Genomic DNA, 108,921 nt, shown 5'->3' with positions numbered 1-108,921 from the left:
AAGAAGACGGTTTCTTGGAAAAGACGGCCTGCATATTGAAATCCTTTGGTTGCTGCTGTGTCCAGTAAATTCATTAATTGTTTATCATCGAGTGGATTTGTTATGAGCGCTTTTGATAACTCATAGGGCATTTGTGTTATTAAATTTGTGATTTCTGGTTGATAAAGTCCTGTGGTAAGAGCTATTGAAGTAATAATACTTATCCGTAGGAAACGGTTTACGAATTCGGAGAGAGGCATATCGATAGCGCCCCGGATGATGAGCCATCCGTAGATGATGAAAGCGATTGTGATACCGATTGATACAAAGGGTGTAATTGTAACAATTGCTTTTGAGGAAATATCCGTGACATATGTTTTTGTTATCTGATCAATTTTATTGAAAAGTTGCGTGAACACTGTAAAGTCCATGGAATTCCTCTTTAACGAATTTTCAACTTTTTATCACCTTGGAACATAGATATATGCTAAACGCTTCATTTGCATTTATACATACCTAAGTATTTTCAGCACGATATCTTGGCTTTGATAAAATCTTTGTGCTTCTCTTAATTGTTCAGAGAGTACTGAACCTTCTACATTGGTTTTTGTTTTCATCGTATGATAGGCATCCCTTTTTTTTCATGATCAAAAATTTTCATATCAAGTTCGCGTCTTTTCCTTTTGATAAGTGATTGCTCAGCGTCACGTAAATGCGCTACCATTTCCATCTTTATAAATTCATTTTGGATCATGGCTAATGAACCATCGATATGTGCTTGAAGATCTGCAGTATCTTTCAGGTTTTCTTTTTTTTGAACTTCATCTAATAGATCTCTGAGGTATTGAAAACGATTTTCTACGTTTTCAAAAGTTTCTAAACTTACAGCTTTATCTAGTATCGATGCAAATTGTAAACGCCCAGAAATAGCTTTGCCCATTTGATCAAAAGGCCCAGAAACTTTGTTTTCGTCCTCTAATACCTCTTGATATGATTTCCTTGAAAGCTTATCACTCTTATAGAGCGATTCTGGTTCTTTGAGAAAAAAACTAGAAAAATCTATAGTTTTAGGTCCAGTTTTTTGACTATTTGTTATAGCCTGATAGGTTTTTTCTGTTTGCGAAAGTTGTTCTTTTTTCAACTCAAGCTGTTTTTTTAAGAGCTCAATAATTTCCCCTTTTTTTAATAGATTAGTAAGCTCCAGATATTTTGCTGATGGAGCAGATACGAAAGTTGATTTAGGTACCTGAGCTGTGGGAGATATTGGAGGTGTGTTAGATGGCTTAGAGCCACTAGGTTTGGACGGTACGCGATTTCTCATCGTTCCAAAATTAGAAAGGTCAATTTTAATATCGGGTGGAAGTTTACGTGGTGGCTCATAGCCTTTTGGTGGTTTTGGTTTATAATTGTTGCTTGAATCGAGATTTCCTGACCCTATAGTAGGAACTGCAAAACGGCTATGACCTCCTCCTTGCTTAGTAAGAGTGTCACTTCTTGCTAAGTTTGTTGTTCCAAGAAAAGCACTAATCGCTATGATAATAATCAGCTTTTGCATATTTCACACCTTTTAATTTTCACATATTTAGAAAGACTGACCATTACATTATTAACTTCATAAATCAGTTTATGAGATTCCGTTGTCTCCTCGCTTGATTTTGGCAGGGATTGTTTTATTAATAGGCACGCGGTTCCTATCATTGGGCTGTTTTAGCTTTGGTGCTAATACACAAGCCGATAAAAGGTTCGCAATCAAAATTACAAGAATGATCGACTTCATTTTAATATGACTCTTTTTTACTGTTATATACATTCTGATATTTGCTGTCATTATTATAATTTTGACACTAAAGTAAAGTGTATAGTTTACGATAATTTATCTTTTCTTAATTTCATTTTTTAATTTATGAAAATAGCTTAATTTCAGTGCAAATATTTTTTACTTTAGGATTGGATATTCTTGTTATTTTGTCATATGGATATTAAGGGCGTCTGTTACGGGAACCATTGCTTTTTATCTCATCTAGTTTTTATGTCTCCATAGATGTCCAAATGTAATGCCTTTTGCGAGAGAATTGGCCATGCTTGATAGTTTGAGTAACAGCATGATGGATATAATGGACAAGATGAGAGCTCCCCCAAACATGAAGCTTACATTCTGGTTGTAGTCGAGTTTCATATCGCTCAAATAGTTTGCAAAGATATTCATCATCAGATTAAATACAGTTGCTAAGAGTAGAAAGAGGATTATATAATTGACGACTTGGACTATCCATTGCTCGAAAAGGCGATGAGTTGGTTGCCAGAGCAAAGCAATGATGAAGATTGGCCCCCATCCTACGAGAAGTGTAATAGCGATTTTTGTCAGGAGCACGAGACCCCCACCGATTGCGACTACGAGGCTTGTTGCTAGCAAGATGAGGATTCCTAAGAGACTGTAAAGCAGTCCATTGGACTCGAAGAAGACGGTTTCTTGGAAAAGACGGCCTGCATATTGGAATCCTTTGGTTGCTGCTGTGTCCAGTAAATTCATTAATTGTGTATCATTGAGTGGATTTGTTATGAGTGCCTTTGATAACTCATAGGGCATTTGTGTTATCAAATTGGCAATTTCACTCTGATAAAGTCCTGTGGTAAGAGCTATTGAAGTAATAATACTTATCCGTAGGAAACGGTTTACGAATCCGGAGAGAGGCATATCGATAGCGCCCCGGATGATGAGCCAACCATAGATGATGAAAGCGATTGTGATACCGATTGATACAAAGGGTGTAATTGTAACAATTGCTTTTGAGGAAACATCCGTGACATATGTTTTTGTTATCTGATCAATTTTATTGAAAAGTTGCGTGAACACTGTAAAGTCCATGGAATTCCTCTTTAACGAATTTTCAATTTTTTATATGCTTTTTAAGCATTTTTCGTTGAATTTTTTTAAGGATAAAATGAAACTTCGTAGACCTTTTCGATCTATGAGAGAGAATTGAGTATTACGCATTAACTTTTTCTTTTTACGAGCATACAGGAAAAATAATATACAAAATATTGCTACAAAAAGCTTTATCTAATAAATCTTATGGTAGGCATTTTCGTGTTTTTACTATTCAAAATTTTTATGTTATGTTTATCTTTCTGTTGTTTGATAAGTGTATGTTCAGCATTGCGTAAATGTGTAACCATTTGTAGTTTTGCTGTTTCATTTTGTAGCATAGCAAGCATTCCAATTATATGTGCTTGTAACTCGGCAATACTTTTTAGATCTTTTGTTGTCGTGATCTCGTTTAATAGTTCTTCAATTTGCTGAAAACGATTGTTTGCTTCTTGAAAAGTTTTTAAACTTACGGCTTTATCAGTGATGGCTGCATATTGGATACGCTTGTTGATAAAACTGCTAGATTCATGGATAGTGACAGGAATTTCTTCTTCTTTTAAAATATTTTCAAGTGATGTAGATAGAGCAGAAGTTTTATTTCTATTGTAGAGATTCTCTGGATTTTTGAGAAAAAAGCTACTGTGATCTGTTTGTACATTTTTAAGTTTTTTAGTATCGAATTTTTGGCTTCCCGTTATAGACTCGTGTATCTTTTTTACTTCCTCAAGGTGTTTTTTTAGCGTATCGAGAAGTTGGGCATCAGGTGGCGCTTTCTTTTGCTGTGGAGTTTTTTTAGACTTTGATGTATTTGAAGATGAACTTCCAAAAAAATTGGGCCACTTCGTTGGAACGGATGCCGATAAATCCGCCGCCCCAGCGCCCCAAACCCAAGCCATCGCTGGGTTTGAAATCCCTAAAGTTATTACAACTACTATTGAAATGACCTTTTTTTTCATGTTTCCCTCCTGTCATTTTTTGCGTGCTGTAAGAAAATTGGTAACCATATTGCCGGATCATCACCAACTTCTGCGATAATGCTTTCGGCTAACTCCGCGTTATCAGGCGTTCCTGATAACACTAAGAGCTCGTCACTAAAGTCGTGTTCGATGGTTTTTCCATCGCGTGTCAGATGGAATTTACCAAGACTCAGTTCTGCAAGCGCAGATTGATCACCCTGCTTAATGAGGAATTGGCGACTAAACTCACCAAGTCCTTTAACGAGTTCAAATTCGGCATCTGTTAGTTTAAAGCCTTTTGTATAATCTTCATAATTTGCTTTGGGATTGGCTAGAAAAATGTAAGTTGCACACTGTTGAATGAGTGTTTTGGCAATATTACTTTCCAAGGCATCGCTAGGCTCTTGTGTTGCATAAACAAAAATACCATTTTGTTTACGGATGGTCTTTTGTTTATTTTTGGCTAAATCTTCAAAGTACGGATCTTGCAAAGGCTTCCAAAACTCGTCAAAGATATACATAAACCGCTGTCCGCTAATCATGCCTTCTGTGCGGTAAAGCAAATACATCATCACTGGAGTGCGAGTTTCAAAATTATCTAAGAATTCCGTGATATCAAAGCCGTAAATTTGATGTGTTGAGAGATCAAGAGCATCATGGGGATTATCAAACAACCACCCATAATCACCACCTTCACACCATTTTAGTAAGCGAGCATGAACAGATGGGTGAGCATTATAATCACTTAAACGTGGATTTGGTAAAAATTGTACTAGAAAGGACAAACGACGGAGTGATCGGTCAATGTTAGCACTCATAACAGACATAACTGCTTTGTTAATTTCTTCTTCGTCGTGATGCGTGACTTCACCACCAGCTTCTGCCAATTTTTTAACAAATTGTTTCAGAAAAATAAGATTTTCTTGTGTGGGTGGGAGTTGGAAAGGATTGAAACCACTTTTTCTGCCTGGCTTGAATGTTAAATATTTTCCACCCATCGCCCGAATGGCAATTTCCATGCCACGATCTTTATCAAAAACAACAGTTGTCGGCTTAAATTTTTGTGCTTGTGCTAACAAAAAGCCGAGTAACACGGTTTTACCGGAACCAGATTGTCCGATAAGTGCGGTATTACCAAGTAAACGTTTATCTGTCGAGTCCTCTTCAAGTTTGGAGGCATGAAAGTTGAAATAAAGCGGTGTTTTACTGGTTGTTTTAAGAATTGTGACGGCTGGTCCCCATGGGTTGCCAGTGGGTTTTCCTGACATAAAATTATGAAAAGATGAAAATGACAAAAAGTTCAATGATGTAATCGGAGCAGGACGTGGTCTCCATTTCCAATTGCCAGGAAGTTGTGCCCAATAGCCAGCCTCTATCGCTAAGTCTACAGGTTTAGGCAGTACCGCAACGTCTAGTAATGCTGCACTTGCTTTGGCCATATGGTCGCGAACTTGTTGAATTGTATCACCATAGATCGTCAATGTGCAGTGATGTTCTCCCATGACAAAATGCCCACTGATAAGCTGGTTTAGTGCTTCGTCAATTTGTTCAATTTGGCTCGTTGCCACATCTCGTGCATCAATCAGATTACGCTGATGCCTTTGTAAATAGTCTTTAGCAGCATGTCGGGAGAGCACTGAAAAGCTCTGCGTCAATACGAACTCGAAGTCACTTTCCAACAAACCATTTAATTGTCCTGGTTTGGTTGTTGCATCATATTCTTTAATTTCAAGCATTCCAAATCGACGCATTCCACTGGTTGTTCGCAGTTCACCAAGAGCGCCCCATTTTGAGAAAAAAGGTCGATTGACAGACATATAGTCAGCAAAACGGTCATGGCAAATTGGCATAGGGCGATATTCACCATTGACAAGCATTCCAAGGAATTCAAGTGCAGAAGAATAAACATGCCCATTTTTTTCATAAGCACCAAGAAGTTCTGCACCGTAACGGTTTAAAGATTGGCCTAAAGTACGATTGATGTCATTGAGTTCTTTGATACATGTGTCTTGTCGCATCTTTTTTTGATCAAGCGTTTCACGTTCATGTTTAGAAAAGAACGACATAATTTTATCCGCTATCGGTTGAAAAATGACAGTCAGATATAAATCATTGACCATCAAATTATAACCAGTAAAGCTTTGTCGATACTTTTCATCAAGTTGATAGCAAAACATTTGATCAAATGTTGAATCAGGATATTCATAAACACGGCGGCGCACAATATGCGTCCAAAATGATAAATTGGCTGATGCAAGACCCCGTAGAGTATTGTTAAGCTCTTTTATCCATTGAAAAATATCTTCTTCTGAAGCGCTTTGATGCGAACGCCCGTCAATTTTCCAAATTGACAAATATTCCGCATTTTTAGTAGAAATAATCGTATCTGTAATATGATGTGAATAAGGTAGAAATAGGCTTACAGGTGCCTCTGATGCAAGGCGTTTGCTGCTTTCAACAGCTGTCATGTTTATCTCCTTTTACTATAATCAGAGGGACTATAACTTGATGCGCCCCAAAAACCTTTGTTGCGATTGCGAAATTTAGTATCGATCCATAACCACCAGATACGAAACGCCTTATCATCGTTTTTAGTAATTTGCACCATAATAAACCATAATGGAGGTGCTATAATCCACAAAAAGATACTTACTGTCATAGCAATAACAGCAACCCCCATAACCATAACGATAAATGGCATCATGGGGACACCCCATATCGTTGGAACACGTGTTGCTCCCTTGAATAGGGGGAATTCTTTTTTTTCTTGCGATTTCATGGAATGTTCTCGTCACTGGAGGTGAAATAATATGTGGCTAATATAAAAAGCTGCACCAGCAATAATGACACTGAATGCCCATCGCATAAATGTAGCTCTTGCGATAATGCGAAATATATAAATAAGCAAAAGTAATAAAAGAATGATAGCAGCAACGATAGGAATAATTATACTTAATCCATATTGCATCCCTATGAAAACATCTAAACTCTTTGTTTCCGTCTGAGCATATGCAGATTGAGTTATTAATAACATAATCAAAGTTATAAAAATAGCACTAATCTTACATATTTTTGATTGAAGCGTATTTAATTGTTTCATATCTTTTATCCCCTTTTAATTAAAGTTGCTATAAATAATATTCCTTTTTTCGTAGTATGAGCGATATTATTACTGGTACAAATTTATAATCAATGAACATTAAAAACATTACGTATTATACTAATTTATGCTTGACCTGTAAATAGCAGTTTAGCAAGTTGGGTTGCTGAGCCAGCAATGACAACGCCGATTGCCCACCTTACAAACGTATCTTTTCCTATGTAGCGGCCTGCGTAACCAATTGCTAAGCACAAAAGTATCACGGCAGCAGCAACAGGAATAATGTGATCAATAAGATCTTTTTTTAGAGCAGTCAGAGCTTTTTCAGCAGGAGCTAATTGCGCATTTGCATATGCAGACTGTGTTATAAAAAATGTAATTATAGCTGTAGAAATTACTATGATTTTGTTGTTATTTTGTGTTTGGATATTAATTAATTTTCGCATATTTTACTTTCATTAAATTTTTATGAATATTTTATACTTTTTAAAATAAACAAATTGGTATCTTTATATGTTACAAATAGCAAGTATAAACTCTTACTTTAAAAACATTATGTGTTATATAAGCTTATTATTTACCTGTAAATAACAGTGTAGAAAGTTGTGTTGCTGAGCCAGCGATGACAACGCCAATCGCCCACCGTACAAACGTATCTTTTCCAATGTAGCGCCCTGCATAGGCAATTGCTAAACACAAAAGTATAACAGCAGCGGCGAGAGGGATAATCGCTTTTAAGTCATTTTGGAGTGCATCTAACGCCTTTTTTGCAGGATCTAATTTTACATTTGCATATACGGGATTCGTTATAAAAAAGGCACTTAGAGCTGCAGAAATTACGATAATTTTGTTATTATTTTTTAATTTGAGATTAATTAATTTTTTCATATTTTACTCTTATCAATACTTTGTATATTCTTAATATAAACGAAATATCACATAATATGTTTAAATTTATCAAACATAAACTCTCACATTAGAGACATTATGTCTTATAAAGACTCACACTTGCCCCTTGAATAACAGGCTCGCAAGTTGGGTTGCTGAGCCAGCGACGATAACACCGATTGCCCACCGTACAAATGTATCTTTTCCGATGTAACGTCCAGCATAACCAATTGCTAAGCATAAAAGAATAACGGCAGCAGCAACAGGAATAATATTAGTAGTAAGATCTGTTTGCAGAGTTTTTAAAGCATCTTCAGCTTTTAGTTTTGCATACGCAGGATGTACTATAAAAAATAAACTTATAGCCGAAGAAATTGCTGTGATTCTATTGTTATTTTTTAATCGGAAATCAATTAATTTTTTCATATTTTACTCTTAATTAATGCTCTTATTAATACTTTGTATTTATTATTATAAAACATATGAGATTTTTATATGTGTATAATAATTAGATATAAAACCTTATGATAAAAATATTATGCATTATATAGACTTACGCTTGCCCCTTGAATAACAGGCTCGCAAGTTGGGTTGCTGAGCCAGCGACGACAACGCCAATCGCCCAGCGTACAAATGTATCCTTTTCTATGTAGCGGCCTGCGTAACCAATTGCTAAGCATAATAGTATAACAGCAGCAGCGACAGGAATAATATTAGTATTAAGATCTTTTTGGAGTTCTTCTAAAGCTGTTTTTGCAGGAGCTAAACCGTTTGCTTGGGCCCATACGGGATGTGTTATAAAAAATACAGTTATAGCTGCAGAAAGTGTGATGATTTTGTTATTGTTCTTTGATTCGAAACTAATTAGTTTTTGCATATTTCTCTCACTAAGATTATAGATAACATTTTGTATTATAGCTATCATCTTTAATTTTAATTAACTGCACCTGTGAATAAAAGCTTAGCAAGCTGGGTTGCTGAGCCAGCGACGACAACGCCGATTGCCCATCGTATAAATGTATCTTTTCCGATGTAGCGTCCAGCATAACCAATTGCTAAGCATAAAAGTATAACAGCAGCAGCGACAGGAATAATATGAGTATTAAGATCTTTTTGGAGTTCTTCTAAAGCTGTTTTTGCAGGAGTTAATTTTACTTGGGCCCATACGGGATGTGTTATAAAAAATATAGTTATAGCTGCAGAAAGTGTGATGATTTTGTTATTGTTCTTTGATTCGAAACTAATTAGTTTTTGCATATTTCTCTCACTAAGATTATAGATAACATTTTGTATTATAGCTATCATCTTTAATTTTAATTAACTGCACCTGTGAATAACAGGCTCGCAAGCTGGGTTGCTGAGCCAGCGACGACAACGCCGATTGCCCATCGTATAAATGTATCTTTTCCGATGTAGCGTCCAGCATAGAGAATGGCTAGGCATAAAAGTATAACAGCAGCAGCAACAGGAATAATATGAGTAGTAAGATCTGTTTGTAGGGCTGTTAAAGCTTTGTTTGCATGTTCTATTGCTGCACATGCAGGATTTCTCATAAAAAATATAGTTACAGCAGCAGAAATTGCTGCAACTTTGTTATTACTTTTTGGCTGGAGGTTAATTAATTTTCGCATATTTCTCTCATTAAGATTTTAAATAACATTTTGTATTATAGCTGTCATCTTTAATTTTAACTAACTGCACCTTTGAATAACAGTTGAGCAAGCTGGGTTGCTGAGCCAGCGACAACAACGCCGATTGCCCATCGTATAAATGTATCTTTTCCGATGTAGCGTCCAGCATAGAGAATGGCTAGGCATAAAAGTATAACAGCAGCAGCGAGAGGGATAAGCAATTTTAAGTCATCACGGAGTTTTTCTAAAGCACCTTTTGCAGTTGTTAATTGTTGAGCATACACAGGATTGGACATAAAAAATACAGTTAAAGCTGCAGAGGTTTTAGTAGCTTTATTCCGAATTATTGTTTGAAGAACTTTTGATTTTTTCATATTGTTTATCTCAATTTAGATTTCGCTTTAGGATAAAAAGATATTTTATACAGCATGACTTTTTTATTACGCGCTTTTGAATAACATATTTGCAAGTTCAGCTGCTGAGCCCGCGATAACGACACCAATTGCCCACCGTACGAATGTATCTTTTCCGATGTAGCGCCCTGCATAACCAATTGCTAAGCACAAAAGTATCACGGCAGCAGCAATGGGGATAATCGTTTTTAAGTCTGTTTGGAGTGCAGTTAAAGCTTTGTTTGCAGGCTCTAAAACTACTGCTTGGGCTAACACAGGATTAGCGATAAAAAATACAGCTGAAACTGCAAAGTTTTTAATAGTTTTATTATGAATTATTCTTTGAAGGATATTTAATTGTTTCATATTTTTATCTCAATTTATATCACATTGGTATGAGTAATCTCTTTTCTTCAATATGTTTTTTATTGAATACAATGAAAATACTGAAATCTAAATTTTCTTTCATGAAAATTTATGCAGTTTTAAATAATAAACCGGCAAGTTCAGCTGCTGAACCAGCGATAACGACACCAATTGCCCACCGTACGAATGTATCTTTTTCGATGTAGCGCCCTGCATAACCAATTGCTAAGCACAAAAGTATCACGGCAGCAGCAATGGGGATAATCGTTTTTAAGTCTGTTTGGAGTCCCTCTAAAGCAGTTTTTGCATTTGTTAATTTTGCTTGAGCATACGCAGAATTGCTCATAAAAAATACAGTTAAAGCTGCAGAGGCTTTAGTAGCTTTATTCCAAATTATTGTTTGAAGAATTTTTGATTGTTTCATATTGTTCAACCTTATCAAATTGTATTTGGCGCAAGTAGTTTTTCCATGAAATAGGGATAATTTCATTGAATTGATGTGGAATAAAAGTATTAAAGTCTAAAATTCTTTTTTCATGAAAGAAATACTTCGTGTTTAATAGGATTTATCAGGTGTTTTTAAATAACAAATTAGCAAGCTCAGCTGCTGAACCAGCGATAACGACACCAATTGCCCACCGTACAAATGTATCTTTTCCGATATAGCGCCCTGCATAACCAATTGCTAAGCACAAAAGTATAACGGCAGCAGCAATGGGGATAATATCTTTCAAGTCTTTTTGGAGCGCTTTTAAAGCGTTGTCTGCAGGAGTTAAAACTACTGCTTGGGCTAACACAGGATTGGCCATATAAAATACAGTTAAAGCTGCAGAGGCTTTAGTAGTTTTATTCCAAATTATTGTTTGAAGAGTTTTTAATTGTTTCATATTGCTTATTCCAATTTAGATTACAGTTAGTATAAATAAACTCTTTTTTCGATATAGTTTTTATTGTGCTAAATAAAAATACAGAAATCTAAGTTTCTTATTTCATGAAAGAAACATTTTATGTTTAAATAGATTTATCAGTTGGATTTAAATAATAAATTGGCAAGTTCAGCTGCTGAACCAGCGATAACAACACCGATTGCCCACCGTACAAATGTGTCTTTTCCGATGTAGCGCCCTGCATAACCAATTGCTAAGCACAAAAGTATCACGGCAGCAGCAATAGGGATAATCGTTTTTAAATCTGTTTGGAGTCCCTCTAAAGCTTTTTTTGCAGGAGCTAAACCCGCTGTTTGGGCGGATACAGGATTGGTCATAAAAAATACAGTTAAAGCTGCAGAAAACGCAGCAATTTTATTACGAGCTGTTGTGTGAAGAATATTTAATTGTTTCATGTTCTTTATCCTGATTAAGATTAAAACTCCCACAAATGACCCCTCTTTCATGAAGAAACTTAAAGAGATATTTTGGATCAGCCCAAGTTCTTAGTTTTCCTCTTTGTGTAAGTAATGTATATTTATTTGGCTTTCCGGTAATTGGATCATCAGAAATAAATGTGAAATACCATTCTCTTTCTGAAAGCATCACGACTGTAATCTCACGTGCTGCTTTTTGACTAAATGCCATATCAACGCTGTTTTGTTCTATCATTTTCATTATCTTTGCCCTCAATTAGAAGAGATTTTGTTCAATCTTACTAATTAGAGCTTTAACATTTTCTTATCTACCTTTCATTATAATATCCTATCAAAATTCTAGGTTTTCGTGAAAATATCAGTCATCACTCAGTGATCTTCTCGATGAAGAAAAATCTTCAGCTGAAAAAGCATCTCTGGCGCTACTTTCTTTATGTGTAAATGCATCTTCTTCTCCTTTTGAAGAGAGAGAAAGAGAATCTACTTTAGTTGTCTGTTCTGGTTCTTCTTTTTTAAGCTTTACAGGCTCCTGCAAGTCTTCATTTCCTCGTACAGCAGCTTTTACTCCAATATATGAAGTAACTTTTTGCATACGGGTGTGGCTTGAGTTTTCTGTATTGTAAAAATTCAGCACAGACTGCAAAGTCGCTTTTTCAAAGACGCACTTTGATGTTGTTTGTTCATAGCAGTAAGTTAAAGCGCTTTGTGCAGCTGTAAGATTTCTGCAAAAATCAAATGCATCAAAAAGAGAAAACAATTTCACATTTCCAACACCAATTTGCCCTAAAATTATGTTAAAATTATGTTCACTCTGTTCAGCTGTTGCGATTGTTTCCTTAAGCTGAGATGATTGATAGAAGAAGTTATCTTTATCATCTGTTACATAGACATTGTCCCGCGCTTCTTGTTTGGCGATAACTGAAAATGCTATGGGGGGCGTATTGGATATGTATGCAGCAGCAAAAAATGTGAAATCTGGAACAATCATTAGCAATACACCTTATTACGAAGAATTTTATTAATACAAATGCTAATTCTGTGTTGTGCTTTTTCTCGTTGTCTTTTGATTTTATAAATTTGCAGAATGAGATTGTTTAGCTTAGAATATTCCTTGTGATTATTGCTTTGTTTTCTTCTAAGAATATTTCTAATATATGCGAATATCCAACCAACAAGATAAAAGTGTGGAATAAAATAGAGCACATTACGCCAACCAATATTATTGGAATCACGAAAAAAGGCGCTGCTTTTAAAAAATAATAATCTTTGATACTGTATTGAAGCTGCTTGTTTTATATAATTCTCTAGTTGCAAAAATTTTTTCAAAAAAAATTTATACGAAGTAAAAAGCCGTTGTGTGTAAGGGGAGGTTTTACTGTTATAATGAACTACACTATCATTATACAGAGAGGGCTTGTTCTTTGTTGTGTATTGCCATAATTTATAGAGTGACGATTTATATTTACTTTTGACTACTGATTCATGAGAGTCAGAGAGGTGTGATGGTGTTTGAGCACTGCATTTAGTAGTTCCAGTAATTGAACTGAAAAAAGATGCAGTGGTGGTAGTTGATATACCAATAAACAGTTCTTTGTGGCTCAAAGCACATCTCCGTCAAAGTGATATATGTATCGTAATTTTAATTTCGATAATAAATAGACAGAAATTGTCTATAATTGTGTTTAAAATATGGCAAGAAAAGATTCTTTTTTGCAAGGGGAGTAATTAAGGTGAATGATCTCAAAAATATGAATTTTGATGAACTACAAGAGATGCGTACACAAATCGATGTGGAATTAAAAAAACGGCAAGCAAAGGAAAAGCAAAATGCGCGACGAAAAATTCTTGAAATTGCTAATGCCCATGGAATTGATATCGCTGATCTTGTGAGCAAAGAGCGCCATTATAGAAATCCCAATAACCAATGGGAATTATGGAATGGGCGTGGACGTAGACCTAAGTGGATTAAAGAGTGGTTGGAGAATGGGTATACACTTGATGAACTCGAAGTAACGTAACACGTGTGCGATCTTTACAAGATAAGGGAATACCAAGGAATGTAAATGCAAGAAGTATGCTCTTTTGGGTAATTTAATTGTATAAACATACTGAACGAATATATTAAAGTATTGAGTTACCAAATACAATGATAGGGAGCGTGAAAAAGTTTATTTAAATGCAAAAGGTCTTGTTGTTATAATCTGGCAAGCATAATGATGATGCCAGATTGAAATATTGTAATTGCTTTTGGCATGTGAGAGAGGGGGGATATTTTACTTCTTTTTATCGTTTCATTAACGTTGCTCTTTTTAGTCTATGTAAATAAATAGTTTTATTGATTATTTACAAAAATGGTCGAAATGAGAATAATTTATTGCATAGGGATTTTAACTCAATATGTAAAATGATAATTTTATCAATTAATATGTTAATAAATTAGCATACTTATATTTTTGAAATACTGTTCTGTAGAACAAGCCTGATGTTATAGATTTTGTTTGGTCTTTTTTCTGTGAGATTATATATGAGGCATTTACTTTATTTATCGTTCGTTTAGTTGAGATGAGTGAGTATGTAGAAAAATGGAAAATTTCTATGGCTGTTATGGGTTTTATAGAATTTATGACATATTTCTGAGCGTTTGTGATTAAAATTCATTTCTGAGCGTTTATGAATAATGAATAAAGAGCGTATTTGAAAATAAAAGGATTGGATCATTTCTATTGCGGTTTATCTTCTTTTATGGTGTGAAATAGGGGGTGATATGCAGGTTTACAATTGTGTGTGATGGTATAGTGTACGGAATACTTTTTATATATTGGAATATTTTTTCTAAAGTCGTGTGGCATTCCACAATAAGTTAAAGAGTTTGTCTGAGAAGCAGAATGTCCCAAACCGAATACATTTATGTTTCCAATTTACGTGCTTTTTTAAAAGAAAAATTTTTCAATGCAATTAAGCTTATTTTATGGCGCTTTTCTTGAATAGTATAACGTAAAAGTCCTTATGATCATATAAAATCCATTGTACACCACCATTTTTACTTCGATAAAAAGTGTATGCCGGTGCCATTATACACTTTACTCGCCTCCAATGTTGCTAAAGCCCTTAGTCCTTGAGAGAGGGAGCCTTTGTATTGCTTTGTTTAATTGTTTTTATTTATACGATACTCTCACTTGTGATGTGCAAGCGAATGATTTTGATTGCTTCAACATGAGAGAGATTTGAAATAAGGGTATTTTATGATCTTTAGACTTTTCACTCAATCTGAGAACAATGAATTTATTATTATAAATAAAGGTGTTGTGTACTAAAAAGTCTTGTTTATTTTGTTATGCCGTGAAATGGCTTCTTTTAAGTGGTGATATAAGGTAACCTCTTTGAGACATTAAACGTTTTTTTCAGTGCATGGTGAATATTCTTAGAATGTAGCTTGCTTGTCGAGTTTAATGTTAAGTGAAATATGGGAGGAGGAAGTCAAGAAAAAATTACTCGACAGGAATCCGGTTTGTAAACAGATTGGATGAGATAGGAATTTTTTGTTCTTTGAAGGAGGAAGGCAAAGGTTGTAAAAAAAGTGAAATAGTATGAATTTTTGCTTAAAGTGGGAAGCCGCGTAGAAGACGTGGGGCATTTGGAGAGAGTCCGGCAGCTTCTTGAATGAAGTATTTTTTTATTTTTGGTGCTTGATTAATGATTCCAAGTCCGGTATCGCGGAGCATCCGTAAAAGAAGGCTATCATTAGAAAAGAGTTTATTAAGCCAATCATTGCTTAAAGCCATACGGACAATTTCAAAACGTCTCCAGCTTTGATAGCGCTCTAAAGCCGTGAGGGAGCCAATGTCAAGACCTAGTCGTGCTGTTTCAATAATCACTTCAGCCAGCGCAGCGCTATCGCGTAATCCTAAATTGAGTCCTTGTCCTGCAATGGGGTGGATGGTATGGGCGGCATCGCCAACGAGAGCAAAACGTGGTTTAACGCATTGACGTGTTAAAGAAAGACTCAAAGGAAAAGCTTGACGTTCGCCATCCCAAGAGAGTTTGCCTAATCGATGGCCAATGCGTCTTTCGAGTTCTGTTTCAAAAATAAGTGCATCAGCTTTGAGATAATATTGCGCAGTTTTATGATCTTCATTCCACACAATGGCGGATCGGTTGCCTTTGAGAGGGAGAAGAGCAAAAGGACCGGCAGGTAAAAAATGTTGAATTGCTTGACCATTATGGGGTTTTTCATGTTCAACTGTGCAGATGATTGCTGTTTGTTTATAGGGATGAGAAAAGTTTTTAAGATCTGCTTTTTGGCGTAATTTCGAATGGGCTCCGTCAGCTGCAATAAGCAATTTTGTTTGCCAAACCTCTTCATTATTTAAAGTGACGGTTGTATGTTGGTCTTCTTGATGAAAATCAATGACACGGGTGTTTGTAATAACAGGGATATTGAGACCTTTGACACGTTTTTTTAAAGTGTTGATGAGTTCTCTATGCTCTACCATAGCAGCAAAGGGCTCACCGGGATTAATGTCGCCTTCAAAGGTTAAAAGAGTGGGTTTGACAGGATCATTTGTGCTTGTATCTGTGATGATCATTGAATGAATGGGTTGCGCATAGGGTTTTATAGGTTCCCAACATTGTAATTGTTTTAACATACGAATAGAAGCAGCAGCAAGGGCAATGGTTCGTATGTTAGAAGCAGGGGTATCTCCTTGTGGAGCAGCATCAACGATTTTTATTTTCAGATTAGGGGCTGTTTGCTTGAGTGCTATCGCTAGGGTTAAACCGACAGCTGCCCCCCCTGCAATGAGCAGATCATATTGTTTAGTTTTATGAGATTTAATTTTTTTATTGGGTTGTACGTTTTTATTGCGATTAGAACACACAATACTTCTTCCATTGTTTATAGGTTGCTTTCTTTTAAAAAGAATATCTTTTTATATTGCCTAAAATATCTTAACTTTTACTTTTCTCTCTGCTTTACAAAAACGAGGTTTCTTTTTAGCATCAATCTGATGACAGATTGGTTTTTCAGAGTTTTTCTGCTTAATCATTTATGTGATTCATCTTACAGATTTATCGGATAAGCTTTTTTAAATATCTTCTTCAATTCTTTTTACACTTGGTTGATAAAAAAGAAAACTAAAAATAAACAAAGATGGTCGTGTATTTTTTAAGTTGTGTGAGTTACTTCAGTATGCTTGTCCTGAAGGGGGCCATTTCGTTAGTATGATAGATAAAAATAGATAAAAAATTGTGGTCATTCGTGATGGTTAAAACAGTATTCATATTTTGCCGTTATCATGATGTAGCGTAAAAAATATTATTTGTTTAGGAAGGTGCCTATAGCACCCATGTAACACTTTACACATGAGGTGTTTTTGGTTGATCGTGTGATAAATATTCAGGGAGAGCTTTTTGTGCGCCTTATGAAGGATTGTCTCTTAGGGTGGTGGTATATGAATGATATGAAGTGATTAGAAGGTAGAACGCGCTAGATAAGAAGTCGGATTGTTTACAGGCGATTTGTTTACAAATCGGCACAGAGTTTAAGCTTCATTCTTTTTTAAGAGAGAGAGGGAGTTATAACTCTTTAAAATATGAAAGTTTTGTATTTGGAATTGATAGATGCACCGAAGTTCTTCTCCTTATGATTCATTAGAAGCGCGAAATTCTCAAGGTTCGCGTCTTATTGAGATGTTTTTACGTCAGATAGGAGTATTTATTGGGCTCGGGCTTTTGGGCTTTATTATTTTTTGTGTGTTTGCTTTGGCGACGTGGAATGTTGCGGACCCATCTTTAACCCATGCAAGTACAAATGAGGTTACAAACCTTATGGGGTGGATGGGGGCAATTTTTTCAGATTTTATTATGCAGTTTTTTGGCTTGGCAAGTCTTTCTGTTTTGTTGCCACCGTTATTTTGGTCTTTTCTCTTGTTGGCGCAAAAGAATATCTACAATTTGACTTTGCGCTTTTTTTTATGGGTGCTATCAACGATTTGTTTTTTAATTGCTTTTGCCCTTATGTCACCTGTTTCTTCTTTTACTTATTGGCCATTGCCAATGGGGTTGGGAGGGGTTTTAGGGGATAAAGTTTTAAGTGTTGCTTCTTCAGTCTTTCCTCTTTTTCTTTCTCCTCCTTACACGGTGTTTTTCAGTGTTGTTTTTATTCTTTTAGGTTTTTTCACCGCTGCTTTTGCTGGTAATGTGATATGGCGGCGTCGAACAAAGAAAAGAAAAGAAAAAAGCATTCCAAAAGACGAAATCGTTAATCCAGTCTTTGAGTTGGAAGAAGATACGGAATATGCCGCAGAGGAGGATCGTGAAAATCATGTTTTTTTTGCGACAACTTGTGGCGCTCTTTTGCATCTTTTTTATTTTTTACAAGCGCGTTTTTTTCGTTTATTCTGTTTCAAAAGGCGTTTTCAGAGTAAAGGGCAAGGAAAGCCATTTGATCGGATTGAGCCAACTTTTTTAGGTGAAAAAGTAAAGTGTGAGGAAAATCAAAATAAAGCCTATGTTTCTCCTGTTAAAAATCGAAAGTCTTTAACAGCTTCTTCAAAGGGTGGTTTTGTTCTTCCTCTTGTAGATTATCTTTCGGTTCCACCACCGTCTGTTAAGGATGCAAAACTTTCTCCTGCTGTTTTAAGAGCAAATTCTCAGGAGCTTGAAGGGGTTTTGTTAGATTTTGGGGTCAAAGGCAAAATTATAGATGCTTGTCCTGGACCGGTGGTAACTTTGTATGAATTTGAACCGGCTGCAGGCATTAAGTCTTCCCGTATCATTGGTTTGGCAGATGATATTGCACGCTCGATGCGTGCGATTTCGGCGCGTGTTGCGGTGGTTCCAGGACGTAATGTTATTGGAATAGAATTGCCTAATGCAAAGCGTGAGATGGTTTATTTACGAGAAATGTTGCAGGCGCAAGAATTTATTGACAGCAAAGCCAAGCTAGGACTTGCTTTGGGTAAGACAATCGGGGGGGAAGCTGTTGTTGCAGATTTAGCAAAAATGCCCCATCTTTTGGTTGCTGGTACAACAGGATCGGGAAAGTCTGTTGCTATCAATACAATGATTTTATCATTGCTTTATCGTATGACACCTGAACAATGTCGTCTCATTATGGTGGACCCGAAAATGCTTGAGCTTTCGGTTTATGATGGCATTCCCCATTTATTAACACCCGTGGTGACAGATCCTAAAAAAGCCGTGATTGCTTTAAAGTGGGCTGTTCGTGAAATGGAAGAACGCTATAGTAAAATGTCAAAACTAGGCGTTCGTAATATTGATGGGTTTAATGCACGTCTTAGGGAAGCTGCAAGTCAGGGAGAGACAATGGTGCGGACAATTCAAGTTGGATTTGATCGTGAGACTGGTGAGCCTCTTTATGAAACGGAAACACTTGATTTTAGTCCTATGCCCTATATTGTTGTCATTATTGATGAAATGGCTGATTTGATGATGGTTGCTGGTAAAGATATTGAAGGAGCGGTTCAACGTTTAGCACAAATGGCACGTGCTGCCGGTATCCATGTAATTATGGCGACACAGCGTCCTTCTGTCGATGTTATTACTGGGACGATCAAAGCCAATTTTCCTACACGTATTTCTTTTTCTGTGAGTTCAAAAATTGATAGCCGAACAATTTTAGGTGAACAGGGGGCCGAGCAATTATTGGGACAAGGAGATATGCTCTTTATGATGGGAGGAGGACGTATTCAGCGTGTGCATGGGCCTTTTGTTGCGGATGATGAAGTGGAGCAGGTTGTTGCGCATCTCAAAGCGCAAGCACGACCGGATTATTTAGAAACAATTACGCAAGAAGTTGAAGAGGATGGTGCTGATGTTTCTTTGTCTTCTCCTTCAGAAGATGATCCCTATAGTCAAGCTGTTGCTATTGTGCTTCGTGATCGTAAGGCTTCGACCTCTTATATTCAACGCCGTTTAGGCATTGGTTATAACCGCGCTGCGACATTGATTGAGAGGATGGAAGAAGAAGGTATTATTAGTCCAGCAAATCACGCAGGGAAACGAGAAATTTTAGTGCCTGCTGAAGAAGAGCGCTTTTGAAAAATCTTTATAGTTGTTTTTTATAATACCTTGTAAAACAAGTGTTTATCCTATTGTATCGTAGAAAGTCTGCATTTTCATATACCAGCTCTCAATTTGCGATAGCTCCTTGGTACTTGAGACTCCTTATAAGGGGATTCTTTATCTTATATAACTTTTATCCATACACCAATCTTGCTTGTAACGTGCAAGCAAATGATTTGAATTGATTCAATATGAGAGAGTATATGATGAAAGAATCTTATTGTATTTGGCGTTATGATTTAAGTTAAAAAGATAAATTATTATAAATCAATATCTTGGTATAAAATAATGTTATTGCGAGTGTAGGGGTGTAAAAGCATGTAAGACTTGATATTTAAGTGTCTTTTTAAGTGCGCTCTAAATATTTAGGGCAAGGCTGATCTGTCGAGTCTTAATATAAATGAATTATATGGGGTGGTAAGCTAAGTGAAATTTGCTAAACTCCAAATTGTTTACAGAGTGGTTCGGATGAAGATTTTTATTCTTTTGGGTGGGAAGGAAGTCAAAAAAGCATTTTTGCCACTTAAAAGAGCTTTTAGGTTCGCGAGTAATATGTTTAGTCCTTAATCCATTATGTATTGACTATAATTTATGTTGCTTCATAGATTAGGGGTGGGAAAGAATATATTATGCGTTTAGAAAATCAGCAGAAAAGCAGGAAAATTTGATGATTTCGGAAACTTAAACGCAGACTGATTATTTGGAAACGATACCGCAAGAAATAAAAAAGGATGTTTCTTTAGCTTTTTCTTTAGCAGATGATTCCTATTGTCAAGCTGTTGCTATTATGCTTCGTGATCGTAAGGCTTCAACTTCTTATATTCAATGTCGTTTAGGCATTGGTTATAACTGTGCCGTCACATTGATCGAAAGGATAGAAGAAGAAGGCATCATTAGTCCAGCTAATGATATGGGTAAGCGAAAAATTTTGGAGACTGTCGAAGAAGAATACTTTTAAAAATCTTTTGATATTTTTTTCAAACAATATCTTTATCTTATAAAGAAGGGTATTTATTCGTCGTTGATCACTTAAGTTATGAATTATAAAGTCAATTAAGTATTGCTTGGGAGCATTTTTTATGAAAACGTCTTTTTTACCGCAAAGAAGAGTCTTTGGGTTGGTGGGAATTATTATCTTTTGGTGTTTAACTGTTCCTGTTTTTTCGCAAGCATCTAATAAAGTGATAAAGGCGCAAAATGTTGTGAATCACTTTGCGGCAATCAAAACAATGACAGGTGATTTTATTCAGTTTAGTCCAAAGGGAAAAATGTCTCAGGGGACATTTTATTTAGAGCGCCCAGGGAAAATTCGTTTCATTTACAAAAAAATGCCTTTACAGATTATTTCAGATGGCCAATTTGTAGGTATTAACAATCGGGCTTTGAATACTTGGAACTTTTCACAACTTTCGCAAACGCCAATGAAATTTTTGTTGGATGATAAAATTGATGTATCTTCTGGGCGCTTGTTCGCATTTCGCGAAGATCCAGGGGCTGTAACGATTGTTCTGCGTGATAAAACGATTGGGGCAGGGCAAATAAGGATGGTTTTTGATTCTAAAGGCTCTGCTTTGCGACAGTGGACAATTGTTGACCAACAAAATTTGGAAACTACTGTGCAGATTATGAATGTGCGGACAGACGTCCGGTTCGCTAATGGGATGTTCACACTTCCTTCGAAGAAATGAAGAAAGAGTGTTACGTCATTGGGATTAAAACAAATGTTCTTTCGTATTGCGACTTGGAATATTAATTCTATTCGTTTGCGTCTTGCACAGGTTTTTCAGTATTTGAATCTCTTTTCCGCAGATGTTTTGTGTCTACAGGAAACAAAATGTCCAGATGCTTTATTTCCAGTGGAGGCTTTTGAAGCAGCGGGTTATAAGCATATCGCATTGAGTGGACAAAAATCTTATAACGGGGTGGCTATTGTTTCTCGTTTGCCTTTTAAAAAGGTAGAAAAGCGTTTTTTTTGTCAAAACCAAGATTGCCGTTATATCTCAGTTATTGTGGAAGCCCATGGGAGAAGCTTGCGGATTCATAATTTTTATGTTCCTGCTGGGGGAGATATCCCTGATGCTGATGTGAATGAAAAGTTTCGTCATAAGCTTGATTTTTTAGAAGAAATGTCCTCCATTCGTGCGGATCAAGGCGATGGTCTTTCTTCTCTTTTGGTGGGAGATTTAAATATTGCTCCTTTGGCAGAGGATGTTTGGTCTCATCAGCAATTGTTGAAGGTTGTAAGCCATACTCCCATTGAAACCGAGCGTTTGCAGGATTTGTGTTGTCAAGGTGGATGGGTTGATCTGATGCGGTTGCATATTCCTGTTCCTACCAAGCTTTACACATGGTGGAGTTATCGTGCTCGCGATTGGGCATTTACCGATTATGGGCGGCGGCTTGATCATATTTGGTCTTCTCAAGATTTAGCTCCTTTTGTTGTAGATCTTTCGATTTTTCGTGATGCGCGCGGATGGGAACGTCCTTCAGATCATATTCCTGTGCAAACTGTATTTGATTTTTCACGTCAAGTTTGAAATAAGAGGTAAATAAAGTATTAATATTAAATAATGATTCTGAAAGAATGCGGGAGACTGGATGTATATCAGAAATCTCAAATGGGGCGCTTCTCGTGGATTATTTTTTAGTGTCTTGTTGTGTTTGCTTTTGTCAGGATGTATGGTTGGTCCTAATTACCAGAAAACATCTTTTCGTGTTCCAGCAGTTTGGGGAGAAAAATCTGCACAGACTGCACGGCAGCCCGTTGCGCTTGCCGGATGGTGGCGGCATTTGAATGATCCTGTTCTAGATGCGTTAATGGATTACGCGATTTCTGGAAATAATAATGTTGCTGTTGCCAAAGCTCGGGTACGTGAGGCGCGTGCGGGTTTAGGACAGGTTGTGGGAACTCTTTTGCCAAATGTGTCCAATTCAATTTCAGGAACCCGTAGTCGTTCTGGACAGTCTGATGCATTGTTAAACCAGTATAGTAGTGGTTTTGATGCAAGCTGGGAGCTTGATTTTTTTGGTGGGCATAAACGTGCGGTTGAAGCAGCGCGTTATGGCCTTGATGCGGCTGTGGAAGATATGCGCGCTACCATGGTGACATTACTAGGAGATGTGGCAACAAATTATGTGCAAATGCGTGGCTGGCAACAAAAGTTGTTTATTGTGCGGCAAATTGCTGTATCACAACGTAAAACTTATGAACTGATGCGCGCTAGATTAACAGCTGGTGATGTTTCTGAGCTTGATGTTTCAAATGCGCAAGCACAAATGGCAAATACAGAAGCAGATATATCACAGATGGAAGCGAATTTAGCAATGAGCGTTCATCGCCTTTCTGTCTTAACTGGTCGTGTGCCTACGGCATTGAAGGATCTTTTACAAAAAAATGCTAAGCATGCAAAGATTCCACAACCACGCTGGCCGATACCAGCAGGAATTCCAGCCGATATTTTGTTAACACGTCCAGATTTGCGACGGGCAGAGCGTCAATATGCGCAAGCGACAGCACGGATTGGTCAACGTGAAGCAGATCGTTATCCATCACTTACTTTAACAGGTAATATTTCGACAGCAGCAACGGCAATTGATCAATTATGGAAAAATTCAACGATTGGCTGGTCTTTTGGACCTGGTCTTCGTTTTCCTCTTTTTAATGGAGGTCAGGTCGAGGCTTCTATTGCGGTAGCGCGCGCGCAGCGTGATCAAGCTTTTATTACTTATCGAGCTGCTGTGTTGGAAGCTTTAGAAGATGTAGAAAATGCGCTTGTAAGATTAACGAAGGAACATCAACGCTTAGAAAAGCTAATCGTTGCGAATAAAGCTTCTCTTCATTCCTTAAAACTTTCACGGAACCTTTTTGAGAATGGAAATACTAGTTTTCTTGAATTGTTAAATGCTGATCGCTCTTATTATTCTGCACAAATGGCGCTTAAAGATAGCCGTGTTTCTTTGGTTACGCAATATATCACGTTGATGAAAGCGTTGGGGGGGGGCTGGGATGGCGTTGTTGATGTATCGCGTCCAGAAGTCGTTGATGGTGCACCTCGTTCGCGTGCAAAGGTAGGGAAATGAAAAAAAACTTACTCAAAAATTTCATTACAAAACACAAAAAACTTTCCTTCTTTTTAACTGCTATATTTCTCATTCTCTTGTTGTTATGGTTGCGTTCTGTTTTTTTTGGAACATCTACTCCAACTTATATAACAGCGGTGGTGAAGCGTGGGGATATTGAGGAAAGTGTTTTAGCTTCTGGTCTTGTACGTCCTTACCGGTTGGTGGCTGTTGGTGCGCGAGCAACAGGGCGTGTGGTGTCAATGCGTGTTTCTCCTGGGAGTGTTGTTAAAGAAGGCGATCTCTTAGCAGAAATTGATCCTACAGATCAGGAAAATGATTTAAAAAGAAAAAAAGCAGCATTATCGCATTATTATGCGAGTTTGGTAGAACAAGAAGCCTATCTTTCTCTTGCACAGAAAAATTTAGAGCGTCAGAAAAAAATGATTGAAACACGTGCGGTTTCACGTGCGAACCTCGAAGAGGCTGCGACACAGGTGAAAATACGCGAGGCGCAAATTGAACAACTTCGTCAGCAGATTGTGCAAGCACAAATTGATGTGGAGAGTGCAGAGGTTAATTTAGGTTATACACGTATCACTGCCCCTTCAGCGGGAACGGTTTTGGCAACAGTTGTGGAAGAAGGGCAGAATGTGAATGCGGTTCAGTCGGCGCCAACAATTGTTATTTTGGGTGATTTATCAAAGATGACGATCAAGGCGCAAATCTCAGAAGCAGATGTTCTTAAAGTCCGAGCTGGACAACCACTTTATTTTACAGTTCTAGGTAATTCACAGCGTCGTTATGAAGGCGTTTTAGAAAAAGTAGAGCCGGCTCCTGAAACAATTCGTGCTGATGTGAGTATTAATCCTGGTATGGTGAGTGGTTCTAGTGCTTTAATCTCATCGGCTATTTATTATAACGGAATTCTACATGTTGATAATGCGGACAATTTTTTGCGAACCTATATGACTGCTCAAGTTCATATTATCTTAGGGCGCGCACAGAATGTCTTGTTGGTTCCAAGTAATGCTTTACGCGATGAGACAAGAGAGCGTAAAGCATGGGTTTCTGTTTTGGTGGGGGAAAATAAGTTGGTTACTAAACAGGTGAGCGTTGGGTTGAATAATAAGGTTATGGCAGAGATTATTTCAGGACTTAACGAGGGTGATGTCGTCGTCACCAGTTCGTCTGATGGAGTGATGCCCGAGTCTTCTAACATGCATAGCGAAGACGAGAGTTAAAGCATGAGCACAAATCAAGCAGATGCTGTCTTCGTCTTGGAAAATATTGTGCGCAAATTTCCTGCGGGCGAAGCGTTTGTTACCGTTTTGAAAAACATCAATCTTACCATTAAACGTGGTGAAATGGTGGCAATTGTAGGTGCTTCCGGTTCAGGTAAATCTACCTTGATGAATATTTTAGGCTGTCTTGACCGTCCAACTTCTGGCCGTTATTGGATCTCTGGTAAAGAAATAGCTTCCCTTTCTGCGGATGAATTGTCGGCTTTGCGACGTAATCATTTTGGTTTTATTTTTCAGCGTTACCATTTGTTGAATGAATTGACAGCTCTTGGTAATGTTGAAATTCCGGCTATTTATGCGGGAAGTGCCGTGGAAGCAAGGAAAAAGCGGGCACAGGATCTTTTAACACGTTTGGGCATGGGTGATCGGATAAATCATCGTCCAAATCAGCTGTCCGGTGGTCAGCAACAACGTGTTTCTATTGCTCGGGCGCTCATGAATAATGCGGAGGTCATTCTTGCAGATGAACCAACTGGTGCATTGGACAAAAAGAGTGGGCAAGAAGTATTGCATATTTTGGATGAACTTCATCAAGAGGGACGTACTATTATCATTGTAACCCATGATATGCAGGTGGCTGAAAGAGCAGAGCGTATTATCGAAATCAGTGATGGGGAAATTATTGCTGATAAGCGGTCAAGGGTTGCAAAAACAAAAGTTGGTGGAAAATCTCTTCAGGAACAACAAAATCTAAAAGGCCAACAAAAACTGGGCTTTTTTCGTTCTTTTGTTGAGCGATTCCGTGAGGCGTTTGTGATGGCTCTGTTGGCAATGAATGCACATCGCATGCGGACTTTTCTAACAATGCTTGGGGTGATTATCGGTATTGGGGCGATTATTGCTATGGTGGCTTTAGGGAATGGTACACGAGAGAAAATTCTGGAAAATTTTAAAAGTTTGGGTGCTAATACATTAACCATTTTTCCTGGCAAAAGTTTTTCTGATCCACAAGCAGAAAAAATAACCAGTTTGGTTGAAGCTGATGCAGAAGCCTTGTCTGGGTTACCTTATGTTTCTGGTGTAACACCTCAGATTTCAACAAGCTCAAAAGTGCGTTTTGGTGCGGTTGAAGTCAATGCTGTCATTGTGGGGGTGGGAGAACAATTCTTTCAGACACAGGGGCTTAAAGTTTTCAAAGGACAGTTTTTTGATCAAAAAAGTGTGCATGATCGGGCGGTTGATCTCGTGATTGAAAAAGAAGCATTGTCTGTTCTTTTTCCCCATAGCCATGAAAGCCCTCTTGGCAAAGTGGTGCATGTGGGTAATGTTCCAGCGCGTATTATTGGTGTTGTTGATTCGCAAAATCACGCAAATGGAAACACATCAAATACATTACAGCTTTATTTGCCCTATACAACAGTGCAAACGCGTTTTCTTGGTACAACAGAAGTTCGTGCAATTACTGTTAGGATTGCTGATGATGTCGATTCACATTTAGCGGAAAACATGGTGAAACGTTTTCTCATTATGCGGCATGGTGGAGAAGATTTTTTCATTAGAAATTCAGAATTCTTTCGTGACCGTATCATGGAGAGTACACATATCTTAACACTTTTAATTTCTTCAATTGCAGCGATTTCCCTGATTGTAGGTGGTATTGGGGTGATGAATATTATGCTGGTCACCGTTTCTGAGCGGATCAATGAAATTGGTGTGCGTATGGCAGTTGGTGCACGCCAAAGTGATATTTTGCAGCAGTTTCTCATTGAAGCGGTGTTGGTTTGTGTCATTGGTGGTGGTTTGGGGATCTTGCTTGGGCTTTCTATCGGTGGCTTGTTCCTTCTGTTTAAGGCACCTATCCATCTTATCTATACCATTGAATCGATCATTATGTCTCTTACTTTTTCAACCCTCATAGGAATATGTTTTGGCTTTTCTCCAGCGCGGCAAGCTTCACGGCTTGACCCTGTTGTCGCTCTTTCACGCGATTAGGCTTTATCAATTTGGGCATGTTTGTTGAGATGCTTTACACTTGGATGAAGCGTTTATGAAGCGAAACATGAATGGGAAAAGTTTAGCATTATTTGCTGCTCTATTTTAGAAAACGCTTTGTTCGTTAAGTGAAGCGTACCACTAGAGGTGAACGTTTCTTATAGCGCACCACATCATGTGAGATGTGGTAGGCATATAAGCCTTCTTGAGGCATTAAATGTTTTGAGAATGCATGATGAATATTTTTAAATCTTTCTTGTCAAGTCTTATGGAAGTAAATCCTATTAAGGAGAAGTTAAATGGAACCCGTTAGAATGAGATTACTTGCAGACTGAATTTTGTTAAAAATCTTCGTCTTCTGAGATATGAAGAGGAGGACAAATGAAATATATTGCGCGACGTTTCTTAAGATTTAATTTAAAAAGAGGCGGGGTAGTGAATAGTATATCTGCTAACAAACAAAAGAACAAAAAAGAAGGTTGATGCCAAAAACAGCTTAAACCTCCGTTCTTCCAAAAAAATGAACTGGTATCGAGATAGCTGAGCAGTTTAAGAGGTTTCGTTTAGTCTTTTTAAGATTTTCGGAAAAGAGGTTATGTGGATTTCTCACTTTTGGTTTTGCAGAGGGTGGTGCAAATTATAGGTGTTTAGGTTTATGCAAATAAATTATGATCTTGCTCAAGTTTTAAAATGTGACCTAAGACACTGTCATTTTCTGTTCCTTTATTTGAGTAACGTAGCTTCTTTAGAATATTTTGTTTAAGGCATCGCTTTTTTCTGCCTTATTTCATGATTTTGGAGCTGAAGGATAAACAAGCCATTTGAGTTTCTAGGGTAAGGATGCCGTCAGATACTCGGTAGGGGGCGCGTGATCTTAAGAACTAATACCGTGAGATGCGGGTTTGATTTCATGAGTTTGGTGAGGAAGACAAAAAGTTTGAGAGGCGGATAGCTTCTTATTTTGAATGATGTATGAATGAAAGGGGCTTTCATTTATTGAAAAAGAATAAGCTCATATTCAGCAGGTGTGAGATGAAGTAAGAGAACATCGTAATACCAAGCTGCAATTATGCTGCTAAAGAACATAATGGCGCTAGTGATGAGCAATGGTATGTCTAGTTGGTATGGTATTCTTCCTCCTGCTACAAGTTCGATACAGAGCGCCATTGTGTTGCACATTAACACTCTTTGTTTTAAAGAAACATTTCTCAAGGTATCCAAGCCTATTTTGCGACGCTGTTCATGGTAAATCTATTGAGCACCTCCATCTTTACGCTTATGAAGTAATAAGCCGGCACCATCATTATATTTGCCAGCTCGTGGGTGTTGCGATAGACCTTGCATTAAGGCGGCGGTTCATAAGAGCCATTTTTAGTCATTTCTTGTACAGTTTTTCTCCACACACTCATCCCGCTTGTGATGTGCAAGCGGGTGGTTTTGATTGATTCAAGATAAACAGATTTGAAATGAGAAAATCTTACGTTATTCAGAGTTCTAATTTAATATGAATGACGCTATATTATCATTATAAATCAATATATTGTACATATAAAAAAGAATTCTAAAACCACCCGCTATAAAGTATAAGAAGCGAATAATTAGTCTACGAAATAACAAAAGACAAAGAAATATTTCAAAAATCAATATTTTGAATATCACGATTAATATTTTGCGTATTATAGTAAAATTATATGCATGATCGTTCGTAAAATGCGCTGTTTTGTGTGTGGAGTTTCTTCCTTGGTGTCTTGTGTGTTCGCAGGTGTCGTATCCATTTCCCCCTCTCATTCCTAAGCTAAATCCTAAAATTATTGCGCACTTTATTGTGTATTCTTAACAAAAGGCAAAAAATATTTTCAAAATCATCACGCCTTACCGTTTATTTCCATAGGGATATAGACATCAATAAATGCATCATATGATTTGGGGGATACTCAAAAAGATCAAAAGATTCTCTCTTGTTGATTTAATTAAGCATAGAAGAAATATCTTAAAATCAAGCAATTTTAAGATTTTTTTAAGTTTTTTGGGTAGAACAAGAGGCATTGACGAATTGGTTTAGATTCGATAGTTGAAGGTATTTTTCATTGAGGGGAAGCATGACGCTACAATCGCTTTTACAGACATATCGTGATGAAGCGCGTACCGAACGAGATAAAGGTACATATTTTGAGCGTTTTGCTCTTGCTTATCTAACACATGATCCTCTTCAGTCTGGGTGTTATGAGAAGGTTCAAACCTTTAAAGATTGGGCTCATGAAAATGATTGGGATGGTCATGATACTGGTATCGATCTTGTTGCAAAGCTTCGTGATGGAGGGGGTTTTGCGGCAATCCAATGTAAATTTTATGATGCAGCCTATCGAATTAAAAAAGCAGATATTGATAGTTTTATTTCGGCATCAGGGAAAGCTCCATTCAAGCGGCGTGTTATTATAGATAGTACTGAAAGTGCTTGGAGTGATAACGCTGAAACAATGATACGGGGGCAGGATATTCCTGTTATACGGATTAATCTTTCCGATATACAACAAAGTCCGATCCGTTGGGAAACTTTTGCAGCCCAGGGCAAAGTTGTTTTGGAGGATAAAAAGAAGTTGCGTCCACATCAATTGGAAGCATTGCGTGATGTGCGTGCTGGGCTTGCTCAAGCAGATCGGGGGAAGCTTATTATGGCTTGTGGGACTGGTAAGACATTTACCAGTCTTAAAATTGCTGAGGATTTGGCTGGTGAAGGCAAGTTTGTTTTGTTTCTTGTTCCTTCCTTGGCACTGATGTCACAGACGGTCCGTGAATGGACAACGGATGCAGAAATCGGATTGAGATCCTTTGCTGTCTGTTCAGATACACAAGTGGGAAAGCGTCGTAAAAATAGTGATGATGTTGCTGAAATTGATGTGTTTGATCTTGCTTTTCCGGCGACAACCGATGCTGCTAAACTTGCAGAACAGGTGGCGAAGAGTGTTGCAGATAAGATGACCGTGGTGTTTGCAACCTATCAATCTATTCAGGTGATTGCTGATGCTCAGAAAAACTATGGTTTGCCAACATTTGATCTTATCATTTGTGATGAAGCGCACCGTACAACAGGGGCAACGCTGGTGGGCGAGGATGAATCCAATTTTGTTAAGGTGCATTCCAATGATGTTATTCGTGCCAAGAAACGCCTTTATATGACAGCGACACCACGTATTTTTGGTGATAACGCAAAAAGTCGCGCGAATGAAGTTAATGCTGTTCTTGCTTCTATGGATGATGAAAAGCTTTTTGGTAAAACACTTTTTTATCGGGGTTTTTCATGGGCAGTACAAAATGATCTTTTAACAGATTATAAGGTTATTGTCTTAGCAATGGACGAAAAATTGGTCAGTTCCGCTGTTCAGAAGCGCCTTAGTGATAGCGATTCTGAGCTTATTCTTGATGATGCAACAAAGATTATTGGCTGTTATAAGGCTTTGACAAAACAAAATATGAAGGCTGATGTTGGTACGGATTCATATCCTATGCATCGTGCTTTAGCGTTTTGTAAAACTATTAAAAGTTCTGAACTTGTGCGTGATGAGTTTTCTGCGGTTGTTAGAGAATATCTTGATTATACGAAAGAGGATACAGAAAATGAGCATTTTCTGAAGTGTGAAATTGAGCATGTTGATGGCACTTTTAATGCGAAGGATCGTGGTGCATTACTTGACTGGTTGAAAGCTGATAGTGGTGAGGATGTTTGTCGTATTTTGACCAATGCTCGGTGTTTGTCTGAGGGGGTGGATGTTCCGGCTCTTGATGCGATCATGTTTTTAAATCCACGCAAAAGCCAGATTGATGTTGTGCAAGCGGTTGGGCGGGTGATGCGTCGCTCTGAAGGTAAAAAGATGGGATATGTCATTTTGCCAATTGGTATTCCTCCTGATACTCCAGTGGAACAGGCTTTGAACAACAATGATAAATATCGGGTTATCTGGCAAATTTTAAATGCTTTGCGTGCGCATGATGATCGTTTTGATGCGACGATTAATAAGGCATCCCTCGGGCAAGATATCAGTAATGTGATTGAGATTATTGGTGTCACGCAGAGCACTGAGTTACAGGCTGTTACGGCTGTTGTAGACAATCTTCCGGTTCGCTCACAGCCTGCACGAGCGGGAATTGGAAGTCTGGAGCATGATTGCTTTCTTACAGAGCAGGTAAACGAGGAGCTTTCTTTCTGCGTAGATGAACTTTCTCGTGCGATTTTGGCAAAGATCGTTAAGAAATGTGGGACACGTGATTATTGGGAGGATTGGGCGAGCAATATTGCTGAAATTGCTAAGAATCATATCACGCGCTTAACAGGCATTCTGGCAGAGCCAAATACTGAGGCGCGTCAAGCCTTTGACAGGTTTGTGGCAGAACTGCGTGATGACTTAAATGATGCTGTTACAGAAGCTGATGCGATTGAGATGTTGGCACAGCATATTATCACGCGTCCTGTCTTTCAGGTGTTGTTTGAAGGCTATCAGTTCACACGTGAGAATCCTGTCTCGCGTGCTATGCAGCGTATGCTTGATGTGCTTGATGAGGCAAATCTTGATAAGGAATCCAAAGATCTGGAAAAATTTTACGCAAGTGTAAAATTACGAGCCAGTGGCATTACGGATCCAAAAGCAAAACAGAGGTTGATTGTAGAGCTTTATGATAAGTTTTTTCGTTATGCTTTTCCACGCACTGTAGAAAAACTAGGCATTGTTTATACCCCCGTCGAGGTTGTGGATTTTATTTTGCACTCTGTCAATGATGTCTTAGAGCAAGAATTTGGGCAAACGCTTGGCTCACCGGGTGTGCACATCATGGATCCTTTTACTGGAACAGGTACTTTTATCACGCGGCTTTTACAATCGGGTCTGATAAAGCCAGAAGAAGTGAAACACAAATTTTGTCGTGAAATTCATGCCAATGAAATCGTGCTTTTAGCCTATTATATTGCAGCCATTAATATTGAGACGACCTATCATGGTCTGATGGGGGGCGATTATGTTCCGTTTGAGGGAATTTGTTTGACCGATACATTCCAGCTTTATGAGCAAGAAAAAGACCTGATCAGTGATTTGCTGGTGGATAACAGTACACGTCTGGCGCACCAGAAGGAACTGGATATTCGTGTTATTGTTGGCAACCCCCCTTATTCTTCTGGACAAAAAAGTGAAAACGACAATGCGCAGAATATTGGCTATCCTAAATTGGATCGTCGCATTCGTGAAACCTATGCCGCTCAATCTAAAGCAAGCAATGTTAATGGACTTTATGACAGTTATATTCGTGCCATTCGTTGGGCAAGTGACCGTATAAAAGACTGTGGTGTTATTGGTTTTGTGACAAATGCAGGTTTTATCAGTAGTTACTCTACGGATGGTTTACGAAAATGTTTAATCGAGGAATTTAGCAGCCTTTATATTTTCCATTTGCGGGGGAATCAACGAACTTCTGGAGAACTCTCTCGAAAGGAGGGGGGAAAGATTTTTGGTTCTGGGTCTCGCGCACCTATTGCGATTTCCATTTTGGTTAAAAATCCGGATGCACAACAGCATGGGAAAATATATTTTCGTGATATTGGAGATTATCTCACAGCAAAAGAAAAGCTCCGTGAACTTCAGAGGTTGGGGAGTATTGGTGGTATCACACGTGAACACAGCTGGCAGATGATTACACCTGATGAGCATGGCGATTGGCTGAATCAGCGCAATAATGATTTTGAAAAATTTCTAGCCTTAGGTGACAAGAAAGGCAGTGATAAAAGGCTCTTTGAAAATTTTTCTGGCGGTATACAAACTAGTCGTGATGCTTGGACATATAACTCAAGTCGTGAAGCTTTAGCAAAGAATATGAGCAATATGATTGCTTTTTATAACAGTGAAGTAGAGCGTTTTAATGCTGCGTATCTACATTCTGATCGCAAAGCACGTGCAAATGCTGTGAACGATTTTGTCAATACAGATTCTAGAAAGATTAGTTGGAGTAGTAGCCTTAAAGAAGAATTAATAAGGGGGAAAGCTTTTAAATTTAAAGATACGTATATTACCCAGAGCCTTTATCGTCCTTTTACACAACAGTGGCTCTATTACAATCGTGTTTTTAACCATAGAGTTTTACAAATGCCACGTATTTTTCCTCTGGAACAAGCGGCTGAAAATAAGGTGATACAAGTTACGGGAATTGGAGCAAGCAGTGGCTTTTCTGTTCTGATGACTAAGAATTTATCTAATCTTCATGCAATGGATACTGGTCAATGTTTTCCACGGTATGTTTATGAAGATGCTGTGTCCTTGAAAAATAAGGAGGGGGATCAGGTTCATTTGTTTGCAAATTTTGCAGAGGAAAGCAAAGAAACTGGTTTAGAGCGGCGTGATGCTCTTACGGATGAAGGGTTGGCTTATTTTAAGGCAGCTTATCCTGGTGAAATGATAACAAAGGATGATTTGTTTTATTATGTTTACGGGATTTTGCATTCTGAAGATTATCGTGCTCGCTATGCGCATAATTTATCTAAACAATTGCCGCGTATTCCAACAGTTAAAAAGGTAGAGGATTTTTGGGCTTTTGTTACAGCGGGGCGCAAGCTTGGTGATTTGCATATGAATTATGAAGAGGTTGAACCCTATCCCGTTACCTATAAACAGGGTGATCCAAGAACTTGGGTGATTTCTGATGAGAAGAGTTTTTATCGTGTTGAAGCAATGAAATTTGCTGGTAAGCGTGGTGCTATTGACAAAAGCACCGTGGTTTATAATGCGAATATCACGATGCAGAATATTCCTCTTGAAGCGTATGAGTATGTGATCAATGGCAGGCCTGCTCTTGAATGGGTTATGGAGCGGCAGGTTGTCAAAACGGATAAAGCGAGTGGGATTGTGAATGATGCCAATCGCTATGCTGTTGAAACGGTGGGTAATCCAGCTTATCCATTGGAATTGTTTCAGCGGGTTATTACTGTAAGCTTGGAAACAATGAAAATTGTGCGCAACCTGCCAAAATTGGAAGTGAGAGAAACTGAAAAGGTTAAATTATCCATTGTGCGGTAAAACAGCGCTGTGTCGTAACAAACTGGCACTATCACACACCTTGTCAGCTCGTGGGTATTGCGACAGCCCTTGGCACTTGAGACAAGTCCATAAGAGGCATGTCTTTCTTGTACAGTTTTACGCTGCGCAGGCTCTCTTCCTTTGTGATGTGCAAGTCCTATGTGATGTGCAAGAAAATGGTTTTGATTGATTCAATAGAGAACAGATTTGAAATGAGAGAATCTGATGATATTGAGAGCTCTCATTCAAGTTGTAGCGTAATAAAGTTCCATTATAAATCAATATATTGTATGTGATAAAGCACCTTAGGCAGTGAGGTCGCTAAAATTATGACGCATGAGCTTTAGCGGCAGTGATGAATATTCTCAGGCAGGGTTTTCTTGTCGAGCTTTATGTGAGTAAACCATATAAATGGAGAAGCTGAGTGGAACCTGTCCAGAGAAAGTGGATTGTGTACAAATCGTTGCTAATAAGAATCGTCGCCTTTTGAGATGTTGAGAGGAAATGACAATTCTCATGAAATCTGTCTTTTGAGATGTTCTGATATTGAAGTGAGCAGGTGGAACGCGTTAGACAAGAAGCTGAGTTATTATTGTTTACAGATCAATAGAGTTTAAAAATTTTCGTTCTTTTTGGGAGAGGAAACCAGACAAAAGGTGATCTTAGAGAGCGAAATGATTTCAAAAAAGATTGCGATAAAAAACGTGGGGTATTTGTAGCGGTGTGCGTTTTGAGCTTATTTCTATCTGTGATCTAAAATGCTCTTATGAAGATGCTTTTTAGAATAAGAGATTGTTACTAATATATTGACTTATAATGATAGTTTAACATTCTCTCTGTTGAATGAGAAATCTAAGTATTATAAATTTTCTCATTTTAAATCTATTAAAATTACTTCTTTGCATGTCATACGAGGTTGATATGTTCGTGTTTAAGAAAGGCGTAATGCATGCCTCTTACCAATCATCCCAAGAGGTTTAAGAGCTATCGTAATACTTGGGGGGGTGGCAAAATATAGGGTGAGGCGGTTTGCATTTTTTATGAAGGGTAAGACAGTGGTATAAATAGATTTTTATGACAAGTCTGGAGATCTTATGGCTGTCTGGGGGCTCTATTTACAAGAGCTTATAATATTGGGATGGCATGTACAGATCCGCGCTGTGAGATATGTTTGGGATGTAAGAGATGTTTTGGGTGAACGTGCAAATACAGTGACACGTGCATTGGGATGTTCTGCGTTGTATGAGGGTAAGCTCTGTCGAGTTTTTATAGAGGCAACTCGTGTGGAAGGGTATGAAAGAAAGGTATGAAGAGGTCAGAAGATGGCAAGGTTTTTAAAAAGTCAGAAGGATAAAGATTAGAATGCGGTTCTGATATAGACTTGGAGCGTTTTAATATATTGGAATATAAGAATGCGGATTTGATTGATCTGTTGTATTGCGCTTTCAGCATTGTTCTTTTTAACAGGATAGGCAATGAAATGGATATCAGGCATTAAATATTTAAGTTCTCGCATTGAGCGCCACACATGGTAATCATGGGTGACGATATAAAGGGTTTTATAGTGGTGTTTTTTGATCCAATCGGCGCTTTCTTTAGCATTTCCTCTGGTGTTAATCGCTTGATGCCCGATGTCAATACAACAGGAGATAAGCCGTGGGGTAATATGCATGTTGTGCATGAGACTTTTCAGATTGGTTGTGGTATTTACGCCACTGATGAGGAGACGTGAACCAAGCCCCTTTTGTAAGAGATTAAGTCCTGTCTCTATTCGGTTTTCTCCGCCTGTAAGCACGATAATGGCATCCGCTTTGGGGAGAGGTGTTGGGGGAGAAAGTCGTTCAGTTTTTTCAGAAAAAATAATAAAACCGCCCCAGAAAATTAAAACAATGATTGAAAGAGTAAGGGTTGTCGGTGGAAAATAGCGAAATAAAAAGCAGAGAGACCAACTATTATAGTGGGTCCGTTTTGGAAGAGGACGTTCTAAATTGTTTTGCGTCAATGAGTTGAAAGTGTTGTGAGTCATAAAATTAAAATAAACCGTTTTCACATTGATCAATTTTTTTCAGTTGCGCTAAAATAGTCATGCGGTTTGTAAGGGTGGTAAGAAAAGAAACGAAAATAATAAGAAAAATGATTTTTCCGTAGGGGATGGAACTTATGGAAAGATGTCCAAACAAAGCTGTTACTTGGCTAGCTTCTACTCTTCCCAAGTTATAATTCGTCCAGAGACAAAAGGCTGAAAATAGAAATATGCTTGTGAGACCACCATATAAAGCACCACGCAGCGCAGTTTTAAAAAAATGCCAGTCAAATTGGCGAGCAATGAAAAGAGTTTCAGTACCAAGGAAATATAAGACATTGATAATATGTGTATTTTCTGCCAATGCATTGCGGGTGGCAAAAATGATGGTGAGGATAAGAGAGCCTAAAACCAATGCTAAAATTGAAAAACCAATGAAAACAGTGGTGTGTGCCATGGTCGCAAAACGATGAACCCAAACACGGTGATCATCAAATTGACCTCCTGGAATTTGGGTTTTAATGGCGTGATTAATGGCTGCAAAATTGATTTTTTCATCTCTCTTCAGGGTCACAATGATGAGGCGGGGAAGGGGTAGTTCATTGACATTGAAGCCTGTTCCAAGCCATGGCTCCAGTAACTTTTCTGTAGCTTTTTGGTCAACAATTTTTGCATCTTGTACACCAGAAAATGTTTTAACCAATTGTACGGCATCACGGAGTGCTTTGTTGATATCAACATTGTCAATGGGGCGTATCTGTATTGTTGCTTCATAGCTAATCTGATTACTCCAATTTTGGGCGGCACGTTGGACTAAATCAACACCAATTAAGGTGAGGCTTGAGAGAAATGTCATAATAGCAATCACGGCTACTAGTGCTTTTCCAGAAATATTGCCACTGGGAATAATCGCTGTTGTGTTTTTTTTATTGCTGGTAAAAACGGAGAAAAATTTATTCATGAATCGTCATCCGTCCGTTATGGAGAAGCATACGCCGTGCTGCAACTTGTTCCATTAAGGCAATATCATGGGTGGCAATGATAACAGCCGTTCCAAAACGGTTTAATTCAATAAACAAACGCAGGAGGCGTTTTGCCAAGGGCGGATCGACATTTCCGGTGGGTTCATCGGCAAGTAGAATTTCAGGTTGATCAATGAGTGCGCGTGCAATGGCTACCCTTTGTTTTTCCCCACCGGAAAGAACCGGTGGTAAAACATGAATATGATCTCCAAGACCTACCCAACAGAGAAGATCTTCCACTTCACTGCGATAGGTTGCTTCTTCTTGTCCTTTAATGCGTAAAGGTAAGGAAACATTTTCATAAGTGGTCATGTGGTCGAGTAAACGAAAATCTTGAAAAACCACACCGATACGTTGTCGCAGCGCAGGGAGCTCTTGTCGTTTGAGTAATGCTGTGTCTGTTCCAAAGAGATCAATATGACCGCGGGTGGGTTTGAGTGCTAAAAACATAAGACGCATCAGCGACGTTTTCCCTGCTCCAGAGGCACCTGTGAGAAATTGAAATGATCCAGGAGGAATATGAAAGCTAATATCACGAAGGACCTCAGGGCCCATTCCATAGCGTAGGCCGACATTTTCAAAATGAATCACTTTTTATTATTACTCCTGATTTTATATGGCATCATTTATTCTAAGAACTCTTACTTTCATTGCTTTAGATTTTTGTTGTAAGCTTGCTTATTTTAGATTTCATGGTTTTCAATATTTTTTATACACCCTCGTTATAGATAAATATTTTTGCTCAAGAATATTATCACTTATACTTTCTTTTTTAGCTTTGTTTATGATTTTAGCAGGAATTTCAAAGGGATTCTAGCATAAACATCAGAACTATTTTTCCTTCTTACTCAGAGGCTTTTTTTGCATTGAGTGGACATTAGGTGATTTTAAAAAGCTATGTTGCTCTTTTTATCTTACTTTCTTATTCTTGTTCGCATCCCAATCCTGAGGTTTTTGCTTAAATTATTTCTTACCTGTTATGAAAAAAAGCGTTTGTTGTTAGAATGATTGAGCTTCTCATGAATTGTTTTGTTTTTTATTCTCCTCGGTGGTTTTCGTAATAATGCTGAGATAATTTTAGCAAAAAAACAAAAACCACCGTATGTTGTATTGCGTCGTGTTTTTTAGTTTTGTCGGTTGGCAATCAGATCTTCAACAACTTGCGGTTCGGCAAGGGTTGAAATATCTCCGAGAGTATCAAAATCGTTTTCAGCGATTTTTCGTAAAATACGTCTCATAATTTTTCCTGATCGCGTTTTGGGAAGCTGTGGGGCAAATTGAATTTTATCCAATATGGCAATAGAACCTATTTCTTGTCTTACATGTTTAATAAGCTCTTTTTGTAACTCTTCACTCGGCGCTGTCCCTTCCATTAAGGTGATAAAACTATAAATTCCTTGTCCTTTAATGGGATGCGGGTAACCCACAATGGCTGCTTCTGATACAGCGGGATGAGAAACAAGGGCTGATTCAATTTCAGCAGTTCCTAACCTGTGTCCCGAGACATTGAGAATGTCATCAACCCGCCCTGTAATCCAGTAATAGCCGTCACTATCGCGCCTACAACCATCGCCTGTAAAATATCTTCCTTTATAGGAGGAAAAATAAGTTTGAATAAAGCGCTCATGATCTTTATAAAGCGTGCGCATTTGTCCTGGCCATGAATCACTGATACAAAGATTGCCTTCTGCTTCACCTTCTAAAATATTGCCTTGGGCATCAACAATTTGGGGTTGAACACCAAAAAAAGGACGTGTGGCTGATCCTGCTTTAAGGGGTGTTGCACCGGGCAAGGGCGTGATCATATGCCCTCCTGTTTCCGTTTGCCACCATGTATCGAGAATCGGACAACGGTCATTTCCAATTATATGATAAAACCATTCCCATGCTTCTGGGTTAATAGGTTCTCCTACTGTGCCTAAAAGACGCAACGACGTCCTGTTTGAGTGTTCAACAAATGAATTTCCTGCTCCCATTAAGGCGCGGATAGCTGTTGGTGCGGTATAGAGTGTATTGACTTGATGCTTGTCGACAATTTCCCAGAATCTGCCTTTGTCAGGAAAGGTTGGTGTGCCTTCAAACATTAAAGTGGTCGCACCATTGCATAAAGGTCCATAAACCAAGTAAGAATGACCGGTAATCCACCCAATATCAGCTGTGCACCAGTAAACTTCATTGGGGTGGTAATCAAAAACATATTGGTGAGTCATCGAGGCAAAAACAAGATAGCCTGCTGTGGTATGCAAAACACCTTTAGGTTTGCCGGTGGAGCCTGAAGTATAAAGAATAAAAAGTGGATCTTCAGCATTCATTGGTTCTGGTGGACAAGCTGTTTTGGTATGAGCTATCTCTTCGTGGTACCAAAAATCACGCCCCTCTACCCATTGAATGGGTCCACAAGTCCGCCGTATAACCATGACTTGGTCCACATGCACGTTTTGGCGCGCTGCTATCTCAATAGCATGGTCAACGTTGTCTTTTAAGTTAATCCGTTTGCCGCCACGCAAGCCGTGATCAGCGGTAATCATAAAGGTTGATTCACAGTCAACAAGGCGTCCTGCTATTGCTTCAGCAGAAAAGCCTGCAAAAATAACCGAATGAACAGCACCAATGCGGGCACACGCGAGCATAGCATAGGCTGCTTCGGGAATCATGGGGAGATAAATGGTTACTTTATCGCCTTTCTTAATACCACGACTTTTCAAAAGATTAGCAAAACGACAAACATGTTCATAAAGCTCGTTATAGGTTATTTTTTTATCATGATAGGGGTTATCCCCTTCCCAAATGAGCGCGATTTTGTCTCCATGAGTTTTCAGGTGGCGATCAATGCAATTATAGGCAACATTTGTTATTCCATCTTCGTACCATTGAATCGACACATCTCCGTTAAAAGAAGTGTTTTTTACTTTTGTAAAAGGTTTAAACCATTCAATGCGTTGACCATGTTTTGCCCAGAAGCTTTCTGGATCATTAATGCTTTCTCGATACCATTGTTGATAAGTTTCCTCATCGAGTAAAGTATTTTTTTTGATCTCTTCTGATATTGGATAAATTTTTTCAGTCATGTTTCCCTCTTTTTATTGTTTGGAAAAATCTGCCTCTGTATTTTTGTATGGTTATATTTGTGGCAGAGTTTTCCCAAAAGCTTTTCATTGTGAGGTTAGACTAAATGACAAAGATTAGAATAGTCAATTTTTAAATCTGATACGTTTTTCTTAAAAAGGTATTTTATGCTTTTAGGATATTCAAATATGGCAAAGACTATTGCGGTATAGAGCCTTTTATAAACGCACAAAGGCACTAAAAAATATCATATAAAAAGGGAGATAAAGGTGCTTTATTGATTATCACTTTAAATGTTTTTTATTTTGTATTCCCTTATTTAAAAAAGAATAAGTTTATTAATAATTAATTAAACCAAAATATCAAAAATAATGAAAAGAATTACTGTATATAAATTTTATTTTATAGTTACTTTCCAACTGTAACTACCACTTTTAAAAACCAATAGCATATATAGGGATAAAGACAATGAGAATACAAAACATTCTTACGATTTCATAACAAATATTCATTATAAAAAAATCCTGATTATAAGATGTGATTCACAATAGATATCTCCGAAAACTATTTTATCCACAGATGTAGATATTTAATTTTGGTATATTCTTTCGAATATATTTACAGAATTATTTATCTTCAGAGATATCTTTGTCGCTATATGACCGAATGTGCTGCATGAACCAAAAATATTAATTCTCCTTAATTATCTACATTAAAAGTAGTATCATAATGATACATTTCAAATGGCTATCATGTATTTTATATCATAATAAAAGATAAATTTAAAAAAATAACAATAAAAATAATTTATAAATCATATATATATTATGTATATATGAAATTTTTTCTTAAATAGATAATAATATTACTTATAATATTTTAAAATATAAGAAATTACACCATATTTTTTCTTAATTAAAGTTTAAATTTAGAAAAATTGCGTATATGAAAAGTTGAAGTTTTTCTCTTTGTTTACGAGAACGATAAAGAAATATCGTTATTGGGATCGATCTCATTGCCATTGTTTTGCCTGCATGTATTATGCGCATATGCTTGGGATTAGTTCTTTTATTTTTCAGGCGAATATTGACCGTATTTTATGCTTTGTAGAGCATAGAAAGCCTTTTGCTATTGTTGGACCTTATAGATTGCTATTCATGTTGTTTAACGCGGCTCTTGGTGCTCTATTGGGCATTTGAGATGTTTATTTTGCTCAAGTGACTTACATGAAAGAGTTTTGTTACTGTATTATGCAGCCATAAGCCTCTTTTTGCCTGCTTTACGCCATTGGCATGTGGGAAAATCGTTTACGCCTGTTGGGGAAGTTAAGAGAATTCGTGGTTTTTAATGGAAATCATTGCGATAATCGTATTAAATATTTTTTTGCAATTATTTATTTCGTGACAGTTTTTTTCATTCATGCGCAACGCCCCTCTTATCATTTTGCCTTTATATAAGGATTTATTTTTTATGTTGCTTTTGCTGGAGAGGCGGTCAGAGGGGAGGTGAAGTAGAGCCAATGTGCGAGAATATGAGAGCCAAATTGCAATGCTATCTTAAATCTATTGTACGTGTTGTGGATGTGCCGGTGAGAATTTTGAGAAGACCAGCTTTTTTGCTAGAATTGCTCTTTTATTGATATTGAAGGAAATATTTTTTCTCATTTCTGCTGTTTTTGGCTTGTTCGTAGAATTTTCAATGGGGATTTATATAAGGGGGAATGAATTTATATGAGGGGAAATTGCTTTACACAGGGCGTTTTCCAAATAAAGCAGAGCCAATGCGAAGGACGTTAGAGCCAAACTGTAGAGCGGTTTTGAAGTCACTGGACATACCCATGGAAAGCTTTGAAAGACCTGCTTGTTTTGTTAATTTTGCTAAGAGCGCGAAATAGGGTCCGGGGTTTTCATCGACAGGGGGGATGCTCATAAGACCGATGATATCGAGTCCATAGTTGTTTTTGCATTGAGAAACAAAAGGGATCACTTCTTGCGGAGCAACACCACTTTTTTGCGGTTCTAATCCAATGTTAACCTGAACGTAGCAGGGGAGATGCCTTTTTTGCTTTTCCATTTCTTCAGCTAAGCTTTTGGCTATTTTTTCACGGTCAACCGTTTGGATGACATCAAAAAGTTTTACTGCCTCTGCCGTTTTATTTGATTGTAGGGGACCGATGAGATGGAGTTTAATATTTTCAAATTGTTGACGTAAAGCAGGCCATTTTTGTGCTGCTTCTTGTACGCGGTTTTCTGCAAACAAAGATTGGCCTGCTTGTAAAATGGGGCGTATATCAGCGGCAGAAACAGTTTTTGAAACAGCGATAAGTTCAATTTCTTCTACAGGGCGTTGTAACTCTTGACATGTTTCAGCAATGTCTTTTCGAAGGTTTTGCCATGCTTCAATGGAAGGGGCATCGAGGGGCGTTTGTGTATTCATGTTTTTGTGCTTTACCTTTTTTGTTCAAGAGTTGGTCGTTTTTTTTTAAAGTTTTATAAAATACTTAGGGAAATATTTCACGAAAATGTTGACGATGAGGTTAATCCATGGTCAAGCATAATAAAACAAGTTTTTGGTTCTGTTTTATTAAAAGAGTATAATGGGAATGACAATTGAGCATTATAAGATAGGCGAACGCTATAATCCACGTGCGAGAGAAAAAAAATGGCAAGAAATTTGGGATGAAAAGAAAATTTTTCAGACTCTTCAAGAAGATGCTCGTGAAAAATATTATGTTTTAGAAATGTTTCCTTATCCTTCTGGCCGTATTCACATGGGGCATGTGCGCAATTATGCCATGGGGGATGTGGTTGCACGCTATAAACGCGCCAAGGGGTTTAATGTGCTTCATCCCATGGGGTGGGATGCTTTTGGGATGCCGGCTGAAAATGCCGCTATGCAAAATAAAGTGCACCCTAAAACTTGGACCTATCAAAATATTGCGGTGATGCGTGGGCAATTAAAGCAATTAGGGCTCTCGATAGATTGGACTCGGGAATTTGCGACTTGTGATGAGGAATATTACCACCGACAACAAATGTTGTTCCTTGATTTCTATCAAAAGGGGTTGGTAGCACGTAAAGTGGCTAAGGTGAATTGGGACCCTGTTGATCATACTGTTTTGGCCAATGAACAGGTTGTTGATGGGCGGGGATGGCGTTCTGGTGCGTTGGTGGAACAACGTGAGTTGACCCAGTGGTTTTTCAAAATTAGCGACTTTAGTGAAGATCTCTTGGCAGGGCTTGAAGAGCTGAACCAATGGCCGGAAAAAGTTCGCACCATGCAAAAAAATTGGATTGGAAAATCACAAGGTTTGCTGATTCGTTGGGCTTTAAAGTCGGCGGGTGATGCTGGTGATGTTTGTGAGAAATTTGATGAGGTTGTTTGTTATTCAACGCGTCCTGATACACTGTTTGGTGCCTCCTTTTTGGCTCTGTCTGTTGATCATCCTATTGCACAAGCTTTGGCAAAAAAAGACAAAGCGTTGAGTGCTTTTATTGAAAATTGTCGGTGTGGGGGAACGACAACGGCAGCACTTGAAACAGCTGAAAAACAAGGGTTTCTCACGCCCCTTTTGGCTGTTCATCCTTTCGATTCAACAGTACATATTCCCGTTTATATCGCGAATTTTGTGCTTATGGACTATGGAACAGGGGTTGTTTTTGGTTGTCCAGCTCATGATCAGAGAGATTTCGATTTTGCGCGTAAATATGATCTTCCAATAAAACCGGTGGTTTTACCAAAAGGAGAGCAAGCAGAAGATTTTGTTATTACTGAAACACCTTATACGGGTGATGGGGTGATGATCAATTCCAGTTTTTTGGATGGTTTGACACCCCGACAAGCTTTTGAAGAAGCTGCTAAAAAGCTTGAAAAACAAATGCTCAATGGGCAACCGCAAGGGAAGAAAACAGTGCAATTTCGTTTGCGTGATTGGGGGATTTCACGTCAACGTTATTGGGGGTGTCCTATTCCGATGATCCATTGTACAACTTGTGGGGTTGTTCCTGTTCCACGTGCCAATTTACCGGTTGTGTTGCCTGATGATGTTACTTTTGATCAACCGGGCAATCCTCTTGCACGACATGAAACATGGCAGAATGTTACTTGTCCTTCCTGTGGTCAACCTGCCAAACGCGAAACCGATACCATGGACACATTTGTTGACTCTTCTTGGTATTATGCACGCTTTACGGCTCCTTTTGCGCAGGAACCTGTTGATAAACAAGCAACCGCTGAATGGTTGCCTGTGCAACAATATATTGGTGGAATTGAGCATGCCATTTTGCATCTTCTTTATGCACGCTTTTTTATGCGTGCTATGAAATTGGTCGGTCATGTGACGGTAGATGAGCCTTTTAAGGGGCTTTTTACCCAAGGTATGGTGGTGCATGAAACCTATCGAGATGATAAAGGGTGGGTTTCTCCAGCAGAGATTTCGATTGTTGAAAAAGATGGAAAGCGGTGTGCTTATAAATTAACCGATCAAAGTGAAGTGACGATTGGTTTGATTGAGAAAATGTCAAAATCAAAAAAGAATGTCGTTGATCCTGATGATATTATTGCATCTTATGGCGCTGATACTGTGCGTTGGTTTGTGTTGTCAGATTCTCCTCCCGAGCGGGATGTCATTTGGACAGAATCTGGTGTTGAAGGTGCACATCGCTTTGTACAGCGTGTTTGGCGCCATGTGGCTGTGAGTGCTTCTATTTTAAAGGATGTGGCGCCTTGTGCAGGGCATCAGGGGGCGGCTTTGGAACTCTCAAAGGTCGCACATCGCACGCTCCACGCTGTAGAAGATGATTTGGAAAAATTCGCTTTTAATCGGGCTATTGCACGCCTTTATGAATTCTTGAATATTATGGCGCCGTTGTTAAATAGGATAGAAAGTGTTGACGATGAAATGAAAGCTTCTTTACGTCAAGCTATGGATTTTTTTCTTGCTATGATTGCACCCATGATGCCCCATTTAGCAGAAGAATGTCATGCTGCTTTAGGGGGAAAAAATTTAATATCTGCGCTTGCTTGGCCTATTTATGATCCCACGTTAACCGTTGCGGAATGCTATACTTTGCCAGTACAAATTAATGGTAAAAAACGTGGTGAGGTGAGCGTTGCAGCAACTGCTGATGAGGTGATGATTAAAGAAGCGGTTTTGGCGTTAGATTTTGTAAAGGCGCAGCTGATTGAAAAGCCTGTGAAAAAAATCATTGTTGTTCCACAAAGGATTGTGAATGTCGTTTTTTAGAAGTTCTATTCTTGTCATTTTAGCTGGTGTATTCACACTGTTGTGTGGATGCAAAGTTGAACCGCTTTACCGTCAAGAGTTGCAGAGTGCAATGACAATGGATTCTGCTTCTTATGGGAATCCTGCTTCTGGATACCCTTCTGGACAAGCTTCTTTGGGATTAGCGCAAAAGCTTGCTTCTATTGTTGTGGAAGAACCTTCGGATCGTTTTGGTCAAATGGTGCGCAACCATCTGCTTTTTCTTTTGTATGGAAATGGTGCTAAACCTTCTCTACCTGCTTATCAATTGGCATTACAGATATCCGTCTTTACAAGAGAATCTATGCAGATAGAGGTTGATTTCGAGAAAAAGAGAAAGGGACGACCTTCTGTTGGAACTGTTATGAGCAGAGCTTCTTACACTTTGCAGGATATGAAAAATACTCTTGTTGCAAAAGGAACAGCAATGATGAATGCATCTTTTGAGCGACTTCGTCAAGAATATGCAACGCTGCAAGCAGAAGAAGATGCAAAAAAACGTGTTGCGGAAGAGTTGGCTGAACAGATCTTTTTGTTACTTTCAAAAGATCTTTCCAATAAAAATTCTAGATATTAAGCAATATTTTGTCCTGTTTTTTTCCAGTCGTCGAGGAATATTTGCAACCCTTTGTCGGTGAGAGGGTGTTTGACCAGTGCTTTTAAGATTGCTGGTGGAACTGTTGCAATGTCAGCACCACTGAGTGCTGCTTCTTTGACATGATTAACGGTGCGGATTGAAGCGGCCAAGATTTGTGTTTCAAAGTTATAGTTATCATAAATTGTGCGAATTTCATGAAGCAGTTCACTTCCATCATTTCCACAATCATCAAGTCTACCAATAAAAGGTGAAACGAATGTTGCGCCTGCTTTGGCAGCTAATAAGGCTTGATTGGCAGAAAAACAAAGTGTGAGATTTGTTTTTAGTCCTGCTGCTGTGAGGGCTTTACAGGCTTTTAATCCATCGAGTGTTAAAGGAAGCTTGATACAAATATTGTCGGCAATCTTTGCTAAAACAGCTGCTTCTTTCATCATGCTTTCAAATTCCGTTGCTGCAACTTCAGCAGAAACAGGTCCGCTAACGAGAGCACAAATTTCTTTTGTAACATCAAGAATATTGCGTCCTGATTTTAGGATAAGAGAGGGATTGGTGGTAACACCATCAACAAGGCTTAAATTCTGTAACTCTTGAATTTCTTCAATATTGGCGCTATCCACAAAAAATTTCATCTCTAACCTCTTCTTTTTAGCTTTATCCTATTTTTTGTTATGCGCTATTGTTGACTGCAAAAGCAAGAGAAAGAATTAATATCTGTGTAAAGAACAAGAATGCTATGGTGTTAATCATGTACCCGTTTTCGGTAAAGAAATATGATTTATCGTTTCCACACCCATTTCATAGTGTTACTCGTGATAAGGTATAGAATTCATTGCGTACCAACATTTTTGCGTATTGGCATCTTTGCGTAGCGGTGTTTTTATATTTATGGAAATAAGCTAGTATTATCAAACACTTTGCTCATTTCCTATTTGCGATTGCTCTTGATATTTGAGAGTGCATCATAAGATACCTTCCTTTTTTAGGGGGTATGTTTAACTTTGTTTTTGATGAAAGCGGATGGATTTATTTTGTCGTAAAACACTGTTGAAGAACGCCTGTAAAATTTTACGCATGAAGGGTTTTTTTTATGGTCAATTACATTGATTTATTCTGTGTTCTCCATTCTTCAACAATACGCTTTTGTGCTGCTTGTATTGTTGCTTGATTCTCAATCAAGCTGAAAGATGTATACACGTGTTTTCACGTTTTGGCACAAAGCCAAGGTGAATATTGTAACGGCTCCATTTGCAATATTATTCTCCTTATAATTAAAATCATGGGATACTCTTTCATCACTAAGGATTTACAAATGTTCCTCGATGGGTTTGAAATGAGAAAAATTCATCGTATTGAGTTTTTTTTATTACAATAGGTAATAATGATGATTATATCTTTATAAATCAGTCTGTTGAAGATAAATTGAGATATGAGGCAGTAAAAAATAAAAGTGTGCGTTGGAAAAAAGTCATACTATGGGATCGCTTTGTTGAAGGACGCACTTACGATCTCGTGTTGAATGCTTAATAATGATGCGCTTTATTTGCACAGAAGAATGGTGCTGTTTTTTTGCTATAGAGTTTTTTGTTATAGACGATGATATTGGTCCTTTTATTGGTACTTTGGTGATGGAATGCGTGTTAAAAAGAATTTTTGTTAAAAAAGTGTTGTGATAGGGGGGAAAGATTGAATCCTGCAATGAATTTTATAAGAGTGTTTAAAGATAAGGTGTAGACTTGTTGGTGCTCAATAGGTCGTAGATTGGTTAAAAAGATGAATTCAAACATGATAGAGGAAAAGATTGTATCCGTATTGGTTCCTCTTCCTGTTGCTCACGCTTATAGTTATAAAGTTCCATCTTCTATGGAGGTGAACGTTGGTTCTTTTGTTCGGGTTCCGGTGATGGGGCGTGAGCTTTGCGGTTTTGTTGTGGACGTTGGAGAGCAGACAGCCGATGGGCAAAAGTCTGCTCCTGTGGCGCGTGAAAAATTACGCTCTCTGCTTCATGTTTTTGATTGTCCCCCATTAAAGGCAGAAATGATCACATTTTTGCGTTTTGTTAGTCGCTATACAATGGCACCTTTTGGTCTTGTAGCACGATTGGTTTTGTCGGTACCGGCTGCTTTAGAGCCGGAAGCGCAGATGCTGGGTTTGCGATATTGTGGTGGAAATGTAGAACGTCTTACACCAGCGCGATCACGGATTTTAGAATTGGTGCGTAATGAGAAGATATGGACACGTTCTGGTCTGGCACATGCGGCTGGAACTTCGGTTTCTGTTGTTGAAGGTTTAAAAGCGCTAGGAATTTTTGAAGATGTTAAGGTTCCTGCTCCTGATCTTGTGGCAATGCCTGATCCTGATTTTTGTCCCCCTCAGTTGCAGGGAGCGCAAAATGAAGCAGCAACATTATTGCGGGAAGGTGTTTTATCTTCTCAGTTTCAAGTTTTTTTGCTTGATGGTGTTACCGGATCAGGAAAGACGGAAGTTTATTTTGAAGCGGTCGCTCAAGCTTTCAAAGGGGGCAAGCAGGTTTTAATTTTATTGCCGGAAATTGCTTTAACTCAGCAGTTTTTAGATCGTTTTTATGCACGTTTTGGCGCTGCGGCAGCAGAATGGCATTCTGATCTGACGCCACGTCGTAGAGAACGCGTCTGGCGGCAAGTTGCAGAAGGGCGGGTGCGTGTTGTGGCTGGGGCTCGTTCGGCGCTTTTTCTTCCCTTTCCTAAGCTTGGCTTGATTGTTGTCGATGAAGAACATGATAGCGCTTATAAACAAGAAGAGCGCATTTTTTATCATGCGCGTGATATGGCTGTTGCACGAGGCTCTTTTGAGTGTTTTCCTGTTATTTTATCTTCAGCAACACCGTCGATTGAAAGCCAAGCCAATGTTTTAAAAGGGCGTTATCAAAAGGTGCATTTACCTTCCCGTTTTAAAGAAGTTGCACTTCCACAGTTGCGGGTGGTTGATATGCGCCAAGGAGGAGTGCAAAAGGGGCGCTTTATTTCCTTTGCTCTTGAAAGAGCTTTAAAACAAACGCTTGATAAGGGCGAACAAGCTCTTCTTTTTCTTAATCGTCGTGGTTATGCACCTTTGACTTTATGCCGAATTTGCGGACATCGTTTTCATTGTACTGATTGTTCAAGTTGGTTGGTCGAACATCGTGCGCAAGGGCAACTGAAATGTCATCATTGTGGATATCATGAACCACTTCCTCAAGCCTGTCCTGAATGCGGGACATTAGATCATCTTGTGGCTTGCGGACCGGGTGTGGAAAGAATTGCCGAAGAAACACAAATGCTTTTTCCTCAAGCGCGATCATTGATTCTTTCAACAGATCTCAAAGGAGGGATTGGGCAGTTGCGAAGCGAATTACAAGCCATTGCCAATGGCGATGTGGACATTATTATTGGAACACAGCTGGTCGCTAAAGGACATCATTTTCCCAAGCTCTCTCTGGTTGGTGTTATTGATGCTGATCTTGGTCTTGCCAATGGCGATTTACGCGCAAGTGAACGTACCTATCAGCTGCTTTCTCAAGTTACCGGAAGAGCAGGGCGTGTGGGATTGAAAAGTTTAGGATTATTGCAAACTTATCAACCAGATCATCCGGTCATCAAAGCCTTACTTGCATGCCAGCCAGAAGATTTTTACACACGTGAGATTGCAGCGCGTCAGCATTATCATTTGCCCCCCTATGGGCGGCTTGCCTCTTTGATTGTGTCTGCACAACAGCGCCAAGCAGCAGAACATTATGCGCGCGCATTGCGTCAAGCAGCGCCACGGGAAAAAAATATCTCTGTTATGGGACCAGCAGAAGCGCCTTTGGCTCTGGTTCGGGGGCGTTATCGTTTTCGGCTTTTGCTGCAAGGACAGCGTTCTTTTGATATACAAGGGTTTATACGTGCAATGCTTAGAGGTACACCCAAAATGCCCAGTTCCGTTCGGGTTCAAATTGATATTGATCCGCAAAGTTTTTTCTAAAACCAGTATCGCATAAAGTGAAGGTCTTTTTGCTTAAGGTGCTTTACTTGAACTCTTATATTATTCAGAATAAGCATCCAGGCAGCAAAATATGATATATGTACATTGCATTAAGTAGAGCCACGGGAAAAAATATCTTTGTTATAGAACCAGCAGAAGCGCTTCTCTTCTTCGAGGGCACTATCATTTCGGCTTTCACTTCTTTTTTGTATGAGGGACAGTATCTTTTTGATAGGCGGATTATAAGGGCTGAAAATGTTTAGCTGTACACCCAAAATACCCAATTCTATTCGAGTTTATTGATCTATGCTTTTTCTAAATCAGTGCAATATAGTGCCATATAAAGTGAAGCTATGCGGGCTTAATGAAGGGCGTGATTTTGATAAAAAAATTTGAAAAGAGAGAATTTGTCGATATTTGAAGCTTGTCCGGTATGAAAAATGATATATTATCATTATAAATCAATGTTTTGTATATTTAAAGAGTGTGCTTACAAGAAAATATTACTTGGTGAAATTTTTTAAAAGGAGTGGGTATTTGAAGAAAAAAGAGCAATGTTTTCTTTAATTTTTAGGAGGATATTCATTATTTTTTCTTTCTTATCAGTTTGAAATAATAGACTTTTTCAATCGCAGCTGCATCTCATTAAAGGTCTTGTGGTGATAAAGGGAGTGTTTTTGGGAGAAGAAGTATTTTATTATGGTGGCAAGGGCATTTGAAGAAAAATCAAAGAGAGTGAAAAAATCGCTCAGAGAATGTCAAAAAGAGGCATAAAAAACTGTGATGCCATCCTGTATATCTAAAAAAAATGCTTTTCAAAAATATTTTGAATATTTTATTAAAATTTTTAAAAAGCAGCGATTTGTGGTGTTGCGAGTCGGCTATGTCTATGCTAGAAACCAAGTGATTTTTGTTCTAGGTTTTAAGAAAAAGATTCTTAAGATTGAGAATGTCTGTTTCATTTCATCTGATAACTATCAGAGAGTCGCTCAAGGGAAAGAGGCGGTATTTCGTGTCGGATTCATTTTCTCTCATACCGCTGCCGTTGGTAGATCAACGCTATGCGCAAGCGCTTTTTGATTGCGTTCAAGAAGCCGGAAACGTTGAAAAGGTTGAAAAGGCAGTAGAGGATCTTTTACTTGTTTTGGAGCATAAGGATTTAAAACGCTTTGTGCTTAGTCCATTCTTTTCAGTTAAAGAGCAAATTAAGGTGATGCAATCTGTTTGTGCAAACATCAAATTTGCTGATAAAAACGCAAGGCAGATCATTGGTAATTTTTTACGCGTTATTGCAACAAACCGTAGGCTTAGTGCCGTATTTGGTATTTTACGTGCTTTTCAGCATTGTGTTGCACGCGCTCGTAGGCAGGTTACTGCGCAAATTGTTTCTGCGCGCCCCTTAAGTTCTCAACAAAGACAAGAGTTGTGTGAGGCTTTGGAAGGTGTTGTTGGAGGAAAAGTCTTGCTGCACATCATTGTGGATCCAACAATTCTTGGTGGATTAATCGTTCGTGTGGGGTCGTCTCAAATTGATACGTCTCTTCTCACAAAATTGTCTTCACTTAAGCTTGCATTGAAAAAAGAGGTCAGCTGATGGATATTAGACCATCTGAAATTTCAAAAATTCTAAAAGAGCAAATCAAAAACTTTGACCAAAAGGCTGAGGTTTCAGAAATTGGTTGGGTTCTCTCTGTAGGGGATGGTATTGCTCGCGTTTATGGTTTGGATAATGTCCAAGCAGGGGAAATGGTCGCCTTTCCAAACGGTGTGCGTGGTATGGCACTCAATTTGGAAGTTGATAATGTTGGTGTGGTCATTTTTGGCTCAGATCGTGATATTCGTGAAGGTGATTGTGTAAAGCGGTTAGGTGCTATCGTCGATGTTCCTGTGGGGCCGGCTTTGCTTGGGCGTGTGGTTGATGCGTTGGGAAACCCTATCGATGGTAAGGGGCCCATTAAAGCAACAGAGCGTCGTCGTGTCGATGTTAAGGCTCCTGGAATTATTCCGCGTCAGTCTGTCCATGAACCGATGTCGACCGGATTGAAAGCGATTGACGCACTCATCCCTATTGGACGAGGGCAGCGTGAATTGGTGATTGGTGATCGCCAAACAGGAAAAACAGCAATTTTGCTCGATACATTTTTAAACCAAAAACCTTTTCATGAGACAGGGGCTGGACGAGAGCAAGACAAAGTTTATTGTATTTATGTGGCTATCGGTCAAAAACGTTCGACGGTGGCACAATTCGTTAAAGTTTTAGAAGAACGTGGAGCGCTGGAATATTCTATTATTGTTGCAGCGACCGCTTCTGATCCAGCACCACTGCAATTTATTGCACCTCTTGCTGGGTGTGCTATGGGTGAGTATTTCCGTGATAATGGGCAACATGCTTTGATTGGTTATGATGACTTATCAAAACAGGCGGTGGCGTATCGTCAAATGTCTCTTTTATTGCGTCGTCCTCCAGGTCGTGAAGCTTATCCGGGAGATGTTTTCTATCTGCATTCGCGTCTTTTAGAGCGGGCTGCGAAGTTGAATGCGGAAAATGGATCTGGGTCGTTGACAGCTTTGCCGGTTATTGAAACGCAAGCAAATGATGTTTCTGCCTATATTCCTACAAATGTGATTTCGATTACTGATGGGCAAATTTTTCTAGAGACTAATTTGTTTTATCAAGGAATTCGTCCTGCTGTAAATGTTGGTCTTTCTGTATCGCGTGTTGGTTCTGCTGCACAAATTAAGGCAATGAAGCAAGTTGCTGGCTCGATTAAAGGTGAATTGGCGCAATATCGTGAAATGGCAGCTTTTGCGCAGTTTGGCTCTGATTTGGATGCGTCAACCCAGCGTCTGTTAAATCGGGGTGCGCGTTTGACAGAGCTGTTGAAGCAGCCGCAATTTTCTCCGCTCAAAACAGAAGAACAGGTGGTGGTTATTTTCGCGGGTGTGAATGGCTATCTTGATGCTTTGGCGGTTTCTGATGTTGCGCGGTTTGAGCAGGGACTTTTAGTGCTTTTGCGTAGTGATTATCAAGATCTCTTAAAGGCAATTGCTGAGCAAAAGCAAATAACAGATGAGCTGAAAGATAAGTTGATAACTGTTCTTGATACTTATGCGAAAAATTTCTCGTGATGAATTGATGGAATGCTTGAATGGCTTCACTAAAAGATCTTAGAGACCGTATCGCTTCGGTTAAAGCAACACAAAAGATTACCAAAGCTATGCAAATGGTTGCAGCGGCAAGGTTGCATCGTGCTCAAGAGGCAGCGCAGTCTGCACGCCCTTATGCGAAGAGAATGGCTGATATTTTGACCAGTGTTGCTGCTGATGTAGATGGTGTTGATGCGCCTACTCTTATGCGTGGTACGGGGCGCGATGATGTACATCTTTTGGTGGTGTGTACTGCTGAGCGCGGTTTGTGTGGTGCTTTTAACGTGCAAATTGCTCGTCGTGCACGTGAACAGATTAAGGCATTGTTGGCGGCTGATAAAATAGTAAAAATTATCACTGTGGGTAAAAAAGGCGCGGATATTTTATCGCGTGATTACAAAGGCTTGATAATTGATCATATCGATTTGCATGCTGTAAAGCGAATTGGTTTTGCAGAAGCAGTGATGATTAGTCAACGGATTGTTGATTTATTCAATGAAGGCGCTTTCGATGTTTGTACGCTGTTTTATTCTGAATTTGTTTCCGTAATTAATCAGCGTCCAACAGCTTTGGATTTGATTCCAATGGTTGCTCCAAAAGCAGCTGTTGGGGCAATAGATATTGTGGAGCAAACCGATCATAACAAAGGTTCACAATCGATTGTTTATGAATATGAACCTGATGCTGCGTCTCTTTTAGAGGCCCTTGTACCACGTAATCTTTCGGTGCAAATCTTTCGGGCTTTGCTAGAAAATGTTGCTGGTGAAATGGGCGCTAAGATGACAGCTATGGATAATGCATCGCGCAATGCGGGTGAAATGATTAGTAAATTGACGGTGGCTTATAATCGTCAACGTCAAGCACAGATTACGACAGAATTGATCGAAATTATTGCGGGCGCTGAAGCGCTTTAAATGGAGAAGGTAAGGATTGATGGTAAAAGCAGTAACCTCAAGCAAAGGAACAGAAAAAGGTGAAAAAAAGAAACCAGCTGCTCGTTCCAGCGTGAAAAAAGCCGCTTCGAAATCTCAAGTGGATGTAAAGGCTTCCTCTGTACCTGCGCGTGATGCAGCTAAAGATACACCTGTAAAAAAAGATACATCCGCAAAAAAAGAAGAGCATGCAAAAGGCGCTGTTGGTGAAATCAAGCAGATTATTGGTGCTGTCGTTGATGTGCAATTTGAAGGTGAATTGCCAAAAATTCTCAACGCTTTGGAAACAGAGAATTTAGGCAATCGCTTGGTATTAGAAGTTGCGCAGCATTTGGGTGAAAATACCGTACGTACGATTGCTATGGATACGACTGATGGTTTGATGCGGGGCCAAAAGGTTGTGGATACAGGCACACAAATTAGCGTTCCTGTAGGAGAAGCAACGTTGGGACGTATTATGAATGTGATTGGGGAACCGGTGGATAATGTGGGACCAATCGCTTCAACCAAAACACGTTCTATTCACCAAGAGGCACCTGAATATGTTGAACAATCGACTGTTTCGGAAATTCTCGTAACCGGTATTAAAGTCGTGGATTTGTTAGCCCCTTATTCTAAAGGGGGTAAAATTGGCTTGTTTGGTGGTGCTGGTGTTGGAAAAACCGTTCTCATTATGGAGCTTATAAACAATATTGCAAAGGCACATGGTGGCTATTCTGTATTTGCTGGTGTGGGAGAACGTACACGTGAAGGAAATGATCTTTATTATGAAATGATCGAAAGCCGCGTGAATGTGAATCCAAAAGAGAATAATGGTTCAACGGAAGGGTCAAAGTGTGCCCTTGTTTACGGGCAAATGAATGAACCACCAGGAGCGCGTGCGCGTGTGGCTCTTTCAGGATTGACAATTGCAGAAAGTTTCCGTGATGAAGGACAAGATGTTCTCTTCTTTGTGGATAATATTTTCCGTTTCACGCAAGCAGGAGCTGAGGTATCTGCTCTTTTAGGGCGTATTCCTTCTGCTGTTGGGTATCAGCCGACTTTGGCAACGGATATGGGGGCGTTGCAAGAACGTATTACCAGTACAAAAACAGGCTCTATTACTTCCGTTCAGGCAATTTATGTTCCGGCAGATGACTTGACGGATCCGGCGCCGGCAGCGTCTTTTGCTCATTTGGATGCAACAACTGTTCTTTCGCGCTCTATTGCGGAAAAGGGGATTTATCCAGCGGTTGATCCGCTTGACTCTTTCTCGCGTATGTTGGATCCATTGATTGTGGGGGAAGAGCATTACACGGTTGCTTGTCAAGTGCAAACCATTTTACAACGTTATAGAGCGCTTCAGGATATTATTGCTATTCTTGGAATGGATGAACTTTCTGAAGATGACAAATTGCTGGTGGGGCGGGCACGTAAAATTGAACGTTTCCTTTCGCAACCTTTCCATGTTGCGGAAGCCTTTACTGGTTCGCCGGGGAAACTCGTTCCTTTGGAAGAGACAATCAAAGGCTTTAAGGGGCTTTGTGCTGGCGATTACGATGATTTACCAGAAGCTGCTTTTTATATGGTTGGTTCGATTGATGAAGCACTTGAAAAAGGAAAGCGTCTCATGGCAGAGGCTTCTTAGTAAGAAGCTTCTTATTCAAGAGAAAACTGTCATGGGTATTTTTCGTTAAAAAGGACGAGTCGTTGGAGAAAACGGAGAGTCCTTATATCGGGTATTGTGGAGACTTTTGTGGAAAACAATAGAGAAGAGCATTTTTTATTTGAGCTTGTATCACCTGAAAAAATTGTGTTTTCAGAGCAGGTCGTGTCTGTTGTTCTTCCTTCAGCCTCAGGTTATTTGACAGTTATGGCGCATCATGCGCCATTGGTGGCAAGTATTGTGTTGGGCAGTGTTCGTGTTCGCACCTCTGTGGGTGAAAAATTATTTGTTGTATGTGGGGGCGTTGCAAATATTAACTTTTCAGGCTGCTCTTTATTGGTAGAGCACGTTGTGGCTGTAGAGAATCTTTCTTTTGATGTATTAGAACAGCAGATTTTGCAGATTCAAGCGACGTTAGAAGGAGGGACAAGTGATGAGGACAATCATAAAATAGAGGCTTTTTTCCAGCAGTTGTCAGCTGATGGTGCTGTGTTGATAGAAGCGTAGCAGAGTATACAGGAAAAGATGACATGAGCGGAAAAAAGAGTACGGTTGTGTCTGCTAAAAGGAGTGCAAAACCTTTTCCTCATCCTGGTCGTGTCTTTGCGGGACCTTTGCCAAAGTGCTTTGTTTATATTTTTGCTTCTCTTATTTTGCAATGGGCTTATGGTTTAGGGGCTAATATTGTTCAGTCTAACATTGTCCATCTTACGGGTGATTTTCATGCAACTTTGGCCGAGACGACATGGCTGGTAGCGGCTTATATGGCGCCAAATGTGAGTGTAGCGATTATGTTGATCAAAATCCGCTATCAATTTGGGCTGCGCGCTTTTGCTGAATTATCAATTCTTGGCTTTGTTTTGGTTTGCGTGTTGCAGCTCTTTGTTACGGATTTGCGTTCTGCATTGATTATTCGCTTTTTTGCTGGGATTGCTGCTGCTCCTTTGGCTTCGCTTGCGCTGCTTTATATGATGGAGGCTTTTGCTCCAGCAAAGAAGTTTACTGTTGGTCTTAGTTTGAATTATATGAATGCGGCTTTAGCGGCACCTTTATCACGTTTGATTTCTCCTGATTTGCTGGAAAATGGTGGTTTTTCCAGTCTTTCCGCTCTGGAAATGGGGTTGGTTCTTATCAGCTTGGTCTGTATCTATACTTTGCCTCTTACTCCTGTTGTGCGTAGTAAGGTTATTCAAAAATTAGATTGGATAAGCTATGGTTTGATTGCTCTTGGTCTTGGATTAAATGCTGTGATCATGTCTGTTGGCATATTGTATTGGTGGTATGAAGCACCATGGATTGGTTGGGGGCTCGCACTTGCTATTTTCTCGTTGGCTATTGCTATTATTATTGAGCTTAATAGAGAAAAACCGTTGATTGATCTCCGTTGGATTTTCAGTAAAGAAATGGTCCAATCTGTTTTTATTTTATTTATTTTTCATGTTTTTTTATTGGAGCGGTCAAATTTGCCCGTAGGGTTTTTTAATCTTTTTGGTTTGCTCAATCGTGAGATGGCGCCCATGTATCTTGCGGTGACATTAGGGATTCTGTTAGGGGGGGCTGTTTGTGTCTTTTTTTTACGGGCGGGGCGTGAGGATTATTTTTATTTGTTGTCTTTGGGTTGTTTGGCGTTAGGAGCTTATTTAGATAGTCATGTAAACCATTTAACGCGCCCACAAGATATGATGTTGAGCCAAGGGTTGGTGAGTTTTAGTTATGCACTTTTTTTGCCTCCTGCTCTTTTCAAAGGGTTTGTGATCGCTGGTGAGCGAGGACCGCGTTACGTTTTAAGTTTTATTGCTGTTTTTTTGCTAACGCAAGTGACAGGGGGATTGATGGGGTCGGCTTTTTTTGGCAGCCTTCAGTTTTATTTTGCCCATAAGAACTTTGAGTCCTTAACACAAAATATTATTATTACTGATCCGCTTATTTCTGGTGAGATGAATACTTTATTTTCGCCTTCTTATGGTGTTTCTGTTCCCAATGGCTTGAGAAGTGAGCAGGGTACTTCTATGTTGATAGAGAAATTTAAGTTAACAGCAAATATTTTTGCTTATGATGACGTTTTTCGGCTTTATTTTTATATTTCAATGGTTGTATTCGTTATTTTTCTTGCCACAATGATTGTTAAGTCATGCTCTTTGCGTGCATTAGAAAAGTAGAGTAATGTCATAAAAAGAGGGGTGCAAAAAAATGATAAAAAAATTACGGTCAAAAGCTACGATTGTTGCATTCCTATCGGGCATTACGGGTGTTTTGCTGATTTTGTGGGCTTGGAGGCTTCCTCCTTTTGTGAGTAACATTCAAATAACGGATAATGCTTCTATTAAGGGCAATGTTACTCTGGTTAGTTCACAGATCTCTGGGGTAATCGCACGGATTTATGTGCAAGATTATCAACGCGTTGAAAAGGGAATGCTGCTTTTTGAGCTCGATGATTCTCTTTTTCGGCAGCAGCTTGCACGGGCACAGGCTGTTCTCGATTCAAAAAATGCAAAACTGGCAAGTATTGAATTACAAGCACAACTTTTGCAGGGCGAAATTAATACAGCAGAGGTGGAATTGGCGCGTTCACGAGCATTTTCCAATGTTGTTCCAGATAGTAAAAAGTTAGGTTTTGGTGATGCGGCAAGTTCTGTTTCTCGTCCTCTTTCACAACTCTTGACAGCTCTCGAAACAAAACGCCAATTGCAAAAACAATTGGATCTTGAACGGCAAAGTTTACAGTCAGAAATTGCGGGAGCGAAGGTGAGTGTTGAGTTGGCAAAACTTAATCTCGATCACACAAAGATTTTATCTCCTCGAACAGGCTATATTGGATTAGTTGGAGCGCGGGTAGGGCAATATGTTATGCCGGGGACACAATTGGTCTCTGTTATTTCTGATGATATTTGGATTATTGCTAATTATAAGGAAACGCAACTTTCTCAGATGCGTGTGGGACAACCGGTTGTTTTTTCTGTTGATGCATTGAACAACAAAAAGTTAACAGGGCGTGTGGTTCGTTTTGCACCTGCTACAGGCTCAGAATTTTCATTGTTAAAAACGGATACGACAATTGGTAATTTTATCAAAATTGCGCAACGTATTTCAGTACGGATTGCTTTAGATCCTGGGCAGGAAGGGATTGAAAAACTCATTCCTGGCATGTCCGTGGTTACCTATGTAGATACTTCGCAGCGAGTCGATTCTGGAGGATGAAATTTTGGGTTTTTTCAGTTTAATTTTTGCGTCATTTACTTATAGCAAGTGGTTGTTTACATTGGAAGATTTCGTTTGGTTTGCTATACTACATGTTTTAAAGCTCTTAGGCTTCTTATACTTTTATGTCATGATGTAAAATAATGTTCCTTAGAATATTAAAGCGCATGCATCTTTACTCACTTCCATTTCTTTTGAACTAACTCAGTAGGGGGGGGAGTATTGGAAGCTTTGCCTGTGGTTTTGCACAACACTGTCCTTTGAGGTGTGGTGTCACCGCATGTTTGGAAGATGGGGGTAGGGGGAAGCCAGATAAAAAATTGGATTATAGACTGGGGCGGATGGGAAACTTATCCTTTTGGGTGAGGGCGTAAAGTTAGGAGGAAGACGTAAAGTTTATATTTTGTAAACCATAAAAATGCCCGTTTTAAGGCGGGCATTAAAAGGGAAGGTTATTGGTTGTGTTATTAATTTTTACGGATCAGTAAGAAGCTTACTAAAACGACTCCTGCTGCTAATGCGAGGGTTTTTTTAGGATTTTCTTTCGCTTTTTTCTTTAATTCTGTAGCATGTTCGTTGAGGTGATAAAGTGCGTGACGGCCTTTTTGTTTCCATGTGTTAAACAGCTCAGAAATATTTTCAAAGCTATCATTTTGAAAACTCCAATGATTTACGGGGACCAGCTCTCTTTTTAATTGTGCTATACGTTTTTTAATTTTAGCATTTTTTCTATGGGGTGAAAATAGACACATTTATTGACTCCTTCATGTGTTAAATTGTTGTGTGACAGTTGGGATGGTGTTTGGGGTTTTGCTATAACGGCTTGAACATTGAAAGGTTGCATTGATAATGCCGCGCGTGGGTGAGATGAGAATTAAAAGTTTGGGTTTAATGAGGCATTTCTTAATGTACTTGAGTTCATTTCGTGATGGTGTTTGTTAAGGATGTAAGGTAAAAATTTTTACAAAATGGTGTAAGATTCATTCATAAAGATGGTGGGCGATGTCTTCATTTTTTTGTTTGTTTAAAGTGTTGGGATAGCTTTTGGCACTTGAAATAGTTTATAAGGAGTTTTTATCTATCTATTCTCTTGTGGCTGTAGGGAGTGGTATTGATTGATTCAATTAAGAAGATTTAAAATGAGGAAATCTTACGATATTTGGGGTTGCTATTCAAATTTGTAAAAAATAGATTATTATAAATCAATATGTTGGATTAATTTGGCGATGTCTTTCATGCATTTTTAAAAATTGCGCTTTGATAGGCGTTATCTGTTGTGTTGTAAAACATTGTTTTGTGGTGACGTTGATTAAGGTATCGGCATGCAACTTAAAAATACAGTATTGTCTCTGTTTTGTTTCAGTTTCTTTTTGAAGCAACCAAGTGTAGAAGTATAAACTTGAACAGAAGTAGTAGAACTTATCCGGTGCGTCTATAGAATGAATCTACCTATGAATTGTATTGCATCAGTGTTAGTAGGTAGAACCTTTTGAGAGCAATCTGTTAAGATTGGTGGGCGGTGTAATTTTCGTCCTTTGAAGCGCGGAGGAAGTCAATGTAAATAATGATTGATAGCGCAGGTTTTAAAAATTTGAGGACTTGATGAGTACGACCTATTTTTTATCTAAACCACTTGAGCGTCGTCGATCTGTTGGTGTTGTTGTTGGTGATGTGATTATTGGGGGGCAGAGCCCGATAGTTGTACAGTCAATGACTAATACAGATACCGCTGATGTTGATGCAACTGTTTCTCAAGTAGCTGCTCTTTGGCAAGCTGGTTCACAATTGGTTCGAATTACTGTTGATCGCGATGAAGCGGCGGCGGCTGTACCAAAAATACGGGAGCGATTGGAGAGGTTAGGATTTTTTATCCCATTGGTGGGGGATTTTCATTATATTGGTCATAAGCTTTTATCTGAGCATCCTGCGTGTGCTGAGGCGCTTGCAAAATATCGCATCAATCCTGGAAATGTTGGTTTTGGCGCAAAAAAAGATCGTCAATTTGCAGAAATTATAGAGATTGCTTGTCGGTATCATAAACCTATTCGCATTGGCGTGAATTGGGGCTCTCTTGATAATGCGTTGTTAACACGGCTTATGAATGAAAATGCACAGCAAGAAAATCCTTTATCGGTTGCTGAAGTGATGCGGGAAACTGTTGTTCAGTCGGCTTTGCTTTCGGCTGCTTTAGCAGAAGAGTTAGGATTGGGGCGTGATAAAATTATTCTTTCTGCTAAAGTGAGTGATGTCCAAGATCTTATTGCTGTTTATACCACCTTGGCGGCGCGTTGTGATTATGCTCTTCATTTGGGATTAACGGAAGCTGGGATGGGAACAAAGGGCATTGTTGCTTCTTCGGTGGCTTTGGGTATTTTATTACAGCAAGGGATTGGTGATACGATACGAATTTCCTTAACACCAAAACCTGGTGGTGATCGGACACGAGAAGTAAAGGTGGGGCAAGAACTTTTGCAAGTGATGGGGTTTCGGCAATTTTTGCCTGTTGTTGCGGCTTGTCCTGGTTGTGGGCGCACAACCTCAACGGTCTTTCAACAATTGGCACAAAAAATTGAAGCAGATTTATACAAAAATATGCCTGTTTGGCGTGAAAAATACCCTGGCGTTGAAAGCTTGAAGGTTGCTGTGATGGGATGTATCGTCAATGGACCGGGGGAGTCAAAGCATGCGGATATTGGAATCTCTTTGCCTGGAGTGGGGGAAAGTCCTGCGGCACCTGTTTTTATTGAGGGACAAAAGGTAAAAATTTTACGGGGTGATCACATTGCTGAAGAATTTGAAGCGCTTTTGAGTGATTATATTCATACACGCTTTGGGCAAGGTTGAGGTAAAAATCGCATAAGGTTGAAGTAAAAAGGGTGTGTCGTTTTTTTTTAAACAAGCTGTCTTCAATGTGAAGATGGTGCTGTTGTATGCTGCTTTAGCTATGGTCAATACTGTTGTTGGTTGCTTATTATTTTAGGTAAAACCAGATGATATGCCTGTTTTAGAATCAGAAGCTTATGAAGGATATTAATGAGTTTGAGTGTGTTAAGACTATTAAGCAAAACGATATGAATACTTTAAATAGATCCGTAAATGTTGTTGCTGGTTTTTTGGCTGCTCTTGAGACAGTAAAATATTTAACGGATTCTTCAAATATCAAATTATAGAAAGAACATTGTTTATTGATTTTTCAGGCATTTTCCCAGCATTTTTTGGGGTATCAAATTGATAGGATTGGAAATCCTTATAGCGATTATAGTCCTATTTGTCGTAAAATGTAAGCTTTTATATTGATATAAAATGATGTATACGGGTGCCTTTTTTGGCGTTATTGGGGGAGTGCATGACAAGTATATTAGCGTTTGGCTTTTTATTTAACGGTATAAGGATTTTAACTGGCGCCTTTATTGTCTTTTATATGCTTGAAAAAGGCTTAACGCTTATTGATATAGGTGTCATTAAGTCGTTTCAGGCTTTTATTATGATGGTTACCGATATTCCTCTGGGATATTTTGCTGATCGAAAAAGTTATAAAATATCGATCGTTTTGGCAGCGGCTTTTGCTGCCACATGGCTCTTTCTCATGGGATTTTCTACAAGCTTTTATGGTTTTCTTTTGGCAGAAACTTTTAATGCCTTATCGCTGACATTAATTGCTGGAGCCTATAATGCTTTACTTGTTCAATATGCAAAAGAAAAATTGACATCCACTAAAAAAGTGCTTGGTTCCAGCTCTCAATATAATTACATCGGCATGTTTATATTCAGTTTAATCGGGGCATATTTTGCTGATTATTCGAGCCAATATATATGGTATATCGCGGCGTTTTTAATGTTGATGACAACACTATTTGGTTTGTTTTTTCTTGATGACTTGAAGGGGGAGAAAAAACCAAATAAAGCGAATTCTCTCATTTGTGAAGCTAAGGAGATGTTATCTATTTTTATTAAAGTTCCTTATATCTCTTTATGCTTTTATTTTTCATTGATTTTTTTCAATATATTCTCGCAGTATTGGCAGTGGATATTTAAAGATCATAATATTAATGTCACTTATTTTGATCTTGGTGTGACATTTTCATTGATATTGCTCTCTCAGCTCTTGGCTAGTTTTCTCTTTACAAAACTAAGTGAAAGAGTGAATTTTATTTTACTGTTGTTTCTTTCGGCTTTACTGATTTCTACAGTCGCTTTCTTTGAACCAAGAAAAGAAATGGCTGTCATTTTAGTCTGTATGATTTTTTATCTCATTAAGTATACATATCTTCGTGTAGAAGTTATCTTGCACGATAGTATTAGTGATCATTTCAGGGCTACATATGAATCTTTCTTGTCAACCGTTGGGAGATTTAGCTTATTGGTATTTTTTTACATGAGTGCGTATATGGTCAATATATTTGGCTTTTTCTCACTCGTTTATATTTTTGCTATTTATTTATTGATTTACTTGTTGGCGGTATTTTTTTTAGAAGGAACTCTCAAAAAAGTTCAGTGAAAATATTAACTTATTACGATACGTATTTTATAGGGTTTCATAGTGGGGCAAGGCTTTTATTTATTAAGGCGCATCGTTGTTTTTGCATGTTGAATGAGAAAGCTGAATAGTCTCAGTTATTCTTATTTAAAATCTATGTATGTTGAAGCAATCAAAGTCACCTGCTTGTACGTTATAAGTGGGCGTGGCATAACAATCATTACAAAAGAAATGAAAATGCTGCTCATGAATATTGCACAAAGAGTTGCTGACAAGAGTGGACGCTGATAAAGAAAATGATTGTGCCAGATTATATGCTTATTAAGGAATGGTGATAGAGCAGTTTTCCCATTTTCATTGGTTCCTTGCTGGTAACCCTTTATCTCATTAGAGCTAATTTAAGCAGTCGGACAATTTATAGCCTGTCCTCATAAGAATTCCCGTATGATCGATTTTGATATTTTGATGATCTATTTTATTGTTGGTATATTTAGCGGATTTTACCATTGCCTCCTTTAAAATATCAATCATCTTGTTGAGATAATTTTTTTACGTTGTACATTCTCATTTTTGAGTATTTTCTCTTTGATTGTGGCGTTAGCTCTGTATTTTCTGATGTTAGAAAATACTCTTATCCAGATAATAAACTTATCTATGGAAACTTTGAATGATATCTCCCCTCGTTGAGAGGGAATAAAACCAAGTACAGAAATATTGTTGAGTACAATTTGCTATAAATAAGCCACAAGAAAACAGCATATATTGATATATTTGATAGGAATCTGTTAAGCCGTACAAATTATGGTCATTAAAAGGTAAAGCGATGAAATCGTTATCCATAACGCGTGTTGTAACATTTATAACTCTTTTTTTGTATCTGTGTTGTTGGGATGTACGCGCGTAGATAGTCTAGAGTAGTATAATAAACTTTACGAAGAATATATCAGTGAAAAATACGAGGCTTTTGAACATTTTCAAAAGCAAGAACAAGCAAGAAATTTCGTCTATAGCCGTGGCTATCAGAATATCGTACCAAAGTTTGACATTATACGGCATCGTCACATACTGATTGTTTTATGTGGACGTTTTGTTAATTTATTGCGTGGTGATTATAATGAATGGATATCAGCAGATATGTTACTCAATGTCATAAGCAGTTTGCGTTATGACTATAATTGGAGAGAAAGCGATTTTATCTGGGCTTATAATATGTCTATGAATTCTACCGACCCCATGATTGATTACGCGAAAAAGTTTCTTAATTCTTCAAGTGAAAATGGCATGAGTTTCAAAACACAAATGATTGATCTCGTGTCGAGTATGAGGACCGGTGATGATGAAAATGTTAAACAAATAGCGCGTTTTTGCATAGAGCTAAACACGATATATGACATGATGAAACCAAGAAGAATTTACAAATGACATTGAATGGATAATGAGAAAAATTCTCTCGAAGGATATTCAATGGCTATAATACTCTTGATAATTGCGGCATTTTCTTGGCCATGTTGCATGTTTTTTTATTATGGCTTCAAAAGGTGGACATATTTTCCAGCTTTTACAACAGGCATAGGTTCACTTACAATGATGCTTTTCATCTTAATAAGAAAATTGCACTTAAAGGAGGAAATTTGCACTTGGATTGAAAAAACTACTTATCACAAATTAGATTGCGCTATTATATATAATAATAAGGACTTTTTTATCTTTCTGTTGCAATGATCATTCTCTGTTTATCTTATCAATTCTCTTTTTATGTGATGAATTGAATAAACGAGATAAAGAGCGTGATGAATTAAAGTTGTACAGTGATCATGATTATTATTCAATTGAAGTTATTACACACTTTTGTAAATAAAAATGTTTCTTCTTTTGAAGGAGCATGCCGACACAATTATTCACTTTGCTAGCCCCTAATGTTGCGGACAGCCCTTGGCTTTTAAGACGTTCATAAGAGGCAGTTTTTAGTCTTTTCTTTGATGTTTTGCCCCACACGGCTTTTCCCGCTTGTGACGTGCAAGCAAGTGATTTTGATTGATTTAACATACACAGATTTGAAATGAGAGAATCTTACGGTATTCAGGGTTCTTATTCAAGTTAAAAACCGCAAATTATCATTATAAATCAATGTGTTATATATTTCTTGCTAAGAAAAGAGAGATCGGTAATAATATTTTTTTGGTCTTTCGTTCTATTGAAATTAATGGCTTTATTTATCCTGTTATGCCGTAACATACTGTCATTTGAGGGGTGGTGAAGGTATCTTGTTTGATACATTAAGTATTTTAAGAAGTGTATGGTGAATATTCTTAAGTCTTGTTTATTGCGTCTTTAGTTTAAGTGAATCGCATGCGTGGAAAACGAGAGAAACCTACTCGGTAGGACACTAGACTGTTTACAGAGCAGATTGGATTAAAAGACTTTGTTCTTTGAGGGTGGCATAAAAATCAAAATAGCCATTATATTCATTTTTTTCTGATATTTTAAATACGAGCTTCAAAAAAATGATGCCTAAACTAAACAACGAGCACTTTTGTAAAAGTGTTTTTAGAGAGCAAGTAATACACGAGTGAATTTACAGAATGTGACCATATTTGATCTTTTACAACAAGATAGCGTGGAAAGGCATAAAAATTACGACTCTTTACTGAGGGCAGTGTACTCCTAGGGTTGGCAATAAACAACAGATGACTTTGATAAGGCTACAAAGCCAATCGGCATTTTTATTGTTTTTTGCGGGTTTATAAAATGCCTTGTTTTATTACTTATTCTGTTTATTTTTTGCCTTATCGTTAGAAGATTAAAGACATAAAGGAGAAAACGAGTTTTTCTCTTTCCGGTTGTTTTTTATTCGGCTTTAAAGCACCCACTACCCACTGTAATATCTTTTAAAACATGGTGATTACGCATTTTCACATTTTGTTTCTTTTAGTCTTTAATGGAAGGCATTTTTCATGCAAAATAGGATACCCAGAATGCACTTGTGTTATAAATTCACGCGGCTTGTTTTAATGAAATTCCTCTCAAGATTTGTCGTACCCATTTCATGATAAGGACTATAATGGAGATTAATAGTAACGTTTCTTGGAAAAGTCTATTATGCATTCAATAAATATGACGGTGTACACTATGTATAATAGGGTGGATGAAGTTTAATTTTGGCGTATTGCACTAAAGTGTGCTGCTTGTTGGAGGGGGAGTGCTTTAGCGCCAAAAGGATGTAAGAATGCTTCTGCTTTACTGATGAGTGTATCTCGCTTTTTTTGGGTTTCTTTAATGCCGTAAAGATGAACAAAAGTGGCTTTTTGTGCCGTTTCATCTTTCCCAGCCGTTTTTCCTAGGGTTTGCGTGTTGGCGGTGACATCAAGAAGGTCATCGGTTAATTGAAAGGCTAAACCAAGATAGGTACCAAAATCAGTAAGCTTTTCGGTTAATTCTTTAGATGCATTGCCAATGATGGCACCTGCTTGGCAAGCAAAGCTTATCAGGGCTGCTGTTTTCATATGTTGTAGAGTGATGATGTCAGTACTTTCTTGCGGTCTTTTTTCAGCTTCAAGGTCCAGCATTTGTCCACCTAACATACCGCCAAGTCCTGCCGATTGTGCAAGAGACGTGATCAGCTTGATTCTAATATCTGTAGATAAAATACTAGCTTTATGAGCAATAATTTCAAAGGCAAATGTTAAGAGGGCATTGCCTGCTAGAATTGCTGTTGCTTCATCAAATGCTACATGGACAGTGGGTTTTCCACGCCGGAGTATATCGTTATCCATAGCGGGAAGATCATCATGAATGAGCGAATAACAATGGATACATTCTAAGGCACACGCAACATCAAGAGAATGTTCTACAGGGACATCAAAAAGTGCAGCACTTTGAATTACAAGAAAAGGACGCAAGCGTTTTCCACCGTTCAGCACACCATAGTGCATGGCTTTGATTAAATTTTTAGGGCGTGAAATTTCACCATTTTGGATTTGATCACTTAACAGGGTATCAAGCCGCTTTTCAACGGTATGTCCATGTTTTGCAAGAAGGGTGGTAAATTCGTGCATTCTTGCTTCCTTTGTTTTTACAAAAATGAAATTATGAAGTTTAAAGAGAAAGGTTGTCGCTTTTTCTTGTTTTCATAAATTGGCGTCGTTTTTTATTAAAAATCAACTTCTCTTTTTATCTGTATCTCTACTGTATGCGCAAATCCCTTTTTAAACCAAATAAAAATTGAATGAAGGTCTTATAAAAAAGCTTTCATTGGTGTATAAAATTCTTAAATTTTGCAGTGTTTTTGATATTCATTTGATTATTGTGACACCATTTTTGATAACAGGAAGGTCATTTTTGGTAAGAGGAGGATCATTTTGACATTGCCTCTTCTTTTTTATCAGTGTATAATATACTCAAATTTTATGGTATTTTAAATGAAGCATTGTCATTTTTGACATTGCTTTTTCTGTTTTAATGGATTTGGAGTGTCTTTTTATGGCTGTACCTAAACGAAAAACCTCTCCAGCGAAGAGGGGCATGCGCCGTTCGGCTGATGCTCTGAAGGCGCCGACTTATATCGAAGATAAAAATTCTGGTGAATTACGTCGTCCTCATCACATTGATTTGAAAACGGGAATGTATCGTGGGCGTTCCGTTTTAGTGGTTAAAGACTGAGCGTTTTCTTTCTTTTCCAGAGGTCAACTTCTTTTATTTCATCGATCAATGCACGCTTGGGGCGTGCATTTTCGCTTTAAGATGAATGTTGAGGTTCCCTTGCGTCGTCTTCTATCGATGTGGAACAGGGAATGTATCGTGGGCGTTCTGTTTTAGTGGTTAAAATTTTAGCGTTTTATTTCTTTTCCAGTGGTGGATTTCTTTTATTTCATCGATCAATGCACGCTTGGGGCGTGCATTTTCGCTTTAAGATGAATGTTGAGGTTCCTTTGCATCGTCTTCTATCGATGTGGAACAGGGAATGTATCGTGGGCGTTCCGTTTTAGAGGTTAAAACTTTAGCGTTTTCTTTCTTTTCCAGTGGTGAGCTTCTTTTGTTTCATTAGTGAATGCATTGGGTAAGATGCATTTTTCACTTTTTCTTGAGAACATGTGTGGGATAAAGTTTTGCTGTAGAGAAATGATTCTATTGTGGGAGATGATTTTCTTGTTTTTTTTTGAGAGGCTATAAAGGGCTACTTGTATCAGTGTCTTTTATGATGTCTTCGTTAAGAGCTTGGGTATTGATATAAGTTAGCTCAGTAATAGAATCATTTTGTATCGCACTTAATCTTTATTGACTATAGAGAGAATCCTATTAGACCGTAAAATATCATCGTTTAAGGCGGTTGATCTATGTAAGGATTTAAGCATATCGGTGTTTTCCGGTGTTTTTTATGAGAATATTTAAGGCAATGGTTTGTCTATAGGCTTATATTGTGACATGTGATTCTCCTTAAAAAAATAGAGATCGACATCACATTGATTTATAAAGATCATTTGTTGTTTTGCGCCTTGAATGGAAGGCCTATCGTAGGATTTTCTCATTTCAAATTTTTCCCTATGTTGAATCAATGATAATCACTTGCTTTTCGGTCACAAGTGGGGCTGGCATGTGGGTGAAAACTCTATAAAAAAGGAAAAATGTTTATAATGAATATTTTCAAATGTAAGAATTGTTGTAACATTGGGGTTAAGTGTATGCTGATGCCAGCGCGCTTTCTTATGAGCAGAAAAGAGAAAACCGTTACAAGACAGAAGTTGTACACATTCAATAATCTTTAGTGCTTTTTATGATAAAAGTGCATGAGACTTTTCTATGAATATCACGCTGTCTTTTCATATTTTTGAACTAAGAATTGTCCATATATTTTTCGTATTTTTGTGAATATAAGGGATTTGTTGCGAACAGCTTGTAAAAATAAGTAAACTTAAAACCAGATATGTTATGTGTGGGGGTGAGCAAAGTATTTTATCAAAGCCGGTACGACTCTCTAGTTCATAGCTGGTTTATGAATGATTTTATGGTGTTACTTACCTAAGTTTATGATTTTTTGTTATCTGTTCATAACTAGACAACATATTGATTTATATATATAATTCATTGTTTTTCATATTGAATTAGAACCCCGAATAACGTAAGATTCACTTATTTCAAATCTGTTTATCTTGAATCAATCAAAACCACTCGTTTGCACGTCACAAGTGGGATGAGTGTGTGGATAAAATTTGTATAAGAAAGGACTAGAAATGGTTCTTATGAATCGTCTTAAGAGCCAAGGGCTGTCGTAACACCCACGAGCTGGAAAATATAATGATGGTTCCGGCTTGCTTCTTCACAAACGTAAGAGATGGGGGTGGTCAATGGATTTACCGTTATACCTTTCACGGGGGCCGCGAAATGGGCATGTGGGGGGGCCTTGAGAGATGTTTCTTTAAAACAAGCCCGTGAATTGGCAATTGGGTGGGGTGCTGTTTTACGTGAGGGGCGTGACTCCATTAAAGAACGCGATGAACAAAAGCGTGAGGCAATGCGTAATCTTCATTATTTAAAAAACATTGCTTTAGATGCATTTGAAAGTCGTAAAGCTGAATTAAAAAGAGATGGTGAAGCTTGTAATTGGTTTTTACATTTACGCCTCCATATTCTCCCCAAATTAGGCTGTCTACCCGTTTCAGAGATTACGCAAACAGAGATACGCAATACCCTTGCCTCTATTTGGCATGCAAAAGCTGCAACAGCAGATAAAGCACTGAAGCGTCTTAATCGTTGTCTTAAGCATGCGGTTGCTTTGGGTTTGGATGTTGATTTACAAGCAAAAAAAGCACGCGCACTCTTAAGGTAAGCAATGCTATAAAACTATTAATAGACTAGCCATGGATTGGAAAGATGTTCCTGCCTTTTATCAGTTACTCTGTAAAACACAAAACATAACACGACTGGCTTTGCGTTTGCTTATCCTGACAGGCGTTCGTACTAATCCTTTGCGTCATATTCGTGAAGATCAGATTGAAGATGATAGCTGGACAATTCCTGCTGAGAATATCCAATCTTTAGCAGTCTGTTTGAAATAGAGATTAAGACTTTTAAGAGTTCTATGAGTCATTCTAGATTTTTTGTGTTCGATTGGAGTAAGAATATTGCGTATATCTCGTAATCTCTGAAATGAGAAACCTCATTTGGGAAAAATATGAAATTGAAAGGGGCAATGCTAACGTTCATTTTTATTGTTATTTTTTAAGTTAATTTTACAGCTTTCAAAAGTATTTGGAATGCCTTTTACAGAATGGAGATGATGGTTTTAGTTCATGCTTTTTTTATCGCGTTTTTTAATGGGGGGAATGCTTCTCATGCAAAATAGAGTGCCCAAGACAAAATATGCTTATGTTGTACTGTCACGCTTTTTTTAAAAGGAATATTTTTCAATATTTGTGGCATCCATTTTATGACGGTGTTTTTGAATGTTCCAATGGTTTTGTAGAAGGGGGTAAATGGTAAAGTTGCGGTGTAGTGTATAAACGGCACTATGATCTTTACGCTTAATAAAAAAGCAAGCCCTGCCCTTACACATCTTGCCAGATTCCAATGTTGGTATATCCTTTGGTGCTTGAGACAGTGTCTCGCTCTTTTTGTACAGTTTTTACCCACAGATCAGCTCCACTTGTGATTGACAAGCAAGTGATTTGATTAATTCAGCATGAGAGAAATTTGAAATGAGTAATCTTACCATATTCAAGATTCTAATTTAATATGAATAATGCTAGATTATGATGATTAATCAGTTTGTTATCTATGAAGAAAGAAAATGAGGAAGAGGAATTTGTCGAAAAGTTAGATTGTTTATAGATTGGCGCTGGTTAAGAAACTTTGTCCTTAAGGGCAGAGAGGATGTTAAAAAATAAAACCAGCTTTTCGCTGGTTTTATCGAAATATCATCATTATGATGAAAGAGTGTATTATGCAGCGTAGACAGCTTTACTGTTTTCATCTGTTTCTTCTCTCTCAGTTTTAAACTCGCGTTCCGGCTTGTTGGAGAGATGCATCTCTATGAGATTGATAGCTTCTGTTTCAGAAAGACTATTGATAACCGCAATTTCACGGGCCATTCTTTCAAGAGCAGCTGTATAAAGTTGGCGCTCAGAGTAAGATTGTTCAGGCTGTAGATTAGAGCGGAAAAGATCACGGACCACTTCGGCGATACAAATAAGATCTCCTGAGTTGATTTTAGCATCATATTCTTGTGCACGACGTGACCACATGGTCCGTTTAACGCGTGCTTTTCCACGTAAAACTTTTAAGGCACGTTCGACAGAATCACTAGCAGATAATTTACGCATTCCAACGGAAAGGGCTTTTGCAATGGGGACTTTGACATCCATCTTATCTTTCGCGAAATGAATGACAAAAAGTTTTAATTTATGTCCTGCAACTTCTTGATCTTCAATCGCTATAATTTGTCCTACTCCATGCGTAGGGTAGACGATATATTCAGAGGTTGCAAATTCTTTGGTCTTGGAAGACGTTCCATGTTGGGATGCCATATTTTAGTTTACTCCCTTATGATCAACAAATGTATCGGAAAACAGGTTATAAACCTGAGGGTTGAGTTTTCTTTAACCAAGTATATTGTACCAATTAAGTGAGCATAAAAGCCGAGTACTTTTAAATCAAAAAAAAATACACCGCTTTACTATAACAAGCAAAGAAAAATACTTAGAAAGATGATCATGTTAAAATAACACTAACATCAAAATTTAAAAGAATCAATCATTTCGCTTAAGGATTTTTTATTTTTACAAGAGAAGTCTTTCAATCGTTGAAGGAGGAGAGTGTACACTTTATCATTACTCTTCGCCACTTCCTGGATTTTCTGAAAAATACTTTTCTAATTTATTTGGAACACCATCCATTTCTTTTGCTTGAGGAAGAGGATCTTTTTTGGTGGTTAGATTAGGCCATTTGTTTGCATAATGAAGATTGAGTTCTAACCACTTTTCTAATCCTGGTTCTGTATCAGGTAAAATCGCTTCTGCTGGGCATTCTGGCACGCAAACACCACAATCGATGCATTCATCGGGGTGAATAACAAGCATATTTTCCCCTTCATAAAAACAATCAACTGGGCAGACTTCAACGCAATCCGTATATTTGCAGTGAATGCAGTTGTCGGTTACTACGTGGGTCAAGATCAAACTCCATTTGTTACTTTAATTCTCTTTAGAGGAAAGTGTGTGCGTGTTTTTATGATTGGTGAGTTGATCGCGTAGTACAGCTAGTTTCGCAAAAGGTGAATCAGGATTAAGGCGCTTTTCTTTTTGAAAGGGCTTATGATTTGCATGTTTCCCTTGGGATTTGTGGAACTTATGAGAGCGTTTTGCTTGTGATGGTGCTTCTTGAGGGGAATTTTCATTTTTGTATTCCGCTTTTTTTACAGCGTTCTTCGATTTATTTTGCCACTTATTTCCTAATTTATCACGTTTTTTTTGTGCATGGTGGGGAAATTGATGCTTATAATGCCATAACAAAATAACTTTATCTTCTTCTGTAGAGCGAGGGGATTTGGCAAAATTCCCAACAGGTTCAGCTGCTGGTAAACGATTGGTTTTATGGAGATGTTTTTCAATACCAGAGGATGAAGTGTTTGGGAATGAGGTATTTTTTTCTTCTCGTGTTGTTTCTAAATCGCTTACTGTTTGCCATTGACTTCCAACGCATTCTGCTGCAGGAACATCTTGCATTGCCCTATTGACAGGGGAAGAGGCTTGGTGTGCAAAGAGATTTTGTTCAAAAACAGTATTGCTTATGCTGTACGATTGATAACCAAGTCCTTTGAGGATTTCTTCCATATCGTTTCCATTGGCCCCAAGAATGGACATCATGGCTGGTGTAACAAAAAAACTTTTGCCATCATAGGCTCCATCGGGTTTAGGATCACTTCCTTGTTTCCAATGAAGTGCGGGACGGATGAGATTGGCAAGACGTTCTAAAATATCAATCCGTACAGCACGTTGTCCTAAGATTCGGTAGCCGGCTAATTGATAAAATTGGCGGTTATAGGTAGGGTCAACAATTAAAGAGGTTCGACCAGCAGATAATGCTGAAAAAACTTCACCCAAACCAGTTTGATCTTGTCCCGCATTTTGAAGATTCCACAGGAGAGTAATGGCTTGAACCGGAGCAGGTTTAAGCATTCCGGCAACATAGATATGAAAAGCGCCAAAACGCACGCCTAGACGCCGAAGAACGGCACGTGATTCTTGCGCAAGGTTTTTGACAATGTCTAAGACTTCGCGGCGTGGTAAAATCCCTAAAGAGTTAAAAAGTTGTAAAGCAAGACTGTTTGTTGAATCCGTTAAATTATCAGCATTGCGCAAATCAAACAGGGGTTTTAAAGTCGTTTCAAAATGAAAGGTGACAAAGCGTTCTAATCGTTTCACAACGTTATTGCGGGATTCTCCCGTGAGTTGTTCATCTGCTAAAACAATCAGTTTTGGTTTAAAAAAATCTTCTGTTGCTACAAGTTGTCCTACGGGTTGACCAATCCAGCGCACAATTCCATCAGAACTGAGGGTAAAATCTCCATTTGCAGAAGCACAAAAACGTGTCGCGCGTTTGGAAAAAGCAAGAATCAAATTCTCATTCTCTGTTGAAATTTGCTTCTCAGCTATTTGATCGGTACTGTTTTTGTTGGCATAAAAACGAAAACCTTCAAATTTACCCCTTCCGTGTTTTTCAATGAGAATATCATCTTGAAGAATCTCATTCTGTTGAACAATCTTGCTATCCATGATCATTTTCTTTCTCAGTGTGACACTGGTCAAAAGCTTTTTGCGACAATTTCATAATGGTGCTCTTTCTTTAACACGTTTGTTGCGTTTGCTTCAATCACTCTTGTCATTTTTTGCTGTTTCTTTGCGCCTTTAAAACTTGAATGATTCTTTTTTCATTCAGTTTTCATTCAGTTTGGATGCTTTATATTTGCAAATTACACTTATTAGTTGTATTGTAAAGCTAAAAGCATAAATAAATTCTTCAATTTAAAAGGAAACGGAACCGGTTATCAAAAAACGGCATTTCTTTTGCATGATCACTTTATTTTTTTGCTGTTTTGTCATGAAAAGTGAAGAGAAAGTTTTTTCAAATATTTCATAGGCTAAAAGGCATATTGTAAAGGCATTTTGCAGGTGAAATTGTGTCTTATGTCAAGAAGTTTTACCATGACAGTAAAAAAAACAATTGCGATTATAAAATTACACGTTAAAGTAGTGATCACAGAAGTTAACAACTTTTGCGTTCTTTTTAAGCGAAGAACAATGATGTCGTTGCCAAATCAATTTTGATAATTTTAATCGCAAGGGGTTATTATGGGTAATCTTTCAAATGCTGTTTATAAAAGCAGCAAAAATTATAGCGATGCAGACAAAAGCTTAGGACGTAATATGATGCGTTCTGCTATGCAAGCACCTTATCTTGAACGACAAAAAGAGCATGATTTGGCTCTGCGGTGGAAAGACAAACGTGATGATGATGCCATGCATCAAATTGCAGCGGCTCATATGCGTTTAGTGATTGCTATTGCTAATCGCTTTAAACGTTTCAAAATGCCTTTGGGGGATTTGGTACAAGAAGGGTATGTGGGACTATTGGAAGCAGCTGCACGTTTTGAACCTGATCGGGAAGTGCGTTTTTCAACATATGCAACGTGGTGGATACGCGCTTCTATTCAAGATTATATTTTGCGAAATTGGTCAATCGTTCGAGGGGGAACGAGTTCTTCGCAAAAAGCACTTTTCTTTAATCTTCGGCGTTTGCGTGCAAAACTGATACAAGATGATAGTGCTTTGTCAAAACAGGATATTTTTCGCACAATCGCTGAAAAACTCGGTGTTTCCGTGCGCGATGTTGAAACGATGGATTTTCGTTTTTCCAGTTCTGATAATTCCTTGAGTGTTTCTGTTTCTGAGAACAGTGATAATCCCATTGCTAAGATGGATGTTTTGGTGGATGAGAGTCCTCTTCCTGATGCTTTAATTGAGCAAGTCATTGATGGTCAACGGCGTACACAATGGCTTTACGATGCGTTGCAAATTCTCAACGAACGGGAGTTGGAAATTATTCGCTTTCGTCGCTTAAATGAAGAGGGGGCGACTCTCGAAGTTTTAGGTGAAAAGTTAGGAATCTCGAAAGAGCGCGTGCGTCAAATTGAAGCTAGGGCTTTGCAAAAATTGCGTTCTGCTCTCCTTACGGTTCATTCAGAAGACGCTTACGATATATAAGCAGTGAAAGGCTTTGGGGGGGAGGAAAGAGAATGTATTAAGTGGGGGCATATGAGAATATGATAAAGTCAGTTTTAGGGGGGGCATATTTGTTTAGGAATATGCCTCCTTGGGGGCGCTACTGATAAACAGCGGAAGATAGGGGGCTGTTAGTTGGAGGAAATATATATCAAACGGAGACCTATAAAGGCATGATGAAGTTGGATTTTAAAGTGTTCCTCTTTATTTTCGAATATGCTTTAAGGGGGAGGGTGTGATAGAGACAGAAAAGAATCAAAACTGTAACGGATGAGAAGAAAGGCTTATTCTGTAATAATTTTCACTTTTGTACCTGCGGGTAAAGTTTGCGTTGGTGAGAGGGCGTTGAGGATGCGAAAGAGTTTTTCTTTATATGGTGTGTATTGCATTTTATCTGCAAGATTGGCAACGGTTTCTCCTTGTTTAACACGGACAACACGGATTTTTAAGGGCTGCAATTTTTTTAACTGTGAAGATGAAAGAGAATGAAAGCTTTGTAGCGTTTTTTGGGCAACCTCTGCAAAATTTCGAGAATTATATGGAGCGGCCGTCAAAAAACGAAAGATGTGGTTGTTGAATGGAATGACAACCACATCAAATTGCCATTGATCATTGGTAGCATAGGCCCGCGCTCCAAGTAAACTTTGGCTTTGGGATTCTTGGCGCATAAATTCTTGATTGGGGAGCCCTTGAATTGTGATGGGGCGGATAGATGATTGATCTAGACCGATAATCCAGCCGCTTTTCAAATAATCACTCGCAGATATTTCAGCAGGATGTGGAATAGCATCAAAACGAATCGCAATTTTATCTGGTCCACTGGCCCAAACAGTGTGTGCTGAATGTTCTATTGTAAAATTGTTTGGAACAGAAAAAGCTATGCGCAATTGTGGGTGAATAAATTGGTTGCCTCGTACAAAACCTGTATAAAAGCCTCCTCCAAAAATTATGCCATCAATGCTTTTGAGAAAAGAATCATGATCGGATATTTTACTATTCCCTTTACTGATTTTACGCGCTTTTTCTATCGCAAGCCGAATGCGTTGAGGGGTAGTTGGGTGGGAGGCTAAAAAATCTAGAGAGGCATTTTGGGTGCCAGAGATATTACGAAAAGCACTATAGGCTTCCATTGTTTGAAGAAAGCGTGGTGAAGCAAAAGGATCATATCCTGATTGTTGGAGCATTTCGAGTGCAAGGGAATCAGCTTCCAGCTCTTGATTGCGGGAAAATTGCGCGAGTTGTTGCTTGTTTTGCATAGGGTTATGAAGTTTTTTGCCAATAGAAGAAAGAAGACGTGAAGACATGTGATTGGTCATCTTTAATTGGGCTTCTTTTTGCAGGCGTAAAATGCCATGATTGGCTCTGATATGTGCTATCTCATGGGCTAAAATGGCTGCAACTTCTGAAGAATCATTGGCTAATGCCAGCATACCACGAGTGATGTAGATCGAGCCGTTGGGGAGCGCAAAAGCATTGATAGTTTCTGAGTTTAAAATTGTTACAGAATAGCTTTGATGAGAACTATGGGATGCAACTGCTAGTTTACGGACAACCTTTGCTAAAAGGTGTTCAAGTTTTGCATCATGATAAGCGCCACCATACATTTGCAAAATACGTGGGTGTTGCAGAGCGCTTAATGTGACATAGATATTGTGGTTGTTGGTACGTTTGATCGTTTTAGAAGAAGTGGAAGAAAGCCTATCATTTTGAGAAAGTGGTGTATGACAAGCCGAAAGGAGAAACGTTATACTTATGAAAGTTGCTTTATACAGGCAAGAGCGAAAAAGAAAATTGCGGTGAAAAATGGGGTGCGTTGGACCATGGTGCACATTATTTCTGCGGAGTAATTTGGCAAATTGCATTTGTATCTTTGTATCGTATGTTTCTTTAAGAAAGGCATTAGGGATAAGGATTCGTTTGGCTATATCATGCTTTTTGTTTATAAAAAATGACTCTCACTTATAAAAAGATGCACTGTAAAGAAAATTTTGTGAAAGGCAAAGTATGGCATGACAACATTTACGATATTATTAAATGGGGATGTTCATATCACTGATCGTTTGCTTAATCAAATTCAAAACAGTCGGGTAATTGCTGCTGATGGTGGTATGCGTCATGCGGCAGCGCTTAATGTGACGCCTGAGTTGTGGTTAGGGGACTTTGATTCATCAGATGAGAACTTAATCCGTCAATATAGTCATGTTCCGCGTGAAGTTTTTCCCTCTGATAAAGATATGACAGATAGTGCTCTGGCATGTGAAAGAGCGCTGCAAAATGGCGCTAAAAAGCTTATTTTGTGCGGTGCTTTGGGAGGGGAGCGAAGTGATCATAGCCTTTCTCATATGACGCAAGCGTTAATGATGGCTGAAAGGGGTATTTCAGTGTTGTTGACAAGCGGTTTGGAAGAAGGTTGGCCGGTTTTGCCAAAGCCTTGTTCATATGATTTGCCTAAAGGGTGTTTGTTTAGTCTTATCGGTTTTTCTGATTTAAAAGGTTTGACTCTTAAAGGGGTAAAATGGCCAATTTGTGACAAAAATGTGTCATTTGGCTCTTCTTTAACACTTTCTAACCGTATTTGTGGAACCTTTTCTTGCCATTTAGGTTCTGGAAAAGCTATATTGTTAGCGTCTGTACCTATTCCATAAAGCTCTTCCAATATATTTTGAATAAGGCAGGGGGGGGCCTAGTGATGAAGTGCCGACATAAACGATATATGTATTGATCTTGAGAAGGAAAGGTTTTGATATGTTAAAATCAATTTTTAAAGTGGCCGTTGTTTCAGCCATTGGTTTCAGTTCAGTCGCTTGTACTACAAACGATGAACGCGTTGCACGTTATGGCGTAGGAGGAGCAGCAATTGGTGCTTTGGCTGGAACTGCTATTGCTGGAAGTACGCCTGGAGCAGCACTTACCGGTGCAGCATTTGGTGCTTTGGCTGGAACAGTAACAGGTGCAGCTGCAAATCAAAGAAAACAACAAAGACAGGCATCACAATTGTGCACGTATCGTGGTCGTAGAGGGCATGTTTACCAAGCACCTTGTAGACAAAGAGTTCCTGTACGGCAATTGTGTGCTTACCGTGATGCAAGAGGGGTGATGTATAAAGCACCTTGTCCGCGCCGCGTTCGTTAATGGCGGTGCCGCTTTTGCGGCTTGACCGCATTTTCTTAAATTTTGGAAAAACGCCTTTGCTCAATCAAGCTTCTTTATCGGTTGAGCAGGGGGCGCGTATTGCGTTGGTTGGCCGTAATGGTTGTGGAAAGTCGACCTTATTAAAAATTGCCGCAGGAATATTAGAACCTCATGGTGGCGAAATTTTTCGCCACCCGCGAGTAACAATCCGTTATGTCTCACAAAATCCGGATTGTTCAGGATTTGAAGATATTAATGCTTATATGGAAGCGGGGCTGGATGATATATCTGATGTTCAGTGGATTAATACGCTTCGCACAAATTTAGGGTTTTCTGGGACGGAAAAATTGGAAACGCTTTCGGGAGGCGAAAAGCGGCGTGTTTCATTGTTACGGGCCATTGCTGCAAAACCCGATATTTTGTTCTTAGATGAACCAACCAATCATCTTGATTTACCAACCATTGAATGGCTGGAAGCTGTTTTGGCTTCTTTGCGTTCAGCGATTGTGGTGATTTCCCATGATCGGCGATTTTTAGAAAATGTTACGCGGTCAACGGTATGGCTTGATCGTGGCACAACCAAAAGACTGGAAAAGCGTTTTTCTGAGTTTGAAAATTGGCGTGATAAAGCACTGGAAGAAGAAGCCATCGAACAGCATAAATTGGGGCGCCAAATTGCTCGTGAAGAGCAATGGTTGCGTTATGGCGTGAGCGCACGGCGTAAGCGTAATGTACGGCGCTTAGGCGAATTAAAAGACTTAAGACAGCGTCATCAAACCTATAAAGGGCAGCCAGGAAATGCACTTTTGACAGCAGCAAAAAGTCATGATTCTGGGCAATTGGTGCTTGAAGCAAAGAAAATTTCAAAATCCTATGGTGATCGCATTATCGTGAAAGATTTCTCTTTGCGCATTCAGCGGGGTGATCGAATCGGTTTGGTAGGACCCAATGGAATCGGAAAGACAACGCTCCTTTCTGCATTAATTGGGCAAGAAGCCGTGGATAGTGGAACGGTGAGGCATGGCTATAACCTCTCTATGGCATTGCTTGATCAGCAACGTATTTTAAATGAAGAAGAAACTTTAGCGCATTATTTAACGGGGGGAAGAGGTGATACTCTTGTGATCAATGGGTTGGAGCGGCATGTGGTTTCTTATATGAAAGACTTTTTATTTTCACCGGAACAAGCACGCACTCCCCTTAAAGAATTTTCTGGGGGAGAAAGAGCACGCCTCATGCTTGCACGACTTCTTTCTCGTCCTGCAAACTTTTTGATTCTTGATGAACCGACCAATGATTTGGATATGGAAACTTTGGATTTGTTGCAAGAATTTATTGCTGATTTTGCGGGGACAGTATTGTTGGTCAGCCATGACAGAGACTTTTTAGATCGTACTGTAACGCATATGTTGGCACCTCAAGGTGATGATCATTGGGTTTTGTATGCGGGCGGCTATAGTGATATGATGGCGCAAAACCAGCATGCTCTTCGCTTACAACGCAAAAGAACAGAATTATCGCAACGTAAAGCACCTTCAAAATCTCATGCGGGAGAGCTTTCAAAGCAGGACACATCAACAGATGATCGCTTGATAGGGCGGGAGAAAAAAACACGAGGTAAATTGTCTTATAAGCAGGTTTATGCATTGGAAAAATTGCCTGAAGAAATTGCTGTTTTACAGGACGAAATCAAAAAAATTGAGCAAGAACTCTCTGATCCAGCCCTTTATCGCAGTGATAAAGAGCGTTTTGAACGTTTATCAACAACGTTGGCAAAAAAGAAAAATACTTGCACACAAAAAGAAGAAGAATGGTTAGAACTTGAAATTTTACGCGAAGAAATGGAAGCGCGTTCACGGTAATATCTAAAAAACTTTAAAAGATTTGTATTGCATCATCGCTTTTCTTTAATTTGTTACAAGAGTTTGTCGCTGATTTAGCGGGAACAGTGTTGTTGACGGGTTATGGCAGAGACTTTTTAGATTGCACTGTAACATATAGCATCTCAAGGCGATGGTCATTGGGATTTGTATACGGGGGAGCAGTGATATGGTAGCGCAAAACAAGCATGCTCTGAGCTTACAAGGCAAAGAAACAAAACTATCTTTGCCGTAAGTTTTTTCAGAATTTCGTATATGGAAGTACGCCAATTCCCTTGCATACTTTGCCAGTCCCCAATGTTGCTACAGCGCCCCTTAGAACTTGAGAGCATTCATAAGAAATATTCCCCTGTCTTTACCTTATACTTTAAACATACCACCCCCACTTATGACGGAAAAGCAAAAGATCCTCATTGATTCTAACGTAAGAAGTGTTGTGATGAGAAAAGCTTACTGTATTCGACATTATGATTTGAGTTTAAAAATGATGATTTGTTAAGATAAATCAACGTGTTATTGTGACATTGTCTAGGAGGAGAAAATGATGGCAATTAAAACAAAGCGAACAATTTCCACATTGATCGGTTTAGAAGATGCAGCTGAACTGTCTTCTTATTTCCTCCGTAATGCGAATCATCTGCGTCCTTTTGAACCTGTTAGATCTGATGGTTACCACAGCCTAACAGCTTGGGAAACACGAGCCAATGCATTTGCTTATGAAAGCGCACAGGGACAAGCATACCGATATGCTGTACGATTAAAAAATGAAAACACAGTCATCGGTGTTGTGAATTTTACAAATGTGGTTCGGGGTGTTTTTCAAGCCTGTCATCTTGGTTTTTCTCTTGATGAAAAACAACAAGGCAAAGGTCTCATGTTTGAGAGTTTATCGGCTCTAATACGCCATATCTTTCATGTTTATCATCTGCATAGAGTGATGGCAAATTATAGACCTGAGAACATAAAAAGCGAACGTTTATTAAAACGCCTTCATTTTGAAAAAGAAGGCTATGCCAAAGACTATTTGATGATTTCTGGAAAATGGAGAGATCACATTCTAACCTCTCGAATCAATGATCTTTATGAGTCCGTTAATAGATTCGAATAAAGTTTTGATAAGGGTCTTTTTATCAAATGTGTAAATATGCTGCACTTTTCCCTATCCTAAAAGACGAAGATCCTTAACCACCTCTTCTTTTGTAAACGGTTCAGACTCTCGTTTAGCGGGTTTCAACTGCTGACCGCTTTCATATGTTTCTTTTCGTAGATAATAAATTGATTTATCATCATAATTCATTTTTTTCAATTTGAAGAGAGTCCTCAATATCGGAAGACTTTCTCACTTCAAATTTATAGATGTTTAATCATAAAAAACACCTCTCTTGCACATCACAAACTGGGTTGGCATACAAGTGAGGGTTTATGTGGATAAACAATGATTGAAGAATAAGAATAAAAATTCTCTGTATAAATCCTTTTAAATGTGAGGGCTGTTGCAATATTGTGTATTCTGTGACCGATAGTCTCGTTACAAGTTACACAAACGGCTTATTGTTGGGTGAAATTTTTATACATTCATTTATTTTTTGCCATTTGTTTTTTGTATTTTCTTTTCTTAAGAAAATTTCCAATGTTATCAATGGTTTTAATTCATACCAAGCGCATTTTTATAAAGTTCAATGATTGCTTCTTCTTCCATTCTTTCATGCTCTTCTTTTTTACGCAGCCGTATAATGCTTCGAACAGCTTTACTATCAAAACCAGAGCCTTTAAGTTCAGTGTAAACGTCTTTAATATCATCAGAAATGGTTTTTTTCTCTTCTTCTAGTCGTTCAATACGTTCGATAAAAGAGCGTAATTGGTTTACGGATATAGCGTGTGTTTGATCGGTTACTGTATCGTTCATTGTATTTTTCTCCAAGTTATATATTTTAAGTTGTTTTTCGACGACGAATTTATGTTAAAAAAGCTTGAAAATAAAAAGTAAATCAAGCTACACAGCTTTTTTACAATTTGACTTTAAATATTTTGTAAAATTTTTAAGATATATGCATTGATAAAAGGGCTATAAAAAGAAAAATATAAAAATATACGTTTTAGATTTGAAAAGCTTTAAAAAAAAAGAAATGTGTAATTTGTTTTGAGAATTTGGCATTATAGAGGAAGTTTTGTGATTTTAAAAAAGCGATATTGGGTGTTTCAGAAAGGATTAAAAGTTTTTCTCTTGAGCATTTTGCTCTTGTTTCCCCTTGTTGTTTTTGCAAAAGCTGACTTTAGAGTTTGTAATACAACCCAACAGTCTGTAGGGGTTGCTCTTGGATATCGTACATTTTCAGGGTGGGTGAGCGAAGGCTGGTGGACGGTACCAGTGACGGAATGTAAAACTTTAATTGAGGGGCCTCTTGCTTCACGGTTTTATTATTTTTATGCGGAAGGGGCACAAAAAAAAGGGAACTGGGCAGGCTCTGTGACCATGTGTGTACAAGATAGCCAATTTACCATTCAAGGGGTTCATGATTGTTTCCCTCGAGGATATCAAAAGGCTGAATTTAAAGAGATCGATACCGGAAATCAAACCAGTTGGATGGTACAGTTGACGGATGAGTCTTTGTTAAACAATTCAGTTATACCTTCTCTTTCAGGAAATTCTCCACCGTGAAACGTGCACGTAAAGTAAAAATTATTGCGACTCTTGGTCCTTCTTCTTTTTCTCGTTTGATGATTGAAAAGCTTTTTAGGGCAGGGGCAGACGTTTTTCGTCTTAATATGAGCCATACTGATCGTGATATGCTGGGTGATTTGGTCAAGTCTATACGAGAAGTTGAAAAAACAGTTCGACGTCCCATAGGTATTTTGGTGGATCTTCAGGGGCCAAAACTGCGTGTGGGACGTTTTGCTAAGGGGCAAGAAGATTTGCGTGTTGGGCAAAGCTTTACATTAGATAATCGCGATGTTCTTGGTGATGCACAGCGTGTTTTTTTCCCTCATGAGGATGTATTTTCGGCTGTTAAACCAGGGGACCGGTTGTTGATTGATGATGGAAGGGTGGAACTGCGCGCGCAAGTATGTGATGATCACTTTGTTCAGTGCCGCGTGGTTGCTGGTACCCGTATTTCTGATCGAAAGGGTGTCAGTTTTCCCGATACAATTTTGCCTTTTGATTCGATGACGTCAAAAGATAAGGAGGATCTTCAGGCTCTTTTACAGCAGCCTGTTGATTGGGTTGCTCTTTCTTTTATTCAACGTCCAGAAGATATTATGGCGGTGCGTCAGTTGACGAAAAGTAAGGTGTCTTTGATGGCTAAAATCGAAAAGCCTCAAGCCTTGGAGCATATAGAGAAGATTATTGAAATTTCCGATGGTATTATGATTGCACGGGGTGATCTCGGTGTGGAAATGCCTCTGGAAAAGGTCCCTGCACTTCAGATGGAGTTGATAAAAGCTTGTCGTTTAGCTGGAAAACCGGTTGTGGTGGCAACACAAATGCTCGAATCAATGATCACATCTCCTGTTCCCACACGCGCAGAAGTGTCGGATGTTGCTACAGCAGTTTATGCAGGAACAGATGCGGTGATGTTGTCTGCTGAATCTGCTTCTGGTCGTTATCCTGAAGAAGCTGTGCTTATGATGGACCGAATCGCGCGACAAATCGAACAGGATCACACTTATGCCGCTCAGGTTGGAGCACAACATCCAGCACCAGAATCAACAGGAACGGATGCGATTTCTCTTGCTGCGCGTCAGATTGCTGAAACACTTGCTCTATCCGCTATCGTTGCCTATACGGCTTCAGGAACAACGGGGGTGCGCGCCTCTCGTGAACGCCCTAATAGACCGATTATTGCTTTATCGCCCATTGTGGAAACAGCAAGGCGTTTGGCTCTCGTTTGGGGGCTTCATTGTGTGGTCACGCAAGATGCTCGCAATTTAGAAGATATGGTTGATCGAGCAGCAGCCATTGCATTTCAGGAAGGCTTTTGCCAAGGAGGGGATCGTTTCCTTGTAACAGCCGGTGTTCCTCTTGGAACGCCCGGTGCGACAAATCTCTTGCGTATTGCTTCTGTCTCTCAAGATGGAACGAAAGGGATTTAATCCGCTTAGAGACAACAGGCGCGTGTCTCTCGTGAACGCCCTAATAGACCCATTATTGCTTTGTTGTCCATCATGGAAATAACATGGCGTTTGGACATCAGGTTTTGGGAGCGGGATGTGGTGATGTTGTTTGTTAAATCTGCTTCTGGTCGTTATCTTGAAGAAGTTGTGTTTATGGTGCGGCGTTTATGGGAGATTTCTATACCTTTTATCTCATTTTTAGGCATATTGTGAATCGCTTTATTGAGGTTTATACGAGCAAGATGTTCATTCTTCTGCCTTTTGAATGAGAGCCTTGAAATTTTTATCGTTTTTAGATTTTTGCAAACAGAATTGAATAAAATTAGAATTATGTGCCTAAAAAGTCATGCTGGTATGTTATGAGAAAAAGTGTTAGGTGGATGTGTTTTGAAAATATGCTTTGTCGGAGCATTTGCAACATATTGATTTATAATGATAATATAGCATTGTTCAATTTGAATTAGAACCCCGAATTCCGTAAGATTCTCTCATTTGAAATTTGTTCATGTTGAGTCAATGATAACTCTTCACTTGCACGTCATAAATGGGTGGGCAATAGCGGGTGTGCCTTGCGGGTAAAACTGTACCAATTATGAATCGTTTTAGTGCCAAGGACTGTCGTAACAATGAGGGCTGGTAAAGTGTATGATGGTGCTGGTTTCCACTTTCATAGGTGTGGAGGTTTTGAGGGGGGGAGAGGGGTAGAGTGTTGTGTTATCAGGATAAAGATGGCGGTCGAGAATGTTTGCAAAAACTATTACTGTTGTTTGTGATGTTTGAAGTTGTATGAGATTAACATAATCTTTTGGTCTGGCTTTTTTCCTGCTCTCAAGGATGAAAATTCTAAAACCCACGCTGATTTGTACACAATATGGTTCTTCTTGGGGGGCTCGTCTGCTTGATATTATCTAGGGGCAAGGATTTTGGGGTATGCATTTATAGGGAATATGAATATAACTCTTTTTTTCGAAGGGTGCTTTATTTGTTTGTTGCTGTTGTCATTTATATGATTTTTTTACAATGATGTTGATTTTGTTATCTTATTGCGCGGTTAAAAGACATCTCATTTGAAATGTGGTGATATAAGGCAGTCTCCTTGATATAGGAAGCGTTTGTGCGGAGGTGAAATATTCAGGGTAGGGCTTTCTTGTTGAGGTTTAAGTTAATCCCATAAGTCGTGAGTAGCTGGAATCCTTCCTATAAAAAACCAGACTGTTTACACACTGGTGTGGGTTTAAGAATTTTTATCCTGTGAGATGTGGCGGACAAGTCAAATCTCTGGTTTATTACGCGCTGATGTACTTTTTAGAAATCTTCCTGTTCCTGTTCTTGTTCTTGAAGGTTTGTGCGGTTTTGATCATCTTTGAGCAATTGGTTGGTGAGATTTTCAATGCGTTGTGTGGTGTCACGCATAATTTTCCCCATGGTGCGGTCTCTTTCGTTGTGGAGTCGTAAAAGAGTATTGTAGTCTTCTTGTAATTTTTTATTTTCTCGTTTTATTTCTTCCATTTCATCAATAATCATTATGCCAGCCATAACCGATAAACGATGGTCGCCAATTTCACCAAAATTGTTCTTTAAATGTGTGATATATTGATCCAATTGAGCAGCAAGCGCAATAAGACGACGTTCTTGTCCTTTGTCACAAGCCATGCGATAAACTTTACCATCAATGGTAACGGAAACAGTTTCCATACATTCAAACCTTTATCTATCAATGACAACACGAATTGTTTCCATTGCTTTAATAAGACGTTTGGAAACTTCTTTGTTTACGGACTCTAAGCGTTCAATTTGGGCTTCAGCTTTGTCAAGCGCTTGGGCAAGATGGCTGCGGTCAGCATTCATTCGTTGGATTTCTTCTTCCCATTCGTTATTTTTATCAATAACGGCATTGCGGTTTATTATGGTGATCTCTAAAGTTCTAAGTGCCTTTTCTAGGTGCTCTAAAGCATCTTGTAGAACTGTAGTCTCTTGGTTCATTGCTTTTATCCTTTGGGTAATTGTATCCTTTATCAATGTGTTATGCAAAAACGAATCACTTTCACTCTTGTGTTGTGTGCATTTTATTTTTAAGTATGTAGGATATTTTAGCAAGCAAAGCAGGGGATAGATATAAATTAAAAGCTGGATTTTTTGCGCGTATTGGCATAAATGACATGGATATACAGAACGCGTGAGGGGAATGTTATTAATATTATTGAAGTGGTGGCAAAAAGTCTCACGCTAATGGTTAGAAAATAGTATTTCTTGGAGAATTTTAAGAGAATACGGAAAAAGCAACAGAATAACGTATTTAACGAAATGGTCGATTATTCATGACAAACACCCACCAACAGAATCAGATGGCCAATGCTATCCGTTTTCTTGCTATTGATGCGATTGAAAAAGCAAATTCTGGTCATCCGGGCTTGCCAATGGGAGCAGCCGATATTGCTACGGTTCTTTATACAAGATTCCTTGCTCATGACCCCAAAAAACCTCGCTGGCCTAACCGTGATCGTTTTGTGTTATCAGCAGGACATGGGTCTATGTTGCTTTATGCTCTCTTGTATCTTTCTGGTTATGAAGATATTGGCATTGAAGATCTCAAAAACTTTCGCCAATTAGGAGCAAAGCTTGCTGGGCATCCAGAATATGGGCATGTGGCGGGAATCGAAACAACGACTGGTCCTCTCGGACAAGGGTTGGCGAATGCCGTGGGGATGGCGCTTGGGGAACGTTTGCAAAATGCCCGTTTTGGTGATCTTATCAACCATTACACTTATGCGTTGGTGGGCGATGGATGCCTTATGGAAGGGATATCTCAAGAAGCACTTTCCCTTGCTGGTCATTTGAAACTCAATAAGCTTATTGTGTTGTGGGACGATAATAATATTTCTATCGATGGAGAGATTTCCCTTGCTGACAGTACAGATCAGATTGCGCGTTTTAAGGCATCTGGTTGGGAGACACATAAAGTCAATGGGCATGATCAAGCAGCAATTGCGCGGGCTATTGAGGCGGCACAAAATTCCGATAAACCAACTTTGATCGCTTGTAAAACAACAATTGGCTTTGGAGCACCCAATAAAGCGGGTACCAATAAAGTTCACGGAGCCCCTTTGGGCGCACGAGAAATCACTGAAACCCGTATCGCGTTAGGGTGGGATGCTGAGCCTTTCGTTATTCCAGCCGATATTCTCGATAATTGGCGCTTGGCTAGTCTCAATGCTGCTAAAAAACGCCAAAAATGGGAAGAAAAATTTGCTGATCTTCCTGTCTCAGAGCGTGTGGAGTTTGAAAGATTGATGCGGGGCGATCTCGTGGGCGGATTTGATGGCGCTATTGATACTTATAAACAGAAATTGGTTGAAGAGCGCCCCGTTGTTGCTACGCGTAAAGCTTCGGAAATGGCTCTTGAAGTGATCAATGAAGTCGTTGTTGAGACTATTGGTGGTTCGGCTGATTTAACCGGATCTAATAATACAAAAAGTAGCCAGATGAAAAGTATCTCTGCTGAAGATTTTTCAGGGCGCTATCTGCATTATGGAATTCGCGAACATGCAATGGGAGCTGTGATGAATGGTCTTGCCCTTTATGGCGGCTTTATTCCTTATGGGGGAACCTTTTTATGCTTTTCTGACTATATGCGTCCCGCTATGCGGCTCTCTTCTCTCATGGGGTTGCGGGTGATTTATGTCATGACTCATGATTCTATTGGTCTTGGTGAGGATGGGCCGACGCATCAACCCGTGGAGCATTTGGCTTGCCTGCGTGCAATGCCTAATCATCTTGTGTTCCGCCCTGCTGATGCTATGGAGACAGTCGAGTGTTGGCAATTGGCTTTGAAAGCACGCGGGACGCCTTCTACCTTGGCTTTAAGTCGACAAAATCTACCGCTTTTGCGTCAAGAGTATGAAGAAGAAAATCTCTGTATGCTTGGTGCTTATGAATTTCTAACAGCTAGCGATGATGCACAAGTGACGCTGTTTGCTTCTGGTTCAGAATTGCAAATTGCAGTGGAGGCACATGCAGTGTTAGAAGAAAAAGGCATCCCAACGCGTGTGGTTTCTGTGCCTTGTTTTGAACTTTTTTCTCAACAATCTCTCTCCTATCAGCGTGCTCTCATTGGAGATGCACCGATTAAAATTGCTATTGAAGCTGCTGTCGCCCAAGGATGGGATCGTTTTATTGGCTGTGATGGTGTGTTTATTGGTATGGAGGGCTTTGGGGCAAGTGGAACAATTGATGCCCTTTATGCGCATTTTGGTATTACTTGGGAAAATGTCGTTGCCACCGTTGAAAAAGAGCTGGAAAAGATCAAAGAGGAAAAGACAAAGTGACAGCTTGTGTTGTCATGAATGGGGTGATTGTAGGGCATCATATTCTGTGCAGTATTGTGGATGATCTTGTGCATTATTGTGGATAAGTGAGTGAGTGATCAAGATATTGACATTGTGGGAATTAATGATTTTGGATTGGTGAAATACCCATTTATTGTGTTTTAAATGTTGTGCTTTTAAAAATTGATGAGGAAACATGTGAAATGACAGTTCGTGTTGCAATTAATGGGTTTGGTCGTATTGGTCGCAATATTTTACGTGCACTTGTGGAAAGTGGACGACAAGATGTTGAAGTGGTTGCAATTAATGATTTGGGATCGGTGGAAACAAATGCCCATTTATTACGCTATGATTCAGTTCATGGGCGTTTTCCTGGGATCGTTAAGGTGGTAGGGGATGCTATTGATGTGGGAGGTGGTTTAATAAAGGTATGCGCAGAGCGTGATCCTGCTCAATTGCCTTGGAAAGATTTGGATATCGATATTGCTTTGGAATGTACGGGTATTTTTACTGCGCGTGATAAAGCAAGTGCTCATTTAGATGCGGGGGCAAAGCGTGTTCTTATTTCTGCGCCTTCTGAAGGAGCAGATCTTACGGTCGTCTATGGGGTTAATCATCAATCTTTAAGCAGCGAGCATCGCGTTGTTTCAAATGCTTCTTGTACAACCAATTGTTTGGCGCCTGTTGCACAAGTTTTACACAACACGGTGGGCATTGAAAAGGGCTTTATGACAACAATCCATTCTTATACGGGTGATCAACCTGTATTGGATACAATGCATCGGGACCTTTATCGTGCACGTGCGGCAGCTCTTTCTATGATTCCTACCTCAACAGGAGCGGCAAAAGCTGTGGGATTGGTTTTGCCAGAATTAAAGGGATTGCTTGATGGTGTATCGATTCGTGTTCCGACCCCTAATGTTTCTGTGGTTGATTTGACATTTATCGCTAAGCGTTCCACAACAATCGAAGAAATTAATACAGCTATTGCTACTGCTGCACAAGGTTCTTTGAAGGGTGTTTTGGACACTACAGAAGAGAAACTCGTGAGTTGTGATTTTAATCATAATCCTCATTCAGCTATTTTCCACAATGATCAAACCAAAGTGATTGATGGTAAGCTCTGTCGCGTTCTGGTTTGGTATGATAATGAATGGGGCTTTTCTAACCGTATGAGTGATACGGCTGTGGCTTTTGCTAAGACAATATAAGAGGACCTCAGGGTCCTCTTTTTATAGGGAAAAGTCTCATTTTTGTGCAATTTTGAGAAAAACAGTTAGAGGCTGTTGTTCTCATGCGCTAGAGAGAAGAGGCTATTGAAAAATTGATGATGTGTTTTGTTTTAATACTGTGTCAATACGTGCTTTTAAAAGATGCATGAAAGAGTAAACTTTGAAAAAGTAAGATCTGAACGAGATACCTTTTGAGAAAACGTTAGAAAACAGGAGATGTAAACTCTTTTTCCTAGAAGTAAAAGGAAGCTTTAATAGAGATCAAGTTGAGCCAATGCATTTGTTTGCCACAATGGAATATGAAGATTAAGAGCAATGGTGGGCTTTTGTACATTTGACGATAAAAGCTTTGGATTTTTATTAAGCAAAGGGTGAGAGATAGGCTGTCGTGGATCTCTTGTAAAAGCAAAGAGGGGGATAAGTGGAAAGAAAAGTGGGCAGGGTTGTTGGATGCGTTTTTATTTGAAACAATGGAAAGTGAAGAGGAAGCAGTGATGGGGTTTCGTACACTTGATGATGTTGATGTTTTGGGTAAACGTGTTCTGGTGCGCGTAGATTTTAATGTTCCTATGGCGCAAGGTAAGGTATGCGATGAGACCCGTCTTGTACGACATAAAGAGACACTCGTTGAGCTGCAAAAGCGTGGTGCTAAACTTATTCTGCTTTCTCATTGTGGTCGCCCTAAAGGAAAGGTAGAGCAAGAGTTTTCACTCCGTCCTGTTGTGCAAGTGCTGGAAAAGATCATTAATCAGCCGGTTGCTTTTGCTCCGGACTGTATCGGTTCGGCGGTGCAGGTTGCAGTTGAGTCATTACAAAATGGTGGTGTTTTACTGCTTGAAAATGTTCGTTTTTATGCTGGTGAAGAAAAGAATGATTGTTCTTTTGCAGAAGCTTTGGCTCATAATGGAGATCTCTATGTTAATGATGCTTTTTCAGTTTCTCATCGTGCCCATGCTTCGGTGGAGGGAATAACGCATTTGTTGCCTTCTTATGCAGGACGGTCTTTGCAAGGTGAATTGCAGGCATTAGAAAAAGGACTTGGCAATCCAGCACGTCCTGTGGTTGCCCTTGTGGGAGGAGCAAAGGTTTCTAGTAAGCTTTTTGTGCTCAATCATTTGGTGGAAAAAGTTGACTCCTTAATTATTGGTGGGGGGATGGCTAACAGTTTTTTAGCTGCGCAAGGTATCCATGTAGGGAAATCACTGTGTGAACATGCATTGATGGAAACGATAAAAAAAATCATTAAAAAAGCGCAAGAGTGTCACTGTACGCTTCTGCTCCCTCAGGATGCTGTCGTTGGATTTCGTTTTGAAAAAGATGCACCGCATCGTCTTTATGATATTGAAGATATTCCACAAGATGGCATGATATTGGATATTGGGACGCGCTCTATTGCGCATATCAATGCTGCGATAGATGAAGCTGCTACTCTTGTGTGGAATGGACCCCTTGGTGTTTTTGAGATGCCTCCTTTTGATAAGGGAACAATTGCCGTTGCACGCCATGCAGCAGAACGTAGTTTGACGGGAAAGTTGGTTTCAATTGCGGGAGGGGGCGATACGGTTTTTGCCCTTAATCATGCCGGTGTTGCCAATGATTTTACTTATCTTTCGACTGCTGGAGGAGCTTTTTTGGAATGGATGGAAGGTAAGGTTCTTCCTGGTATTCTTTCCCTTATGCAGGCTTAAAGGGCTTCTTTGGAGGGGAAGGTTAAAGAAAAACTATACGGTCGTGTAGAGTGTTTTGATAGTGTTGCGCATTTTTAGAAATTAAGACAAAATAAAGAGGAATTTTTTTATGAATGAACGGCTTGAAGATATTGCACTTGCTTTGGTGCATGCGGGTAAAGGTATTTTGGCGGCAGATGAAAGTACGGCGACCATTGGAAAGCGTTTTGAAAGCATTGGTGTTGAATCCAATGAAGATAAGCGCCGTGCTTATCGTGAAATGCTTTTTAGTACAAAAGAAGCGATGGAAAACGCCATCTCTGGGGTTATTTTATTTGATGAAACCATTCGGCAAAAAGCATCAACTGGGAAAATGTTGACGGATCTTATTCGGGATTCAGGCGCTTTGCCAGGGATTAAAGTTGATACCGGTGCAAAACCCTTGGCTGCTTTTCCCCAAGAAACAATTACCGAAGGGTTGGATGGTCTTCGTGAGCGGCTAAAAGATTATTATGCTTTGGGAGCACGTTTTGCTAAATGGCGTGCGGTAATTGCTATTGATGAATACACTTTGCCAACAAGAGGCGCCATAAGACAAAATGCACAAGCTCTTGCACGCTATGCTGCCTTATGTCAGGAGTTCAATATTGTGCCCATTGTTGAGCCGGAAGTGTTGATGGATGGATCATCGTGTGGGCATTCAATTACACGCTGCTTTGAGGTGACACGCACTGTTTTGCAGGCTGTCTTTAAAGAATTGTTTGAAGCTCGTGTTCTTTTGGAGGGGATGATTTTAAAGCCCAATATGGTGATTGATGGAAAGGATGCACGCAAGGCTTCTGTTGAAGAAGTTGCTGAAAAGACCGTCCAAGTGCTTAAACAAACGGTTCCTGCTGCTGTTCCAGGAATTGCTTTTCTTTCTGGAGGGCAGTCTGATCAGGAAGCAACGGCGCATTTATCTGCTATGAATTCTTTGGGCGTATTGCCTTGGAAATTGACCTTTTCCTATGGACGAGCACTGCAAGCAGCTGCCTTAAAAGCATGGGCGGGAAAAGATGAAAATATTGCTGTTGCACAGAAGGCATTTCGTCATCGCGCTCGGATGAACCATCTTGCGGCTTTGGGACAATGGACAAAAGAACAAGAAAAAGTGTGCGATTGAAGCACAAGCTCTGTTCTTAAATGCGGGGAGATTTTGCATGTTTCTGCGTGATTTTTGGTGCCCTCATCATGATAAAAATGGCGGGGGCATTTTAGGCTTGAAAGCTTTCTCAGAGAGTTTTTTCCTTGGACCTTTTAAAAGTCTTTAATGGGTGCTATCGAGAGATAAGATTGCGGGAGAGGTGCAATTTCGAGAAGGGGAGATAATGCTAGGAAATTTGTGAGTGCACAGCACTTTAGTATGGTGTTGTTCATGGGTGGGCACTTGCTTTTTGCGTGAAAATCATAAAGCTCATACTGTATTGAAGAGTTTGATATTATGATATTTTTTCTTTTTCATGTTATCATTACTTGTCATCGGCAGAATTTATTTGATTGCAGTTTCAAAGGTGGATTAAGCGGGTAGATTAGAGAGTTGCGATTTCTGAGCGGATTGGAATACAGCTTATGAAGCTTTTCTGCGTCAGGATAGCTTCCTCTTCAATGGGGGTAGTTTTTCTATTGGCGAACGAATTGAATAACTCTTGCGAAAGAAAATAGATTTGCACCTCAATAAAACACCTATTTTTTCGTTAAAATGGATAAATTTTTCTTGTATTTTTTGATGATATAATTAAAAGTAATTAACTTCATAGCATCTTGGCTTAAAACGGGGGGAATTGTGGACGGTATATCTTCTAAGAATACAAGCATCAAAAGAAAAAATCGATACGCAGAACAGAGCTTTTCTGCAATTATGATGCGAAAATTGTGCAATATGGTGCGTGGGGTATTCGAAGGGATCTTTACAGTATTTACTTTCACAATTTTTCTTATCCTGTTCAGCATACGTGGACCGGTTCATGCCGTACTAAGCTTCTTTGCAGGTGCGAGTGGAATAACGTGCTTTTTCTTTTTTGTCGGATACTACTTACAACGCCGCGAAGCAACAGCAGATGAGGCCGGTATATCGCTCACATTACTTTTAGCAATTGGTGAAGGCATTTTTTCTATTTGCTCCCTGTATGCTGCGTGGGGTTACGACGCTCTCTTATTCCGTTTAGCACCTCCTGGGTATGTTCTTATTCTCCCTGAATAAATAGGGTGCAATTCGTTTGCATACAAATCAAAATGAGAGGCTGTCTGCCTCTCAAATTCTTAATAATCGCTCTCCAAAATCATAACATCAAACCCGCGTTTAATGAAGGGACTAACAAGCTTTGGGTCCTTAAGCCTCAAGGCAACCCTTTACAAGTTGCGCCTAACGGCATCCTTGACCTTAAGACAGAAAAACGGCTTATGAACAAACTCTCTTATTAAGCCACATCATCTTTTATTCTTCTCATGTGGTTCTGAAATCATGATATAAGGGGAAAGCTTCTCATCGTACCTAAATTGTACTTTATCGTGTGTTAAATGGAAAAATGAGAAAAAGCATCTTTATGCGATATAATCCAATTATAATTTTTTGATTTAAGCATAAAAGACTTAAAGTCTTCTACAAGACTGATACAATAAAAGGGGGGAAGTTGCCTATCTTAGAAACTAAGGCGTATTTTAGGTGCTCTTGATATAGCTATCTCACCAAATGGTTTTGAAGACTTATCCTTTTAGCTCTATTCACTAAAAGGTCATTTTGAGGGGGCTTGGCTAATGAATGTAAAGGAAAATTAGCACGTAATATTTCGCTTTTCTGGTATAGATGCTGAATGAGTTAATTATCTAGAGGATCACTGAAGAGGAGCGCTAAAAAATGATGAAAATCCTCCGTACTTCGGTGAATTCGTGGTTGAAGATATAATCGTAGAACTTGGCTTATCTGTTCCTGAAACAGTTGAATGGTTTGAAATGGTTAGGGTGTCAGTTCTGCATATGCTTGGCTCGCTATACAAAAAAATTATGATTTAGTGCAAGCTTTTAAACATAAATACCCTAAAGATATATCCTCTTTGTACATGTTCTTATCATTGTTAAAATGCCTTCTTAAAGCACGACAGGGGGTGCTATAAAATTGAGAGCTGTAAAATATATGGGGCTTGGAGGGGGTGAGAAGATGGTGTTCAATCGAAGTACTCTATCCTTATTTTTATGGGCTATGCCTGAAAGAGAGAGTTGGAGAGACGATTTGTGAGTAAAGAGAACGTCGTTTTGAGGTTGCGTGTCTGCAAGAGCAGAACAGTGGTCGTGGTGATATTTACAAACAATAAATTTGATAAAATTTTACGATTTTGCCAAAAGCCAGTTTATTATAAACGCTGTTTCTCATGTGCTCTCACACAAAAGTTATAAGAAGCCCAAAAGTGCTAAAAAAATCTTTGCTCTTTTTCAATAAGACGGATCTGTAAACAATATTCAAAAAGTGTTCGTGTTTTTGAAAGAGAATAAAAGGATACTCTTGCAATAGAGAAGTGTATTTGTGAATTACAATTTGTCATGATTTTCGGTAAACACTATTGTTTAGAGCGGTGAGAGAGGGCAAATTTTTAATATTCAGTTTTTTTAAAGAGTGTGGTCAGTCTTTAGGGTAGTGCTTGTGTCCCTAGAACCCTATCAAGTGAGCCGCATAAGGGTTTCAGCAAGCGAGCACCATTATACTCTTTGCCAGCGCCCCAATGTTTTGACAGCCCTTAGAACGTAAAGGGGCAAGGGAGGTATTTCATTCCTTTTTTGTACCGTTTTACTCCACACGCCAACTCTGCTTGTGATGTGCAAGCCAAGAGATTTTGTTTGACTCACTATGAGGGTTTGACATGAGAAAATCCTATGGTATTCATGATCTTTCATGAAAAACAATGAATTATCCTTATAAATCAACGTGACAGTGCTGTTATGAAGAAAACTCCTTGCACATCTTAATAGCCCATAGAGATTTAACTGGGTATTATTTTATATTCTGTACACAGAAGTGTCTTTATAAAAATACTCCATCTTGCGCAGAAAAAAGAACAGCCCGTTAAAAAAGAAAAACATCTCAATGCTTGCTTTTCTTTTTTCCATGAGCCCTTAAATTAATAATCCTCTACCTGTAAAGCGCGGTATTCACGCCCAAGTACTGCTCTTGTATCAAGATTACTTATTCGGGTGAAAATTGCAATTTTGCGAGGTAAGCATAAACGCCATTTTTTGCCACAAGTTCGGCATGGGTTCCTTCTTCCACAAGGGCGCCTTTATCCATAACAAGAATGCGATCTGCTTTTAAAATTGTTGCCAAACGATGTGCAATGACCAAGGTTGTGCGGTTTTGCATCAACCCTTCTAAGGCGTCTTGCACCAACTTTTCACTGTTTGCATCTAAAGCAGATGTTGCTTCATCAAGCAGCAAGAGGGGTGCATTTCTTAAAATTGCCCGCGCAATACCAATGCGTTGTTTTTGTCCCCCAGAAAGCATGGTACCGCGTTCTCCTACTTGCGTATCCAAGCCATCTGGTAAAGCTTGAATAAATTCAAGTGCATTAGCAGCTTTAGCAGCAGCAAGGATTTCCTCTTCATGGGTATTTTCAGTTCCAAAAATAATATTATCACGCAATGTTCCATCAAAAATGGCGACATCTTGTGGAACGTAGGAAATTGCACTGCGTAAATCTTGTAAAGAAAGGCGATTAATTTCCATGCCATCCAACCGAATTGTTCCATTTGTCGGATCATAAAAACGAAGGATCAAAGAAAAAATGCTGCTTTTTCCTGCTCCGGAAGCTCCAACAAAAGCAACCGTTTCGCCTGCTTTTACAGAAAATGAAAGCGAGCGTAAAACCTTCTCTTGTGGTCTAGAAGGGTAGGTAAAATCAACCTGATCAAAAACAAGTTCACCTCGAACAGGTTGCTCTAATGATAAAGCATTTTTAGGAGCTACAATAGTAGGTTGTTCTTGTAATAATTCGGCAAGCCGTTCAGCAGCGCCTGCTGCTTGGATTAATTCTGCTCCCAGTTCCGATAATTGCGCAAAAGTAGAAGCTCCAAAAACCGCATAAAGAACAAATTGCCCTAATGTCCCTCCTGTCATTGTTCCATTCAAAACATCACGCGATCCAATCCATAAAACAGCAACCACACTGCTAAAAACCAAAAAAATTGCAAACCCCGTAAAAAAGGAGCGCAAGATTACAGAAGCACGTGCTGTTTGAAAAGCACGTTCTATCAATTGTGAAAAACGTATTGTAACGAGTTTTTCAGCGGTAAAAGCTTGCACAGTGCGAATAGCACTTACCTGCTCTGTAGCAACAGCATTGGCATCTGCGAGACGATCTTGCGCCGCGCGGGTACGAGAGCGAACTTTACGTCCAAAGACGACCAAGGGAATGGCCACAACAGGAATAGCAGCTAAAACCAACAAAGACAATTTAGCATTGGTGATCACCATCATCACGACGGCTCCAATCACGATAATCAGCTGACGCAAAGCGGTAGAGGCGGTAGAGCCCACAGCTAATTTTATTTGTGTGGTATCTGTTAGAAGCCTTGAAACAATCTCTCCTGAATGTGATCGATCAAAAAAAGCAGGAGAAAGTTTCATAATATGGACAAACACATCACGCCGTAAATCGGCAACAATCCGTTCTCCTAAGGTGATAACACAGTAATAACGGGCTGCTGAAGCAAATGCGAGAAACAAGGCTAAGATAAACAAAATTCCAAAGTAAAAATTGATATGTCCATGGCTTGAAGTAGAAAACCCATGATCGAACATTTGGCGGATAGCCACAGGCAAAGCTAATGTGACAAGAGCAGCAACAGATAACGCTAGAAAAGCAAAGATAAACAACCAACGATAGCGCAAAATATAGGGAAAAAAAATTGCAAGCGAAGAGAATGAAGATTTCTTAGGGGAAGACTTTGTCGATTTTTCTGAACGATAACGTAATGTCATAAAATTTTGCTCACTGTATTGGATTTGTAACACTTGATACAATGATGTATCTTGAACACTTGTTTTTTGATGCGTGCTCAGTTATAGAAATAAATACTTTAAATCAATGTATCAAAAAGACAAAGGAAGTGCACTTAAAAAAACAAATAAGTGCTATTTCATTCTATAAACGCAAAAGGTTTGACGCATGAAAGCGAATATTCACCCCAATTATCATAAAATTACCGTTGTTATGACGGATGGAACCCAATATACGACGCGCTCTACTTGGGGAAAAGAAGGCGATACTCTTAATCTAGATATTGATCCAAGAACGCATCCGGCATGGACAGGTGGCTCCCAAACACTCGTAGATCGTGGTGGTCGTCTTTCTAAATTCAAAAATCGTTTTGGTAATATTGGCATGTAAAAGCCTCCTTTTATGGGGTACAAAGGTTTTAAACAAATCGATTGCAAATGGATGGATTTTTTATCCTATCAAAGAGTGCACTTTAAATATTAATTCAAAAACGCATCCGACATAAACAGATGGGTCTTAAACACTTATAAATCATTGTGGTTGCGTTTTTTAAATTAAAAAATCATTTTGAATATATGCATAAATCCTTTCTTCCCTAGAGTATAAAGACTTGAAATAAAATAATTGTAAACTTTTTTTCTTTTTTTGGAACTGAACATACCCATGGAGAGGAAATTTTTGCCGCTTCTAAAGCTGCCAATGTATTTGAATTTATTCAAGCTTTACCAGATGGCTGGGATACGCAAGTAGAAGAACGTGGTACTATGCTTTCTGGGGGGCAAAAACAACGCATTGGTATTGCACGCGCGATTTTAAGAAATGCAGCCCTCTTACTGCAAGCCGGCACCATCATTATATTTGCCAACTCGTGGATGTTGCTACAGCCCTTGGCATTTGAGACGATTTATTATAGGCATTTTAAGTCCTTTCTTAATAGTTTTTTTTATTCACGCGGGCTCTCTCCGCTTGGTACGTGCAAAAGACATGGTTTTGATTGCTTCACCATGGAACAGGTTTGAAATGAGAGAATCCTACAGTATTCGGGATTCTCATTCAACCTATAAAATAATGAATTATTATTATAAATCAAAATGTTGCTGCTTGATGAAGCAACATTTTCTTTAGATGCAAACAGTGAAAAGTTGGTGCAAAATGCCTTAGAAGGATTGATGCAAAATCGTACAATCTTGGTCATCGCCCATCGTTTGGCAACAATTTTAAAAGCTAATCGTATTCTCGTGATGGATAAAGGCGCTTTTGTGGAAGAAGGAACACACAACTCATTATAAAAAATAATGTTTATGCGCATTTGGCTCAACTGCAATTTTCATCTGAGTAAGTGATCTTGATACAAGAGCAGTATCTTTAAGGGCATAAACAGCACTCTTTTCAGATAGGCTTATCAATTTGAAACTCTCATGGAAGAAAGAAAGGCAAGCATTGAGATGCTTTTCTTTTTTAACGGGCTGTTCTTTTTTCTGCGCAAGATGAAGCATTTTTATAAAAATACTTCATCTGTGTACAGAATATAAAATAATATCCAGTCAAATCGCTATGGACTATTAAGATGAGCAAGGAGTTCTCTTCATAACAGCACTGTCACGTTGATTTATAATGATAACTCATTGTTTTTCATGAAAGGTCCTACATGGAATTTTCTTATTTCAAATTTGGTTATGTTGCATTAGTCAAAACCATTTCTCTTGTATGTTGCAAGCAGAGAGAGCTCGCGTGAAGTAAAAATACTTAAAAAAGAATAAGTCCTCTTCATGAAGCGTCCCAAGTTTTAGGGGCTGTAGTAATATTGAGGGGATTAGGAAAGTGTATGATGATGTCGCTTTACTAAAAAAGAGCCGATAAATAAGTAGAAAGACGCTTTTTATCAATTTTATAAAACAAGGTGAGCACGCAGCCATGTTTTGCTGTGTTAGGTTTTTGAGTACTTTGAACCAATATTGTGGGAGTGCATTTTAAGAATTATAAGGCTTTTCTTTAAAGTGCATAAATCACTAGAGCAGTATTATTAAATACAAATTGTTTTATTTTACCAATAAAAATATCTCTATATTTTGTGTATTGTTTTTATTAAAATATAATATGTAGTGATTTTCAAATCAGATATACACACAATGATATAATATCGAGGGATCGATAAAAGAGCTGCGTTAAATGTTGGTGAGAATAAAAGAAGGCAAGAGTGGAAGAAGACATAAAATTGGCAATAGCTTTCATAATAGCTATAATTAAGGTCATTTGGAAATGGGGGAAAAAATGTGGGAGTGCAAGATGCGGCGTTATGATTTTCTGCATCATATGGATGGGGAAGTCGTGGTATTCGGGATACTCAGTGGATTTTTTGTTCGGTTTGGCAATGATAGTGTGTTGTGGGGGAAGCTTAATGCTTGCATTGGCAATTTATCAGAACAAGCATTTAACTAAACAACTTGAGCAAAAAGAGCAAGAATGCGCTGGACATAAAGATATTATTGCTCAAGGGGAACAGAAATGTCTTCAATTGACTGAACAACTTGAGCGAAAAGAGCAAGAATGCGCTGAACATAAAGATATTATTGCACAAGGGGCATATAAGTGTCTTCAATTGACTGATCAACTTGAGCAAAAAGCGCAAGAGTGCGCTGGATATCAAGATATTATTGCACAAGGGGAACAAAGACTTTTGGCAAAAACTCAAAAAGTATCGCAGGAATGGTTGAAACAATGGGATGAGGGAGTAAGGCTATGGGAAAGAGACGTACTGGGGATAAAAAATCCTAGGGAAGATATGAAATTCAGTGGAGATCGGCTTCCATTGGTAAAGGATATTTGTGTTCGAGGGGATCACAAAGTGCGTTTATTGTACAAGCAAGCACTTGGAAAAAAACTTACTTATGAACATTACAAAAAAATATGTAGTCTCTTGGATACCTCGTATTTTAGGAAATTTTTTGTAAAAGCAGTGCGATTAATGAGCAAGAATGGAATAACTCTGCAAAAGTTTGTAGATCCTCTTACGAACAAAAAACGGAGTCAACCTACGATGTTATTACTTCATTGGTGGTTATATGTTCTTGATGATATGATTACAGCTGAATGCAAACAGCACCAAAAGGAAAACTTTACAGGGGAGGATGAAAAGAAAAAATTTACAGATACTTTGTGGGACAACATATCTATAAGTATAGAACACAAAGAGATAGAGAAAATGCTAAAGCTTTCGGAATCTTGGTCTGGTGAGTGTACTTTATTATTATACTGTAAAAAGAATGTGTTGTTGTTGTTGTGTGATATTTCCAGTGATTATAAGGCGGCAAGAGAAACTTTCATTTACTATAAGAAGCTTATTAAAACAGTGAAAAAAGGCTACGTTGCCTTTGATAATGGTTGCCATTCTGTCACAGTTAGAGATGCAATCAATACTTGTAAAGAGAATGACACAAATAGAGCAAAAAATCTTTCCATTGTTGAAGGGAATCCAACATTTGAAGAAGCTTACAAATTAGGAGTCAGAGAATGGATAAAAGCAGCAAATGAGAAATGTGATAACCGATTGATCTTTTGGGAGAAGCTTGTTGAGGAAAAAAAGTTAAAAGAAAAATTAAAAATTATCTTCGGTAATGAGAAGATAAAGGCGCTGAAAGAGGCTGTTGAAAAAGATAAAGAGCAGCTTGCAAGTGAAATGCAGAAAGCAATTTTGGAAAACAAAGATTTTCATTATTATAAATGTCGTCGGCATTTGATAAACTATTTGTAAAACGGTTGAATAAAGGGGTAGAGAACAGCCCACTGAATCAGTGGTTTTTCTGAAATTTCTGCTATTATGTAGTGGTGGAAAAGAGTGAAAACTCTTAAGCATATGCGGCAGCTTTTATGAGAGAGGAGAGTTTTTCGATCAATGGATAGCGCACTGTAAAGAGCAATATATTGAGAGAGGGAATGGATTGTGTTCTTGCTTTGGGTGCGATAATTGCTTTTTTGGGCGTTTGGTTATGATGGGATTTGTGTTTATTGCCTTTTGCAGTTTGTTTGGAGGGGAATTTGAATGACAAAAACGTCAATAAGGTAAGCTATTGGGGATTGCTTTTGTGGGGGCTTATAGCAAGTACATTTTTTGTTCGTGGTGATGTTTTTTGTCACTATCTAATCAGTTATTTCCTATCGTTTTCTGTAAAGAAACTTAAAAACTCTTTCTTCATGTGTTTGTTTAAGGTTCTAAGGGTTTTGTAAAAAACTGTAAGAATTAAATGCTTTTTTGAAGTTTTTTTATAGTTTGATGCGAATGTGTTTATTGCAAGCAATGATGTGTTTTTGCGAAATATATCGCTGCTGCCTTCTTTATCAGTGACAAAAACACCGGCTTCGCGAAGCATTAGTATGCCGGTAGTTCTATCAAAAATGTGCAGGTTATCTCCCCAAAAACCATCGGTTTTTTCTGCGGCGACATAAGCTAAATTCGAGAGCAGCAGCACCAAAACGGCGAAGTTTGGCAACTTCCATCATTATATTGCGTAATTCAATAAGGTAGGTTCCATGATTTGGGCGACCAAAATGAGGCATTCCTGTGGCAATGACACAATCTTCCAGTCTGCGTCGAGCAGAAACGCGACAGCGTCGGTTATTGAAAAAAGCACCATACCCGCGTTCTGCGGTGAAGAGTTCATCATTCACGGGATTGTAAATGACACCAGCAACGACTTTCCCTTGGCTTTCTAAGGCAATGGAAACAGCAAAAAAAGGAATGCCATGGAGAAAATTTGTGGTGCCATCTCAAAGGGTCAACAATAAAACGGTGTTGTGAATCTTCTCCAATGATTTCTTCTGACTCTTCCATCAGAAAACCAAATTTGGGGTGCGCTTTGCTTAATTCATTGAAAATAATTTTTTCCGCTTTGCGATCTGCTTGGCTGAGGTAATCTGCTAGATTTTTTTAGGCTTAAATGCCTTTTTTGAGGGTTTTTTCTAATTTTAGGCGAATGTGTTCATTGCCGGCAATGATATTTTTTTTGCGAAATATATTGTTGCCGCCTTCTTTATCGGTGACAAAACCACCGGCTTCACGAACCATCAGTATTCCAGCAGCCATATCCCAAATTTGCAGGTTATCTTCCCAAAAGCCATCGGTTCTTCCAGCAGCCACATAAGCTAAATCAAGAGCAGCAGCACCAAAACGGCGAAGTCCGGCAACCTCTGCCATCACATTACGTAATTCAATAAGGTAGGTTCCATGATTTGGGCGACCAAAATGAGGCATTCCTGTGGCAATGACACAATCTTCTAGTCTGCGTCGAGCAGAAACGCGACAGCGGCGGTCATTGAAAAAAGCACCACACCCGCGTTCTGCGGTGAAGAGTTCATCACTCACGGGATTGTAAATGACACCACCAACGATTTTTCCTTGGCTTTCTAAGGCAATGGAAACAGCAAAAAAAGGAATGCCATGGAGAAAATTTGTGGTGCCATCTAAAGGGTCAACAATAAAACGGTGTTGTGAATCTTCTCCAATGATTTCTTCTGACTCTTCCATCAGAAAACCAAATTTGGGGCGCGCTTTGCTTAATTCATTGAAAATAATTTTTTCCGCTTTGCGATCTGCTTGGCTGACATAATCTGCTGGTCCTTTCAAAGACACTTGCAAATTTTGCACTTCACCGTAATCACGTACCAACGAGCGTCCTGCTTTCATTGCAGCTTGCACCATGACATTCATGACTGCAGAATGGGCCATTTTTTATTCCTTTATTTATCTTTTTCATTTGCGCGACGCAAATAAATCAACTCATTGGTGTCTACAATGATACGTTCACCAGCATTCATAAAGGGGGGAACAAGAATACGAATCCCGTTTTCAAGAATGGCGGGTTTATAAGAGGAGGTAACCGTTTGTCCTTTGATGGCAGGATCGGCTTCCGCAATCGTGACAGCAACTTGATCAGGAAGTGAGATGCCAATAGGCTTTTCTTGATAAAGTTCAACTGTGACTGTCATCCCATCTTGGAGAAAAGCAGCACGTTCACCAACAAAATCCTTTTGAAGTTCTAGTTGTTCATAAGATTCTGAATCCATAAAGACCAAAGCATCCCCTTGTTGATAAAGAAAGGTGAAATCTTTTTGTTCAAGGCGCACGCGTTCAACTGTCTCAGCAGCGCGAAATCGCTCATTAAGTTTTGTACCATCAATCAAATTTTTCATTTCAACTTGGTTAAATGCACCACCTTTTCCTGGTTTTACAGCGTTGCATTTAACAGCAACCCATAAGCTTCCTTGATGTTCGATCACATTACCAGGGCGAATTTCATTGCCATTAATTTTCATCGTTTCTATCCAATTCTATTCTTGCAAAAAGAACTCTCTTGTTGTCGTTATGGCGCTTTTCTTTGCTGCCTTTAACGGTCAAGCTCTTTTGTTATTTTCGGGCTAAAATCCCTTTGATTAACCTTGCTGCTCTCTCATGGTCCTGTGTGTTCTTCATAGGTTTTCTCATGTTTTTTGCAAAGAGAAAAGCTTAAGTAAAAAAGGACCTTGATGTATTTTTGTTTTTCAGTTCTTTGCAAGACCATAAAAAGCGCTCAGACGCAAGCTTTTTAAAAATTTGCACAAAAATTTTTTAGAATTTTTGGGGGAATTTATCCCGTTGTGTCGTAAAATATCATCATTGATGGCAATGATATAATTGATGGCAATGATATAAGTTCCGTAAAACCATGAGGTATTCTTATAAGAATATGTGATAAATATTTGAATACGGAGTTTGTTATGAGTGTCTCATGGGATAGAGCGTGGTGTGTGCTATCGCAGGGTGTTCGTTTGTATTTTCATCAGAGATCAGCTGTAAAAGGGCTCTTTGTTTTATCGAGGTTAGAACTCTAAATCTTTTGAGCAGTAGGTATTCTTCTGTACTTGATGCGATTTCATCATGAGGGTATGGGGGCTGTTGTTTTGCGGAGGTGACCGCATAGAAAAAGACAAGTGGAACATTTAGGATATCGGAAATCTCTTTTAAGCGCTCTGCGTTTACACGATTTAAGCCGTTTTCATATTTCTGGATTTGTTGGAAAGTAACACCTAAATGTTGACCTAATGTTTTTTGAGACATCTTTAGCATTTTTCGTCTCAAACGAATTTTTTTTGCCAATGAATGTGCCACTAAAAATGTCGTTATAAGGATTTTTACCAAGACCCTAGAAAATGCTACACGGGATATAGAAAGCTATTCAGCTGATTCAATCACAGATAATCCAAGTTTTGCATTTACATCTTCGCGTAACAATTCACTAGGGTGTGGGGCATTTTCATTATTTTTAGTATTTTTCTTTTCTTAAATCTCAAAGCTATAATTTACACTATTTTGTATTGTCACAATCTATAATAAAATTTATCCACTCTGGCTAAAAATGAGGTTTTTTATTGAGGTGCAAATCTCTTTGCCTTTCGCAAGAGCTTTTAAGTCTTTACGTGTAAAATATAGAGTATGTTTACATTAAATAGCGGGTTCATCTGGGCTGAGTATTTATATAAGAACGCGGCTCTCCGTTCACGTTATACTGAAAAAGAGACACTATAGTGCTACTATTTAATCTTATTCTATAACTCAAATTCACACCCATGTTTTGTTGCTTTTGAGGTTGATCTGTATAGATCACATTATATCCATTCCGTCGCAACAGATTGATAAATAAAGGAGTAAAGCTGTCTGCTGTATTATTTTTCTTTATAAGAAGTGTGGTTGTAGCTGGTGGTAAAAACCCTTTGTTACCGCTAATAAATTTGTTAGCAACTAATTGTGCCTGACGCTTTGTAAGACTTTGATCAACATAATTTGATGAATAATTGCCTACAGATGCGCAACCAGCCACCAACACAACCGGTGACAGCAATAAATATTTTAACATCTTTAATTCCCCTTACTTATTGTTGCTCTTTATTTGCGAAGCTCCTCTTCCAGAAATAAGAGCAACTTTACTTATAGCACATTAACAACATATCGGTATCTAATCAATCGGTTAATTAATCAATGAATAATGGTTTCAGCTGTAAAGGCTGCTTGAAGTGCTTCTGGTGGCGTATATTTTAATAAACAGCTGCTTTTAGTGATTATGATAAAAAAGCAATTTTTTGCGTTTGCATGTTAAGATCATGTCCTCCATCACCATTATAAAATGATGTGTTAAGTGTTATTCCAGATCGACCAAAAAAATTTTCAAGCATTGCTTTTTAAGGGCTATCTTTTGTTAAATACGTATGAATGTTTATTCTGTTTTTTTTAATACTATCGTTTGAGGTGTGGTGTTTGTAAGGCATAAAACTTTGCACATGTGATGTTTTTATGAGAGTGTGTGGTGAATATTTGAGGGGGAGCTTGTCCGGATAATCTTGTGAAATGAAACACATAAAATGGGAAGCTAAAAGAGTTCTGTTCTGAGAAGACGGATTGTTTCCCAACCGGATAGGGAAGGGGCTTCTGTCCTTTGAGGGGTGGGAGGCAAGTTAAGAACAGAGAGTGTAGTGCTCTATGTCATGATGTTAAAAGCTTTCATTTTGATCAGAGAGTAATTGTAAAATGGCTCTTTGTTTTATCGAGGTTAGAACTCTAAATCTTTTGAGCAGTAGGTATTCTTCTGTACTTGATGCGATTTCATCATGAGGGTATGGGGGCTGTTGTTTTGCTGAGGTGTCCGCATAGAAAAAGACAAGTGGAACATTTAAGATATCGGCAATTTCTTTTAAACGCCCTGCGCTGACACGATTTAAGCCGTTTTCATATTTCTGGATTTGTTGGAAAGTAACACCTAAATGTTGACCTAATGTTTTTTGAGACATTTTTAGCATTTTTCGTCTCAAACGAATTTTTTTGCCAATGAAAATGTCGTTATCAAGATTTTTGGCTCGCATTTTAAAGCCCCCGCCGGTTGCGAGCGCCCTCGCGTTGGTATTCCGGGAGTCTAAAAACACTGAACTCAAATCAGCATTTTGCTTTTAGTGCTGAAAGCACTTGGACATAGCAAAATCTCCCGGAATCCCGGGATACCCGCAAAGCGGGGTCAATTCATGTTTGAGTTTTCGGGTTTTTAGATCCCTATTGGTCGTTGCGTATGCGACCAAGACACTTTTCAATATGTAAAGTAATTTCGGAGGCTTGGCAATAAAAAATAGCTTTTTACTGAGAGTCGGCGTGTTTTTCATCCAAGCAAAAAGAATGAAAAAATAGAGCTTGCGGAATTTTCGGGATAGCCTAGCTCTTTTGCTTATTGGATATTGTTTGCTTAAGCAAATGATACCAGTGCGTTTTCTTTACCAATGAAAATGTCGTTATCAAGATTTTTGGCTCGCATTTTAAAGCCCCCGCCGGTTGCGAGCGCCCTCGCGTTGGTATTCCGGGAGCTTGAAAATACTGAACTCAAATCAGCCTTTTTGCTTTTAGTGCTTAAAGCACTTGGACAGAGCAAAATCTCCCGGAATTTCTATAAATTTTATCTTTTTGATGCAGAGAGGAGTATTTTAAAAAACAGGAAGGAGCTTTATTGCTTCTTTGTGCGCTTTTTCTAGTTGTGCCTTATCCATGCCTTGGAGCATTATTTCAAGATCAGGAGCTTGCATTTTTGCCTCCTTTGCGAGCATATACCATGCCGCTGCCATTATTATATCGCCTTTTGTTCCTGTGCCATCTCGATAAAGCCTTGCAAGGGAAATCTGTGCTGGTGCAATCATGTTGACGGCATTTCTGTGAAGTAAATGAAAAGCACGCTGAAAATCTGTTTCTCCTCCACGCCCCTGTACAAGCCATTGTGCTAAATGAAGTTGAGCTTTTAAGTGGTTGTTTTGAGCTGCTACCTCCATGAGCTTGCGGGCATTGCGATCATCCTTTGGTCGCTTTAACGTGCCTAAGGAAAGAATTTTTGCAGCAGAAAAAGCCGCTTCAGCATCTCCAAGAGCAGCACCTTTTAAGTACCATTTTAAAGCTTGCTCTATTGCTTCATTTTCACGACTTTGGGAAGAAACACCAGGGAGAGCTTGTTTTTCCTGTGAGGCTTTATAAAGAAGCAGTTGTCCATAATAAAAATAGGCTTCCTTGACGCCTGCTTTGACAGCTTTTTGAATGAATTGCGCACCAAGTTCTTGATTTTGTTTTATAAAGTGACCATCAAACAACATAAGTCCATAGCGTAGTTGTGCTTGGGGTTCCCCCTGTTTTGCAGCGCGCTCAAACCATAAAGCAGCACGCGCACCGTCAATAGGAACAGCACATCCTTCCATATAAATTCGGGCAAGAAGAGTTTGTGCAAAAGGATCATTTTTTTCAGCACGTCGGAGTGCTTCACGAAAAGCTTTTAAATAATAACCTTGGATGTAATAGTCATAGGCTTGATCATAGTCTCCAGCTTTTAAGGGCTGAAAAGGTTCTTGAGTGTTTGAAGCTTCTTGAATCGTATTGAAAGAGCTTTCAGAATTTGAGATTTCTTCAGTGTTTCCCGCTGAACTTACAGCAGAACTTGCAAGCCCAATCACGCCTAAGATAAGCAGCTTCACACTTCTCTTGATCATGGTGTTTTCTCCTCATTACCGACCAGAATTTTCACATTTTTTTTTCATCATTACAAGCCGTATAAGAATTTCATTTCTATATTACTTTTTATTTCTCAGTTTTTCGTCTTGGTTCAAGGTAGGGTTGGGTAAGTTAAAAAAGTAGCATAAATGTCGACGAGAGACAGACTGTTTAAAACAGTTCTGTTAAAAATAATAATGATGAAGGGTTATCGTATGTAAAGATGCTTATCTTCTATTATATCAAGGGCTTTTCCTCTTAAAATGAAAAAATGCTTACAATGGAGGTTGCTTTTTAAAATACGTATGAATGCTTATGAATAGCGCACGCTATCCGTGTGATGTTAGCTTGCATTCTCATCAGAGATCAGCTGTAAAAAGGCTTTCTTTTTTACCGTTGTGAGAGTTCTAAATCT

84 protein-coding genes and 6 pseudogenes are annotated in these 108,921 nt (G+C 38.8%); 43 read left to right on the top strand and 47 right to left on the bottom strand.

From position 1 onward, the window contains the following. The 22 genes from ACFIKX_RS07575 to ACFIKX_RS07470 form a co-directional block, all read right to left on the bottom strand. On the bottom strand, nt 1–410 hold a 410-nt coding region (locus ACFIKX_RS07575; protein WP_375628751.1), incomplete at its 3' end, for a type IV secretion system protein. Between the two features lie 182 nt (nt 411–592). Next, nucleotides 593–1,534, bottom strand: a complete 942-nt coding sequence (locus ACFIKX_RS07570; protein ID WP_375628749.1) for a type IV secretion system protein — start codon at nt 1,532–1,534, stop codon at nt 593–595. Nucleotides 1,535–1,603: 69 nt separating this feature from the next. Next, on the bottom strand, nt 1,604–1,756 hold the full coding sequence (locus ACFIKX_RS07565) for a TrwH protein (RefSeq protein ID WP_375654189.1): 153 nt from the start codon (nt 1,754–1,756) through the stop codon (nt 1,604–1,606). Nucleotides 1,757–1,999: 243 nt separating this feature from the next. Next, nucleotides 2,000–2,845: a type IV secretion system protein gene (locus tag ACFIKX_RS07560; protein ID WP_375628745.1), complete on the bottom strand. Its 846-nt coding sequence runs from the start codon at nt 2,843–2,845 to the stop codon at nt 2,000–2,002. Nucleotides 2,846–3,036: 191 nt separating this feature from the next. Beyond that, on the bottom strand, nt 3,037–3,804 hold the full coding sequence (locus ACFIKX_RS07555) for a type IV secretion system protein (RefSeq protein WP_375628744.1): 768 nt from the start codon (nt 3,802–3,804) through the stop codon (nt 3,037–3,039). Next, complete coding sequence (locus tag ACFIKX_RS07550; RefSeq protein ID WP_375628742.1) at nt 3,801–6,272, bottom strand: VirB4 family type IV secretion/conjugal transfer ATPase; 2,472 nt, start codon at nt 6,270–6,272, stop codon at nt 3,801–3,803. The genes ACFIKX_RS07555 and ACFIKX_RS07550 overlap by 4 nt, the downstream gene beginning before the upstream one ends. 2 nt (nt 6,273–6,274) lie before the next feature. Beyond that, on the bottom strand, nt 6,275–6,583 hold the full coding sequence (locus ACFIKX_RS07545; RefSeq protein WP_375613868.1) for a type IV secretion system protein VirB3: 309 nt from the start codon (nt 6,581–6,583) through the stop codon (nt 6,275–6,277). Nucleotides 6,584–6,595: 12 nt separating this feature from the next. Continuing rightward, nucleotides 6,596–6,904, bottom strand: a complete 309-nt coding sequence (locus ACFIKX_RS07540) for a conjugal transfer protein (RefSeq protein WP_375613867.1) — start codon at nt 6,902–6,904, stop codon at nt 6,596–6,598. 125 nt (nt 6,905–7,029) lie between these two features. Continuing rightward, nucleotides 7,030–7,350, bottom strand: coding sequence for a VirB2 family type IV secretion system major pilin TrwL (trwL, locus tag ACFIKX_RS07535; protein WP_375628740.1), 321 nt, complete (start codon nt 7,348–7,350; stop codon nt 7,030–7,032). A gap of 127 nt (nt 7,351–7,477) precedes the next feature. Then, nucleotides 7,478–7,792 (bottom strand): VirB2 family type IV secretion system major pilin TrwL, encoded by a 315-nt coding sequence (gene trwL / locus ACFIKX_RS07530; RefSeq protein WP_375613865.1) that lies wholly within the window; start codon nt 7,790–7,792, stop codon nt 7,478–7,480. A gap of 114 nt (nt 7,793–7,906) precedes the next feature. Then, nucleotides 7,907–8,218: a VirB2 family type IV secretion system major pilin TrwL gene (trwL, locus tag ACFIKX_RS07525; protein ID WP_375613864.1), complete on the bottom strand. Its 312-nt coding sequence runs from the start codon at nt 8,216–8,218 to the stop codon at nt 7,907–7,909. 127 nt (nt 8,219–8,345) lie between these two features. After that, the gene (gene trwL, locus ACFIKX_RS07520) at nt 8,346–8,669 is read right to left on the bottom strand and encodes a VirB2 family type IV secretion system major pilin TrwL (RefSeq protein WP_375613863.1); all 324 of its coding nucleotides are present in this window, start codon (nt 8,667–8,669) and stop codon (nt 8,346–8,348) included. 56 nt (nt 8,670–8,725) lie between these two features. Continuing rightward, nucleotides 8,726–9,049 carry a VirB2 family type IV secretion system major pilin TrwL gene (gene trwL / locus ACFIKX_RS07515; protein ID WP_375628738.1) on the bottom strand — a complete coding sequence of 108 codons (324 nt, stop codon included), beginning with the start codon at nt 9,047–9,049 and terminating at the stop codon, nt 8,726–8,728. A 56-nt stretch (nt 9,050–9,105) separates the two neighbouring features. Next, nucleotides 9,106–9,423, bottom strand: coding sequence for a VirB2 family type IV secretion system major pilin TrwL (trwL, locus tag ACFIKX_RS07510; protein ID WP_375628736.1), 318 nt, complete (start codon nt 9,421–9,423; stop codon nt 9,106–9,108). 56 nt (nt 9,424–9,479) lie between these two features. Further along, nucleotides 9,480–9,797, bottom strand: a complete 318-nt coding sequence (gene trwL / locus ACFIKX_RS07505; RefSeq protein ID WP_375628734.1) for a VirB2 family type IV secretion system major pilin TrwL — start codon at nt 9,795–9,797, stop codon at nt 9,480–9,482. Between the two features lie 66 nt (nt 9,798–9,863). Continuing rightward, on the bottom strand, nt 9,864–10,181 hold the full coding sequence (gene trwL, locus ACFIKX_RS07500; protein WP_375628732.1) for a VirB2 family type IV secretion system major pilin TrwL: 318 nt from the start codon (nt 10,179–10,181) through the stop codon (nt 9,864–9,866). 109 nt (nt 10,182–10,290) lie between these two features. Continuing rightward, nucleotides 10,291–10,605, bottom strand: a complete 315-nt coding sequence (gene trwL / locus ACFIKX_RS07495; protein WP_375613155.1) for a VirB2 family type IV secretion system major pilin TrwL — start codon at nt 10,603–10,605, stop codon at nt 10,291–10,293. Nucleotides 10,606–10,750: 145 nt separating this feature from the next. Then, nucleotides 10,751–11,068, bottom strand: a complete 318-nt coding sequence (trwL, locus tag ACFIKX_RS07490) for a VirB2 family type IV secretion system major pilin TrwL (RefSeq protein ID WP_375628730.1) — start codon at nt 11,066–11,068, stop codon at nt 10,751–10,753. Nucleotides 11,069–11,205: 137 nt separating this feature from the next. Next, nucleotides 11,206–11,523, bottom strand: a complete 318-nt coding sequence (gene trwL / locus ACFIKX_RS07485; RefSeq protein ID WP_375613157.1) for a VirB2 family type IV secretion system major pilin TrwL — start codon at nt 11,521–11,523, stop codon at nt 11,206–11,208. Further along, nucleotides 11,486–11,785: a KorA family transcriptional regulator gene (gene korA / locus ACFIKX_RS07480; protein ID WP_375613158.1), complete on the bottom strand. Its 300-nt coding sequence runs from the start codon at nt 11,783–11,785 to the stop codon at nt 11,486–11,488. Before korA ends, trwL (ACFIKX_RS07485) begins: the two co-directional genes overlap by 38 nt. A gap of 117 nt (nt 11,786–11,902) precedes the next feature. Further along, a complete protein-coding gene (locus tag ACFIKX_RS07475) occupies nt 11,903–12,532 on the bottom strand; it encodes a TrwN protein (RefSeq protein WP_375613159.1) in 630 nt (209 codons plus the stop codon). Continuing rightward, a complete protein-coding gene (locus tag ACFIKX_RS07470) occupies nt 12,532–13,146 on the bottom strand; it encodes a hypothetical protein (protein WP_375628727.1) in 615 nt (204 codons plus the stop codon). The genes ACFIKX_RS07475 and ACFIKX_RS07470 overlap by 1 nt, the downstream gene beginning before the upstream one ends. Before the next feature lie 128 nt (nt 13,147–13,274). Here ACFIKX_RS07470 and ACFIKX_RS07465 point away from each other — a divergent pair, with 128 nt between their 5' ends. Beyond that, on the top strand, nt 13,275–13,562 hold the full coding sequence (locus ACFIKX_RS07465) for an H-NS family nucleoid-associated regulatory protein (RefSeq protein WP_015857007.1): 288 nt from the start codon (nt 13,275–13,277) through the stop codon (nt 13,560–13,562). 1,581 nt (nt 13,563–15,143) lie between these two features. Here the strand turns inward: ACFIKX_RS07465 and ACFIKX_RS07460 are convergent. After that, nucleotides 15,144–16,421: a ubiquinone biosynthesis hydroxylase gene (locus tag ACFIKX_RS07460; protein WP_375628726.1), complete on the bottom strand. Its 1,278-nt coding sequence runs from the start codon at nt 16,419–16,421 to the stop codon at nt 15,144–15,146. Between the two features lie 742 nt (nt 16,422–17,163). Between ACFIKX_RS07460 and ACFIKX_RS07455 the strand changes: the two genes are divergently transcribed. From ACFIKX_RS07455 to ACFIKX_RS07425, 7 genes and pseudogenes are all read left to right on the top strand, one after another. Then, nucleotides 17,164–19,605, top strand: a complete 2,442-nt coding sequence (locus tag ACFIKX_RS07455; RefSeq protein WP_375628725.1) for a DNA translocase FtsK 4TM domain-containing protein — start codon at nt 17,164–17,166, stop codon at nt 19,603–19,605. 718 nt (nt 19,606–20,323) lie between these two features. Next, a pseudogene (locus ACFIKX_RS07450) lies at nt 20,324–20,587 on the top strand (DNA translocase FtsK); the annotation flags it as partial. A 121-nt stretch (nt 20,588–20,708) separates the two neighbouring features. After that, on the top strand, nt 20,709–21,317 hold the full coding sequence (locus ACFIKX_RS07445) for an outer membrane lipoprotein carrier protein LolA (RefSeq protein ID WP_375617820.1): 609 nt from the start codon (nt 20,709–20,711) through the stop codon (nt 21,315–21,317). Nucleotides 21,318–21,350: 33 nt separating this feature from the next. Next, nucleotides 21,351–22,166, top strand: a complete 816-nt coding sequence (locus ACFIKX_RS07440; RefSeq protein WP_375628723.1) for an exodeoxyribonuclease III — start codon at nt 21,351–21,353, stop codon at nt 22,164–22,166. Between the two features lie 61 nt (nt 22,167–22,227). Beyond that, a complete protein-coding gene (locus ACFIKX_RS07435) occupies nt 22,228–23,709 on the top strand; it encodes an efflux transporter outer membrane subunit (RefSeq protein ID WP_375628721.1) in 1,482 nt (493 codons plus the stop codon). Then, the gene (locus ACFIKX_RS07430) at nt 23,706–24,932 is read left to right on the top strand and encodes an efflux RND transporter periplasmic adaptor subunit (RefSeq protein ID WP_375628719.1); all 1,227 of its coding nucleotides are present in this window, start codon (nt 23,706–23,708) and stop codon (nt 24,930–24,932) included. The genes ACFIKX_RS07435 and ACFIKX_RS07430 overlap by 4 nt, the downstream gene beginning before the upstream one ends. A gap of 3 nt (nt 24,933–24,935) precedes the next feature. Next, a complete protein-coding gene (locus ACFIKX_RS07425) occupies nt 24,936–26,924 on the top strand; it encodes a MacB family efflux pump subunit (RefSeq protein WP_375628718.1) in 1,989 nt (662 codons plus the stop codon). A gap of 1,154 nt (nt 26,925–28,078) precedes the next feature. Here ACFIKX_RS07425 and ACFIKX_RS07420 read toward each other — a convergent pair. Beyond that, nucleotides 28,079–28,293 (bottom strand): annotated as a pseudogene (locus ACFIKX_RS07420) (integrase); the annotation flags it as partial. 730 nt (nt 28,294–29,023) lie between these two features. Between ACFIKX_RS07420 and ACFIKX_RS07415 the strand changes: the two are divergent. Next, nucleotides 29,024–33,976, top strand: coding sequence for a DEAD/DEAH box helicase (locus tag ACFIKX_RS07415; RefSeq protein ID WP_375628717.1), 4,953 nt, complete (start codon nt 29,024–29,026; stop codon nt 33,974–33,976). 1,357 nt (nt 33,977–35,333) lie between these two features. On the opposite strand, the gene ACFIKX_RS07410 is transcribed toward ACFIKX_RS07415, so the two are convergent. The 5 genes from ACFIKX_RS07410 to ACFIKX_RS07390 form a co-directional block, all read right to left on the bottom strand. Next, complete coding sequence (locus ACFIKX_RS07410) at nt 35,334–36,002, bottom strand: YdcF family protein (protein ID WP_375628715.1); 669 nt, start codon at nt 36,000–36,002, stop codon at nt 35,334–35,336. Nucleotides 36,003–36,006: 4 nt separating this feature from the next. Next, a complete protein-coding gene (locus ACFIKX_RS07405; protein ID WP_375628714.1) occupies nt 36,007–36,960 on the bottom strand; it encodes a cell division protein FtsX in 954 nt (317 codons plus the stop codon). Further along, nucleotides 36,953–37,612, bottom strand: coding sequence for a cell division ATP-binding protein FtsE (ftsE, locus tag ACFIKX_RS07400; RefSeq protein WP_273723097.1), 660 nt, complete (start codon nt 37,610–37,612; stop codon nt 36,953–36,955). The genes ACFIKX_RS07405 and ftsE overlap by 8 nt, the downstream gene beginning before the upstream one ends. A 533-nt stretch (nt 37,613–38,145) precedes the next feature. Beyond that, nucleotides 38,146–40,089 (bottom strand): acetate--CoA ligase, encoded by a 1,944-nt coding sequence (gene acs, locus ACFIKX_RS07395; RefSeq protein WP_375628712.1) that lies wholly within the window; start codon nt 40,087–40,089, stop codon nt 38,146–38,148. A 1,744-nt stretch (nt 40,090–41,833) separates the two neighbouring features. Continuing rightward, nucleotides 41,834–42,523 carry a YggS family pyridoxal phosphate-dependent enzyme gene (locus ACFIKX_RS07390; protein ID WP_375628711.1) on the bottom strand — a complete coding sequence of 230 codons (690 nt, stop codon included), beginning with the start codon at nt 42,521–42,523 and terminating at the stop codon, nt 41,834–41,836. Between the two features lie 166 nt (nt 42,524–42,689). On the opposite strand from ACFIKX_RS07390, the gene leuS reads away from it, so the two are divergent. Continuing rightward, on the top strand, nt 42,690–45,332 hold the full coding sequence (leuS, locus tag ACFIKX_RS07385) for a leucine--tRNA ligase (RefSeq protein WP_375628709.1): 2,643 nt from the start codon (nt 42,690–42,692) through the stop codon (nt 45,330–45,332). Continuing rightward, on the top strand, nt 45,319–45,927 hold the full coding sequence (gene lptE, locus ACFIKX_RS07380) for an LPS assembly lipoprotein LptE (RefSeq protein ID WP_375628707.1): 609 nt from the start codon (nt 45,319–45,321) through the stop codon (nt 45,925–45,927). Before leuS ends, lptE begins: the two co-directional genes overlap by 14 nt. Here the strand turns inward: lptE and fsa are convergent. Continuing rightward, nucleotides 45,924–46,577, bottom strand: a complete 654-nt coding sequence (fsa, locus tag ACFIKX_RS07375; RefSeq protein ID WP_375628706.1) for a fructose-6-phosphate aldolase — start codon at nt 46,575–46,577, stop codon at nt 45,924–45,926. The genes lptE and fsa overlap by 4 nt on opposite strands. 1,141 nt (nt 46,578–47,718) lie before the next feature. On the opposite strand from fsa, the gene ACFIKX_RS07370 reads away from it, so the two are divergent. From ACFIKX_RS07370 to ACFIKX_RS07335, 8 genes are all read left to right on the top strand, one after another. Continuing rightward, nucleotides 47,719–49,926 (top strand): primosomal protein N', encoded by a 2,208-nt coding sequence (locus ACFIKX_RS07370; RefSeq protein WP_375628704.1) that lies wholly within the window; start codon nt 47,719–47,721, stop codon nt 49,924–49,926. 1,012 nt (nt 49,927–50,938) lie between these two features. After that, nucleotides 50,939–51,520 (top strand): ATP synthase F1 subunit delta, encoded by a 582-nt coding sequence (gene atpH / locus ACFIKX_RS07365; RefSeq protein WP_375628702.1) that lies wholly within the window; start codon nt 50,939–50,941, stop codon nt 51,518–51,520. Further along, nucleotides 51,520–53,055: a F0F1 ATP synthase subunit alpha gene (gene atpA / locus ACFIKX_RS07360; RefSeq protein WP_375611722.1), complete on the top strand. Its 1,536-nt coding sequence runs from the start codon at nt 51,520–51,522 to the stop codon at nt 53,053–53,055. The genes atpH and atpA overlap by 1 nt, the downstream gene beginning before the upstream one ends. Nucleotides 53,056–53,075: 20 nt before the next feature. Beyond that, a complete protein-coding gene (locus tag ACFIKX_RS07355) occupies nt 53,076–53,987 on the top strand; it encodes a F0F1 ATP synthase subunit gamma (protein WP_375628700.1) in 912 nt (303 codons plus the stop codon). A 19-nt stretch (nt 53,988–54,006) separates the two neighbouring features. Continuing rightward, nucleotides 54,007–55,632, top strand: a complete 1,626-nt coding sequence (gene atpD / locus ACFIKX_RS07350; protein ID WP_375613176.1) for a F0F1 ATP synthase subunit beta — start codon at nt 54,007–54,009, stop codon at nt 55,630–55,632. A 108-nt stretch (nt 55,633–55,740) separates the two neighbouring features. Continuing rightward, nucleotides 55,741–56,157, top strand: coding sequence for an ATP synthase F1 subunit epsilon (gene atpC, locus ACFIKX_RS07345; RefSeq protein WP_375628699.1), 417 nt, complete (start codon nt 55,741–55,743; stop codon nt 56,155–56,157). A 23-nt stretch (nt 56,158–56,180) separates the two neighbouring features. Continuing rightward, nucleotides 56,181–57,809 carry an MFS transporter gene (locus ACFIKX_RS07340; protein ID WP_375613177.1) on the top strand — a complete coding sequence of 543 codons (1,629 nt, stop codon included), beginning with the start codon at nt 56,181–56,183 and terminating at the stop codon, nt 57,807–57,809. 31 nt (nt 57,810–57,840) lie between these two features. Continuing rightward, on the top strand, nt 57,841–58,848 hold the full coding sequence (locus tag ACFIKX_RS07335; RefSeq protein ID WP_375611727.1) for an HlyD family secretion protein: 1,008 nt from the start codon (nt 57,841–57,843) through the stop codon (nt 58,846–58,848). A 467-nt stretch (nt 58,849–59,315) separates the two neighbouring features. On the opposite strand, the gene ACFIKX_RS07330 is transcribed toward ACFIKX_RS07335, so the two are convergent. Further along, nucleotides 59,316–59,600: a hypothetical protein gene (locus ACFIKX_RS07330; protein WP_375611728.1), complete on the bottom strand. Its 285-nt coding sequence runs from the start codon at nt 59,598–59,600 to the stop codon at nt 59,316–59,318. Between the two features lie 850 nt (nt 59,601–60,450). Here ACFIKX_RS07330 and ispG point away from each other — a divergent pair. From ispG to ACFIKX_RS07315, 3 genes are all read left to right on the top strand, one after another. Next, a complete protein-coding gene (gene ispG / locus ACFIKX_RS07325; protein WP_375611729.1) occupies nt 60,451–61,692 on the top strand; it encodes a flavodoxin-dependent (E)-4-hydroxy-3-methylbut-2-enyl-diphosphate synthase in 1,242 nt (413 codons plus the stop codon). Nucleotides 61,693–62,194: 502 nt separating this feature from the next. Beyond that, a complete protein-coding gene (locus ACFIKX_RS07320) occupies nt 62,195–63,346 on the top strand; it encodes an MFS transporter (RefSeq protein ID WP_375621014.1) in 1,152 nt (383 codons plus the stop codon). A 1,077-nt stretch (nt 63,347–64,423) separates the two neighbouring features. Next, nucleotides 64,424–64,747 carry a hypothetical protein gene (locus ACFIKX_RS07315; protein WP_375611730.1) on the top strand — a complete coding sequence of 108 codons (324 nt, stop codon included), beginning with the start codon at nt 64,424–64,426 and terminating at the stop codon, nt 64,745–64,747. Between the two features lie 1,730 nt (nt 64,748–66,477). On the opposite strand, the gene ACFIKX_RS07310 is transcribed toward ACFIKX_RS07315, so the two are convergent. Then, the gene (locus ACFIKX_RS07310) at nt 66,478–67,380 is read right to left on the bottom strand and encodes a polyprenyl synthetase family protein (RefSeq protein ID WP_375628696.1); all 903 of its coding nucleotides are present in this window, start codon (nt 67,378–67,380) and stop codon (nt 66,478–66,480) included. Between the two features lie 424 nt (nt 67,381–67,804). Here ACFIKX_RS07310 and rpmF point away from each other — a divergent pair, with 424 nt between their 5' ends. The 3 genes and pseudogenes from rpmF to ACFIKX_RS07295 all read left to right on the top strand — a co-directional run. Next, nucleotides 67,805–67,984, top strand: a complete 180-nt coding sequence (rpmF, locus tag ACFIKX_RS07305; protein WP_005774555.1) for a 50S ribosomal protein L32 — start codon at nt 67,805–67,807, stop codon at nt 67,982–67,984. 131 nt (nt 67,985–68,115) lie between these two features. Next, entirely contained in the window at nt 68,116–68,310 is a 195-nt protein-coding gene (locus tag ACFIKX_RS07300; RefSeq protein WP_375628695.1) for a hypothetical protein, read from the top strand. 1,320 nt (nt 68,311–69,630) lie between these two features. Next, a pseudogene (locus ACFIKX_RS07295) lies at nt 69,631–70,353 on the top strand (tyrosine-type recombinase/integrase); the annotation flags it as partial. 906 nt (nt 70,354–71,259) lie between these two features. Here ACFIKX_RS07295 and ACFIKX_RS07290 read toward each other — a convergent pair. The 3 genes from ACFIKX_RS07290 to ACFIKX_RS07280 form a co-directional block, all read right to left on the bottom strand. Then, nucleotides 71,260–71,844 (bottom strand): CarD family transcriptional regulator, encoded by a 585-nt coding sequence (locus tag ACFIKX_RS07290; RefSeq protein ID WP_273790499.1) that lies wholly within the window; start codon nt 71,842–71,844, stop codon nt 71,260–71,262. A gap of 303 nt (nt 71,845–72,147) precedes the next feature. Continuing rightward, the gene (gene fdxA, locus ACFIKX_RS07285; protein WP_015856977.1) at nt 72,148–72,489 is read right to left on the bottom strand and encodes a ferredoxin FdxA; all 342 of its coding nucleotides are present in this window, start codon (nt 72,487–72,489) and stop codon (nt 72,148–72,150) included. A gap of 21 nt (nt 72,490–72,510) precedes the next feature. Continuing rightward, nucleotides 72,511–74,091, bottom strand: coding sequence for a hypothetical protein (locus ACFIKX_RS07280; protein ID WP_375613182.1), 1,581 nt, complete (start codon nt 74,089–74,091; stop codon nt 72,511–72,513). Nucleotides 74,092–74,667: 576 nt separating this feature from the next. On the opposite strand from ACFIKX_RS07280, the gene ACFIKX_RS07275 reads away from it, so the two are divergent. Continuing rightward, a complete protein-coding gene (locus tag ACFIKX_RS07275) occupies nt 74,668–75,579 on the top strand; it encodes an RNA polymerase factor sigma-32 (RefSeq protein WP_375628693.1) in 912 nt (303 codons plus the stop codon). 302 nt (nt 75,580–75,881) lie between these two features. Here the strand turns inward: ACFIKX_RS07275 and ACFIKX_RS07270 are convergent, their stop codons facing one another. Beyond that, nucleotides 75,882–77,459 (bottom strand): M48 family metalloprotease, encoded by a 1,578-nt coding sequence (locus ACFIKX_RS07270; protein WP_375628691.1) that lies wholly within the window; start codon nt 77,457–77,459, stop codon nt 75,882–75,884. Between the two features lie 147 nt (nt 77,460–77,606). Between ACFIKX_RS07270 and ACFIKX_RS07265 the strand changes: the two genes are divergently transcribed. The 4 genes from ACFIKX_RS07265 to rimJ all read left to right on the top strand — a co-directional run bounded on the left by ACFIKX_RS07265 (nt 77,607) and on the right by rimJ (nt 81,717). Further along, a complete protein-coding gene (locus ACFIKX_RS07265) occupies nt 77,607–78,242 on the top strand; it encodes a thiamine diphosphokinase (protein ID WP_375628689.1) in 636 nt (211 codons plus the stop codon). A 100-nt stretch (nt 78,243–78,342) separates the two neighbouring features. Then, complete coding sequence (locus tag ACFIKX_RS07260; RefSeq protein ID WP_375628688.1) at nt 78,343–78,729, top strand: hypothetical protein; 387 nt, start codon at nt 78,343–78,345, stop codon at nt 78,727–78,729. Continuing rightward, entirely contained in the window at nt 78,729–80,591 is a 1,863-nt protein-coding gene (locus ACFIKX_RS07255) for an ABC-F family ATP-binding cassette domain-containing protein (RefSeq protein WP_375628756.1), read from the top strand. The genes ACFIKX_RS07260 and ACFIKX_RS07255 overlap by 1 nt, the downstream gene beginning before the upstream one ends. 562 nt (nt 80,592–81,153) lie before the next feature. Next, nucleotides 81,154–81,717, top strand: a complete 564-nt coding sequence (gene rimJ / locus ACFIKX_RS07250) for a ribosomal protein S5-alanine N-acetyltransferase (protein WP_375628687.1) — start codon at nt 81,154–81,156, stop codon at nt 81,715–81,717. Between the two features lie 537 nt (nt 81,718–82,254). Here the strand turns inward: rimJ and ACFIKX_RS07245 are convergent. Then, the gene (locus ACFIKX_RS07245; RefSeq protein ID WP_005774567.1) at nt 82,255–82,515 is read right to left on the bottom strand and encodes a DUF2312 domain-containing protein; all 261 of its coding nucleotides are present in this window, start codon (nt 82,513–82,515) and stop codon (nt 82,255–82,257) included. Nucleotides 82,516–82,779: 264 nt separating this feature from the next. Between ACFIKX_RS07245 and ACFIKX_RS07240 the strand changes: the two genes are divergently transcribed. Together ACFIKX_RS07240 and pyk are read left to right on the top strand one after the other, a co-directional pair. Continuing rightward, nucleotides 82,780–83,268: a DUF1036 domain-containing protein gene (locus tag ACFIKX_RS07240; protein WP_273790491.1), complete on the top strand. Its 489-nt coding sequence runs from the start codon at nt 82,780–82,782 to the stop codon at nt 83,266–83,268. Beyond that, nucleotides 83,265–84,701, top strand: a complete 1,437-nt coding sequence (gene pyk, locus ACFIKX_RS07235; RefSeq protein ID WP_375628685.1) for a pyruvate kinase — start codon at nt 83,265–83,267, stop codon at nt 84,699–84,701. Before ACFIKX_RS07240 ends, pyk begins: the two co-directional genes overlap by 4 nt. Nucleotides 84,702–86,027: 1,326 nt before the next feature. Here the strand turns inward: pyk and ACFIKX_RS07230 are convergent. Then, complete coding sequence (locus ACFIKX_RS07230; RefSeq protein WP_375613188.1) at nt 86,028–86,417, bottom strand: cell division protein ZapA; 390 nt, start codon at nt 86,415–86,417, stop codon at nt 86,028–86,030. Nucleotides 86,418–86,429: 12 nt separating this feature from the next. Then, nucleotides 86,430–86,705, bottom strand: coding sequence for a DUF4164 domain-containing protein (locus ACFIKX_RS07225; protein WP_005774573.1), 276 nt, complete (start codon nt 86,703–86,705; stop codon nt 86,430–86,432). Between the two features lie 335 nt (nt 86,706–87,040). Here ACFIKX_RS07225 and tkt point away from each other — a divergent pair, with 335 nt between their 5' ends. From tkt to ACFIKX_RS07195, 6 genes are all read left to right on the top strand, one after another. After that, a complete protein-coding gene (gene tkt, locus ACFIKX_RS07220) occupies nt 87,041–89,047 on the top strand; it encodes a transketolase (protein WP_375628683.1) in 2,007 nt (668 codons plus the stop codon). A gap of 203 nt (nt 89,048–89,250) precedes the next feature. Beyond that, nucleotides 89,251–90,258 carry a type I glyceraldehyde-3-phosphate dehydrogenase gene (gene gap, locus ACFIKX_RS07215; protein WP_375611739.1) on the top strand — a complete coding sequence of 336 codons (1,008 nt, stop codon included), beginning with the start codon at nt 89,251–89,253 and terminating at the stop codon, nt 90,256–90,258. A gap of 515 nt (nt 90,259–90,773) precedes the next feature. Further along, nucleotides 90,774–91,967, top strand: coding sequence for a phosphoglycerate kinase (locus ACFIKX_RS07210; RefSeq protein ID WP_375628754.1), 1,194 nt, complete (start codon nt 90,774–90,776; stop codon nt 91,965–91,967). 109 nt (nt 91,968–92,076) lie between these two features. Then, nucleotides 92,077–93,108, top strand: a complete 1,032-nt coding sequence (locus ACFIKX_RS07205) for a class I fructose-bisphosphate aldolase (RefSeq protein ID WP_375628681.1) — start codon at nt 92,077–92,079, stop codon at nt 93,106–93,108. 660 nt (nt 93,109–93,768) lie between these two features. Continuing rightward, nucleotides 93,769–94,185: a hypothetical protein gene (locus tag ACFIKX_RS07200; RefSeq protein WP_375628679.1), complete on the top strand. Its 417-nt coding sequence runs from the start codon at nt 93,769–93,771 to the stop codon at nt 94,183–94,185. Nucleotides 94,186–94,871: 686 nt separating this feature from the next. Further along, a complete protein-coding gene (locus ACFIKX_RS07195; protein WP_375628678.1) occupies nt 94,872–94,994 on the top strand; it encodes a hypothetical protein in 123 nt (40 codons plus the stop codon). A gap of 1,165 nt (nt 94,995–96,159) precedes the next feature. On the opposite strand, the gene ACFIKX_RS07190 is transcribed toward ACFIKX_RS07195, so the two are convergent. Beyond that, a complete protein-coding gene (locus tag ACFIKX_RS07190; protein WP_375628677.1) occupies nt 96,160–97,950 on the bottom strand; it encodes an ABC transporter transmembrane domain-containing protein in 1,791 nt (596 codons plus the stop codon). Between the two features lie 187 nt (nt 97,951–98,137). Between ACFIKX_RS07190 and rpmE the strand changes: the two genes are divergently transcribed. The 5 genes and pseudogenes from rpmE to ACFIKX_RS07165 all read left to right on the top strand — a co-directional run bounded on the left by rpmE (nt 98,138) and on the right by ACFIKX_RS07165 (nt 101,720). Next, nucleotides 98,138–98,359, top strand: coding sequence for a 50S ribosomal protein L31 (gene rpmE, locus ACFIKX_RS07185; protein ID WP_005774581.1), 222 nt, complete (start codon nt 98,138–98,140; stop codon nt 98,357–98,359). 254 nt (nt 98,360–98,613) lie between these two features. Further along, nucleotides 98,614–98,797 (top strand): annotated as a pseudogene (locus ACFIKX_RS07180) (ATP-binding cassette domain-containing protein); the annotation flags it as partial. 263 nt (nt 98,798–99,060) lie between these two features. Next, nucleotides 99,061–99,308 (top strand): annotated as a pseudogene (locus ACFIKX_RS07175) (ABC transporter); the annotation flags it as partial. A gap of 932 nt (nt 99,309–100,240) precedes the next feature. Further along, nucleotides 100,241–100,408 (top strand): hypothetical protein, encoded by a 168-nt coding sequence (locus tag ACFIKX_RS07170; RefSeq protein WP_273790483.1) that lies wholly within the window; start codon nt 100,241–100,243, stop codon nt 100,406–100,408. Further along, entirely contained in the window at nt 100,368–101,720 is a 1,353-nt protein-coding gene (locus ACFIKX_RS07165) for a hypothetical protein (protein ID WP_375646088.1), read from the top strand. Before ACFIKX_RS07170 ends, ACFIKX_RS07165 begins: the two co-directional genes overlap by 41 nt. 493 nt (nt 101,721–102,213) lie before the next feature. On the opposite strand, the pseudogene ACFIKX_RS07160 reads toward ACFIKX_RS07165, so the two are convergent. The 7 genes and pseudogenes from ACFIKX_RS07160 to ACFIKX_RS07130 all read right to left on the bottom strand — a co-directional run. Continuing rightward, nucleotides 102,214–102,893: pseudogene (locus tag ACFIKX_RS07160) on the bottom strand (inositol monophosphatase family protein); the annotation flags it as partial. A 6-nt stretch (nt 102,894–102,899) separates the two neighbouring features. After that, entirely contained in the window at nt 102,900–103,691 is a 792-nt protein-coding gene (locus ACFIKX_RS07155; RefSeq protein WP_375617860.1) for an inositol monophosphatase family protein, read from the bottom strand. Nucleotides 103,692–103,702: 11 nt separating this feature from the next. Next, on the bottom strand, nt 103,703–104,278 hold the full coding sequence (efp, locus tag ACFIKX_RS07150) for an elongation factor P (protein ID WP_015856958.1): 576 nt from the start codon (nt 104,276–104,278) through the stop codon (nt 103,703–103,705). Between the two features lie 439 nt (nt 104,279–104,717). Next, entirely contained in the window at nt 104,718–105,068 is a 351-nt protein-coding gene (locus ACFIKX_RS07145; protein ID WP_375628752.1) for a helix-turn-helix domain-containing protein, read from the bottom strand. Between the two features lie 388 nt (nt 105,069–105,456). After that, nucleotides 105,457–105,855: a hypothetical protein gene (locus ACFIKX_RS07140; protein WP_375611747.1), complete on the bottom strand. Its 399-nt coding sequence runs from the start codon at nt 105,853–105,855 to the stop codon at nt 105,457–105,459. Nucleotides 105,856–106,486: 631 nt separating this feature from the next. Next, nucleotides 106,487–106,855, bottom strand: a complete 369-nt coding sequence (locus ACFIKX_RS07135; protein WP_273790479.1) for a helix-turn-helix domain-containing protein — start codon at nt 106,853–106,855, stop codon at nt 106,487–106,489. A 606-nt stretch (nt 106,856–107,461) separates the two neighbouring features. After that, nucleotides 107,462–108,505: a tetratricopeptide repeat protein gene (locus ACFIKX_RS07130; protein ID WP_375628673.1), complete on the bottom strand. Its 1,044-nt coding sequence runs from the start codon at nt 108,503–108,505 to the stop codon at nt 107,462–107,464. Nucleotides 108,506–108,921 lie beyond the last annotated feature (416 nt).

This window comes from Bartonella sp. CM86QHHN (assembly GCF_042194695.1).
Classification (GTDB): domain Bacteria; phylum Pseudomonadota; class Alphaproteobacteria; order Rhizobiales; family Rhizobiaceae; genus Bartonella.
This window is presented reverse-complemented; position numbering and strand designations above follow the sequence as displayed.

Bases quoted from the DNA above. Each gene is read 5' to 3' on its own strand.
- trwL (WP_375613155.1), bottom strand. From the start codon at position 10,605: ATGAAACAATCAAAAATTCTTCAAACAATAATTTGGAATAAAGCTACT.
- ACFIKX_RS07225 (WP_005774573.1), bottom strand. From the start codon at position 86,705: ATGAACCAAGAGACTACAGTTCTACAAGATGCTTTAGAGCACCTAGAA.
- ACFIKX_RS07170 (WP_273790483.1), top strand. From the start codon at position 100,241: ATGTGGGAGTGCAAGATGCGGCGTTATGATTTTCTGCATCATATGGAT.
- fsa (WP_375628706.1), bottom strand. From the start codon at position 46,577: ATGAAATTTTTTGTGGATAGCGCCAATATTGAAGAAATTCAAGAGTTA.
- atpD (WP_375613176.1), top strand. From the start codon at position 54,007: ATGGTAAAAGCAGTAACCTCAAGCAAAGGAACAGAAAAAGGTGAAAAA.
- efp (WP_015856958.1), bottom strand. From the start codon at position 104,278: ATGAAAATTAATGGCAATGAAATTCGCCCTGGTAATGTGATCGAACAT.
- ACFIKX_RS07190 (WP_375628677.1), bottom strand. From the start codon at position 97,950: ATGACATTACGTTATCGTTCAGAAAAATCGACAAAGTCTTCCCCTAAG.
- trwL (WP_375628738.1), bottom strand. From the start codon at position 9,049: ATGCAAAAACTAATTAGTTTCGAATCAAAGAACAATAACAAAATCATC.
- ispG (WP_375611729.1), top strand. From the start codon at position 60,451: ATGAGTACGACCTATTTTTTATCTAAACCACTTGAGCGTCGTCGATCT.
- atpA (WP_375611722.1), top strand. From the start codon at position 51,520: ATGGATATTAGACCATCTGAAATTTCAAAAATTCTAAAAGAGCAAATC.
- ACFIKX_RS07205 (WP_375628681.1), top strand. From the start codon at position 92,077: ATGAATGAACGGCTTGAAGATATTGCACTTGCTTTGGTGCATGCGGGT.
- ACFIKX_RS07280 (WP_375613182.1), bottom strand. From the start codon at position 74,091: ATGGATAGCAAGATTGTTCAACAGAATGAGATTCTTCAAGATGATATT.
- rimJ (WP_375628687.1), top strand. From the start codon at position 81,154: ATGGCAATTAAAACAAAGCGAACAATTTCCACATTGATCGGTTTAGAA.
- ACFIKX_RS07260 (WP_375628688.1), top strand. From the start codon at position 78,343: ATGTTAAAATCAATTTTTAAAGTGGCCGTTGTTTCAGCCATTGGTTTC.
- ACFIKX_RS07445 (WP_375617820.1), top strand. From the start codon at position 20,709: ATGAAAACGTCTTTTTTACCGCAAAGAAGAGTCTTTGGGTTGGTGGGA.
- ACFIKX_RS07255 (WP_375628756.1), top strand. From the start codon at position 78,729: ATGGCGGTGCCGCTTTTGCGGCTTGACCGCATTTTCTTAAATTTTGGA.
- ACFIKX_RS07410 (WP_375628715.1), bottom strand. From the start codon at position 36,002: ATGACTCACAACACTTTCAACTCATTGACGCAAAACAATTTAGAACGT.
- ACFIKX_RS07275 (WP_375628693.1), top strand. From the start codon at position 74,668: ATGGGTAATCTTTCAAATGCTGTTTATAAAAGCAGCAAAAATTATAGC.
- lptE (WP_375628707.1), top strand. From the start codon at position 45,319: ATGTCGTTTTTTAGAAGTTCTATTCTTGTCATTTTAGCTGGTGTATTC.
- trwL (WP_375628730.1), bottom strand. From the start codon at position 11,068: ATGAAACAATTAAAAACTCTTCAAACAATAATTTGGAATAAAACTACT.
- ACFIKX_RS07555 (WP_375628744.1), bottom strand. From the start codon at position 3,804: ATGAAAAAAAAGGTCATTTCAATAGTAGTTGTAATAACTTTAGGGATT.
- trwL (WP_375628734.1), bottom strand. From the start codon at position 9,797: ATGAAAAAATCAAAAGTTCTTCAAACAATAATTCGGAATAAAGCTACT.
- ACFIKX_RS07455 (WP_375628725.1), top strand. From the start codon at position 17,164: ATGCACCGAAGTTCTTCTCCTTATGATTCATTAGAAGCGCGAAATTCT.
- ACFIKX_RS07390 (WP_375628711.1), bottom strand. From the start codon at position 42,523: ATGAATACACAAACGCCCCTCGATGCCCCTTCCATTGAAGCATGGCAA.
- ACFIKX_RS07245 (WP_005774567.1), bottom strand. From the start codon at position 82,515: ATGAACGATACAGTAACCGATCAAACACACGCTATATCCGTAAACCAA.
- ACFIKX_RS07320 (WP_375621014.1), top strand. From the start codon at position 62,195: ATGACAAGTATATTAGCGTTTGGCTTTTTATTTAACGGTATAAGGATT.
- ACFIKX_RS07335 (WP_375611727.1), top strand. From the start codon at position 57,841: ATGATAAAAAAATTACGGTCAAAAGCTACGATTGTTGCATTCCTATCG.
- trwL (WP_375613863.1), bottom strand. From the start codon at position 8,669: ATGCAAAAACTAATTAGTTTCGAATCAAAGAACAATAACAAAATCATC.
- leuS (WP_375628709.1), top strand. From the start codon at position 42,690: ATGACAATTGAGCATTATAAGATAGGCGAACGCTATAATCCACGTGCG.
- acs (WP_375628712.1), bottom strand. From the start codon at position 40,089: ATGACTGAAAAAATTTATCCAATATCAGAAGAGATCAAAAAAAATACT.
- ACFIKX_RS07405 (WP_375628714.1), bottom strand. From the start codon at position 36,960: ATGAATAAATTTTTCTCCGTTTTTACCAGCAATAAAAAAAACACAACA.
- trwL (WP_375613864.1), bottom strand. From the start codon at position 8,218: ATGAAAAAATTAATTGATTTCCGATTAAAAAATAACAATAGAATCACA.
- ACFIKX_RS07300 (WP_375628695.1), top strand. From the start codon at position 68,116: ATGTATCGTGGGCGTTCTGTTTTAGTGGTTAAAATTTTAGCGTTTTAT.
- ACFIKX_RS07140 (WP_375611747.1), bottom strand. From the start codon at position 105,855: ATGTTAAAATATTTATTGCTGTCACCGGTTGTGTTGGTGGCTGGTTGC.
- trwL (WP_375613157.1), bottom strand. From the start codon at position 11,523: ATGAAACAATTAAATATTCTTCACACAACAGCTCGTAATAAAATTGCT.
- gap (WP_375611739.1), top strand. From the start codon at position 89,251: ATGACAGTTCGTGTTGCAATTAATGGGTTTGGTCGTATTGGTCGCAAT.
- ACFIKX_RS07265 (WP_375628689.1), top strand. From the start codon at position 77,607: ATGACAACATTTACGATATTATTAAATGGGGATGTTCATATCACTGAT.
- trwL (WP_375628740.1), bottom strand. From the start codon at position 7,350: ATGCGAAAATTAATTAATATCCAAACACAAAATAACAACAAAATCATA.
- ACFIKX_RS07565 (WP_375654189.1), bottom strand. From the start codon at position 1,756: ATGAAGTCGATCATTCTTGTAATTTTGATTGCGAACCTTTTATCGGCT.
- rpmE (WP_005774581.1), top strand. From the start codon at position 98,138: ATGAAAGCGAATATTCACCCCAATTATCATAAAATTACCGTTGTTATG.
- ACFIKX_RS07135 (WP_273790479.1), bottom strand. From the start codon at position 106,855: ATGCGAGCCAAAAATCTTGATAACGACATTTTCATTGGCAAAAAAATT.
- trwL (WP_375613865.1), bottom strand. From the start codon at position 7,792: ATGAAAAAATTAATTAATCTCAAATTAAAAAATAATAACAAAATTATC.
- ACFIKX_RS07210 (WP_375628754.1), top strand. From the start codon at position 90,774: ATGGGGTTTCGTACACTTGATGATGTTGATGTTTTGGGTAAACGTGTT.
- ACFIKX_RS07475 (WP_375613159.1), bottom strand. From the start codon at position 12,532: ATGATTGTTCCAGATTTCACATTTTTTGCTGCTGCATACATATCCAAT.
- ACFIKX_RS07570 (WP_375628749.1), bottom strand. From the start codon at position 1,534: ATGCAAAAGCTGATTATTATCATAGCGATTAGTGCTTTTCTTGGAACA.
- ACFIKX_RS07370 (WP_375628704.1), top strand. From the start codon at position 47,719: ATGAATTCAAACATGATAGAGGAAAAGATTGTATCCGTATTGGTTCCT.
- ACFIKX_RS07355 (WP_375628700.1), top strand. From the start codon at position 53,076: ATGGCTTCACTAAAAGATCTTAGAGACCGTATCGCTTCGGTTAAAGCA.
- ACFIKX_RS07340 (WP_375613177.1), top strand. From the start codon at position 56,181: ATGAGCGGAAAAAAGAGTACGGTTGTGTCTGCTAAAAGGAGTGCAAAA.
- ACFIKX_RS07130 (WP_375628673.1), bottom strand. From the start codon at position 108,505: ATGATCAAGAGAAGTGTGAAGCTGCTTATCTTAGGCGTGATTGGGCTT.
- korA (WP_375613158.1), bottom strand. From the start codon at position 11,785: ATGAAAATGATAGAACAAAACAGCGTTGATATGGCATTTAGTCAAAAA.
- ACFIKX_RS07290 (WP_273790499.1), bottom strand. From the start codon at position 71,844: ATGGCATCCCAACATGGAACGTCTTCCAAGACCAAAGAATTTGCAACC.
- rpmF (WP_005774555.1), top strand. From the start codon at position 67,805: ATGGCTGTACCTAAACGAAAAACCTCTCCAGCGAAGAGGGGCATGCGC.
- ACFIKX_RS07430 (WP_375628719.1), top strand. From the start codon at position 23,706: ATGAAAAAAAACTTACTCAAAAATTTCATTACAAAACACAAAAAACTT.
- ACFIKX_RS07165 (WP_375646088.1), top strand. From the start codon at position 100,368: ATGCTTGCATTGGCAATTTATCAGAACAAGCATTTAACTAAACAACTT.
- ACFIKX_RS07560 (WP_375628745.1), bottom strand. From the start codon at position 2,845: ATGGACTTTACAGTGTTCACGCAACTTTTCAATAAAATTGATCAGATA.
- ACFIKX_RS07425 (WP_375628718.1), top strand. From the start codon at position 24,936: ATGAGCACAAATCAAGCAGATGCTGTCTTCGTCTTGGAAAATATTGTG.
- ACFIKX_RS07310 (WP_375628696.1), bottom strand. From the start codon at position 67,380: ATGCACGAATTTACCACCCTTCTTGCAAAACATGGACATACCGTTGAA.
- trwL (WP_375628732.1), bottom strand. From the start codon at position 10,181: ATGAAACAATTAAATATCCTTCAAAGAATAATTCATAATAAAACTATT.
- ACFIKX_RS07440 (WP_375628723.1), top strand. From the start codon at position 21,351: ATGTTCTTTCGTATTGCGACTTGGAATATTAATTCTATTCGTTTGCGT.
- ACFIKX_RS07540 (WP_375613867.1), bottom strand. From the start codon at position 6,904: ATGAAACAATTAAATACGCTTCAATCAAAAATATGTAAGATTAGTGCT.
- ACFIKX_RS07550 (WP_375628742.1), bottom strand. From the start codon at position 6,272: ATGACAGCTGTTGAAAGCAGCAAACGCCTTGCATCAGAGGCACCTGTA.
- ACFIKX_RS07145 (WP_375628752.1), bottom strand. From the start codon at position 105,068: ATGCTAAAGATGTCTCAAAAAACATTAGGTCAACATTTAGGTGTTACT.
- ACFIKX_RS07330 (WP_375611728.1), bottom strand. From the start codon at position 59,600: ATGTGTCTATTTTCACCCCATAGAAAAAATGCTAAAATTAAAAAACGT.
- ACFIKX_RS07270 (WP_375628691.1), bottom strand. From the start codon at position 77,459: ATGCAATTTGCCAAATTACTCCGCAGAAATAATGTGCACCATGGTCCA.
- ACFIKX_RS07545 (WP_375613868.1), bottom strand. From the start codon at position 6,583: ATGAAATCGCAAGAAAAAAAAGAATTCCCCCTATTCAAGGGAGCAACA.
- trwL (WP_375628736.1), bottom strand. From the start codon at position 9,423: ATGCGAAAATTAATTAACCTCCAGCCAAAAAGTAATAACAAAGTTGCA.
- ACFIKX_RS07415 (WP_375628717.1), top strand. From the start codon at position 29,024: ATGACGCTACAATCGCTTTTACAGACATATCGTGATGAAGCGCGTACC.
- tkt (WP_375628683.1), top strand. From the start codon at position 87,041: ATGACAAACACCCACCAACAGAATCAGATGGCCAATGCTATCCGTTTT.
- ACFIKX_RS07155 (WP_375617860.1), bottom strand. From the start codon at position 103,691: ATGGCCCATTCTGCAGTCATGAATGTCATGGTGCAAGCTGCAATGAAA.
- ACFIKX_RS07435 (WP_375628721.1), top strand. From the start codon at position 22,228: ATGTATATCAGAAATCTCAAATGGGGCGCTTCTCGTGGATTATTTTTT.
- ACFIKX_RS07230 (WP_375613188.1), bottom strand. From the start codon at position 86,417: ATGGAAACTGTTTCCGTTACCATTGATGGTAAAGTTTATCGCATGGCT.